The organism is Brevibacillus sp. B_LB10_24 (assembly GCF_046036945.1).
GTDB lineage: Bacteria > Bacillota > Bacilli > Brevibacillales > Brevibacillaceae > Brevibacillus_C.
Genome location: NZ_JBJQOQ010000002.1, coordinates 1 through 115,343, shown reverse-complemented (window position 1 = coordinate 115,343; position 115,343 = coordinate 1). Strand labels below are relative to the sequence as shown.

Sequence of the window (115,343 nt, the reverse complement as noted above, 5' to 3'; positions counted from 1 at the left end):
ACTGCCTTCTTCACGATCGCCTGGCAATCCGGCACACTGTACAGGGTCGACTTGACTGATTTGCCCTCTACAGGGAACGTTCCGTTTTCGGGAATCCAGTCAGCCCACGGCAGCGCCTTGGTTTGTTCAAACAGTTCGTCAAATGTCTTCGCTTGAAACTCCCCTATTTTAAGCCGAACGCGGTCGGCCGTGCGAAGCCACAGGTTGGTGCGCGGAATCGCCCCCAAATCGGCGCTGAACGTCACCTTTCCGTTATCTACATGTACCTGTTCATAGCCCAATCTTTTTACTTCTTCTGCAACCACAGACTCAAGGCCGAAAGTGGCGGTCGCGATCAGTTCCACATTTTGCATAGATGTAACTCCTATCTCCCCGAACAAGGGGATACTAAATCATTCCTATCATACCCCAACAAAGGCGAAGGTTACAGTCTGACTGAATAAAAGAGAAAGAATTGAAAAAACAGGCCTTTTAGCTCAGTTTGATGGCAGACGGTAAAAGGTACTTAATATTGTACAACTTGGGGACTATGGAGGAATCATGTATGAGGTATTTTTTGTTATTGCTTATCTTGCTTTTGATGGGATGCTCCACAGGTTATTCGCAGGAGTCTGTAGTTCGGGAGGAGGTGGCCGCTGCGGAAAATATCAGGGCGACGTGGTTGTGGAATACGCCGATGATCGCATCGGAAAAGGATCAAATCATCTCATTTGTGAAAGAGAACGGCATCAATTTGATCTATCTGCAGGTCAACAGGCGGTTGGTCACCAAGGAACAATACCGCGCTTTTCTCAAATCAGCCCACGAGGCCGGCATTGAAGTGCATGCACTGGACGGAGCGCCTGACTGGGCACTCGGCAAAAACCAGGATCGCTTGACAGCACTGGTCACATGGGTAAAAGATTACAATCAAAGCGTCGCCGAGGATGAGCGCTTTCGCGGCGTCCACGTCGACATTGAACCCTACCTGCTTCCCGAGTGGAAACAGGACAAATCGGCAGTGATTCGCCAGTGGATCGACAATGTTCAAGTTTTCGTTCAGCAGGCAAAGTCGGATCCGGAACTTGAGACGGGCGCCGACACGCCGTTCTGGCTGGACACACTGCAGGTATCAGACGACCCCGGCGCGGAGACAGTCAGCCGCTGGATGGCCCGCACCTTTGACCACGTGACGTTGATGGCCTACCGCAATCACGCGGAGGGACCCAATGGCATCTTGCAGATCACCCAGAACAAGCTGGCAGAAGCTGATGAGCTGGGCAGGAGAATCGTCATCGGCGTCAACATCCGTGAAAGCACGGAAGGTGATTTCGTCACCTTTTACAAAGAAGGAGCCGAGGAGATGGAGCAGCAAATCGCCATCGTCGACGAGCGCTTGTCCGGCCGTCCCTCTTATGCGGGCATCTCCATTCACGATTACCAAAACTGGAAAAACAGCGTAGAGAAGGCCCGTTAACCCGACAAACCTCACTACTCCGTTTGCCGTATCGGGAAGCAGGCGATCAGCCATACCCTCCGATACGGTAAGCAGAGCTTCTATTTGAAAGAAAAGCTTTTCTTTAGATAGCCAAAGAAGTCTCGGCCATTTGCGGCAGTTTCGCTGAAGAGCCGATCCGGTAAATATTCGGCAGATCGATCCCGGCGAAAGCATTTCTCGTATCTATAATCGCCACACCCAGGTCTGCGATCTTCTGATAGTCAAAGACCCGGTGATTGGTGACCAGCACCATGCAGTCATACTGGCGCATGCTGTTCAGATCGTACGTGATCGAGTGAACCTCATTGCCCCGCTTATCGCGAAAACTCTTGGCATAAGGGTCGTAGTAGTGAACGATCGCGCCGTGTTCGCGGAACAGCTCGTACAGCTGCAATCCAGGCGATTCCCGCAAGTCGTCAATGTCCGGTTTATAAGCCATCCCGAGCAGCAGAACGCGAGAATTGCGCAATGATTTGGCGTACATGTTCATGATGGTCGCGGTCTTGCTGATCACGTAATCCGGCATATTGCTATTGACGGCTTGGGCCAGATCGATAAATTTACTGTAAAAGCGGAATCCCTTCGCCTTCCAGGACAGGTACATCGGATCGAGCGGAATGCAGTGGCCGCCGATGCCCGGGCCCGGGTAAAACGGCATAAATCCAAACGGCTTGGTCGAGGAGGCTTCGATTACCTCCCAGATATCGATGCCCATCTTCTCGCACATCATCGCCATTTCATTGATGAAGGCGATGTTGACACTGCGAAACGTATTTTCAAGCAGCTTTGACATCTCTGCCACTTTTGTGGAAGATACAGTCACAATCGACTCGACAAACGAGCCGTACAACGCCTTTCCCAGCTCGATGCACTTCTTCGTCGTACCGCCGATTACCTTCGGGGTGTTATGGGTCGAAAAATTGGAATTTCCCGGATCGACCCGCTCGGGGGAAAAGCAGAGGAAAAAGTCGACCCCGACCCGATACCCCAGCTTCTCCAATTCCCACTGGATCAGCTCTTCCGTCGTTCCCGGATACGTCGTGCTCTCCAGCGTAATCAGCATGCCATTTTCCATGTAGTGCTTGATTTGGTCTACCACCTGGATGATGTAGGAGGTATCCGGATCCTGATTTTTGCTCAGCGGCGTAGGCACACAAATGCTTAGCGCATCCAGTTCTTTCAACACCCGATAATCCGTCGTAGGAAAAAATCGTCCGGTCTCGAGGCTCTCTTTTACCACACTGTCGGAGACGTCCTTCACGTACGAAGTGCCTTCCTGCAATTGCTTTATCTTTTCGAGGTCCAAATCGATTCCAAATACGGTATACCCGCTCTTCACCATCTCCATTGCGAGCGGCAATCCGACGTAGCCCAGCCCGATTACCCCAAGTTTTGCCGTTTTGGTTTCAATCAAATGTTGCAGTGCCGAAAATCTGTCCATCCTTACTCACTCCTTTGTGGCGGTTTGTAGTATTACGCTAGCAGTCTTCGTATCCGGAGCTCCAATTCGACTGGTGAAAATGGCTTCGTCACATAATCGGAGACGCCACGCTCAAAACATCGGCTGATGTCATCTTCCAAGCGCTTCTGTGTCAACACGACGATTTTGCAAGAATCAGGATTTCTTTCCTTTTTCTGAATCTGGTCGATCAGCTGATACCCGTTAAGCACGGGCAAGGCCAGTTCGGTTACGACTAAACGGGGAGACAACTGCTCGTAGAGGCGCAAGCCCTCTTCCCCGTCCCGGGCAGTATGAATCTCGTAGCCCTTCAGGCCGAGCCTGGCTTTCAGGAACTGGCATACTGTTTCGTCGTTGTCCACCACCAGCAGGGGCTGAGCCAATCTGTTTTCGGATCGGTCCGTCATGATGCGGATTCCTCCTGCTGCTCCAGGCCCGCTGGACACTAAGCCGCTGATCTGGGCCAGGATGTTTTGCGGGGAAGGCGAGCATTCCGGAAGGCTGGAAATCAGCATGTCGCTCTTAAGCAGGCCGCGGCTTTGCAAAAAGTCCTTCAGAGCCAGCGACAGGTAGTGGGTATCGCTTAGCGGGCAATCGTGAATCAATACCGCCAACAGCCCTACGGCATCATCGTAAAAGAACTCGGTATCGGCTGCGTACGAGGAAACTTCTTTCCGAAAATGCGCTGTCACTTCCTGCAGCCCGTCCTTGCCAAGCTGCGGACACAAGGATAAAATCATTCCGTATTTGGAGCCATTCGCTTCGTATTGCTGTAAAAAGTGGCTTACTTTCCGCGTAAAGTCTTCGTGTTGAACCGTTTGTTGAGTTTTGGTACGCACAAGCACAATGAACCACTCCTTTACGTCGTTTGCGATTTGGTTGTTTCCACCTTCCAGCTCTGCCTGGTCATCACTCCCCACGTATTGTTGTTGCGCAAGAATTCTACGTGGCCGAGCAGCCGCCACAGCGCGCCAACCTGACGGTAGCCAAAGAACATCAGAAAGGAGTACCAGAGCATTTTTCCGACGTCCCTCATCCGCGGATAGCGGCGGAAGGCTAACTCTTCCAGCAGAATCGACGCGACACTCAAAAGGTAGCCGAACAACAAGTTGATTGCCATAAAGACAAGCACGATGCTGGTATTCGTCATATCCATCAGGCTGTACCCGATCAGCGCCAGCAAACCGGAGATTTTAAAATACGGATTCAGCGTTTCAAAGATCACGTTATAGGGCATGGTCAAGAGTCCCATCACCTTGTATCTGGGGTTGAAGATCATGTCGCGGTTCTCCAGCATGTTTTTCAGATTTCCCCGCCCCCAGCGCTTCCGTTGGCTGCCCAAAATCCGCAAGGTGTCCGGCGCCTGGGTCCAACAGACGGCATCCGGGCAAAAGGCGATCCGGTAAGGCTGCTTCTGATCCAGCATGTACCGGTGCAGCTTGATGATAATGTTCATGTCTTCTCCAGGGTAGCCCTCGCGGTATCCGCCTACCTTGACGACGTAATCCTTGCGAAACACGCCGAATGCGCCCGAGACGATGATCAGCCCGTTGATCGAGCTCCAGCCGATGCGGCCGCCCAGAAAGGCTTTCATATACTCCAGAGTCTGAAACATCGGGAGAACCTTGTCGGGCAGCCGGACTTTTTTGACGATGCCGTCTTCAATGGTGCATCCGTTGGCGATGCGAATATTGCCGCCGATCGCCACGGTCTCTTCCGGATTTTCCATGTACACCTGGGCAATCCGGATCAGCGCGTCCTTCTCCAGCAGGGAGTCGGCATCGATGGAAGAGATCATCGGATAGTGCGACAGATTAATGCCTGCATTGAGCGAATCGGCTTTGCCCCCGTTATTCTTGTCAATCACGTAGAGATTCGGGTAGGCAGGGTTATGGTATACCCCCTTGATCGGGGTGGAGTGGACGACTTCTTTGATCGCCACCTTGGACTGCCGCTTCAACCCGAATTCGTCAATCATCACCTGCAGGGTTTTGTCATGGGATCCGTCGTTAATGACGATCACTTCATAGGTCGGATAGTTCAGCGCCAACAGGGAACGCACATTTTCGATGATGGTCAGCTCTTCGTTAAACGCGGGAACCAGTATCGAGACTGGAGGGACGAATTGCGAGCCGGCCAATGACTGGTAGCGCGAGTAAGCTGCCCGTTTTACCGTCTTGAACACGTTGGCATAGGAACAGCAGATGATCGTAAAGTAGATCGTATTCACGATCAATACGTAGTACATGGCGAACCATCCGTACCCGAGTAAAAGGTCCCTCATGGGTCCCCCCTTTCCGGCGAAATCCTCAGATCGCCTGATTACTCTGCATGTCTTTCCCAAAAAACATTTCATAGATGTGCAGCTTTCGATTGTGGCTGATCAGCTTCTCCACGTTGTTCAGGTCGTGCATCGGCCTGATCAGCGACTCTTCAATCGCCGACTGTGCCATGTGGGAAGCCTCCAGATTCGACGTATCGGCTGCTGCCTCACACAGAGCGTAAAACCCTTCTTCCCCCAGCATCGCGAGGCTGCTGGCACTGTTGTAGCTAACCCACCAGTTCGGATCCCGCAGGGAATCCTTCAGCAATCCGATGTATTCGGTAGTGCCCCAAAACCCGATCGCTTTTGCTGCAGCCGCGCGCACCTCCCAGTCGGCATGCCGCAGCAGCGCCTTTACATTTGCTACGGTCAACCAATTGCTGGTCCTGGTAAAGAGCTTGACAGCCTTGATTCTCAGTTCCTTTTCACTTGTCGTCAGCAGGCTGGACAGCTGTCCGTCGAGTCGGGAATCTATCCCTACCGACAGACCGGTCAAGCCCACTTTTACCAGCTCCGCATCCGATTCGCCAAGGAATTCGATGAGCAGCGGACTGCAGTCAATTGGCGAATCCCGCAGGATCTCGACGATCAGCTGGTGGGTGTGTTTTGATTGCTGAACCAGGTACTCTGTCATCTGCCGCAAATCATCCTCTTCGCGGGCACATCTGGAGATGGCCCGGGCGACGATGAACAGATCCGGCTGCCGGTCCTGCTGTCTCAATAATTCCAGCAAGTCCGGCACGGCCTGCTGTGCCCGCATGACCCCCAATTTGTAGGCGGCATCCATTTGCACAGTGGAACGTCTGCTGTGCAGGCGGCGCTGTTCCAGATCGGCCAGGCCCAGCTCCTCGCACAGTTGGGTCAATTTTTTGGAGTCATTCCCCCTGACTCGCTCCATCCAGTCCATCAGCTGCCGCTGGATGACTGCCAATTCCCGGGCACTTGGCGATTGGGGAGGCAGCTTCAGCCTCTCCTCGCCTCCCAGATGTGCCTGGATGTAGGAAAAGTAATCGGCGTATTTGCTGCGAATCTCCGCCTCCTGCTTTTCCCGCGAAATTCCTTTTGCTTTTACTATTAGGATCACGGCAAGCAGCACGGCGATTAAAACAATCGAGACGTAAATGAACCCCATTGCAATTGCCAAATGGTCAACCATCCAGGTTCCTCCTCTGCCTATTTTCCGGTATTGTTTTTCGCTTGATCACCTATCCGCAAAAATGCCCTCCGCATGATCTCATAGCTCTGTTTTGTCCGCTCGTGGTAGTCCACTTTCTCCCAATCAGGCCAGAGATAGATGGGCCATTTCGTCACGAGATAAACCGGTCCGTCGCTTTCCAGTCCGATAACCTGATTGGAATTCCGCTCCTTGATCCAGGGGATGAGGCGAATACCCTTGGAACGTTCAATGACAAACCCTTTGCCTTCGTCGCGGTAGCTCATGACATGATGCGAACTTGGGTCGGTAAAGCCGAGCAGCATCCAGGGAATCCGCAATTCGACCACCTGCCCGCGCGCTTGCCACATCGCCAGCGAATCGTAGGCCGGGTCTTCCGGGTCAGTCGTACCCCTCCTTAACTTGCCTACTGTCACATCTTCGAACGGGTGGTATTCCTTCGTATCAGGCGGCTCCATCTCCAGGCTTACCGCCAGCTTCCATGGAACGAACAGCCCGGAATCATCCTTCATCGCCTGTTCATCCACCGGGATCATTCCGTACCGCTTCCCGTACAACCGGGTGTGAAAATCGTAGTTGGAGGCGATTTTCACTTCGCTTTCCTCCTGATTGCCGAGTACGACCAACGCCTCCAACCCCTCGTCCAACCGCTTGCCGGGAAGTTCCGGTCCATGCCGATTGCCGCCCGGGATGGTGTCTGCGCCGAGGTAAAGCATCTCTTTGGAAGGGTCAAACGGCTTCGTCAATTTCATCAGCACGTACACATACGCTTCATCATGCGTCATCCAGATCTCTTCAAAGCCCGGAACTTTCATATCCAGCCTTGTTTTCTCCTCCGGCTTGAGCTGCTCCCAATCGTCTTCGCGGCCATCGATCCGCAGTATCCCTTCTTTCCCCGGATACATCCCCAGCAGCCCAAACATGGACTCGTTTGTCAAAACATTCAGCCAGAACGATCGGCGGTCCTCTGGGAGCTCAAATTTCATCGTATTCCAGGTCTTTTTAAACCACTCATCCTGCCAAGCGAACAAGATCGCTCCTGCGTACCCTTCCTGGTAGATTTCACGGAGCAATTCGGCGTCAACTTCCCCTTGTTCCTTTTCGTTATGTCCTCCTTGGTTTCGCCCCAAATTGCCGATATGGGCAACTCCGAGCGATGATGGAACGCCAAATTCCGTCACCATGATCGGCATCCCTGTGTGGTAGGCTTTCAGCTTTTGCAGGTACGCTTTATAAGAATCCGCTTGTCCCGATTCGTTTTTCACCTGCTGCAGTTCCTGATCGTGCCGGAAAAAGTCGGGATAGTAAGGGTAGACGTGATAAGAGGCAAAGTAGCCAGCTTGCCAGTCAACCGCCTTGATATGGGTCGGATCAACGCTAACCATGTCTTCATGGATCATCGGCTCGCCCGGATGGGTAAGCGGATCAGTTGTCACCCAGTTGGTAAACGTCATCGGGTGACGCCATCCTTGCCTTGCTTCCAGCTCAGCCGTGTAGTTGATCATTTCCGCCAACCAGCTTTCAAACGGGGACGACTTCTCCGCTGCCTGAAAATGCTCCCCCTCAAACCGGGGCTCTCCCTGATGCTTTTGGTTTGTTTTTTTCACCATCACCGGATCCCATTCGGTGCCGATATGCCAGGCCAACAGATACTGGCCGGCATTCACACGGTAACGGCCGCTCGCTTTCCCAGACTTTTCCGGAATCGTGACATTTCCATATACCGCCCCCACTGCATCGGCGATCTCGCGGCGAAACTCCTCGCGTATCTCCGGCAAGAAGGCATCCTGCTTTTCGATCAGCGCCTCTTCCGGCGTCCAGACCCCTTGTATAAAGTAAAGCGGATTATCTTTTTTCTGACGATTATATTCGACTAGCGCCTCATAGAAGACAGGCTGGTGAATCGTATACACCCGGATGACATTGGCCCCCATATCCTGAATCATGGCGAACCAGCGCAGGTAATCCTCCTTGGTAATGGGCAGCTCCCCTGGATAGTGTCCGGGTAGTGACGCACCCATGTTGACCCCTTTGACAAAATAAGGCTGCCACTGTTTGTCACGGTAAACTTCCAGCTGCTCCCCGCTTGTGCGGAATTTCACATAAGCGCCTTCTGATGTCTCCATGCTTTCAACAGTTACATTCGGCCAATACCAACTGAAATACCCAATACAAGCGCCGGCAAGAATCGACAGGACGACCAAGCCCAACCGATTTTTTGATTTGCGCCTCATCATGTTTTTCTCCTTTGGACCAACATTTTATCGGGTTCGGTTGTCTCATGTGGGTCATTATATAACGTAAAAACTGCGACCTCTATAGTCGCAGCTACCTAATCAGCTTCAGAGCAAGTTGTTAACATATTTTTAATAACTTTTCGAGTTTGTACTTAAATCCCCATAATTTTGTTAGTCCGGTCATGCAACCTTTTTTCCGAGTACAGCTTTTTACCTAAGGCGGATCAGATGTACCACATGCCAATATAGGAAAGAAGAACGGATAAAAAAACAGGAGGTTGCACCTATATTTCAGAAAATTTTTACCAATCCTTAGCATTTACCCACCTGATCCAACCGTTACCTTCTACCATTTTCAGGAAAATAATCAACCTCGGAACGACCGGCTCGGCCTTGTCAGCGAACTTTTTCGACACTAGTTCGGCAATTTCTTTGACCGTATGGCTGCCGTTGCAGTGGCGTATCACCCAGCTGCCGAGGTCGTCCAGCTGGATGCGGAAGAAGGCTGGTTGATTCAGGAACCTGACTGACAACCGCTCAAGCCAGCTTGTTCGCGGGACAATCAACGTGTGACTGTCCCCGTTCGTCTCCAGCCGCAATCCTCCGCGAAGAATCGGCGACATCTCCAACATATTCGGCACAGGGCGTTTTTTGGCTGCTGGCACCATTCCCATCACCTCTCCGGCTTTGCCCGAACGGATATCCACCAGAGGAGAAGCGCTACCGCAGCGAACAGCAAAAGAGAAACAAGCTCGTTCGGTATGGCTACCTGGCTGGGAAGCTGTACTTTCAGCCAGATGAGGACAGCTATCACCACGCCGATCAGAGACTCGCCCGCGATCAGGCCCGAGGCAAACAGCGTGCCTGTCTCGAGGCGCACTTTTTTCACCCCGTCGCTTTTCGCAAAGCGCTCGACCAGCCAGCTGATGATTCCTCCTACCATAATCGGCATGCTGGTATGGATGGGCAGGTAGATTCCGACGGCAACCGTCAGCGAGTTTAATCCTAAAAACTCGATAACCACCGCCGAAGCGGCGCCGATGAAAATCAAATCCCAAGGCAGGTTGCCCGCCATTAAGCCTTCAATAATCAATTTCATCAGGACGGCTTTGGGAGCCGGCAGCTCTGGCGACCCCATCACATAGGTTTGGTGCAGGACGACCAAGACAAAACCGATCACCAGCCCCGACGCGATCACGCCGACCATCATCGCCAGCTGCTGCTTCCAGGGGGTAGCTCCAACCAGATAGCCCGTCTTCAAATCTTGGGAAATATCGCCGGCTACAGCAAGTGCCGTACAGACGATCGCCCCTACGGTGAGGGAAGCGACCATCCCGACTGTGCCGGTCACGCCAGCCAGTTTGAAGACAACCGTGACGATCAAAAGCGTCGCAATGGTCATTCCGGAAACCGGGGAGGAGGAGCTGCCGACAAGCCCGACGATTCGCGAAGCGACCATCACAAAAAGGAAACCAAACACGGCGATGGCTACCCCGCCGATGATACCTACATCGGTAAGCGGAGAAAAGGCAATGACCAGGATCAACAGCACAATGCCGATGAACAGCCAGATATTCGGAATATCCTGGGCGGTCCGTTCGACCGTCTGCACCCGGTTGCCGCGCTGCAGTCCCTTCAAGGTATCGCGCAGGGAAGCAAACAGCATTGGCAGCGTTCTGACGAGTGTAATCAACCCCCCGGTTGCTACCGAGCCGGCGCCGATATAGCGAATGTAGCTGTCCCAGATCCCCCAGGCGTCCAGCTTGCCAATCGGTACGGTCCCGGGAAAAATCGGTTGCGCAGTTCCTGCTCCGAAGAAACCGATTAACGGTGTGAGCACCGTCCATGCCAAGAGCCCCCCGGCCAGCATTTGACCGGAGATGCGCGGACCGATAATAAACCCGACTCCCAGCAAGGCTGGAAACGTGTCCATCCCGATCAGCGCGTTCTTGAAGCGGTAAATCCCCGTCTCAATCTCTGTCTTAAACAACAGAAATCCGTCGCCGAGCGCCTTGAACAAGCCGCCGACCGCGAAGCCGGCAATGACAAGTCCGGCGCTTTTTCCGCCGGTCTCCCCTGAAATAAGCACCTCCGCGCATGCGGTACCCTCGGGGTAAGGCAATGTATGATGCTCGTTTACAATCAGCAGGCGCCGCAGCGGAACCATCATCAAGACGCCCAAAAAGCCGCCCGTCAAAACAATAAAGCTGACGACGGCCTGGCCGGGAGTCAGGTTCCACAAAAAAAGCGCCGGCAGAGTAAAGATGGCACCTGCTGCCACTGCTTCCCCAGCCGTCGTCATCGTCTGTACGATATTGTTTTCCAAAATCGATTCACGCCGGAAAATACCGCGTAAAATGGCCATGGAAATCACGGCGGCCGGGATAGAGGCACTTACGGTCATGCCGATCTTCAATCCCAAATAGGCGTTTGCCGCACCAAATACGATCGCCAGAATAATTCCGAGGATGATGGCAAATACCGTCAATTCGGGAAGCGATCGCGCAGCCGGGATGTAGGGGACAAAGCCAGCAGATGATTTGGTTGCACCGTCTTTCACTGTTGTTACCCCCCAGTTGTGACATTTGCTGTTCGTTATTATCTGCTTTTCCCAGCATTCTACTCAAAAAAATAAGCCCCTTCCTTGGGAAGGGACTTCTGCTAGCCGATTTTATACTTCTCCAGCTTGCGGTACAGCGTGGACAAACTGATCTGCAAATCATCGGCGATCAACGCCTTGTCATTCTGATACTTCTCCGACAATAAATAGCGCTCCAGCACGCTTTTTTCATACAAGGACACCATCTGCTCCAACCCGGTATTGCCACAGGACGGCCGCCTGGTTTCCGGAGGAAGCAAATAGTCGGGCAGGTCCTCTTGTCCAATCACATCAGACTCTGCCATGTTGACCATGTATTCAACAGCGTTCTCCAACTGTCTGATGTTGCCGGGCCAATCGTACTCGACGAGCCACTGTTCCAGCCGGGGTTCGATTCGCAGCGGCGGACGGCCCAACAGCTGGCAGTACTTATCTAAAAAGAAGTGCAGGTAGAGGTGGATGTCGCCGCGGCACTCCCTGAGCGGCTTTGTATACAAGGGAATGACGTTGATCCGGTAGTACAAATCTTCCCGAAAGGAACCGTTTCCTACCATTTCCTCCAAATTTTTGTTGGTGGCAGCGATCACCCTGACGTCAATTGGCATGGATTGTTTTCCGCCGATCCGATCGACAGACCGCTCCTGCAGCACCCTGAGCAGCTTTGGCTGCAGCGGCAGCGGCAAATCGCCGATCTCGTCCAGGAAAATCGTCCCCCGATGGGCCAGTTCGAATTTCCCGACATTGCCTTCCCGCTTGGCACCGGTAAAGGCTCCTCCCTCATACCCGAACAGTTCGCTTTCCAACAGATTTTCCGGAATCGCCGCACAGTTAATCGCGATGAACGGGTATCCTCTCCTGCTGCTTTCGTAATGAATCGCTCTGGCCAACAGCTCTTTGCCGGTCCCGCTCTCTCCCCTGATCAATACGGTAGAGATGCTGTTGACCACTTTTTTCGCTTTGACGATGACGTCGCGAAGCCCGCTGTCCTTGCCCACGATGCTGTCAAATGAAACGGCTCGCTGGGGAACCGTCTCCTCCTGGATCTGACAAGCGCTTTCCAGGCTGATGATTTTATTTTCCAGCAGCGTGCTCATATGGTGAAGGAATCTGATCAGCTTATCTGAGTTTCGGATCATCTTATCCTTTTGTTCCGCGGAAAAGCCGATGATCCCAATTACGCCGACCGGTTTATTCCGCTTGAATACCGGAAATCCGATCGTCGCCAGTTCTTTGCACTGGTGAAGAAACTTGCAGCTCATGCACTCTGCTTCGTTTTTCTTCATGTCGTAGATCATACCGGGCTGCCCCGTTTTTAAAATCATCCGGAAAAAGGATCCGTCAGGCGCCGGCTCACCGACCAACTCCCGGTAGTAGCCAGTCCCGCTAATGCGGACGCCGTTTTCATCGAGCATCGTCACGTCCAGTCCGAGTACATCAGCGATGTTTTCGGCGTACGCTTGGACAAATTCCTGCATGTGTGCAAAGACGGCCATATTGTCCTCCCGTTTTATCAGTAATCAGGCCGCGGGAAAGTTGTACCGGGGTTACACCGTGGTGAGATTTGCACCGGTTCTGACCACCTGTGCCAAGGCCTGGTCCAAATCGTTGATGATATCACGGGTGTCCTCCAAGCCGGTCGAAAAGCGGATCAGACCATCCGTGATTTTAAAGCGTTCCCGCTCCCGCGGCGGAATCGAAAAATGCGTCATGGATGCCGGATGCTGAACCAGCGTTTCCGGATCTCCTAAACTAAAAGATATCATAGCCAGCTGCAAAGAATTAATGAATTTTTTGGCTGCTTCATATCCGCCTTTTACCTCAAAGGATACGATCCCGCCCATACCGTTCATCTGTGCCTTGGCCAGTGCGTGCTGCGGATGCTCCGGCAGCCCCGGATAGTACACCCTTTCAATTGCGGGATGGCTGCTGAGAAAGCGGGCTGCCTCCTCGGCGCTGCGGCAGTGCTGGCGGACCCGCAGCCCCAGTGTCTTCAATCCGCGCTGGATCAAAAACGAGTCCCAGGCGTTCAGCGGCTGCCCCAAATCTCCCATGATGTTTTTCCGCATGAAGTGGATATCCTCTTTTCGCCCGACGATAAACCCGGCGATGACATCTCCGTGTCCATTGAGGTACTTGGTCGCACTGTGAATCACGACGTCCGCCCCCAAGTCCAGCGGTCTTTGCAAGACAGGAGTCATAAATGTATTGTCGATGATTACTTTCAGCCTGTAGCTATGGGCCAGTTCGGACAGCCGGCGGATATCCAAAACCGTCAGGCAGGGGTTGGACGGTGTCTCGATGTACAGTACCTTTGTGTTCTTTTGAATCGCATTCTCGACGGCCTGCAAGTCGGTGCAGTCGACAAAATCGACCTCGATCCCAAACCGCGGCGCCAGCGAGGTAAGAAATTTATGACTGCCGCCGTAGACATCCTGGGTGCAGAGAACGTGATCTCCATGCTTCAGGAAAGCCAGCAGTGATCCGGAAATGGCCGCCATTCCGCTGCTCACGCCCAATGCCGCTTCGCCGTTTTCCAACTGGGCAATCTTTTCCTCCAGCGCCTGTGTCGTCGGATTTCCGTACCGTCCGTAATACGTTCCCGCCCGCTCGCCTGCGACAACTGCCGCTGCCGTGTCAACGTCGGGAAACGCATAGGCCACAGCGGGAATCAGCGGCGATGCGATGATGCCGGTCTCCCTGTCAGGGCCTTTGCCGGCGTGTATAATTGTCGTGTCTACGTTCCATTTCATCTTCAGTAATCCTCCTGCTTTTTGTTTCCCTCCTTTCTATGCAAATACTGTGCCAATTCGCAAAAGGGGATAAAATCAGGCTTCCCACCCCTTGCATTCGCAGTCTTGCAAAGAGCCATTCCTAGCTCTGACAACAGGTGAGCATTTGCGAAGCGAAAGCTCTGCCGCCTGCTTGGGAAGGTATATGAAGCGCTTGTGGAAACGCCGGACGGGGGCTGGTGATCGCCCGGGATGAACGCAGTATTGTCGACGTTGCCAAAGGATGAGAAGGACGAATAGCTGCACGAAGAATGTTGCAAGGAAAATTGAGGGCCCCGAGCGGTTTCGGGGCCCTTGCCAAACGATTTACTTCGTCAATTCTACTGCCGATTCGGCTGTATTCCAGGTCACTTTGTACCCGAGCGCTTCGGCTGTTTTTTTGACCGGAAGGAAGACTCCTCCGTTTATGGTTATTTCCTCTTGCTCGAAACCAGATGTGTCTCCTTTGAGCCCAAGCAGCAGTTTATCTGCCTGGATATACGCCGTACCGTCCTTTACTACCATTTGGTCAACCGTGTACGGATAAGCATTTCCATTTACCTTCAAAGTAAACGGTCCCTGCTGCACTTCCTTTACCGGCTGCGGCTTCGGTACGGTAAAGCGGACGCCGTCGACACCAAGCACGGTTCCCTCCCGGGTAGTATCGGCACCGCCGTACATCTTGCCCGTCTCAAAATCGTACAGGACCGACTGCACGTTGCCAATATCGCCGGGCTGTTGGTTAAATACGTGTCCTTTGGACATCAGCTTCAGGATCACATCCTGATCGATCCCGGCTTCCCAATGAACATTCGGATAGCTACTGGTAAAGATTCTCGGGGTCGTGATCGCTTCCTGAATCGGCAGCTTGTGATCAATGACATTGAGAATCGTCTCGGCGACAGAAGCGATGATCGTCGAGCCCCCCGGCGAGCCTACTGCCATAAAGGGCTTGCCGTCTTTAAGGACCATCGTCGGAGACATGCTGCTCCGCGGACGCTTCCCGGGCTCCACCTGGTTGACTCCGCCCGGTTCCGCGTCAAAGTCGGTCAATTCGTTATTCAGCATAAACCCGTAGCCTGGAACCATGATGCCCGATCCGAACACGTCTTCAATCGTCGTCGTATATGAGACGAGATTGCCCCATTTGTCCATGACGGCAAAGTGGGTGGTTTGGCCAAGCGGAGCTTCCTGAACACCAGGCTTTACTGCAGCCGGTTTTGCTTTGGTCTCGTACTTCCACGGATCTCCGGCCGTGACGTTCCGGTTGGCTGCATCCGAATGGATCAACGCCCGTCTTTCCTTGATGTACTGGTCGTTGATCAGCCCTTCCTTGGGTACGGGATAAAAGTCCTCATCAGCCATGTATTGGGCCCGGTCAGCGTAGGCCAAATGCATCGCCTCGATCAAATGGTGCAGGTACTCGGCGGAATTGACGCCGTCACCCTCGTTGTCAAAACCTTCCATCAGCTTCAAGATTTGCAGAACCGTCAATCCGCCCGAACTGGGAGGAGACATCGATACGACCTCGTAGCCGCGGAACATTCCCCTGACCGGCTCCCGCTCCTTCACCGTGTAATTCTTCAGGTCTTCCATGGTCATCGATCCGCCGCGTTTGTTCACCTCATCTACCAACGCCTGGCCGATCTCACCGTTGTAGAAGGCGTCAATGCCTTTGTCTTTGATCAGTTTAAACGTTTTGGCCAAGTTCGGCTGAACCAGCAGATCTCCTTCCTTCAAAGGAGCTCCGCCCGGCACAAAAACCCCTCCGGCCGTCTCGTACTGGGTCAGCTTATTCTTTGAATCCCGGATATACTGGGCGGTAATCCAGTTGACCTTTACGCCCTTTTCCGCCAGATCGATGGCCGGATCAATCACCTCGGACAGCTTCTTCGTCCCGTATTTTTTCAGGGCCGTATCCACGCCCATCAAAGTCCCGGGGACGCCGACCGCCTTGCCGTTTGTATGCCGCTCGTAGAAGGGAACCGGCTTGCCGCTCTCGTCTAAAAACTGCTCCGGGAAGGCACTCTTAGGCGCTACTTCGCGACTGTCGATCACGGTGATTTTATTTTGATCCTTGAGATAAATCATCATAAATCCGCCGCCCCCGATACCGGACATCATCGGCTCGACGACATTTAGAGCAAGCTGGATGCCGGCTGCCGCATCGACGGCGTTGCCGCCCTTCTCCAGGATCTGTCTGCCGACTTCTGCCGCGGCAGGGTGCGATACCGCAACGATCCCCTGTGTAGCCGCTTCCATCTTGTCGGTAACCCCGGGCACTTGTGCAACAGCAGGTGCAACAAGGGAAAATACCGTTAAACCAGCAACGAGCATAGACGTTAGTTTTTTCATACAATCCCCCTTCTTTACCAATTTTTGAATACCCTAAAGCCTATTATATACCGCTATACGTTAACTAGTAAATATATTCTGACAATTCAAGTCTCAAACCGTGTATGTCTTCTGAGGTTTGCCGCCCTTCAGCTTGCGCTTCATCCATTCCTTCCCTTCCAAAATCCGCGTCACCATCATGCTGGCGACTGTATCACCCGTTGCGTTCACCATGGTCGCAGGAGGATCCACCAGTGTCCCGATCATGGCGATTATCGGCAGCGCCTCAGGCGGGAAGCCGTACATCGTAACAATCAGCGCCTCACCGATAAATCCGCCGCCAGGGACGCCCGACATGACCACTCCGCTCAAGACGGCGATCAATATGGCTGTTAAGTACGTGTCGATCCCGTGAAAAGGCATGTTAAAGATGCCAAAGATAAACGATATTTTTAAAATGGCGCTCAGACACGAACCATCCATATGGGCCGTCGCACCAATCGGAATGACGATCTCGCGAATATCTTTCGGCACTCCGATCTGCTCCGCTGCTTTCAAATTGACCGGGATCGTCGCGACGCTGCTTGAGGTCGCCAGGGAGGTGACAGCCGGAGAAACGGCTTCCTTCCAAAAGACCTTCATGCCCGTTTTTCCGCCGGCAAACAGCGAATACAGCGTAAATGCGACAAAAAAATAGAGAATGGAGATCGGATAGTACACAGCCATCGCCCTGGCATATGAACCCAAAAGCTCAGGACCGAAGACTCCGACCAACGTCGCAAAATAAGCTCCTAAACCAATCGGCGCATAGTACATCAGGATCTGCACCAGTTTTAGCATGACATCGGACAAGACCGTCAGGCCATCCGATATCTTCCGTCCCTTTTCCCCCGTCAGGCTGACCGCCAGCCCGAATAAAATCGAAAACACAATGAGTGCCAGCATGTTTTTTCTCGAAAGGATGTCGCCAAAATCAGGGACTGTAAATGCCTTGACGATCTGATCGGCTGTTTTGAGCGGACTGAAGTCTTCCGGCGGAACAAGCTCCAGGTTCACGCCTTGGGCCGGGGGAAACAAGCTGACGCCAACCAGCATCAAAATCGATGAAATGATTCCGGTTATGACGAACACGGCCAGCATGACGCCCAATATCTTCCCGAGCCGCTTCAGATCGGCTACCCCGGCCACTGCACTGCTGATATTGACGAACACCAGCGGTACGACGATCGTGAACATGGCGTTGATGAACAGATCTCCTAACGGTTTGAGCACCTCCGCCTTGGGTCCCGCAATCAAGCCGATTACGGCCCCCAGCGCTACGCAGATGAGCAGTTTGATCGGGTATTTGTAGGAGTCCCATACCCCGCCCTTTTTCGCTTGTACCATCCATTCCATCATCCTTTCAAAATACTTGTCTTGTGGTGGTTCCAATGCTGATACAAGTATATTCCGAATAGTCCATCTATTCAAACGAAATATGCAAGGTTTGTGATATGTAATGGAAAAGAAAAAACTGCTGAGCGGATCAGCAGTTTTCAACGGTTTCCAACTGTTTATTCATCTTGACGGAAGTGACATACTCTTTGCCTTTTTCCGCATCGTATTGGCCTTCCCACTTCGAGATGACGACAGCAGCCAGCGAGTTGCCGATGACATTGACCACCGTGCGGGCCATGTCGAGGATGCGGTCAATCCCGGCAATAAACGCCAGGCCTTCCAGCGGAACGTTGACCGAGCCTAAAGTGGCAAGCAGGACGACGAAGGAAACGCCAGGGACACCGGCAATTCCCTTGGAAGTGATCATCAGTACCAGCATTAATGTAATTTGCGTACCGATCGGCAAGTGGATGCCGTACATTTGGGCGATGAACAGCGCGGCCAGCGCCTGATACAAGGTGGACCCGTCAAGGTTGAACGAATAGCCTGTCGGGATGACAAAAGAAGTAATCGCCCGCGGACAACCGAACTGCTCCATCTTCTCCATGATTCTCGGCAGTACCGTCTCCGAACTGGAGGTAGAGTACGCCAGCAGCAGTTCGTCTTTCAAGATGCGGATGAGCGAAAAGATGCTCACTCCGGACTTCTTCGCGATCGCACCCAGGACGACCAGGACGAAGAAAATCATCGTGGCGTATACCAAAATAACCAGCTTGCCGAGAGGGAGCAGCGATTTCAACCCGAAGGTAGAAACCGTCACGCCGATCAAGGCAAACACCCCGAAAGGCGCAAACTTCATGATTTGGTTGGTTACCCAGAACATCGCGCTGGCGACGCCCTGGAAGAACGAAATGACAGGTTTTCCCCGCTCTCCGATCGCGGCTACACCAAGCCCGAACAAGACGGAAAAGAAGATAATCGCCAGCATGTCCCCTCTGACGATCGCGTCAAAGATGTTTTTCGGGACGATATTGACGAAGGTGTCGATAAAGCTGTGGCCGCCCGCTCCTTCAGCCGCCTCGACGTACTGGTGAATATCGGTCTTCGTCAGCTGGCTCATGTCGACGCCCGTTCCCGGGTGGAACAGGTTTGCGACCAAGAGCCCGATGATGATTGCCACCGTCGTGACAATCTCAAAGTACAGGATCGTCTTGCCGCCGATCTTTCCAAGCTTTTTTACATCACCGACGCCAGCGACGCCGACGATCAGCGTGGAAATAACGATGGGGACGACAATCATCTTGATTAAGCGAAGAAAAATATCCCCGATAGGCTGCAGGTACGTTTTTACCTCAGGGTTGCCGAAAAAAATCGCACCCACGACGATACCGAGAATTAAGCCTATCAAAATCTGTAATGCCAGGCCGTATTTTTTCATAAAATGCACCTCACAACATGAAGATGAAACCGGTTACGGAATACGTAATGATACTGTCGAATACTGTCGATTAATACCTATTTTAACCGAAATTCACTTTATAGACAATATATTTGAAAACATTACCATCTAAGAAAAAACTTTATATGACGAAAAAAATCCCTCTTCAATAAAGAAGAGGGGGTGAAAAATACAACTTAAATCCTTGATAAAATAACTATTCCGTAGTGACTAGGATGAATCCGTGCCAGATAAAACAGAACGGCGATTACCCCCAGCCCGATCAGCAGCAAAATGATTTCATGTGTTTTCCAATTGGGCATGCTGTAAAACCGGTGCTGCCGATTTCTCATTTTGAAGCCTTTCGCGTCCAGTGCATTGGCAATTAACTGTACTCGTTTTAGAGACGTAAAGATCAGCGGGACCAGCAAAAAGCCGTACTTGCGGATCTTTTGCGGGAGTGAGCCTTTGCCGAATTCCAATCCTCTCACCAACTGCGCCTCCCGTATCGTCATCAAGTCGTTCTTGACCAGCGGGATAAAGCGAAAGATCAGCGAGAGCAAAAAGCCGACGGAAAAGGGAACGCCGATCCCTTTTAAGCCCATCGCGATCTGTCTCGGCGAAGAGTGAAACAGATAAAACATCGACAACAGCGTGACGTTGGCGATGCGCAAGCCCATCCCGAGCGCCCATAGAACGCCGATATCGGTAATCTGCACCGGATACCCGATGAGCGGAATTTTACTCTCCCAGTAGGCGTGTCCGAGGCTGACAAAAGGCAGCCAGGTGATCGTCGTGAACAGGCCGCCTATTCCTCCAACAAGCAGATACGCCCTGCGGATTCCTTTTGACCAGCCCAGCTTGCTCACAAGACTCAAGTTGAGGATCCAGACAAAAACCAGCACGCGAGGGTCTTGGAAAATAAACGGCAGCATCCCCAGCATGACGAAGGCCAGCAGGGCAAAGCTGGGATGAACGCCGGTATGTTGCCCGGGTGTGAATGGCCCCGTCTGTACAGAGTGATTCATCGGTACGTTCCTTTCTGCTCCTTCGCCAATCTGTCCTTTAGGGCGGACAACGTAAGCGGCAGCGGACGGGCCAGCCCAGCCGACATGCCAAACCTGCAGACGGCCGGCGGCTCCACTTGCGCCTTCGCGAGCAGGTCCGGTTTGGCAAAAACAGCCTGCACAGAGTCGTCACAGATGATTTCCCCCTGGCTGAGCACTAGAACCCGGCCGGCGTATTCCGCCACCAGCCTCATGTCGTGGGTGATCACCAGGATCGTATGGCCGTCCCGGTGCAGCTTCCGGATCAGCGACATCATCTCTTCGACTCCGCGGTGATCGAGGCCGGTCGTGGGTTCGTCCAGAATGATCGCTTGCGGCTTCATGGCCAATATCGATGCCACGGCAATTTTCTGGCGGGTCCCCTTGCTTGCAAAGTAAGGTTCTTCCTCGCGAAGCTGATCCAGCCCGACTGCCTGCAGCGCTTCACTCACCCTCGCCTCCACCTCATCCGCCGGCAAACCCATGTTGCGAGGGCCAAAAGCTACTTCTTCCCCGACCGTCGATTGGAAGATCTGATGGTCCGGATTCTGGTAGCAGTAGGCTACTTGGCTGACCAATTCGGCGACCGAACACGTCTTGGTGTCCCGCCCGCCGACCCGCACAGTTCCCGACACAGGCTTGTACAGTCCGTTGCAATGCTTGGCCAATGTCGTCTTGCCCGATCCATTTCCCCCGATCAAGGCGATAAATTCTCCTTGCTGAATGGTCAGATTGATATTTTTCAATACCGGCTGCTCGGGTGAATAACCGTAATGGACCTGATCAAACACGATGTGGTCCGTCATTGCCCTACCTCCATCTTCCGCGGCATCTCCTGATAGAGCCGCAGCATGTCCTCGACAGAGAGCGGTACCTCCCCGGCTCCCTGTTCGATCATCCCTTCCCCTTGCAGCCAAAAGTAGAGTTGAATCATATCCGGTACGTATATACCACAGGCGGCAAGCTCATCAGGGCGTGAAAAAAACTCCGCCGTGGGCTGGTCGTACTCTAGTGTGCCGGAGGAGATCAGCAGCATCCGGTCACAAAACTGGGCAAGCTCCTCCGTCGCGTGCGAGGAGACCACAATCGTCATGTTCCTCTCCCGCTTTAACTGCCACAGCAGAGAAAACACTTCTCTTGCTCCCTTCGGATCCAGCTCGGACGTCGGCTCATCTAATAGAAGAATTTGCGGTGAGACTGCCAGAGCCGAAGCAATCGCCACGCGCTGCTTTTCCCCGCCGGAGAGTTCAAAAGGAGATCGTTTGGAAAAACCCTCCAACCCCACGAGCTGCAAAACCTCCGCTATGCGCCGATTGATCTCGTCATCGCCATACCCCGCATTTTCCAAGGCGAAGGCGATTTCCTCCTCGACTGTCAATCCGATAAACTGCGTCTCCGGATCTTGAAATACGACCCCTACTTCACCTGATGCCTGGCGGCTGCCAGAAAAATCCCCTGCATAATTTGCAGGGATCATACCGGCCAGCGCCAGCAGAAGTGTGGTTTTGCCTGCACCAGAGGGGCCGACGACACCGACGACCTCTCCCTCATGCAGCTCCAAATGAATATTGTCCAGCGCCTTGCCATGCGCGTCTTCGTAACGCCAGTTTAGCTCCTGCAGCGTGAGCAAAGCCTTCCTCGTCACTGCAGCTGGCCTCTCGTCGGAAGCAGGGAGACGCTGTCGTAAGCACGCCCGCGGTAGAGCCCTGCCCGCTTGACGAACGGGAACAGCAGCTTCAACAAGATCGGGCCGAGCACCGCCGTGGCGATTGCCTGATTCAAGAATACGGTCGGTACGAACATGGCGGCGATCTCCATCGGCGTAAAGCCAAGGGCGACGTTGAGCAAAATCGTGCAGGCCACCACGGCGGAAGAGATCACAACGACAAAGATGTAGTACTGAATGTAGCTGCGAGTCGTTTTCAGCGCCGGGTGACTGACGGCGATCAACGGAATAAAACCGCCCAAGAAATTGGAGATCAGTCCGGCAATCAAGATGTGGGGCGCGGCGCTGCCCTGGAACAGGTCACTTACCATATTTCCAAAGGCGAGTCCGATGCAGCCGGGGATCCCAAACAAGATGCCGAATACAGGCTGCAGTGCATTTGCCGGACGAATCGGGACAGAGGGAATCAGCTTGATTTGTGCCAGCATAAGAAGCGCGACGGCGTACAGAGCCGCGGTAACGACAATCAAAACAAAATCAACCGTTGTCCACTTACGGCGAAAAATAGATGACCACATGTGAACCTCCTGCATCACAAAAAATCTGGAATAAAACCTATGTCCTATCTTATACCTCTCACCCTTTGCTGACAATGGCTGAGCGTGTTTCGCCGATTTTAGAAAAATTTTATAGCAAGAAAAATAGGAAATAGTGTTGAATGTTTTGATTTCATATTTTATTATATTTAACATTACTTGAATTCGTCCTTTTGAATCGAAAAACAGATGTAATTAGGAATGAAATAACAAAAATCAGACGAAATGAGGTGGATTCATGGAGGAAAATTACCAACGTTCTCTCTATTCAGGGTTGGATGACCTCGATTACCAAATCGTGTGCTTTCTACAAGAAAACGCCCGCATTCCCTTTACCCAAATCGCCAAGGAATTGGGGGTAACAGAAAAAACCGTTCGCATGCGGGTTCAACAGATGCAGGATGACGGAGTGTTAAGCCTGGTAGGCGTCGTCAATCCGATCAAGGCTGGCATCCGCGTGGAGACGATCATCCTGATCGCCGTCGATGAGAACAGGCTGGACGAGGTTGTGGCAGAACTGCAGGTTCTCCATGAGGTTCGCTTAGTCGTGCTGATATCCGGAGAGTATCACCTGATGATTCAGGTCTTCACCCGCGATTATGACGAATTCGCCGAGTTCATGATGAAAAAATTGAACAAGATCGAAGGGATCTCCAAAACCAATGTAATCATGGAGCTGAAGGTATTAAAGTCGAAGCTGAAGTTTATTCGCGACTACCGGAGTTTGTAAAGGAGGTGACGGCAGGGGGCCAATTGTCATTTCAAAAATTGTCAAAAGATTAAAATGATAAACAACAGGAGGGAACAAACACATATGTTGTCTACAAAAGTACGTAAATCTTTAGCTGTAGTGCTCCTGGGGAGCATGGTGGCGCTTGCCGGATGCGGCGGCGGCCAATCGGCGTCTGAGCCGGGAAAAGAGGGCGGCACAAGCTCGCAGAAAAAAGTCGTCAACATCGGGTTAAAAGCAGACCCGCCGAGCATGGACCCGGTCATGTCTACATCCCTGTACGACCGGCAAGTTCAAAACAGCATTTACAACAAGCTGTTTGACGTCGACCCGGACGGCAAAATCGTGCCGGTGCTGGCCGACTCCTACAAGGTCTCGGAAGACGGCAAAACCTATACGCTGACGCTGAAAGAAGGCATCAAGTTCCACGACGGCACCGACTTCAATGCTGAGGCGGTCAAATTCAACCTGGAGCGCGGGCTCGGTGACAAATCGAAGCGCAAAGGTGAACTGAAGCTGATCAACTCGGTCACTGCACCGGATGCCAAGACTGTTGTGATCGAATTGAAGGAGCCGTTTGCCCCATTCATCTCGGCCCTTACTGACCGTTCCGGAATGATAGTCTCCCCTGCAGCCGTAGCAAAATACGGCGATGAATACATCAACCACCCTGTCGGGACGGGACCGTATGTGTTCGTAGAGCAAGTGAAAGGGGACCACGTTACCCTGAAAAAGAACGAGAATTACTGGGATGGAGAAGTAAAAATCGACGAACTGAACTACAAAGTGTTCACCAACGGCACAGCCGCTGTGCAAAACCTGCGCTCCGGCATGCTGGACATCATCGATGAAATCCCGGTAAAGGAAATTCCAACGGTCGAAAGTGATCCGAACCTGCAAGTAATTTCGCAGGCCAACATGGGCTACCAAGGCTTTTTCATGAATGCGACCAAAGCGCCGTTCGACAATCAATACCTGCGGCAAGCCGTAGACCGGGCCATCGACCGTGCGACAGTGGTCAAAGTCCTGTTCAACGGATACGCTTCTCCGGCTAACTCGCCATTCTCGCCCGGCAACCTTGCTTACGGCGATTCGGACAAATACGAACAGCCGGATGCGGCCGTCATCAAAGACCTGTTGACAAAAGGCGGAAAACCTGACGGCTTCTCGTTTAAACTGCAAATTTCCACCAACCCGGTCAACGAGCAGTTTGGCGCGGTGATTCAAAACATGCTGAAGCAGTACAACATAAACGCGGAACTGGAAAAAGTGGAATACGGCACCCTGATTGAAAACGGAAATAACGGAAACTTCCAGGCCCTGCAGCTGGGCTGGTCGGGACGGATCGACCCGGATCAAAACATCTATGACTTTGTCGTAACAGGCATGCCGAACAACTACGGGCGCATCTCCGTTCCGGAACTGGACGACGCCCTGAATAAAGCCCGTGCCGAACTGGATCCTGCAAAGCGCAAGGAACTCTACGACCAAGCGATGGAAATCCTGCACGAGAACGCCGGATACAGCTACATCTACCACAACTACGACAAGATTGGCTTGTCGAAGAAGATTTCCGGCTTTACCTATGTTCCTGACGGCATCATCCGCACTGCGAAGTTGGACAAGCAATAAAGCAATCGTGCAGCAAGCATAAAAAGACCTAGGGGAGATCAGCCATGATGTTTGTACTAAAGCGTCTGTTACTGACGATTCCGATTCTCTTCCTGGTGTCGATCATGACATTCTCCTTAATTCACATGATCCCGGGCGATCCCGCCCGGGTCATCCTAGGACAAGAAGCGACACCGGAGGCGTATCAAGCCCTGCGACAGGAGCTTGGCCTGGATAAACCGATTGTCGAGCAGTACGTCAGTTGGGTAGGAAAAGTGCTTCACGGCGATTTGGGCATGTCGATCACTGACAGAGTACCCGTCGTCGATTTGATCGCACAACGGCTGCCGGCAACCGTCGAGCTGACAATCGGAACGTTTATTTTTGCCTTAGTTATCGCGCTGCCTACCGGGATCCTGGCCGCCATGCGGCGTAATACCTGGATTGACTACACCAGTTCCTTCGTCGCCTTGGGCGGTATGAGCATCCCGAGCTTTTGGCTGGCAATGATGGCGATTATTTACTTTACGGTTGAAAACCACTGGCTGCCTTCATCAGGTTATGTCCCATTTTTCCAAGACCCCAAACAAAATCTGCTGGCAATGATCCTTCCTTGCATCGCGACCGGCTTGCGCGAATCGGCCGTTCTGATGAGGATGCTGCGTTCTTCCCTGTTGGAAGTAGTAAATATGGATTTCGTCCGAACAGCCAAGGCAAAGGGCTTGAACGAAGTCAGAACGATGCTTGGCCACGTTTTGCGCAACGCTTTAATTCCTGTCGTCACGACGTCCGGTCTGATGATTGCCGGGCTGCTCGGAGGTCTCGTCATCACCGAGTCGATTTTCTCGATCCCCGGCTTCGGCCGCCTGATCGTCGAATCGGTATTCAAGCGCGATTACGTGACCGTTCAAGGAGCCATCCTGGTTTCCGCCATTCTCGTCGTGTTCGTCAATTTGCTCGTCGATTTGCTCTACGTGTTGATCGACCCGCGCATTAAAGCAGGCAAGGGGGCTGATTCCTGATGAAGTCCTTTAAAAAATTCTTGCGGACGGGTCTCGGACTGATCGGAGCACTGATTATTCTCGCTTTGATATTGGTTGCTTTGTTTGCCAATCAAATCGCACCGTACGATCCGAATGCGCAGAATTACGACCAAATTTTAATGCCGCCCAATGCCGAGCACATCTTTGGCACGGACGATTTGGGCCGCGATATTTTCTCCCGCGTCGTCTTCGGTTCGCAGATATCTATCAAGGCAGCACTGATTTCCGTCGGAATCGCGATGATCATCGGCGTGCCAATCGGCCTGTTTACGGGGTATTACCGCGGATTCTGGGACGAGTGGGTCGTGATGCGCATCATCGATGCCATGCAGGCGTTCCCTTTCCTGATCCTCGCCCTGGCGATCTCCGCCGTGCTCGGCAGCGGGTTCGGAAACGCGATGCTCGCGATCGGGATCGGCTTCGCGCCTTCATTTGTCCGCATTACCAGAGGACAGGTGCTCTCGCTGCGCAATATGGAGTACGTCAACGCAGCCAAATCCGTCGGGGTAAAAGACATGCGGATTATCTTCCGGCACATTTTGCCGAATGCCTTGGGCCCAATTATCATTCAAGCCACCCTGGCGATGGCGACCGGGATTCTCGCCGAGGCATCGCTCTCGTACCTCGGGCTGGGCGTCCAGCCGCCGACCGCTTCCTGGGGCAGCATGTTGAATCAGGCACAGACGCTGATGTCTGTCGCCCCTTATGCCACCTACTATCCCGGCATGGCTATCTTTATCGTCGTACTCGGATTTAACCTGCTTGGGGACGGGCTGCAGCAATTCCTCGACCCGAGAACAAGAAAATAGAAAGGAGCGGAGAGGATGACCGCCATCTTAGAGGTACAACAACTGAAAACCCGGTTCAAAACGGATCACGGAAAAGTGGCTGTGGTAGATGGTGTTGATTTTGTCATTCACCAAGGCGAGACACTTGGGGTTGTCGGTGAGTCCGGTTGCGGTAAAAGCATGACCAGCCTCTCCATCATGCGGCTGCTCCCGCCAAACGGATCACCGGAAGGAAAAGTGCTATTTCAAGGCACCAACCTGCTGGAGCTGACGGAAAAACAGATGCAGAAGATTCGCGGCAACGAGATCGCGATGATTTTCCAGGAGCCGATGACCTCGCTCAACCCGCTTCATACCGTGGGAAAACAGATCGAAGAAGCCATTCTCCATCACCAGAAGATCTCCAAGGAAGATGCCAAACAGCGGGCCATCAGCATGTTGAAGGCAGTCGGCATGCCTCGGGCTGAAGAAATATACGGCGAATATCCGCACCAATTGTCCGGTGGGATGCGGCAGCGGGTGATGATTGCTATGGCGATGGCTTGCAATCCCAAACTGATCATCGCTGATGAGCCGACGACAGCGCTTGATGTGACGATTCAGGCGCAAATCCTCGAATTGATGCAGGAATTGAAAGAAAAGACCGGCACCTCAATCATGTTGATCACTCACGATCTCGGCGTAGTGGCTGAGATGTGCGACCGGGTGATCGTCATGTACGCGGGCCAGGTCGTCGAGGAGGCAGATGTCCAAAGCCTGTTCGAAGACCCGAAGCATCCTTATACGATCGGATTGATGAACTCCATTCCCGATCTGAAAGACGAACGGGAATACCTGGAGACGATTCCGGGTTCGGTGCCATTGACCCACCAGATGCCCAAAGGCTGCCGCTTCGCCCCGAGGTGCAGCAAGGCGATGCCGGTCTGCCACGAACAGCCTCCGGAGCTGCTTGCACTCGACGATCACAAATGCCGCTGCTGGCTGTACGCGGAGGTGGATGAATAAGATGGAACCGCTATTGGAAGTAAAAGGACTGCAAAAGTACTTCCCGATTCGGTCGGGAGCCTTGAAGAAAACGGATGGCTATGTCCGTGCAGTCGACGGCATCGACCTGACCGTCTACCCCGGCGAAACCGTCGGGATCGTCGGGGAATCCGGCTGCGGCAAATCAACCACAGGCAGAACCATCCTGCGCCTGTTGGAGCCGACCGCCGGAGAAGTCTGGTTTGACGGAAAGGACCTGGCCCGGCTCAGCAAAGAAGAGATGCGCCGCACCAGAAAAGATATCCAGATGGTGTTTCAGGATCCCTTCGCTTCGCTGAACCCGCGGCAGACGATCAAGCAGATCCTGTTGGAGTCGCTCGAGGTCCACGGAATCGGCACGAAGGCTGAACGCCTCAAGACGATAGAAGATATTATCGAGGTAGTCGGTTTGCAGAAAGAACACCTGAATCGCCACCCCCACGATTTCTCCGGCGGACAGCGGCAGCGCATCGGGATCGCCCGAGCACTTGTCCTGAAGCCAAAACTGATTATTGCCGACGAACCGGTCTCTGCACTGGACGTCTCGATTCAATCGCAAATCTTGAATCTTTTAAAAGATTTGAAGAAAGACTTCAACCTGACTCTGCTGTTCATCTCGCATGATTTATCGGTCGTCAAGCATATTTGCGACCGCGTTGCCGTGATGTACTTGGGCCGCGTCGTTGAAATAGCAGACAAGCAGACACTCTTCAAGAACCCGAGCCATCCCTATACGCAAGCTCTTCTCTCCGCTGTCCCGCAGGTAAATCCGAATGCGAAGCGGGAGAGAATAATCCTAAAGGGCGATCTTCCCAGTCCCGCAAATCCGCCAAGCGGATGTACGTTCCACCCCCGATGCATCTATGCCACCGAGGAGTGCAAAACAGCGGTCCCGCACTTGCGGGATATTGGAGACGGCCAGTTGGTTTCTTGCCACTTGCTAAAGGGCCGCTGATTACCTGGCAGAGAGGATTTTCAACATGATTTACTGGCAGTTGTTTCTCGCTTTCTTCCGCATCGGAATCTTCGGTTACGGCGGCGGTCCGACGATGATTCCGCTCGTTCATGCCGAATGTGTAAAAAAGTATAATTGGGTTACCGCAGAAGAGTTTGCTGACTACTACGCTTTAGGGAATGCATTGCCGGGACCGATCGCGACGAAAATGGCCGCATACGTCGGATACAAAATGAAAGGCTGGCTGGGCGCAACGGTTGCGATTCTGGCCGTCTCCTTGCCCGTCGTCGTTGGCATGATCGTCCTGATGCAGTTTGTCAGCGTACTGAAGAATTCCAGCACTGTTAACGGGATGATCCAGGCCATCCAACCCGTCATCGCCGTGATGATGATCACGCTCACTTACGAATTCTTTATCAAGGGCTGGAAGGGCGCCCAGAGAAAGAGCGGCTATCTTGGATTGCTTGCATTGTCCCTCGCCGGGCTGCTTCTGCTTGACATCCATCCCGGCCTGCTGGTGGCGATCATCTTGTTGGGTGCCTTCCTCTACTCCACTTGGCAAGCAAAACAATAAAACGGTTATGACCGTTTTATTGACCGCTAGCGGTCACATCTAAGTTTTATGAAAAACGTCGAGACGTTTTTCACAAGCCAAGGAACAAAGGAGCTCTCGCTAACTATGATTTACTTGCAGATTTTTTGGGCCTTTTTTATCGCGAATATACTGGGATACGGCGGCGGTCCGCCGGGTATTCCGCTCGTTCAAAATGAAGTCGTCAATCACTACCATTGGCTGACCAACCAGGAATTCGGCGAAATCCTGGCTGTCGCCAACGCCCTGCCCAGCCCTATCTCAACAAAGCTGGCCGGTTACATCGGTTACGAGGTGGCGGGTGTGCCGGGGGCTATTGTCGGGTTAATCGCTACGGTGGCTCCGACAGCGGTCGCGATGATCCTGCTCCTGGGTTTTATGAACGTGTTTCAAAAAGCCCCGCAAGTCAAGGCCATGACTCAGTCCGTTCGTTCGATCGTCGCCGTCATGCTGGGGATCCTGGCCTACCAGTTTATCCAGGGCTCGATTGAGCAGATCGGTTGGGTGCACACGCTGATTCTTGCGGCAGCCGCCTTCTTCTTATTGGAGAACAGAAAAATCCATCCTGCTGTCGTGATCGCAGGGGCGATGGTGTACGGTGTCGTACTTTTACATTAATCTTTTTTAGGGAGGCAGCTTATGATACAGTTCGATCCGCTCACATATCCATATCCTTCGCAACGCACCGCAACCTACGCCAGAAACGGCATGGTGGCTACCTCGCAGCCGCTTGCCGCCCAGGCCGGGTTGGAAATTCTCAAGCGCGGCGGCAACGCGATCGACGCCGCTATCGCTACGGCAGCCTGCCTGACTGTCGTCGAGCCAACCTCCAACGGAATCGGCGGAGACGCCTTTGCGCTCGTCTGGACGAAGGGAGAGCTGCACGGGCTGAATGCCAGCGGCCCCGCTCCCAAAAGCATTTCGATCGAAGCGGTCAAACAGCTTGGGCACGACAAGATCCCTACCTACGGCTGGATCCCGGTGACCGTTCCCGGCGCTCCGTCAGCTTGGGCGGCACTGTCCGAGCGATTTGGCAAGCTTCCGCTGACAGAGGTACTTCGCCCCGCGATTGAATACGCGGAAAACGGCTATCCGCTTTCTCCAACATTAGGTAAATATTGGGAACTAGCCTACAATAAGTTTACCAAAGCGTTCGATGGAGCCGAATTCGAAAATTGGTTTGCGACCTTCGCTCCAAAAGGACGGGCTCCGCGCATCGGAGAGATCTGGAAGTCGCCCGAGCACGCCAAAACGCTGAGAAGCATTGCCGAGACCAAGGCAGAGTCGTTCTATCGCGGCGAACTGGCTGAAAAAATCGACGCCTTCGCCAAGCAGCACGGCGGCTTTCTCTCCAAGGAAGATCTGGCTGCGTATTCGCCGAAATGGGTCAAGCCGATCAGCGTCCATTACAAGGGCTATGACGTCTGGGAAATCCCGCCCAACGGCCAAGGCCTGGTCGCCTTGATGGCCCTCAATATTCTGAAGGGATACGACTTTGCGGCAAAAGAATTGACCGAGACCTACCACAAGCAAATCGAAGCGATGAAGCTGGCTTTCATCGACGGATTAAAGTACATCACCCAGGCGGATAAAATGTCCGTAACCGTCGAAGGGCTCTTGTCCGACACGTACGCCGCCTCCAGACGGGCCTTGATCGGCGATGAAGCGCTGCAGCCTGAACCGGGCGAGCCGGCCAGAAGCGGCACCGTCTATCTGGCGACGGCCGATGGCGAAGGCAATATGGTCTCCTTCATCCAGAGCAACTACATGGGCTTCGGCTCAGGCATCGTCATCCCCGGTACGGGAATTGCCATGCAAAACAGGGGTCACAACTTCTCGCTCGATCCGTCCCACGACAACCGGCTGGAGGCGGGCAAGCAGACCTATCACACGATTATTCCGGGCTTCCTGACCAAGGACGGCAAGCCTGTCGGACCGTTTGGGGTCATGGGCGGTTTCATGCAGCCGCAGGGACACGTCCAGGTCGCAATGAACCTGATCGATTTCGAACTGAACCCGCAAGCAGCTTTGGATGCGCCGAGATGGCAGTGGATCGAAGGCAAAACAGTGGAACTGGAGCCGCATTTTCCCGAGCACATCGCGCTCCATCTCGCTCGGAAGGGACACGACATCAAGCGTCCGCTTGGCTCCGGCGGATTTGGCCGCGGCCAGGTGATCGTGCGGGATGAGAACGGCGTTTTAAGCGGCGGAACCGACTTCAGAACCGATGGAGCCGTGGCTGCCTGGTGATGAACATGAACGAGGACCGGACTCACGCTTTGTGAGTGCCGGTCCTTTTTTTCGGGAAAATTATCGTTTTAACGGAACGATCGATTCATCCAGCAGCTTCAGTTCCCCGTCTTTGATCGACCAGGTGGATACCGCTGTCGCCAGGCCGTCGGCGTGATAGGCTCCGGAGATGCGCTGCAGGCCGCGCAATTCGTAGATGCCGTCTTTATTCGGGGCAAGGTCGACCGGCTGCAGCAGGCCGAATCCGTCTACCATGCCTTCCGTCGCCTTCAGCAGTTTGCCCGAATTGTCGTAAATGCCCATTTCGATGTACTCGCCTTTATTCTTGCTGAGGTCGATTGTCTCCTGTTTTTTCGTCACTTTGTTTACGACTTCTACCTTGTACTGGTCTTTAAACTGTACATCGTATTGGAGTCCCGCGTTCAACTTGTCTTGGGCGATCAGCTGTGCCGGCTTGTTGTCCGTAAAGCTGAGCAGGCTGTAGATGGATGTGCCGCCGCTGCCGCCTGTGGCCATCGACACAAGTACGTCCTTCGCCTTGCCGTCGTCAAACCGGCCAATGAACAGCGTCGGGTCATAACCGCCGTTATCCTCGCCGACTGATTGTTCCACCCGCTTTTTGGTCTTGCCGTCTTCTACTACTACCCGCAGGTTGGTTGCGTAGATGCTGTCCTTTTCACGCTCGCCGACGAGCAGCACGTCATCTCGCACACCGTCGCCGTTCACATCGGCGGACCGGGTATCCAAGATGATGGACTTGTCGTCGTAGGCCGTCTCCTTCTGGTAGTTGGCCGAGGGGATGTTGTCCCGGTCGAACTTGTTTATATCGACACTTACCGGGACGAGCTTGCCTTCTTCCAGCTTCCAGGTGGAAGAAGCTGTCGCGATCTTGTCGGCGTTGTACTGGCCGGCAATTGCCTGGACGCCCTCCAGCAGGAACGTTCCATCCGGCTGCCAGACAGGGGCTAGCTGGCTGAAGCCGTTGGCAAATCCCGTTACTTCTTGCTTCAGCTTGCCGTCCTTGTCGTAGATGCCCGATTCGATGTATCCTTCCTTGCCGTCACTAATGTCAACTGTCGTCTCGGTTTTGGTCTCCAACTCCGTGATCTTTGCTTTAAACTGGTCGATGAATTTCACTTCGAACTTCAGACCCGCGTTTAGCTGCTCCTGAGCGACGACCGGTTTTCCGACGCCGTCTTTAAAGCTGATCAGGCCGTATGTATTGACCCCTCCGCTGCCGCCGGTCGGCATGGTCACCAGCAGATCGCGTTCCCCGCTCTCGCCAAGGGTAACGGCCGTCAGACTCGGCTCATAGCCGCCGTTCGCCTCGCCGACAGAGACTGTCGTGAATTTCTTTGTCTTCCCGTCGTTGAGCACCAATTTAATATCCTTGACGAAGATGTCCTCCGGTTTGTCCTTATGCCCGATCAGCACCACGGTATCCGGCTCTCCGTCACCGGTCACTTCGTCCTGGAGCCAGTCAAGCACGTACATGCCGTCCTTGGCCGAGATGCCGTTCATCGTGAACAGACTGTTATTTTCCAGGTTTTGCATAACAGCATTCGTGGCCATCGCATTGACCGGAATGCTCTCCAAACCCGCTGCCGCCAGCATGGCCCCGCTCAGTACGACTGCAGGCGCGATTCTTATGATCTTCTTCATATACGTTGCCCTCCCATATCTTTCTCTTCACGATTTCTATTGTAAAAGGGCCAGCCGAAAAAGTAGTTACAAACTATTAACAATCGCTGTTAACGAATATCCCGCTTGACAAAGATCAAGTTGGCGACGATCAGCAGGACAGCGATGTAGGCCAGGATGACCGACAGCGAAAAACCGAGCGTCATCCCGGCAAAGGGAGGCTGCATGCCGCTGCTGATCAGCGGGTCGGGGTCGTACACAGTCAAATCCGTATTGGCAAAAATGATGTACTTGGCCCAGGCATATTTGGACAGCATGGTGACCAGCAAGCCCCCGATGAAATTGGCGATGATCGCAACGCTGATCGCAAGTCCGATGCCGCGAAATGTGACCGCCAGGAAAAACGAGAGCGTCATGATAAACATCATTCCCGGCAAATCGTACAAAATCTTTTTGTAAAGAATCGCGAAGCTGACATCTCCCGGCGAACTGGTCCCAAAGAGAACCACGCCCGTAAGCAGGCTGACGAACAGCAAGACAGCATACGCGATCAGGACGATCAGGATGATGCTTACGTACTTGGACAACAGCACGGCCGTCCTGCTGGCGGGACGGATCAACAACTGTTTGATCGTTCCGTCTTTAAATTCCTCCGTGATCGTCTGCGCCCCCATCACCACCGCGAAGATGGTAATGAACGGAGCCAGGGCCATTTTCATATAGTGGCTGAACTCTACGAAGTTGATCGCTTCCCCTGCAGCCGAGATTAAGTACTTCATCAAGATCGCAGAGGCGATGACACCCATTACTAAAAACAGGTAGTAAAACCAACTATTTCGTTTACTGTGAATTTTCATCAATTCATTTTGGACGAGTCGGAGAAATCTCATGAACGGGTTCCTCCTTTGGTCAAATCCAGGAACATGTCTTCCAGCGATTGGGTAAGGGTCGTGATTTGATAGATTTTCACGCCATTGCCGACGAACAGACTGATGATTTCCGGAACCTCTTCCTTCTGCGCCTCGACCGTCACGCTGTTCTCGTCCGTCCGCGCCATCCCGTACATAGACAGCAGTTTTGCAGCCTTGCCGGGGTCGTCTACTTCAAATACGACCGGCAGCCGATCTGCCGCCGCTTTCTCACTGCGATTCAGCACCCTCTCGGCCACGAATTCCCCGTCTTGAATGATCACGACCCGGTCACACATCAACTCCACTTCCGGCAGCAGATGGCTGGATACGACAATCGCGATGTTCTCTTCTTTTGCTAATTTGCGCAGGTAGTCACGCAGTTGGCGAATTCCTTTAGGGTCGAGGCCGTTGGTCGGCTCGTCCAGGATCAAAACAGAGGGGCTATGCAGCAGGGCCTGTGCGATCCCCAGGCGCTGTCTCATCCCCAAGGAATACGTTTTGACCTTTTGATGGATCGCATCCTCCAATTCGACCAGCCTGACGATCTCATCGATCCTCTCCTCGCTGACGGGCGTTTCGCTCATCCGGGCGAAGTGGATCAGGTTTTTCATGCCGCTCATGTATTGGTACAGCTCCGGGTTTTCCACAATCGCACCGACTTGAGCCAGGGCCTTGCCCCGTTCTGTTTTGATGCTGTGGCCTTCGATGTAGATTTCTCCCTTGGTGATAGAGATCAAGCCCACGATCATCCGGATCGTCATCGTCTTCCCGGAACCGTTGGGGCCCAAAAACCCGTACACCTCTCCTCGCCGGACGGAAAAGGAGAGATTCTTGATAATTTGCTTGCGTCCGATACTTTTTGAAACATTCCTTAACTCTACAACGGCTTGATTTGGCATCTCCCTATCCTCTCTTGTGGTTTCAAAAATTCGTCCTCTTACTAATACGTTACTTCTCCTCCCCGCGTTTCCTGCGAAACAGAAAAAGACCGTCTACCAGCCATTTTCGGCGGTAAAACGGTCTTTTATCCCTGTTAGAAATTAAAGTTGTCCGGGTCGGCCCCAAAGCGTTTGTTTTGATTGAGCTGATTGATTTTCTCCATATCTTCTGCGGAGAGTTCAAAATCAAAAATGTCTTTATTCTCGATAATCCGCTTTTCATTGACCGACTTCGGAATCGTGACGACTTCATTTTGCAAGTCCCAGCGCAGGACGATCTGTGCCGGCGACTTTCCGTATTTTTTGCCCAGTTCGGTGAGGGTGGGATTGTCCAGATTTCCCTGCATCAGCGGACTCCAGGCCTCCAGCTGGATTTGCTGGCTGCGGCAGAAGGCACGAAGCTCCTGCTGCGACAGCAGCGGATGGTACTCCACTTGATCGACCATCGGCTTGATCTCGCTGTCCGCAAGCAAATCCTCCAGGTGATGAACGTGGAAGTTGCTGACGCCAATCGCCCGGACCAAACCGTCTTTGTACAATTTCTCCAAGGCGCGCCAGGTGTCCTTGTACTTGCCCTTGACCGGCCAGTGAATGAGGTACAGATCGACGTATTCCAGCCCCAGCTTTTTACGGCTGACTTCAAATGCCTGCAGGGCGGACTCGTATCCCTGATCGCTATTCCAAACCTTGGTGGTGATAAACAGCTCTTCCCGCGGCACGCCACAGCCGGCGATCGCTTTGCCTACCCCTTCTTCATTGCCGTAAACGGCCGCTGTATCAATGCTGCGATAACCGGCTGAAATCGCCGCTGAAACGGCATGCTCCACTTGTTCCCCATCTGTCACTTTCCACACGCCAAGTCCAAGCCAGGGCATCTTCACACCGTTGTGCAATGTCGTACAGTCTGCAACATGTTTTGCCATCCCGTTTCCTCCATTCTCATATGTAAATTACTACCTTCGTTATCATACCACAAAGCGGCGAGGCAGTTGCACTTTCCCGGCCGCCTCGCCGCTTTTTTCATCTGCTTCCCGCTTTACTTCTTGAGTTCAAACGAGCTTTTCAGGGAGACGATCAGATTGAATACCAACTGTCCGTCTCTCGTGTTCTTCGGATCGACATTAAAATAGCCGTGGCGGAAGAATTGGAACTTGTCTTGCGGTTTTGCGTCCTTCATATTGGGCTCGACAAATCCTTGGACAACCTCCAAAGAATGCGGGTTGATATAGTCCAGGAAGGTCTTTCCTTCCTCTTCTTCTTCCTCGTCAAGAATCAACGGCTCGTACAAGCGGAATTCGGCAGGGGCCGCCTGCGAAGCCTCTACCCAGTGGATCGTCCCTTTCACCTTTCTGCCGGTAAAGCCGGAGCCGCTTTTGGTTTCCGGGTCGTAGGTGCAGTGCAGCTCGACGACGTTTCCGCTCTCGTCTTTGACGACGTCGTTGCACTTGATGAAGTACGCGTGCTTCAGCCTTACTTCGTTGCCCGGAAACAGCCGGAAGTACTTGCTCGGCGGGTTCTCCATAAAGTCGTCCTGTTCAATGTAGATCTCGCGGGAAAACGGAATTTGCCGCATGCCCATCTCCGGATTTTCCGGATTGATCTCCGCGTCAAGCCACTCGACTTGCCCTTCCGGGTAGTTGGTGATGACTACCTTCAGCGGTCTTAGCACAGCCATCGTTCTCGGAGCCTTTAATTTCAAATCCTCGCGAATAAAATGCTCCAGCATTTTCACGTCGACGACACCATAGTTCTTGGCAACGCCCGTCTCCCTTACAAAATTGCGGATCGCCTCAGGCGTGTAGCCCTTTCTGCGCAGCCCGGAAATGGTCGGCATGCGGGGGTCATCCCAGCCGTCCACGACCTTTTCGTCGACGAGCAGCTTTAATTTCCGCTTACTCATCACAGTATTGGTCAGGTTTAACCGGGCAAACTCGTACTGCCTCGGCTGATGCTCTGTTTCACATTCGCGGATGACCCAATCGTACAACGGGCGTTGATCCTCAAATTCCAGCGTACAGATGGAATGGGTAACCCCTTCGAAGGCATCCTCCAGCGGATGGGCATAAGCGTACATCGGATAGATGCACCACTTGTCTCCGGTATTGTGATGAGAAGCGTGGGAAATGCGGTACAGGACCGGGTCCCGCAAGTTGATGTTGGGCGAGGCCATGTCGATCTTGGCCCGCAGCACTTTCTGTCCGTCTGCAAACTCTCCCTTGCGCATCCGTTCAAACAAATCCAGGTTTTCTTCCACGCTTCTGTTGCGGTACGGGCTCTCTGTCCCCGGCTCCGTCAGCGTGCCGCGGGTCGCTCTGATCTCTTCGGGGGACAGGTCGCAGACGTACGCCTTGCCTTTTTTGATCAGCAGCACGGCCTTCTTGTACATGTCCTCAAAGTAATCCGAGGCGAAAAACAAGGCTTCCCAATCAAAACCCAGCCACTTCACATCCTCTTTGATCGACTCTACAAACTCGACATCTTCTTTTACCGGATTGGTGTCGTCAAAGCGCAAGTGAGTCTTCCCTTTGAACTCGTCGGCTAATTCAAAATTCAAGCAGATGGATTTGGCATGTCCAATGTGCAAGTAACCGTTCGGCTCCGGAGGGAACCGGGTAACCACTTGATCTACCTTGCCGGATTGTAAATCTTCTATGATAATGTTTCGTATAAAATTCGAGACAGCCGGCTTGTTCTCCACTTTTATCAACCTTTCACAAAAAGTCATCACGCTAACATCAGTATATCTTTAATAAATAATACCGATTGAAACCGAAGAGTTCAACTTTTTACAGCTATTCTATGCCTTTTTCCGGGGAATCTCCTGTCAATAGACCAGATCCATCAGGCGGTAACAGGCGATAATCTCAAAAGGGTGAAGCTCTTCTTCGTAGACGGTCACCGTCCTCATCCCCTTTACAACAGGGTGGTCATACGTTATGTCCGCAAAACAATCGCTGGACTCTCCGCGATAGCAGTAGGTTTTGCGGTCGAGCAGATTTTTGGCAAAGGTGTAGCTGCGGCCCGCCTTGTCGTATTGAAACCGGGGATGGGTTTTTATCCGCGTCTTGTCTGTCAGCAGGCAGTCCGACGTGTCGGAATCGCCTCCCCGTTCGATCGTCAACTCCCACTTCGGACGCCCCCAGGTCCAGAGCTGCCGGGCACAGACATTTGTACTGCCCGCCGCCTCTTCGACTTTGACGTGCACAAACCAATTGTCCAACAGGATATCAGCCGCTCGCTGAAGCCGATTGGCGTAATAGCGCTGCAAATATCCGACGCACTGCCCCTGCTCATCGGCGATCTCGGCGGGAGAGGTGGAGTGAATGAGCTGTTTGGGCGTAAAGGTATAGTGTTTCAACGAAGAGTCACATCCTTTGCGTTTCAACAACCTGCCGAATGTCACCAATTCCTTTTTTGGTATTAGTCACGGCAATGCCACGGCTAATCTCCTTGAACGCACTTATTACTTTACAATTATACGTCATAAAACCAAGCTGATAAAATACACATGTCCATAACCGGATGCGTCAATCATCGGGTGATGGAAAAACACCAAAGCTGCCGCATTGATATAAACAAACATTTATATTAAAATAAGATTAGAGGTACGTAAAAAGGAGAGGAATATGGCGAACATGTGGAAAAAAGTCCTAATGCTGTTCACGGCGCTCACTCTGGTCTTCGCATCCGGCGGTCTTGGTTATGGACATGTAGATGCAAAAAAAGTGTACAAATCCGGCACCAAGTCATTTAACTCGAATACGACGAATAAATCGGGCACAACCTCGAATACGACGAACGCCACCACGAATAAAAGCACCAATACTCAGACCAAGAACGCTGCCCCGGCGACGCCGAATACCGGCGGCTTCATGAAAGGGCTCTTGTTTGGCGGATTGGCCGGCTTTCTGTTCGGCAGCATGTTTGGAGACATGGGCATGTTGGGTGCGATGCTCGGCTTCCTGGTCAACATCCTGGCTATCGTCGTGATCGTGTCGATCATTCGCAGGATATACCTTTTCATCAAAAACCAAAAGAAAAAGCAGGATCCTAACCCATGGAGACAATAAGGCTTTCAGAACAAGAATTGGTGAATGCGATTTGTCTGTACGTAGCCGACAAACGACAGATTCAGCCTGAAGAAGTGACCGTTGAATTGGTCTGGGATGACGAGTACGGCTTTTCAGCCGAGGTCTACGTAGCTGGCCGTCAGCAGGTGCTGGTGGAGGCCAACCTGCTGGAGGCGATCCGCCTCTGGCTGCAGACCCAGTTAAACCGCAATCCCTACTCTGCCGCCCTCGAGCTGGTGCTTGATGACGATGAAGGGATTATCGCCCTGGCAAAATATTCGGCCTGACCGGCAGAAGATAAAAGCCCGTGGACAAATATCGTCCAACGGGCTTTTTTGTGCTCGGATACTGTCATCCGTTGATCCTAAACTTGCTGCTCGTGCTCTGCAAATCGCTGGATAGTTGACCCAGCAGTTGAACACTCTTATCGATAAATTCCACGGATGCGTTTTGCTGCTGGGCGGAGGCGGCAGTCTCCTCGACGCCGGCGGCAATTTCCTCGGACACAGAGGCGATTTGCTCGATCAGGCGATTGATGTCTTTGCTCTTATCTTCAATCACCTGCAGACGCTCCGAGCTGTTTTTGATATTCTCCGCCATGTTGGTAAAGGAACTGTAGATATTGGAGAAGATTTGCCCGGTTTCCTCCATTTTTTTGCTGCCCTGCTCCACCTCTTGGTACCCTGCCTGCAGCGACGAGACTACCTCGCTGGTCTCCGTCTGTATGCCCACACTGATGCTCGATATCTTCTTCACCGACTCCTGTGTGCGATCTGCCAATTTCCGAACTTCTTCCGCCACGACAGAAAAACCTCTGCCGGCTTCACCTGCTCTGGCCGATTCAATCGCGGCATTCAGCGCCAGCAAATTGGTCTGTTCGGCAATATCCTGGATGACTTCCACGAGTCCGAAAATCTCCTGCGCCTTCTCTTCCAATTGTCTTACCTTCGACACGGACCCGAGCATGATCTGATTGATCAGATTCATCTGTTCCCCAGTGACGATCATCTGCTGTCTTCCCTGTTCCGTATCGGAAAGCACTCGCTCGGAGTAGCTTTTCAGTTGATTGCCTTCTTCGTTTGCCTCCATGACCCTTTGGTTAAACTCTTCGATCATATTGGCGATTTCGCTTGCCGAACCCGCCTGCTCCTCCGTCCCGAGCGCGAGCTGATCCATGGTTGCCGATATTTGCTCGCTGCCCGTTTTCAACTCGTTGCTATTGCGGGCCAATTCATGGCTCTGGGCATTGATTTGCCGGGTTACGAGTTGGATCTGCTCTACGAGCTGGCGAAGATTTCCGCTCATCAGATTGATCGACTGGTTCAACTGTCCGATTTCGTCTTTTGACTTGATCTCAATCTGTTCTACCTCAAGGTTCCCCTGCGCGATCTGCTGGCTGATCCCGACTACTCGTCTGATATTTCTCTGAATCGACCGCCCGATCAGGTAAGCTGCGATACCCGCCAGCAAAATCGAAAGCAATGTGGAAGCAAGCAGGACCAAGGAAGAATTCTGCATGTGCGTTTTCGCGTCGTTGATCGCGTCTGTCCGCTCGCTCTTCAGCACTTCCTTCAACTTGTTCGTGTTCTCTGTGGTGATCGAGCGAAGTCCGGAAGCTTCTTCCATCAGTTTGATCGCTTCGTTTATGTCATTTTGTTTCATGGCTGGAATAATTTTGTTCTGGAATAACTCGTCCATCTTGTCGTTGTTTGCCTTAATCTTTTCAAACAGCGCTTTTTGTTCCTCGTTCGCCAGTTTTTGCTCGATCTCGGCGAGAGAATTTTGAAAATCCCGGCTCAGCACTCCATAGTAATTCACCTTTTGCTGCCTGTTTAAAATGACAAATTCGGCGATTTGCGTGTACTTTGCCGAAAAGGATGTCGCGAGCTCCGTTATGTCGGTCGAGAGTGTTCCCCGCTCATCAACCGTATTGATATCCTGCTTGACGATTGACATCAGCGTATTTACCGCTATCGTTGAGAAAATAAACAAACAGATCGGGATGACAATCGTCAAAGCAATTTTGCCGCCTATGCCAATCGGGCGGAAAAACTTCTTCTTCATCTTATTCACCACTTTTACCTATTAGCTTCTCAGCAATCTGCCCGAAATCAAGCTGGTTGCTTTCCTGAACCTTTTTCACCCATTCGGGATGAATCCGCTCGGCTCCCGAGTAAGCCCCGCACAATCCACCGACAATAGAGCCGTTGGTATCCGCATCATCGCCTGCGTTGACAGCCGCGATAATCCCTTGGTTGACATCCCCGTCTGCCGCGTAAAAGACGCCGAGGGAAAACGGGATCGATTCGTAACTCTTCATCCCCGCTCCGATATACCGGTAGAGAATGTAACAGATCTCGTCCAGCGGCTTGTCGCGGTTGCGATCGACCAACTCCACCGCCAGCCGGATGCGGTCAGCTACCGAGGGGGCGGGAATGTCAAAGCCTGCCAGCTCTCCCCTGTCAGCGCCTTCGATGGCGATCTGCATGATTTCCCTTGGAGATTTGTTTCCCCCGACGGCGGCGGCGACGGCAGCAGCAATCGCCGCGGTAGAAGCGACCCCCGGTTTGCTTCCGTGAGACGGCAGTGCGGATTGGATGGCCTGCTCAACCGCCCGCTCCCAGTCGCCGCGATAAAAAATGCCAATCGGGGCAACACGCATCGCTCCACCGTTGGTATCCCCGTTTTTTCCGTTCTCGCGGTAGTCCTGCCCGTTGATGATGCTCTGCAAAAATTTGCGGGTGCTCGGTCCGATTACAGTCGACTCCAGCATTTTATGGTCGATCGCCCAACTTTTCATCTTTTCAATAAACAGTTCTTCGTCAAAAGTACCGGCTTCCATCAAAACAGCAGAGATGATTAACGATTCCTGGGTGTCATCTGTCACTTCACCCTTGTCCAGGGCAGTATGGGCGATCTGGTCAGCATGAGGCACGACAAATCCGGTAATCCTCCCGTAGCGCTGTTTGATCCCCTCCGGCGTCATAAACGACGCCGGCATCCCCATGGCATCTCCAATGGCCAATCCAAGCAGACACCCCAATGCACGATCTCTCATATGCTTAGCTCCTCTCACCATCTATTAGCCGATTTACATCTGCCAGCGTAAAATTCCCGTGCGGACCGAGGAAGGTTGTGGAGATGGCTCCGCACGCGCTGGCAAACTTGAGTGTGAATTCCAGCGAGTACTGGTTGATCAAGCCAAAAATAAACCCTCCAGCAAAACTGTCCCCCGCCCCGGTAGTATCGATGCTCTTGACGGAAAAAGGCGAACAGCCAAACTGGCCGTCTGCAGTCCACGCCGTTACCCCTTCGCTGCCTTTCTTCAGAACGACCACTTCTACTCCCTGAGCCAAAAACCAGTCTGAAACCTTCCCCTCTACCCGATAGATCCGGGCGATCTTCTCCGACTCCGTTTCATTGGGAGTGACGACGTGGGCCAATTGGATCACGTCCAAAAGCGTCCGTTGATCAATCTCGGCTGCCAGCGGACCGGGATCGAACATGATTTTCCCGCCAAACTCCCTGATTCGGGCCAACAGCTGCAGGATATCCCGATGGTAGTTTGGCTCCAACAGGTAATAGCCCGTCAGATAGACGTATCCGATATCCGGCAGCAGGTCCGGGCTTACCATCTCTGGCGAAAAGCGATCGTCGCAGCCCTTGTAGGTGAGAAACGTACGCTCGCCGGAAGCTTCCACCAGCGAAACGGAGTAGCCGGATTCCCGCTCTTTATCCGTGTGAATGCAGCGGCGGTCGAAACCTTGCTCATTCAGGTATTGGCTAATCATCTGTCCGCGGTAATCAGAGCCGATCGTCGCGACAATGAAGGGATCCATCCCCACATTCTGAAGCGTCTTGGCGACGTTGATGGCACACCCGCCCACCTTGTAGAAGGAATCTTTTATCTGTACGTCTTGGCCTCTTTCCGGAAACTTCTCCACCAGCATGTAGTGATCCACCAGAATTCCGCCTAAAATAAGTACCTTCGTCTTCATCAAAGCCACCTTACTTGTCCAAAACCATCAGATTTTGCGGATTCCAGGTGAGATAAACCTCTTCTCCCAGCGCAAACGGAAGGTTTTTGTCACTGTTCTGAATCTGCACCTTCACTTCTTGACCCAGGGCGTTTATCCGGAACGTAGACAGATTGCCCACGTACGTAATAAACGTAATCGTCCCCTTGATGTGCAGCGGCGATACCGGTTCCTTGGAGAGCTGGATTTTCTCCGGCCTGATCGCAAGGGTATACTGTTGGTTGCCGTTCAGTTCTTGTTCACACTGGAAGGACAGCGTATGTCCATTGTCCAAGCTCAAGGCGGAGTACTCTTTGTTCGCTTCCAGCAAAGTCCCGCGGAAAAAGTTGGCCTCCCCGAGAAACCCGGCTACAAAGGAATTGGCCGGCTGTTCATAAATCCTCGCCGGTGTATCCATCTGCATGATTTTCCCGTCTTTCATCACGACGATCTGGTCTGACATGGTCATGGCTTCTTCCTGGTCATGGGTGACAAAAATCGTGGTAATCCCCACTTTGCGTTGAATGTCCCGCAGTTCTACCTGCATATCCACTCTCAGCCGTTTGTCAAGAGCGCTTAAACTCTCATCCAGCAAAAGCAGGCTTGGCTTGATCACCAAAGCCCTCGCCAACGCAACCCGCTGCTGCTGTCCGCCGGAGAGTTCTTTTGGCTTGCGCCTTTCAAAGCCCTTGAGTCGAACCATTTCCAACGCTTCTGCCACATCACGCTTGATCTGGTCCCGGGGCATTTTTCTCTGTTCCAGCCCGTAAGCGATATTTTCTTCTACCGTCATGTGCGGAAACAAAGCGTAATTCTGGAACACCATGCCGATATTCCGCTTGTAAATCGGCAGGTTATTGATGGGCTTGCCATCGATCTCGATATGCCCCGCATCGGGCGCAATAAACCCGGCGATCATCCGCAATGTCGTCGTTTTCCCGCATCCCGAAGGCCCCAGCAGAGAGAGGAAGCTGCCTTTATCCAGCTCAATATTGACGTCTTCTACCACCTGGTTGCCGTTAAAGGCTTTGCCCAGATTCCTTATCGACAGATAGGACATGCCATATCACCTACTTCATCATGGATTTCAAGGATGATCTCATCAACAGCACAATGACAAACAGCAGAAGCAGCGTACCCGTTAAGATCAGGGTAGATACTGCATTAATCTCAGGCGTAAAGCCGAATTTTACCGAGGAGTAGATCTCGATCGGCAGAGTGGAAGATCCAATCGGAATCAAAAAGTACGACAGGATAAAGTTGTCAAACGAGATCATGAAGGCTAAAAAAGCCCCCGCTATGATCGCAGGAAACAGCATCGGCAGGGTGATGCGAACAAATGTGGTCCACCCGTTGGCGCCCAAGCTGTACGAAGCTTCTTCAATTTGGTGGTCCATCCCGTCCATTCTGGCTTTCAAAACCATCACAGCGTACGGAAGGGATACCACGACATGTCCGATTAACAACATGACAAAATTGCGGTCCAACCCCAGCGTTTTCAACACCAAAAGCAGGGAAAGCCCGAGGATCAGCCAGGGAACGGTCAAGGGCAGGATGACGACCGAATCCACCCAGCTTTTGACTTTGGGGCTCGTTTTGGCTACTCCCAGCATTAATGCGGTTGCAACAATAACGGAGATAACCGCGGTAATCGACGCAATATAAACGCTATTAAAGGTGGAGTCGATCAGCCGCTGGTTTTGGGCCATCTCGCTGTACCACTTCGTGCTGAACGTAAATGGCAGGGAATTGTACGGCGACTCGTTGAACGACATCAAGACCAGAACCGCAATCGGCGTGTAAAGAAACAAGAAGATCAGCACAATGTAAAGCCAGGCGCTTATTCTCTTGAACATGGTCTAATCCCCCCTCTTGACCAATCGAGACGTAATCCAGATCGAAAGAAATACCATGACGAGGAGGATAAAAGCGATCGCCGCGCCGAAGCTCCAGCCGTTGATTTCAAAAAATTGGTCTTCGATCACCGTGCCGATCACAGAGCCGTTCGGTCCGCCCAGTATTCTCGGTTCGGCGAATACCCCCAGACAGGGAACAAACACCAAAATAGATCCCGTGATAATACCCGGTTTGCTGAGCGGGAGAACGATCCGGCGAAATGTCTCAAACGGCGTTGCGCCCAGGCTTTTGGAGGCTTCCAGCAAAGACGGCTGAATTTTGTCCAGTGACATGTACATCGTCAGAACCATGTACGGGAAGAAAATATGTACCAGGGAAATGATCACGGCCGTTTGGGTAAACAGAATCCCCAGGCTGCCATCGCCGATCAAGTGGAGCTTCCGCAAGAACATTTCCAGAATTCCTCCATCCTGAAGCAGGTTCATCCAGGAATAGGCACGAACCAGTTGGCTGGTCCAGAACGGAATGATAATAAACAGGAGCAGCAGATTTTGTCCGCGCTGTATCACTTTGGCGATGATATAAGCCGCCGGATACGCGATGACGATGGAGACAAGCGTTACGATCAAGCTCATCTGAATCGTCTTCCAGGTCAGCTTAAGGTAAAAAGCCTTCTGGAAAAAGTTTGCGTAGTTTTGCAAGGTAAACGTCGGGGATGGTCCATCGCTCAAAAAGCTGTAATACAGCATGATAAACAGAGGGACAACCCCGAAGGCCAACATAATAAAGATGGCAGGGCTCATCAGAAAGATTCTGTTCTTCACCACATCTCCCACCCTCGAACAATTTAGCAGGAAAGGCAGGTTGCCCTGCCTTCCGTTCATTGCGCTTTTACTTCATGCCACAGTTCGTTCCAGGTCTTCTTCTCTTCTTCGTTGTGATACGAGATAAAGAAGAGTTTTGAAATCGCCTCTTCGTCCAGGCCCATTTCTTGTACAAATGCCGGGTCGAGGTCGTCGACCACCTGGGTATTTACCGGCGCGGGGCCGCCCTTGTTTACCCAGTTGGTCTGGAAGTCCTTGCCGATCATAAAATCGATAAACTTCATGGCCAAATCCTTATGCGGTGAATCCTTTACAATCGCCCAGTTGTCAACCCAGCCGATCGCCCCTTCTTTCGGGATCACATATTTTATCGGCTGGCCTGCCTGCTTCATCGACGCCGTATTTCCGCTCCAGGCTACCCCAATCGAGATCTGATTGTTGGCAAACAGCTTGGAAAATTCGTCTCCAGTCTTCCAATAGGTACGGTTGAGCGGTTTTTGCTCCAACAGTTTTTGCTTGACCGCTTCTAAGTCCGACGGATTGTTCGGATCCTGATTGGCCGCGATTGCCGCGATCATGACGGCGTCGTTAAAGTCGTCGCGAAAAGCGATTTGTCCCTTGTACTTTTCATCCCACAAGACGTTGATCGAATCGATCTCGTCTTTGATCATGTTGGGATTATAGGCGATGGACGTGGAACCCCAAACCCAGGGAATGGCGTACACCTGTCCGTCCTTTTCGTTTTCGGGGATGTTTTTAAACGTCTTGTTTACGTATTGGTAATTCTCCAGCTTGTTGACGTCGATCGGTTCCAGCAAGCCCTCCTGAATCGCGACCGGCAGGATCGAAGCGTTAGGCAAAATGACATCCAGTTTGCCCACGCCGCCTGTTTTCAACCTGGTCAACAGCTCTTCTTCCGAGGCCATGTACTCATGGACTACTTTACAGCCGCAGCTTTCCTCGAATGCTTTGATCATTTCCGGGTCATCAGAACCGTAATCCTTCCAGTTTACAACTACCAGTGTCTGTCCTTCTCCTCCTTGGCCGCCAGAGGTGTTCTGGGCGCCCTGCCCATTAGAACCGCAGCCGCTTACGACAAGAAATGAAGCCAACAATACACTCAGCAGTCCCTTATGCAGTTTCAAAGTAATTCCTCCTTAAAACCATCCTTCTAATGCATGGTTGTCATGATTTTAAATTCAATTTCCGGGCTGTAGACGACTTTTACCGCCTCGATATCACGGCCTTTGTCATCGAATACTTTTCCTTCCGCCATCAGCAAAGGAACGGTTTCCGAAAGCTGAAAATACGTTTGCATCTGATCGCCGCTCATTACAGGCCGAACGCCGATTTCAGACCGCCTCGGAAAGACCTTGTAGATATCCCGGAGCACACGGTACAAAGAATCTTTGGCAAAATCGTAGGTGTCCAATCCGGGAAACAGCTCAAGGGGGAGCAGTGATGTATCGATGGTTAAGAACACCTCAGCTTGTTCCCGTTTGATCCCCCGCGCCCTGACCAGTTTAAAGTAGGGAGATCCTTCCGAATTGAAGATCGTCTGCGCCTCCAGCACCTTTGAGACGGGCGTTTCATTTCTTCCCTTGATGTAATCGGTAAACCCGCCGAAGTTCCAGATGCTGTACTTCATCCGCTTAAACCGCACGAATGTCCCTTTTCCGTGAACTTGCTGCAAGAACCCCTCATTGACCAGGTTGGAAATCGCCTTCCTTACTGTCGTTCTCGTAATGCCGTACTTTTTGGTCAGCTGTGTTTCCGATGGGATCATATCTCCCTCAGGGTACGTTCCTTTTAAGATCTCTTCTTTCAAGAAACGCTGGAGCTGTATGTAAAGCGGCACTACATCCGTCTTGTCCAGCAATCAATCACCTCCCCTTGTTCAGTTGTCCATACAAGTTGTCCATGGATGATTTACCCTGTCTGAAAACGCGGTAAACATTTTTTTGCAAAAAAAGACCCGGGAATTTACCCGGGCCGTACAAAATCCGTTTTTATACCTTCTGCAAGACCTTGCTTTGCATCGTGCCTTCCGCCGCGTATTTTACATGCCAGGAAAACGCCTTTTCCAAGACATGGGGCGTATGTCCTCCGCGGGTGAGAGCCTCCTCATAATACTCTTGAAGCTGCGGTCGATAGGACGGGTGGGCACACTTTTCGATGATCAGGGGAGCACGTTCTCTCGGAGCCAGCCCTCGCAGATCGGCGATGCCCTGCTCGGTGACGATGATGTCCACATCGTGTTCCGTGTGATCGACATGGGAAACGAACGGCACTACGCTGGAGATGTGGCCGTCTTTGGCAATCGACTTCGTGACAAAGATGGCCAGGCGGGAATTGCGGGCAAAGTCTCCCGATCCGCCGATTCCGTTCATCATTTTGGTGCCGAGCACGTTGGTCGAATTGACGTTGCCGTAGATGTCCACCTCCAGGGCCGTATTGACGGAGATCAGCCCCAGACGGCGGATGATTTCCGGATGGTTGGAGATTTCCTGCGGACGCAGGACGATTTTATCCCGGTACTTCTCAAAGCTGCCCAGTACCTCCGCCATCTTTTTCGGCGACAGGGTAATCGAACAGCCGGAGGCGAATGTCACTTTCCCCGCATCGATCAAGTCGAACACCGCATCCTGGAGAACCTCTGAGTACACCCGAAGCCCAGTGAACTCCGCTGCCAAGAACCCGTTCAGCACCGCGTTCGCTACCGACCCGATACCTGACTGCAGCGGGGCGAGATGACTGGGGAGCCGCCCTGCTTTTACCTCCTGGCGCAGGAACTCAATCAGATGGCCAGCCATGATCTCCGTCTCCGCGTCGGGCTGCACAATCGTAGAAGGCGAGTCCAACTGGTTGGTCATCACGATCCCTCTGATCTTGCTGACATCCACTTGAATGCCGGTGTCTCCGATGCGCTGTTCTACAGAAGTGAGCGGAATGGGCAGCCGCTCTCCCTGTACGCCGGGGTCGTAGATATCGTGGACCCCTTCCAGCGAAGCCGGTTGGGCGGTGTTGATTTCAACGATGATCTCGCGCGCCTTGGCCGCAAATATGCCGGAGTTTCCGACCGATGTCGTCGGGATGATTTTCCCGTCCTCCGTGATTGCAATCGCTTCCACAATCGCGAAATCGATCGTCCCCAGCACATCCGCCCTGACAAGTTCAGCCGTTTGCGACAGGTGCTGGTCGACAAACAAAATCTCTCCGCCATTGATCTTCCGGCGCATGGTTTGATCCACTTGAAATGGCAGCCGCTTGTGGACAATGCCTGCTTCCGCCATCGCTTTATCTATATCCAAGCCGAGAGAGGCTCCCGTAAACACATTGATTTGAAAAGGTTGATTGCTGTTCTTTGCACGTTCCGCAAGGGCTAAAGGGACTGCTTTCGCGTCGCCTGCACGAGTAAACCCGCTTAATCCGATCGTCATACCGTCCTTTATCCAGCCGGCCGCCTCTTCGGCAGTCACAATCTTTTGAGACAAGCTGTTTTCACGTAAGCGCTCACATAACATTGCCCTTCACCTTCCATTCTTTGCTTCCTTTAAAAAAAGACTACCACAGCAGCACGGCGCCAACCTGTATTTTCCCCTCAAACAGAATATTCCGCTGCCAAAACAGAAAAAAACGCGACGAACCAGCAAGGGTGACCCAAGCCTGGTTCGCCTCGTTCCTAAAATCCCAGCAGCTGCCGGAATGAGCTTGCATACGTCTGACTAACCGGGATGCGGCTGCGGTGTTTATCCCTCATCACCAGGACAAATGTCGAGTGAAAGTGCGGATGGATTTCTTCGATCGCATTCACATTGACAAAAAAGGAGCGATGACAGCGGACAAATTGATCCTGCGGCAAAATATTCTGCAGCTCCGCCAGATTGTATTTGTTCAAGTACACGTCTTTTTCCGTATATAGTGTTGTTTTTCCGCCATCCGACTGAATAAAGCAGATCTGTTGATGCGGAATCGGAATCCAGCGATCCTCTCGCCTGCCGATGAGAAATTGATGTTTGGGCAGCCTGGCCCTCTCTTCCGCCGCAGTCTGGGGGAATATAGCTGTGACGCATCCTGCTGCACTCCCGCCGGAAAGCAGCGGGATCGACAATCCGAAATACGGTACGCCGTAGATTTGGCTTTTTACATGAAGCGAGACTTTTTGCCGGATTTGCAGCGCCCTGTGTGTCGCTGTCCCTTCCGGAATATCATCGCCGGGTTTAATTTTTAAATCTATTTTTTGGCTGGGGTGATAGTAGATAAACCTTGTATCATCAGCAACAGCTATGGAAACCTCTTCCGGAAACGCCTTGGAAATCGCTTCGATCAACAGCGGGACCGATGTCTGCTCCATCTTCATCACTCCTCCAGAATTTGCGAATACCACTGTCTTCATTGTACACCCTGCCGCCGCGATTTTTCATTGAAAGAAAACCCAAACCATCCTCAGACGGTTTGGGTCTTTTCCCTACTGCAAAGATTTTTGAAGTTTATCCGACAACAGCTTTAATTGACCGATTTCACTGGTGATTTCGTTCACCTTTTCATGCTGTGTTTCCGCAGTAGCGAACAATTCCTCCAGACTGGCCATGGATCGTTCCGTAACGGAAGTGATATTGGACATTTCTTCTGCCACTTCGCCAGAACGGTGCTTCACCTGATCCATACTGGAGATGACGATGCTCACTGCTTTCATGAACCCTTCCATCCCTGCTTTCACCTGTTGGATCGAGGTTGCGGTTTTGGTGGCCAGCTCCTGCCCTTTTGCCACTGAGGACTGCCCCTCGCCCATATGTTTTACGGCATTTTGGCTTTCCTGATGCAGCGACTGCAAAATCCCGGCGATCTCTTCCGTGGCGCTGGCGCTTTGTTCTGCCAGTTTACGCACCTGGTCCGCTACGACGGCAAAGCCTCTGCCGTGTTCACCCGCTCTTGCCGATTCGATAGCGGCATTGAGCGCGAGCATGTTGGTCTGCGTAGCGATTTGATTGATCGTTCCGACGATCTCTTCTACTTTTTCTGCCTGTTGGTTCAGTTGATAGATCGTTTCCGAGGCGACCTGGACGATTTCGACGATATTGTTCATTTGAATCGCCAGCTCGTTCATCATTTCAAGGCCGGCAGCCAGCCGATGGTTGTTCTGTTCCGCTTCCGCCTTCATCACGCCGGACTGGTCGTTTACCTGCAGAATTTCCCTGTCGATCGACTGGACTTCTCCTTCGATTTTCAACGTGGAACTGGTCTGCGCCTCCATTCCGGCCGCTACCTCCCGGAAGGCCATCATCATCTCGTCAGTGCCCCGCTTCGTCACTTCTGCATGTTCGTGCACCTGTTCAGAGGTGGCGTCCAGCTGCTGCGTGACAAACTTGATATTGTCCAAGAGCTCTGCCAAGCGCTCCCCTTTCTCCTCCGCATCGCGCCTGGCCGCTTCTGCTTTGGCCAGAGAAGCTTGTCCCGCCAGACACAGATAGGCAAGTCCGGCAACCATCAGTACGATGGCAATACAGTGCAGGAGCAGATCAATTTGGGTACTGCCATCCTCCAAAATATGGATATATCCAGTGAAAAATGCGATAACCGATACGGCGATCTCGACAATCCCGGCGAAAATGACCAGCTTCCAATCCAGATACGCTGCCAAAAACCCCAGGATGATAAAGGACAGGTAGCCCATGACGGGAATATCCGTGAAATGATTGAATGAGGCACTGTAAAACAAGAAACCTGCCGCTACCAGATAGCGAATCAGCAAGCTGTTTTTCCTGATGAAGTACCACGGCGATACAAGTAAAGTAACGATAAGTCCGACAGATACCAACTGAAAGTAGGGAACATTTGTCTGAAAAGCGATCCAAGCTGCCACCCAGAGGTAATTCCAGAGAATAAAAATCATAAAGCCCTCTTTGTTGGTCAAGGTATTTCGAATCAAACGCAGCATCGCAACCCCTCTTTTCTTTCCACCCTTGCAAGATTTGGTATTGATCTAATACCCTCTATTGCAGACGAGTAAACGATCTTCTCAGATTTCGCTTCGCAAGAGGGCCAAGAACAGCTCCACTGCCCGTGTTTGAAACTGGGTCGCCTTCGTGACCGAATAAAACTTCCGAACGAAAGGGAATCCCTCCATCTGCAATAAGCGCAAGGAACCGAGCGACAATTCTTTGCGAACAGCCCAGTGGGAAAGAAACGTAATACCGAGCCCCGCTTCCACCGACTCCTTGATAATCTGGTTGCTGCCGAATTCCATCGTGCTTTCCGGAACCAGCCCAAAGCAGGCAAACATCTTGTCCGTCGCATCCCTGGTGCCTGAACCAGTCTCGCGAATGATCCACGTCTCCGCGCACAGGTCGGCGGTGTCGACCCGGCTCTTGCCGGCCAGGCGATGGTTCGCCGAGACTACAACGGACATGGAATCCTCGGCAAACGGTTCGATCGCCAGCTGTTCATGATGGAATTCTCCCTCGACAATCCCCACATCCAGTTGGTGAGCGGCGACCATCTCGGCGATCTCCCGGGTATTTCCAATGGTAATTTTCGGCTTGATTAACGGATATTGCTCATGCAGAGCTGCAATAATATGAGGTAGCACATACTCCCCAAACGTATAGCTGGCTCCAATCGACAGATTGCCGCTAGCCTTGTTCATCAAGTCGTCTACCAGACGCTGCATCCGGGTGTAGAGGCCCAGTATTTCCTTGGCGTGGTGATAGACGATTTCACCGGCCCTGGTCAGGCGGACATACTTGTTGCTTCGTTCCAGGAGCTTGCTGCCAATGGTGCGCTCCAACATGCGAATATGCTGGCTGACAGCCGGTTGAGTCATGTGAAGCTCCTCTGCGGCTCGCGAAAAGTTTTCTTTTTCCACAACGGTAACAAAGACCAGCAGCTGGTGATCCATGACAGTCTCCCTCCCTGTCTTCTTGGCAAGATGCTTTCATTATATAATTTTACTTATTATCATGATCACAATGATTTATTTTTCTTATCTTACATAATGCTTTATGCTAACTGTGAAAAACAGATTGATGGGGGTGAGCCGTTGGCGAACCAAATGAAAAACACCGTGCCTTTGGAAGGCAAAGCAGCATTGCCAAAAGAGGAAGGAGCACGTTCGCAAACAGCCTGGCTCTGGCTGGGAGGCATAGCATTTACTTTTGTCGTTGCGCTTTTGGGATTTGGCTTGGCAAAGGTTCCTGGATTCGACCATGTCGGGCCGCTGGCATCCGCCATCGTCATCGCAGTCGTCTACCGGCAAATCTGGGGTTATCCCGAAGCCATCCGTTCCGGTATCCAGTTCTCGGCGAAAAAATTATTGCGTCTGGCAATCATCCTGTACGGTTTAAAATTAAACATCGACATCGTCTTCCACCAGGGGCTGGGGCTGCTTGCGCTTGGGGCAGGAACCATCGTTTTCTCCATCCTTTTGACCGTCCTGCTCGCCAAATGGCTGAAGGCAGATTTCTCACTATCGCTGATCCTGGGAGTCGGGACCGGCGTTTGCGGTGCTGCCGCCATCGCCGCCGTATCGCCAATCGTCAAGGCAAAAGAGGAAGACACCGCGATCGGAGTCGGCATTATCGCGCTGGTCGGTACGATATTTTCCGTCATCTATACGCTAGTGAGACCTTTGCTGCCGATATCAGCCACTGATTACGGCATATGGTCCGGGATCAGCCTGCACGAACTCGCCCATGTCGCATTGGCCGGCGCCCCGGCCGGGCAAGACGCTCTGGCAATCGCGCTCTTGGCCAAGCTGGGCCGGGTACTGCTGCTTGTACCGCTCTGTTTCATTTTGATGTACTGGATGAAACGGGCAGGCAAGCTGGAATCGGGCGGCAAGATTGAATTCCCTTGGTTTTTGATCGGTTTTATCCTGATGAGCTTGATCGGCAGTTACGTGCTTGGCAGCTACATTCCGGTTTCGGAAGCGGCTATGGGCAATGTCTCCAGTCTCACCTCGTTCGTCTTGACGATGGCGATGGTAGGACTCGGATTAAATGTAAGCCTGCGAGATGTCCGCACCAAAGCCATGCGGCCGCTGCTGGCGATGGTCATCACCTCTGTCCTGCTGTCCGTCGTCAGTTTTATCGTAGTATCGTAGGTTTTAGAGAAAAAAAGAGAGCCGCATGCATCTCGCTGCATCGGCTCTTCTTCTTTTGATGTACCTGCTTTATTGAAGTCCCTTTTTCACCCAGTCTGCTACTTGAACGGTACGCTTCGCCTGGTGCTTTACGGCGGCGGCGACATCTTCCACCATATTGCCGTTTTGATCTACAGTGACGCTCGTACCATATGGATTGCCGCCTGCCGCAAAGGTGACCGGATCGGTATATCCAGGCGCCGCGACGATCGCTCCCCAATGGTACATGGAGGTATAGATGGAAAGGATCGTTTGCTCTTGTCCGCCGTGTGCGTTGCCTGCCGAAGACATGGCGCTGACCACCTTATTGGCCAGTTTTCCCTGTGCCCAGAGTCCCCCGGTCGTATCCAGAAACTGTTTCATCTGGGCGGCAACGGTGCCGAACCGGGAGGGGGAGCTGAAAATGAACGCGTCTGCCCATTCCAGATCGCCTGGTGTGACTGTCGGCACGTCCTTGGTCTCTTCAACATGTGCTTTCCAAGCCGGGTTGGACGCAATCGCAGCTTCTGGCGCGAGCTCCGGCACCTTGAGGACTTTTACCTCCGCACCTGCTGCTTTGGCGCCCTCTGCTGCCATCTGGGCCATTTTATAGTTGGTACCTGTCGAACTGTAGTAAATAATCGCTACTTTTACACTCATGTTTATACCTCCCATTTTTTAAATTCCTTTTTATGGTAAATCAATTAACATAAAAAGCGCATTTTGGTCAGCTTTGAGCTGCAGGGCAGACGTGTCCGTAATCCGGGCGGAATCCCGCTTGTTCAGCGTCGCATCCCCGTTGATCGACAGCGCCCCTTCGATGACGAACAGAAAAATTCTGCGCCCTTCCTCCTGGGTAAAGCGAATCTCTTTCCCTGCTTTTAGATCGGACAAGTAGATCGTCAGGTCTTGATTGATAAAGGCCACCTGATCTGCGGCCTGTTTTTTCGAGACGACCGGCAGCAGCCGATTTTCCAACTGGTCCACTGGAAAATGGACTTGCTGGTAGGATGGCGGCAATCCCGGCGTATCAGGCAGGAACCACAGCTGCAGGAAGTTGACTTCTTCTGTTGGCGACGGATTCATCTCCGAATGAACCACCCCTGTGCCGGCGGTCATGCGCTGAATCCCCCCGAAGGTGGTCGTGGCCGTATGCCCGGCGCTGTCCTGATGTTGAAGGTGGCCCCTGAGCACAATCGAGACGATCTCCATCTCCCGGTGGGGATGGGCCCCAAAGCCTTCAGACGGCTGGACGATATCGTCGTTGAGTACGCGGAGCGGCCCAAAGCTGAGATTGGCCGGATCGTAATACTCGGCAAAGGAAAAACTGAAGTTGCTCTTCAGCCACCCGTGGTCTGCCGTGAACCGCGATGCCGCAGGATATACTTGAATCATCATCTCTCCTCTTTCTAAGTGTTTTTACCGTTTCGGGTACAGCGGATAGTCTACCTCCGTCGGCACTTCCACAATTGTCAGCCACAGCGGTTCATCGGCCGTCGCCTTGATCGCAAGCGACTCGCTCGCATCCGCCTGGATCACGATATAATCCGTCTGCTGAAAATCCACAGTCCTGCCGGTTTCCCAGGAGCAGGTACCGCTTCCCCGTATGGCAAGTCCAGATACTGTCCGGTTTTTTTCGATGGTTCGCTCATAGACAGCTCCGGGAGCCAGCCGGATATCCCACATCCGCGCATCGGCCACCAATTGCAGCGGAGCCCCTTCGCCGATGACTGTTTTGACCAGTACCCCGTCTTTTTCTACAACGGGAAACTCTTCATGTTCATACTGTCCGTATGCCGGATCGCGCCGCAGCGCTTCGCGAACAGGAGGCTCAAACCAGATTTGGAACAGCTCGCAATCGGGTCCCACCAGCCGTTCGTTGTGATACACGCCGGAGCCGGCCTGGATCAATTGAACGCCGCCGGCCCCGACTACGCTTTTCGTTCCCAGCGAATCGCCGTGATGGGCCTGCCCGTTGATCACATATGTCAAGATTTCAAAGGCTTGATGCGGGTGCGAATCGATATACCCCTCTTCCTTGGCCTTTGCCCACGCCCAGTAAAACAACGGACCGATACGCTTTACCGAAGAGCCCTCGCCGGAAAAACCGATCGGTTTTTGCTCGGTAATTTTCCCGCCATCGAAGGCTCCGATGCCCTGCTCCGCCCGTGGATGCACTGCAATGTTCATCCCATCACCTCTTTGCTTTCTCCGGATAGTCTCTAAAAGACAATGAAATCTTATACTGTCAGCCGTCGAAATTATCTCGAAATCGAGATATTACTGCAAAAAAATATTCGCTCTGCTTTGCTCCTGCTGTAAATATACATTATCTCGAATTCGAGATAATAATAAACGATTCTCTGGTGGATGTCAACTCTCCTGATCCGGATTAACAGAACAACGCCGAACAAATAGCTCCCACCGGGAAATTTGTTCGGCGTCTAGATGCCTATCCAACTCGTAATGCTCTTTTTTCGCCTTCCTCCAAAAGCAGTGCCGGAATGAGCAGACCTTCCAAAACGAGTTCAACCGCTTTTCCTTCCTCATCAGTCACAAATGTCACATCTGTCGGCAATTGGTGGATAAAAAATGCCGTTTCCGATTCGGGATACGAGCCCCGCTTACAGTAGCGAGGCTCGTTCCGTTTCATGCAAATTATGCCCAGTGAGGCTGCTCCCACAGCAGCAGCTTCTGCCCGATCCCTTGGGCCAGCGCTTCTTTGTACACCTTATACCCCCAACTCACATCGTAGACAGGCATTCCCCCGGTAACGAACAGAATGATGTCATCATCTGATTTTCGCGCACTTCGTTTCCCCGTGACGACGTCGCCCAAGTTGATGACCGATTCGTGTTTTCCCCGTCCCTCATGAATCAGTTTCAGCAGCTGTCCAGTAGGCGCCCATTCGGTAATGCTGTCAATTCCCTTCGGGTGTTCGGCCGCCTCACTCAACCAGGCTTGATGCATCTTCCAGTTGTCCGCCACAACCGTATTGTTCAGGTAACACTCATCCGCAAGCTGGGCCGTGCCGGTCAGCATCACCACCGTACCCGGTTTCAGCCACTCAGTTTTGATGTTCACCTTGGCATGGCCGGAGGTGGCGATGCTGATCAGGTCAGAATCGGCAATTGCTGCCTCCAGGCTGTCCACCGCGACTACATGCAAGCCCAGTTCCTCGGACATCTGCCGGGCAAAGGCTTGTGATTTCTCCATAATCAGATCGTACACTCTGATTTCCCGCAGTTGCGGCTGTGTCTTAGCGATTGCTTTCAGGCAGGCCTTGCTGATCACACCCGCGCCTAAAATGCCGGCTGTCTCGGTGTTTTGTCTGGCCAGGTACTTGGCTGCCACCCCCGGAACCGCTCCTGTCCGCATGGCGCTGACCAGGTTGGCCGACATGTACGCCAGCGGCTGGCCCGTGTCCGGGTCATTCAACGTCAGGTTGAGGATAGAGCGGGGAAGGCCGCGCTTCACATTTTCGATATTCGACCCGTACCACTTGTCTCCGCAGACGTGAAAATCGCCGCCAACATAAGCGATCATCGACATAAAGCGCCTGTCCGGACCGGCCACCGGCATTCTCGGACCGCGCCGCTCCTCCGGAAACCACAGCATCATGCCGTGCTCGTTTTCCAGCGGCCCGCCCATCAGGCAGTCTCCTTGGCTGAGTAAGTAGAACACCTCTTCCATCGTTTTCACACATTTTCCCATATCCAATACGCCAGCTTTGATCATATCCTGTTCATTCAAATACAAAAATTCGATTTTGCTGCTTGTCATTTTGATTTCCCTCTCTTCCCTTATTTACATGTTTTGCGTTTGCAGCTTCTGGTCTTTCTGTTTCCCCCTGAAGATGCCAAAAATAATCAGTCCGGCAAGCATGGTCACAGCGGTAAACAGCCAGTGCTGTCCGTTCACGATCAGCAGCGGAGCAAACGTCACGATCGCGATCTCCACCGGAGCCATCGGAATGTAAGCGAGTGCAAAATCATCCAGCGTCTTGCTCTCCAGATCGGGGTCGACGATACGAAGCAGCGCAATCCCCATCGCAGTCGTCCCTGTCGCCCAGCCCCAGGTGAAAATCCCCCGCTCAAACCAGTACTGGCGGAAAAATCTTGGCGCCATCCAGATAAAGAAAAACAGGCAAAATACAACGCCGAAGACGAACAGCAGGGCGAGCGGCAATGCGTACTTGACCACAACCGGCAGCTTGATCGAAGCGACGCCAAACGCTACCAACAGATCGGTGCATGTCCCGCTGATGCGATTCATCGTCTTCTGGTCCACATACTCGTCCGCACCGAAACCTTGCATCAGCTTGCTTAGCAGCAAGGCTACCAGAAAGGCCAGACAAAACGCCGGCAGGTTTAATTTCGGAAAGTACGCGGAGGCTGCCTTGCTGAGATAGTAGCCGCACATCGCCGCCAAGCCGACCAGCGAAGCATGGAACATCAGCGGATCGATCGAAATAGAGGAGACCGTCCCGGCTCCGACAGACTTTCTCATCTCTAGCGGCACCAATCCCGTTTTCAACTCCTTCGGCAGTTGATCAAAATTGCTGATAAAGCCGGTATGCCCTTTTTTCGCACCCCATTTGATCAGAATCAGACCTCCAACAATCGCGCTGATTATGCCTACAGTTGCCGAAGTCATCGCCAGGGAAGCCGCATCTTCCCAGCCGTGCTCGGCAAAAGCCTGTCCGATCGCCGCTGCCGTTCCATGGCCGCCGGCAAATCCGCTGGCCAGCATAAGGCCGAAACCGGTATGCAGATCGCCCCAAAGGTTGTTTAACAGGAGCAAGGCAAACAGCAATCCCGACCCCCACTGCATGATCATGACCATCTGCGAATAGGCCCACATGCTGCCTACACGTTTTGTCACAGAGGAAAAGGGAGTTTTCTCCGAACTAAACGGCAAGGCGGCGAACACCACAGCGATCAAAATCCCGGGGTACGTACCGATCTGGCTGGAAAACGGCAGCCACCCCAGCCCGTTGGGGCCAAGCGCCAAGGCGATCAAACCGGCCAGCAACCCAGCCGGCAAAAACAACTCTTGAATCAGCTTGACTTTTGCCCGCAAAAGCGAGCCGACCAGAAAAAGCAATGAGATAAGACCCAGGTCAACGAAAATGGTCCATGGTGTGAATTCCACAGTAATTCTCCCTCCTCTACGTGAATCAGCAGGTTTTCATCTCCCTTCTCCTGCCGCTATTTATTGCATATTTGATGCCAAGTCTTCGAGAGGCGGTTTACGGCTTTTCTCCAAAAAGAAAAAAATCTCAAAAAGAGAAAAATCTCATTTTGAGAAATGTTTTTTATCAATTTGATAAAAATGTAATTTTCGGTATAGGGTAGCCATACTGATTCCCATCACTTCGGCAATTCTTTGTTTGGCGGAGGTGCTTCCTCCCCATTCACGCAAAAGGGTAAGCAGGGTTTGTTTTTCGTACTCCTCCTTGCCGAGCGGCATGTTGCCAGGCCGGATGCTGCCCGTCGCCAGAAGTTCGTCCTGAGCAGAGCTGACGCAATCCAGCAGGTGTGGCGGCAAATGCTTCACATGCAAGCTGTCCTCCGTCGGAAGTGAAAGATTGATGGCATATTCGATGACATTCTCCAACTCGCGGATGTTCCCGGGCCATTTGTACGCCTTCAATACCTGCAGGGCTTCTTCAGAAATATCGTTGACGTTTCTTCCGAGCAGCCCGGCATACCTGGTGATAAAGTAACGGCTCAGCGGGAGGATATCGTCCACTCTTGCCCGGATCGGCGGCAGGTGGATGGGAATGACATTTAGCCGGTAATACAGGTCATGCCGAAAAGTGCCCTTTTTCACCATCTCTTCCAGGTCGCTGTTGGTAGCGGCGATGATCCTGACATCGATCGGGATCGACTGGGCACCGCCGATCTTGTCAATCTCTCTGGACTGTATCACCCGCAACAGCTTCACCTGCAAATAGAGCGGCATCGTCCCTACCTCGTCCAAAAAAATCGTTCCGTGGTTGGCCAATTCAAATTTTCCCGGCTTTCCTTTAGCGTTGGCACCGGTAAAAGAGCCCTTTTCGTAGCCGAACAATTCACTCTCGATCAACGTCTCCGGAATGGCGCCACAGTTTATCGAAATAAAGGGTTGATCGGCCCTGGGACTGGCCTCGTGAATCGCGCGGGCAAACATTTCCTTGCCTGTGCCGCTCTCTCCGGTGATCAAAATGGTGGAGCTGCTCCTGGCAAAATGCGCTGCCTTGCTCTTGATGTTCTTCATCACCGGCGTCTCGCAAATAATGTCCGCAAACGTAATCTTCCGGTTGCTGTTGGTGAACTCAAAGGCCAGCTGCTTCATATTTTCGTAATCGTACAAGGACACAACCGCTCCGGTAACGATATGCTGATCGACGATCGGGGTCAGATCCGCCAGGAACCTTTGCGCCTCCCTCCCCTTTTGGCAGGTCAGTTCAACATTGGCCAGCTCCTCCCCGGATGTGATCTGTTCGAGCGTCAGTTCGGGAAAAATCTCCGGCAGCGAGGTGTTTCTTGCCAACGATTTCCCTTCGAGGCCCAACATTTTCTGGGCCAATCGATTGGTCTCCTTGACGCATCCCTTGTCGTCGCAAAAGATAATGCCTCGCGGGATGGTATTGATCACCGTTTGCAGCGTTTTATTGATCTGCAGTTGGGCATTGTACAACTCCTGTTCCCGTATTTTTGTAATCATCAGTTCGGACATCTTGTCGAGAAAGTCGATCAGCCCATGCTGGTTTTTCTCTATTTCCGCCAGCTTCTCTTCATCGTAAGCCACCAGGTTAATCGTTCCGATACTCTCTCCCTCGTATTGAATCGGAAAAATAATTCCCCCCGCATAGGCGCACCGGCCAAATCCCGAGCAGGTGCGGCATATGTGATGAGATCCGGCGGAATGGACGACAACCGGCTCCTGCGAGCTGACAACATGTCTGCTAACCGTTCCGTAGTCCATTTTCACCCCGATCTTTTCACTCGCCGAGCCGGTCGCGGCGATGCGTACAATGTTCCGATCCACGATCTCCACGTCCATTTGAAACGCGGCCTTGATCGCTTCCGCTATATCCTGGGCGATCCCGGTTATATACTGCAACCTTGTCATCAAACCAACCCCTTTGCTTCTTGCTGCAAACGCTTGTCCAGGCTGTCCGTGCCGTGCATCCAGCTGGTTTCCTATTATCATAGGGGTTTTTCGTAAAAAGTTCATCTGTGAATATGGAATTTTCGCGCAAGTCGGGATTTGACAAAACGGTCCGGTTTGAATAAAATCATACGAATTCGAGATATTCGCAGATTGGGGTGCCAGACATGGAAAAAAATCTATCCCTGGAGTTGTTTCTGGTGCTGTCCCGGGCCTACAGATCTGTCATGGAACACGCCATCCGGGACATTCGCCGCTACTCCTTAAATCCGACGGAGTTTGCCGTACTGGAGCTGCTGTACCACAAAGGTCCCCATGCGCTTCAACAGATCGGCGAAAAAATCTTGCTGGCCAGCGGTAGCATTACCTATGTTGTAGATAAACTAGAAGAAAAAGGATACCTCACCCGTGAACCTTGTGAAAAAGACCGCCGGATCACGTACGCTACCATTACGGAAAAAGGGAATCAACTGATGGACGAGATATTTCCTCAGCATATTCAGGCGATTGCGCGAGCGGTGGAAGGACTTGACGAGGCGGAAAAAGCAGAGGCGCTGCAATTGTTGAAAAAACTGGGGATCTCGGCAAAAAAGGCGCTTGAATAAAAAGAACTGAGCAAACAACCTTCGCCAGGCATTACCGGGCCAAGGTTGTTTTTTAGTTTGTTTTTTCACATATTTCTTTTGTTTTTTTGGATATTCCGAAAAGATCGGGAACCTTATAATTATTTCTCGAAGCAGCACAAATATCTTTGGAGGTCAATCGGAGATGAAAAAAATGAAAACGCTCGCAATGCTGTTAACGGCAGCACTCGCCTCAAGCATGATCTTTGCCGGCTGTTCACAGGGAGAGTCGGCTTCTGAGAAAGAGACAGGCAAAGGCGGTGCCAATGTCCTGACAGTCTACACGGCTCGCAGCGAAAGCCTGAACAACGCTGTCATCCCTAATTTTGAAAATGATACGGGCATTAAAGTGGAAGTGATCGTCGCCGGTACCGGAGAGTTATTGAAACGCGTCGAGTCCGAAAAAGGAAACCCGATGGGGGATATTCTGTGGGCGGCAGACGAGACGATGCTGAAGAGCAAAACAGACTTGTTTGAGCAATACGTTTCACCGGAAGACAGCCATATGATGGAGCAATTCAGAAATAAAACCGGGTATTTTTCACCCGCTTTTGCCGATCCGACGGTGTTTATCGTCAATAAGAACCTCATTGGAGACATCAAAGTAGAAGGCTTTGCCGATCTGCTGAATCCCGAACTGAAGGGCAAAATTGCCTTCGGCGATCCGGCCAGCTCCAGTTCCGCCTTCCAGTCACTGGCCGCCATGCTGTATGCGATGGGCAATGGCGACCCGATGTCCCCGGAAGCTTGGGACTTTGTCGAGAAATTCATCGCCAACCTTGACGGCAAGATGTTCGGCAGCTCCGGCCAGCTTCACAAAAGCGTCGCCGACGGGGAGTATCCGGTAGGCTTGACCTGGGAAGATCCCGTCGTCAACTACATCAAAAACGGAGCGCCCGTAGAAGTGGTATTCCCGAAAGAAGGGGCCATCTTCCCGGGTGAATCCGTCCAGATCATCAAAGGCGCCAAAAACCTGGAGAATGCCAAGAAGTTCGTCGATTACATGCTCTCCGAGAAAGTGCAAAACCTGGTGGGCGGCGAACTTACCGTCAGACCGCTGAGAGAAGGAGCAAACCTGGCCTCCTACATGGTGCCGACTGAACAGATTCAGTTAGCCAAAAATTACGACGAGGGCTGGGTATCTGAAAACAAGGAGAAAATCACAGCCAAATTTACCGATCTGCTGGAAAAATCGATGGACAAATAAAAGCTTTTAAAATAGAAAGGCAGCTTATAACATAAATCCCGTTATTTATAAGCTGCCTCATCTTGTTTATTTCCCGCGAGCGTCAAGGAGGAACTGACATTGAGTGTTTCCATTCACATCGAAAATGTAGTAAAGCGCTACGGCGACAAAACCATCGTAAACGGACTCTCTCTCGACATCAAACCGGGAGAATTGTTCACGCTGCTGGGGCCTTCCGGATGCGGCAAAACCACCTTGCTGCGGATGATCATCGGCTTCAACTCTATCGAAGAAGGCGTCATCAAAGTCGATAACCAGGTCATCAACAACATTCCTGTCAGCAAAAGAAACATGGGCATGGTCTTTCAAAACTACGCGATCTTCCCGCATCTGTCCGTGAAGGACAACGTCGCCTTCGGGCTGAAACAGCAGAAATTGTCTAAAAGCGAAATCGAAAGCCGCATCGAGGACATCCTGCGCGTCGTGAAAATCGAGGATTACAAGGACAGAATGCCAGACAAGCTTTCCGGCGGACAGCAGCAGCGCGTGGCATTGGCCAGGGCAATCGTCATCCATCCGCAGGTTTTGCTCATGGACGAACCGCTGTCCAATTTGGACGCCAAACTGCGGGTAGAGATGCGGAATGCCATCAAAAGCATTCAGCAGCAGGTTGGCATCACCACCGTATACGTTACACACGATCAGGAGGAGGCCTTGGCTATCTCCGACAGAATCGCCGTCATGAACGGCGGAATCATCCAGCAGATCGGAACCCCGAAAGAAATCTACGAGCGTCCCGCCAATGTATTCGTATCCAAGTTTATCGGCACCTCCAATATCATCGAAGCAACAGCAGAGATTGCGGGCGGCGAAACATGGATCAACTTTGGCAACGGCTACAAAGAAAAGATGAGCAATCTGGCTGATACAGTCGGAAACGGAGCAAAAGTGCTGGCATCGGTAAGACCCCAGGAATTTATCGTCTGCTCCGATCAAGAAGCAATCCGGGCCGTTGTAAAAAGCAGCATGTTCCTCGGGCTGCATACACACTACTTCGCAGAACTGGCAAATGGGGAAACCGTCGAGGTCGTGCAGGATTCCGACATAGCCGGGATCATTCCGAATGGAACAGAAATTCACCTTCGCGTCAAACCGAACAAAATCAACGTCTTTGACGCCGATACACAAACCAGTTTAATCAAAGCAGGTGGCGAGAATGGTTACAAGCATGAAGCGTAAATTCAGCATCTGGAATGTATCCGCGCTGATCATCCTGGCCGTTTTTCTGATATTCATTCTCTTTCCGCTCATCCTGGTATTGAAAAAAAGCATCATTGACCCGCATACCGGAGAACTTACGCTTCGTTACCTCGGCAAATTTTTTGAGCGAAAATTCTATTGGGTCACGCTGATCAACAGTTTCCAGGTAACGATCGTCACCACCGTTCTTTCCGTCGCGATCGGGCTGCCGATCGCCTACCTGATGCGAAAAGTGAAAATCAAGGGCAGCAGAATCATCGAGATCCTCATTATCATCTCGTATCTTTCGCCCCCTTTTATCGGCGCCTACGCCTGGATCCAGCTGCTCGGCCGAAGCGGTGTCTTAACCAAATTCATCAACGACCTGTTCCATGTCAAATTAAACGGCATTTACGGATTCCCCGGCATCGTCTTGGTATTGACCTTGCAGTCTTTCCCGCTCATCTACATCTATATCTGCGGAGCGCTGAAAAATCTGGACAACTCCTTGAACGAAGCAGCGGAGAGCCTGGGATATTCCAGTATTCAACGGCTGTTTAAAATCATTATCCCATTGATCATGCCTACCGTTTTGGCCAGTGCCTTGTTGGTATTTATGCGTGTCATCGCCGACTTCGGGACACCGATGTTGATCGGCGAAGGCTTTCGGACGATACCGGTGTTGATCTACACGCAGTTTATGAGTGAGGTTGGCGGAGACGATGGATTCGCTGCGGCTCTTTGCTTAATCACGATCCTGATCACGATCCTGTTGTTCATCGTCCAGCGGCTGTTGGCAAGGCGTTACTCTTACTCCATGTCTGCCTTAAAGCCGATGGTGGCGGAAGAGATCGGCGGATTCAAAAACATCCTGTCTCACGCCTTTGTGTACGTAACAGTCTTGCTGGCCATCCTGCCCCAATGTGTCGTAATCTTCACTTCGTTCTTAAAAACGAAGGGCGGCCAGGTGTTTACCGGCGGATTTTCTCTGGAAAGCTACAAAAACATTTTCTTTGATAAAAACAGCTCCGTCATTCTGAACACCTACCTGTTGGGAATTGCGGCGATTATCATCATTGTCGTGTTCGGGATCATGATTGCCTATCTGACGGTAAGAAAGAAAAATGCTCTGACATCGACGCTGGATACGATCTCCATGTTCCCGTTTATCATTCCGGGATCGGTACTGGGTATCTCCTTTTTATTTGCCTTTAGCCAAAAACCGCTCTTGCTAAGTGGTACAATGTTGATTATGATCATGTCCTTTGCGATCAGAAGACTGCCGTATACGATTCGTTCCAGTACGGCGATCATCGGCCAAATCAGCCCCAGCATTGAAGAGGCGGCCATCAGCCTTGGCGCGTCGGAGACGAAAGCATTTCGGAAAGTGATCATCCCGATGATGATGCCTGGTGTCATCGCCGGGGCCATCATGAGCTGGATTACGGTGATCAGCGAATTGAGTTCGTCTATCATCCTGTATACGAACAAGACGCAGACGTTGACAGTCTCTGTCTATACGGAGGTTATTCGCGGCAACTTCGGGAATGCTTCGGCTTATTCCACGATTTTGACGCTGACGTCGGTTCTCTCACTGTTCCTGTTCTTTAAGCTGACAGGGAAGAAAGACGTGAATGTGTGAGGTCTCTTTGCAGACCTCACCGTTTTATCATGAGACATGACTGATAGGTGTTCAGACAATGAAAAAATCAAATACGTTTAAAGATTACATCAGAAAAACGTTTATTACGTATACGGTAGCCTTTGTGTTGCTGGTTTTTGTGCTGTTTATCTTGTCCGTCTTTTTTACTTTCCGGGAAACGATCGTTCAGACGAATCTCTCGTTCAACAGCGGGCTCGGCAGATTCCTGGAAGATGAGCTTCAGCTGTATGAACAAGACCTCCAAAGCTTGGTGCAGGAGGACCCGATCCAATCTTCGTTTCACGACAGAAGGCAGATACTGAAGGCCAATCAACTCTTGTACTCGTTTAGCAACACGCATAAGATACGATCGTATTTCGCGCTGCTGGATAAGGACGGCACGATTGTGGCAACCAATCTCTACCAGAATAATCAAACCATTTTGTCTGAAAGCTATCACCTAAAAGATGTATTGACAAAGCTTGCGGGAACGCCGGAGATGCAAAGCGGCATGAACCGAATCCCTTTCGATGACCCGCAAAAATCACCGTATTTCTTTGCGAAAGCCATAACGGAGCAAGGGAGGGTAAACGGCTACCTCCTGTTTTTCCTCTATGACCTGGAGAAGTATCTTCGCAGCAGCGATGTCGATATCGTCGCGATTACAGATGCGTTTGACAATGTGATCTACGCTTCCAATCCGCTGCTTGTCAACTCCATGGGGAAAATCAGCCTGGACGCCGTTACGAAGCATACCGCCGTTTTCAACGGGAACCTGTATTACATGACTTCCCAAGCCTTCAAATCCAACCAGCTGCACGTCATTTCCATGACCTCGGTCAACAATTACCGGCAGCTGCTCATCATGGGGATCGCCTTTTTGCTCGGCATCAGCATCGTCATTGTCCTGCTGATTTTTTTCGTGACGCCAAAGCTGATGAAGAGAAATCTGCAGTCCTTTGACTCGCTCATCTCTGCGGTCAATCAATTTAAGGAAGGCAATGTGGAGTACAGGATTGAGTCCAAGACATTTGATGAATTTCAGACGATCTACGATGAGTTCAACAACATGGTGGCAAAGATAGAGTCACTGATGAAACACAATGCCGAAGTGGCGGAAAAAAAGCGGCAAATGGAGATTAAACACCTCGAAAACCAGTTCAATCCCCATTTTGTCTTCAACGTCTTGGAAATGCTGCGCTATGAGATTTTATTTGATGCCAACAACGCCTCCAACATCGTCGTATCGTTTGCCAACTTGATGAGGTACAACATTCATTACGGAAACGTGGAAGTGCCGCTTAAGACGGATATCAAGTACATCAAGGATTACCTGGCGCTGCAGAAAATGAGATACAATGAAAGGCTCGACTACAGCATTCAAATAGACGACACCCTGCTAGACTGCAAGATACCGAAATTGCTCATCCAGCCCATCATCGAAAACAGCATCAAGCACTGCATCGAAAACACCAGACACCTGTCGATCCAGATCACCGCCAGGAAGGTTGAAAACACAATTGAGATCACCGTAGAAGATGACGGGCCGGGCATCGAAGAGGACAGGCTGGCATACGTAAGGAGTATCCTGGCAGACAAGGATCTGACTCCGGAGCAGATCGGCTTGAATAATTCCCACCGGGTGATTCAGCTTTTATACGGGGCGGATTACGGGCTTTCGATCTATAGCAAATCCGGCCTTGGCACGAAGGTCGTCATGAGGATTCCGATCATAGGGGATAGGTGACATGTACAAAGTCCTGATAGTCGAAGACGAGGATATTATCAGAAAAGGCCTTGTTTACAAGGTGGATTGGCTGAAGTACAACTGCATGGTGGTTGAGCGGGCAGTCGATGGCGTCGACGGACTGGAAAAAATCAGACGATTGCAGCCTGATATCGTGATGACAGATATTCGCATGCCGTTTAAAGACGGGATTCAAATGCTGGAAGAAAGCAAACCCGAGTACGATTACGAAGCGATCATCATCTCCGGGTACAGTGAATTTGAATATGCCAAACAAGCGATCTCGCTGGGGGTCAATGAGTATCTGTTAAAACCGATCGATTTTGCGGAATTGCATGAGGCGATCATGCAGATCACGGCAAAAATCGAGGAAAAAAGAAGACTGAAATCCTATGAACAGTCCTTTCACGACCTGAATGTCTATCACGAACTGTTGGACATTCAACATTATCTGTACCGGGATAACAAAACGAAATACGTGATGCACATGCTCGAGTACATCAAAAACAATTTCCACAAGAAGATTTCCCTGCAGGATGTCAGCGATCATTATCAAGTCTCAACCGTATATCTCAACGCCAAATTTAAAGAAGAAACCAACTACACCTTCAATGATTTCCTGAACAGGTACCGGATCATCAAAGCCGTTGAATTGCTGCGGAAAGGCGATATGTTAATCTACGAGGTCGCCGATTATGTAGGGTTTCAGGATTACAAATACTTCAGCCAGGTCTTCAAGAAATACACCGGAACTTCACCAACCCAATTTTTGGAAAAATAGAAAGAGTGCCCGCAAGCACTCTTTCTTCGTATCGGTATAGCTGCAGCAGGCATCTCTCCGCCTTGACGGCAGCTATTTGCCCGCTTTGGCTCCCTGCAGCTCCAACACGATCTCCCGCTTGTAGCTGATGAACTCAGGGGTCAACTGCATGTCGTAGGTGCGGGGGCGTTCCAGCGTCACCTGGATCTCTTTGGCGATCCTCCCCGGCCTGGCGGACATGACGTAGACGCGGTCAGACAGGTAAATGGCCTCATCCACGTCATGCGTGACGAACAGGACGCTGCATTTTTCCTCTTCCCAGACGGTCAGCAGCAGGTCCTGCATTTCCCTGCGGGTCTGTGCGTCCAAGGCGCCAAACGGCTCGTCCATGAGCAACAGGCTGGGCTTGTACACCAGCGCCCGGGCAATCGCCACCCGCTGCTGCATTCCTCCGGACATCTGCGACGGATAGTGATTTTCGAAGCCTTCGAGCCCTACCAGCTTTAAAAAGTGAAAAGCCAGCTCCTTTTTTTCCGCCTTGCTGATCGTCTGGTCCTTTTTCAAGGCAAAGGCGACATTTTCCCAGGCGTGAAACCACGGAAGCAAGCTGTACTGCTGAAAAACGACGCCGCGATCCCGCCCCGCATGGGTGATGGGTTTGCCATCCAGGACGAGCTGCCCTTCATGGTAGTCATCCAGTCCGGCTACCAGCCGCAAGAACGTCGATTTGCCGCACCCCGACGGCCCCAAAAGAGAAACGAATTCCTGCTTGCCGATCGTCAGGCTTACCTCGGCGAGCGCCGTGATTTCCTGTTTATTGCTGACGAACCGCTTGCTCACCTTTTCTGCTGCCAGTCTAACCTCTTTCAAGGCGAACCTCCTCCCCGATCTATCCCTTGATGCGCTCTGATTCTTTCCACGGGAACAGGCGGGTGTACAATAGTTTGAACAAGAGATCGGTCACCAGACCCAGGATTCCGATCACCAGGATTCCGAGGATGATCCGATCCGTCTCCAGATAGCGCTGTGCCTGCATGATGCGAAAGCCCAGCCCCTCTGAAGCAGCGACCAATTCTGCGACGACCAGGTACGTCCAGGCCCATCCCCAGGTCGTGCGAAAGGTGTCCATGATGCCCGGCATCGCCGCTTTGAGGATGATCTCCCGGACGATCTCCAGCCGCGAGAAGCCCAGAGTCATGCCGACCTCGACAAGGGAACGGTTGACCGTCTTGCAGTTGTCGGCGATCATGATGACCTCCTGGAAAAACACACCCAAAAACAAGATAAAAAACTTTTGCCCGTCGGTGGTGCCGAACCAGAGGATCGACAGCGGGACAAACGCCACCGCCGGCATATACCGCACCAGCCCCACCAGCGGTTCCCAAAACGACTGCCAGGCTTTGGACGTACCCATCATCACGCCGATCGGCAATGCCAGCGCCGTTGAGATCAAGAACCCCATCAGGATGCGGTAAAAGCTGACGCCAATATCGGAGAACAGGATTCCTTCACGGATCTCCTGACTGGCCGCTCTCAAGACGTCGCCGGGAGATGGCAAAAACAGCGGGTCGATGATCTTTCCGTAGGTGACTACCACCCAGGCCAAGAGCACCAGAAAGACACCCAGGAAGGAATACCACGTGTTGCGTGTCATATTACAGCCCCTATCTGTCTCGCATTATTGCATGTCGAGCATATGATCCAAATCGATATCCGCTTTCAAGCCTTCACTCTCCACCATCAGGCCGTGGATATTTTTCACCGTTTCCGCCAGTTTGCCCGATGCGGCCAAGTCGGCAGTTTCTTTCGTCGAGTAGAATTTCAGCCCCTCCAGGATCGGCGGCAGCTCGTCCGGCTTGCTGCCGCTGCCGGCAGCCACGATCTCATTGCCCTCCTGCTCGTTGGCTTTCCAGTACTCCAGCGCCTCGTCCCATACCTGGCGCAGTTTTTCCTTGGCATCCGGGTGCTGGCTGAGGTATTCCGACTTCAAGACGACGATGTCGCTGATCAGCCCAGGCGCATTTTTCCCGGAGTAAATCACGTGCAGGCCCTTGTCTTTGCCCTTGTCCAGCACCTCGTGGATGAACGGAGCGTAGGTGACAGCCGCATCCACTTGCCCAGGGATCAAAGACAGTCCCGCGTTGGCTGCCGGCATAAAGACCGTCTCTGCATCCTGCTTCTTCATGCCTTTTTCTTTTAACGCCTGCTGCAGCAGCAAATCGGAAGTCGTGCCTTCCTCAAACGCCACCTTTTTTCCCTTCAACTGTTCCACACCGGCTATATCCTTGGAAGCGAGGATCGCGTCCGCATCCTGCGACTCGTCCATGTAGATGATACCCTTTACGTCCAGGTTGTTCTTGGCGACCATGCGGATCGTCGTATGGGTAGCCAGGTTGGCCGCCTGAACGTTATCGGATATAAATGCCGCGTTCATGTCAGCATCCTGCACGAACGAGACCAGTTCAACCTTCAGACCGTGCTTCTCAAACATGCCTTTCTTTTCGGCGATCCACCACGGACCGTTGCCCAGCCAAGGCTGCAGGCCCATTTTCAGCGTCAGTACGTCCGATGCCTGACCTGCCTGCTGTCCGCTCGCTGCCGGCGTTCCTTCCGTCTGCTTGTCCGCCGGCGCCGCACTGTTGGAAGCACAGCCGGCCAGCAGCAAAAATGGCAGCAGTATGCTTATTGCAAGTGTAAAGCCTCTCTTCTTCACCTGATATTCCCCTCTTTCCCTACCCTGTCATTCGCTATTTTCTTTATCGTATTAAATCGATAAATCATTAAATTATTAAATCATTTTTGCGAAAAAAAATCCAGTCCCGATGCCGATCACGAAACTGGTTTTCAACTGTTTTGTCATGAAATGGCCCATCATGTCAAATTATATGAAATAATGGCCTGTAGGGAGAGCAAGATCGCGAGGAGGGTAATCATGTCTGACGAGAAAGTCCTGGATGAGTGGAAAAGCATGTTAGCTCAACAAAACATAGAATTATTGTACGAACACATATCCCATTTACAGCCATACGACTTGGCCGAAATCATAAAAAATCTTGAATATGATGACCAAATGCAATGTATGTCCCTGATCCCCCTTCCGCTCGGCGCCGAGATCCTCGAGTACCTTGATCCTGAGCTGCAATACAAGATACTGGCTCGAACAGATGATCAGCGTGCGGCTTCCTTGTTGAATAAAATGTCAAGTGATGCCGTCGTGGACATGCTCTTGGCGGTTCATCCCCACCAGGCTAATAAACTGATGGACTTTTTGCCTGACGACTACCGGAAAAAAATCAGTACTCTGATGACATTCCCTCCTGATACGGCGGGCAGCCTGGCTACGGTCAACTACATCGGCTCGCGAATCACCTGGACGGTTGACCAGACTTTGCATCACGTCCGGAAAGTGGGACATGAGGCAGAAATTGTCTCCTACGTCTATGTCATCGGGGCCCACGGTGAACTCGTCGGAGTTGTCTCCTTGAAAGAAATCATTTTGGCGCCCCCCGGCACCAAATTGGCGGACATCGTCACGGACGACGTAATCTCCGTTCCTGTTGACATGGATCAGCAAGAGGTCGCCTCCATCCTGTCCAATTACGATCTGGTCGCCATCCCCGTCGTGACGCGGGAAAACAGAATGATTGGGATTATTACCGTTGACGATTTGATTGACGTCATCCATGAAGAAGCAACCGAGGATTTCCAGAAGATGGGCGGGAGCCAGCCTTTGATGGAGCCTTACTTTAAGAATTCGGTTTGGGGTCTCTTTAAAAAAAGGATTGGCTGGCTGTTAATTTTATTCATCGCCGAAGCTTATACCGGCACCATTTTGCGACATTACGAAGATACCTTGTCCGAGCAGATCGCCCTGTCTTTCTTTATCCCGCTGCTCATCGGCACCGGCGGAAATACGGGATCTCAAACGGTTACTACCTTAGTCCGGGCTTTAGCTGTCGGCGAAGTAAGATTTAAGGATATCTATAAAGTAATCGGCAAAGAGGTATCCACAGGTGTGCTGCTCGGCGTATCGATGGGTGTCATTGCCCTGCTGCGCGCCGCTCTGCTCGGGGTCGACCTGCACATCGGGGCAGTCGTTGCGATCACAGCCTTGTTTATCGTCATCTGGGCATCCATGGTCGCTGCTATTTTGCCGATGATCTTGCATAAGTTGAGAGTAGACCCTGCCGTCGTATCGGGACCTTTTATCACAACGCTTGTAGATGGAACGGGATTGATCATCTACTTTACCATGGCAAAGCTGCTGCTGCATCTGTAGTACGGCGGTGCAAACAAGAGATGCCCCGGGCGCTTACCGATAAAATAGGCTGACACCGATACCATTCCTTGAATAGGCTGCAGTACATACGAACAGCGGACGAAAGGAATGGGCACAGTGGATTCGACTCAACTGCCGGTTCAAATCCAAACCGTTTCGATTATTCTTCCAAATGTGACCATCCATTACCCGATGGTCACAGGACTGCAGAACGCAAATGCGGAAGAGAGCATCAACCAAGCCATTTATCAACAAGTACAGGCACTCATCGCACAACAAGGCTTTTATCAGAATCCCGCCGGTACGCAAATGACCGGTTATTATGAGATCAAAACCAACGAGCGCGGCATCCTCAGTCTGACGCTCGGCAACTATACGTACATGCAGTACCACGCTCACGGGCTGACGATTCTAAAATCGATCACCGCAGATATCCAAACGGGAAGGATCTACCGGCTGCAGGACTTGTTTAAACCCGGCAGCGATTACGTGCGAAGGCTGTCCGATCTGATTCGGGTACAAATCAGGCAGCGAAATATTCCGCTTTTGGCCGATTTCAAGGGGATTCGGCCGGATCAGGATTTTTATATCGCCGACAAAGCGTTGGTCGTATACTTCGAGCTTTACGAAATTACGCCTTATTACTACGGTTTCCCGATGTTCCCGATTTCTGTTTACGATCTGCAGGATATTTTGGACGAAAACGGACCGCTCGGCAAGATGCTCCCGGGTTGAATTCCTTTACAGGAGGCTTTGATGAATATTCTCCTTTTCATCGTCGACCAACAACGATATCCCCCAATCTATGAAACTGCCGAGCTGAGAGCCTGGCGCAAACAGAATCTGCTCACCCAGAGCCGTCTGTCATCACAAGGCGTCGAATTCTCGCGCCACTATGTCGGGGCAACAGCCTGTTCTCCCAGCAGGGCCACCCTCTTCACCGGTCAGTATCCGTCGCTTCACGGCGTCACCCAGACCAGCGGCGCGGCAAAGGAGCCTTTTGACAGCGACATGTTCTGGCTGGACCGAAACACAGTGCCGACCATGGGCGATTACTTTCGCGCCGCCGGGTACAGGACCTTTTACAAAGGGAAGTGGCATATATCTGACGAGGATATCATCATTCCCGGGACCCGCACTCCCATCCCCAGCTATCATCCCCACACCGGCGTACCCGATCCGGCAAAGACAGAGCTGTACCTGCATGCTGACCGCTTGGATGCCTTCGGCTTTACCGGCTGGGTCGGTCCGGAGCCGCATGGCCAGGATCCGCACAATTCCGGCTCATCAGCGGCGATCGGCGTACGGGGGCGTGATGAATTCTACGCTGCCGAGCTGGTCGAACTGATCTCAAAGCTGGCTCAAGAGAGTAAATCTTCTGATCAGTATCAGCCCTGGCTCATCGTCGCTTCTTTCGTCAACCCTCACGATATCGCCTTATACGGGGCCATTTCTGCCAGCTATCCCTTGTTTGCCTTCTCCGTCGACGACACCATCCCCCCTGTGCCCGCACCCCCCACCATCAACGAAACCCTGCTGACCAAGCCGCGCTGCCAGGCCAGCTATAGAAAAACGTACCCCCAAGCCCTTCAGCCGATATTTCGCAACGCTTTTTATCGGAGGCTCTACTACCAGCTGCAAAAGAATGTCGACAGGGAAATGGGAAAAGTTTTTCAGGCTCTGCAGCAATCTTCGTTCTATCAAGACACGATTGTCGTCTTCACGTCGGACCACGGAGAACTGCTCGGCGCCCACGGCGATTTGCACCAAAAATGGTACTGCGCCTACGAAGAGGCCCTCCGCGTTCCGCTGGTTTTTCACAATCCCCGCCTGTTTGACAAACACCGGAAGATCAACACGGCAACCAGCCACGTAGATATCCTGCCCACCCTCCTGGGACTGATTGGAGCTGATGCAGAAAAGCTGCGGGAAACCTTGCGGCAAAGCTTCAGCGAAGTGCGCCCCTTTGTCGGCCGCGACCTGTCTGCTCTGCTCCGCGGCGAAGGCGGACCAGCGGACGCCTGGGATGATCCGGTCTATTTTATGACGGAGGACGACGTGACCAACGGCCAGCACCAAGTAGGGCTCCTGGGGAACCCGTACAAGTCAGTCGTCCAGCCCAACGCACTCGAAACTGTCATAACCGCACGAAACGTTGACGGCTGTAAAGAATATTGGAAGTACTCCCGCTACTACCCCAACCCTAGATCCCGTACGCAGAATGCCAGGGAGCTGCAAGTTCCCGATGAATACGAGATGTACAATCTGACCAAGGACCCCTGGGAGACGACCAACCTTGCCCACCCGGCATTTTCGACCTCGCAAACGAGAAGCATCCAGCTTCATTTAGCGGAGCTGTTGCATGACCAGTCCGTGCGCAAACGGCTGTACCCGGCAAATTGAGAACCTGCTTTGCTAACGGGCTTTGCCTGCCACCCACACAAGCGGCAGGTTTTTTGGCATTTACCTTCTTCAGCTTTCAAATCCGCTCAAAACGGCGAAAAACTCTTTGAGGAATTCGTAGAACAGCTTCTCAGTAGGCGGCAGCTCGCGGTCGCTGGGGATGATAACGCCTACCGTGCGGGTGACGGCGGGCTCGGTCACAGGGATCTTTACCGTTGTTCGCGGTATGCTGTCGTACAAGGTGATTTCGGGAAGCAGTGTTATGCCGAGCCCGGCCGCGACCAACCCCTTGATCGCATCGATATCATCCCCTTCGAAGGATACCTTGGGTTGGAATCCAAGCTGACGGCAGGCGTTGACCACGATTTCCCGAAGAATAAATCCTTCCGGAAACAGCACGAATGAATCTTCCCGCAGCTGGCTCAACTGCAAGGTGGACTGGCCTGCCAGCGGATGATTGGTCGGCAGCAGCGCAACAATATTTTCCAAAAAGAGGGTTTCCCCTTTGATTTGCTTCTCCTGCTTGGGCACCGGTCCGAGCAGTGCCAGGTCAATTCCTCCTTTGATCACCGAGTCGATCAGACTGCGGTAAGATCCTTGGCAGAGTTGAAACTTCACATGCGGATATTTTTCGCGAAAAGCAGAGATAACCGTCGGCAGTGTATACGCCGCCAGGCTGCTGGGAAAGCCGACGCGAATCGTGCCTCGCTGCGGGTCGAGAAATTCCTCGATTTCCAGCTTCGCCTTTTCGATCACCTGCATCGCTTGTTTCATATGCTCCAAAAAGACTTTCCCGACCGGTGTCAGCCTGACATTGCGCCCTTCGCGGATGAACAGCGTCACGCCAAGTTCTGCCTCCAGATTAAAAATCTGCCGGCTCACAGCCGATTGTGCGACATGCAGCACATGGGAGGCCTCTGTCACATGCTCCCGCTCCGCTACTTCAATGAAGTACTGAATTTGCCTCAATTCCACCTCATTCACCCCTTCTTTTCATTCATCTCATTCCGGCATCATTGTTATCTAAATTCTATATTGTTTCGATCAATTCTGGAACCGTAAAATACAGGTATGGTTCCATCGATAAATGTGAAAAAAAGTACAACCTACCATCCATTCACAGATATATCTGATCGAAAAAAAGCAGAGAAGGCGGGAGAGAACAATGGCGACTGTACAAGAACTGCAAGCAAGCGATGTTGAAATTCTAAATCCGTATGAAATTGTTCAATCACAAATTGAAAATGCGGCTGCAATCCTTGGGCTGAAACGCGATATAGTGGAAATTCTGAAAAAGCCGAAACGAGTACTTTGCGTCTCTTTTCCAGTAAAAATGGACGACGGAACCGTTCGGGTATTCGAGGGCTTCCGCTCTCAGCACAACGACGCAATCGGACCGACCAAAGGCGGCATTCGCTTCCATCCTGACGTGACGCTCGACGAAGTCAAGGCGCTGTCCATGTGGATGACGTTCAAATGCGGCGTCGTGAGTCTGCCCTACGGCGGCGGAAAAGGCGGCGTTATTTGCGACCCCCATACCTTGAGCAAAGGTGAAATCGAACGGATCAGCCGCGGTTTCATGGAGGCGATCGCAGACATCGTCGGACCGGATAAAGATATCCCTGCACCGGACGTATACACCAATCCGCAAATCATGGGTTGGATGATGGATACCTTCAGCCGGATCAAGGGTTCCTTTAACCCTGGCGTCATCACCGGCAAGCCGCTGATCGTCGGCGGATCCAAAGGACGCAATGAAGCGACAGCGCGCGGATGCGTATTTACCATCATGGAAGCGATCAAAGACGCCGGCAAGAGCCTGCAAAACGCGACCGTAGCGATTCAGGGGTTCGGCAACGCCGGACGAATCGCCGCTGACCTGCTGGCTGCAGAGGGCTGCAAGATTGTAGCAGTGAGCGATTCCACGGGCGGACTGTACAATCCGGACGGCTTGGAGCTGGACACCGTGAAAAAGCTGAAGGACACCACCGGCATCCTGAGCTACGACTCTCGCTATCACCTGCAGCGTCCGGAAGAACTTCTCGAGCTGGATGTAGACATCCTCATCCCGGCTGCGCTTGAAAATGTGATTACCCGGAAAAACGCTCACAAGGTAAAAGCCCGGATCGTAGCGGAAGCAGCCAACGGCCCAACGACTCCGGAAGCGGATAAAATCCTGCACCAGAATGGCGTACTCGTCATCCCGGACATTCTCGCCAATGCCGGCGGCGTTACCGTATCCTACTTTGAATGGGTACAAAACCTGATGAACTACTACTGGAGCGAAGCCGAAGTAAATCAGAAGCTGTGCGACGTCATGGTGCAGTCCTACTGGGCAGTGCGTTCGCTCGCGCAAGAGTACAAGTGCGACTTCCGCACAGCCGCTTACATGATCTCCCTAAAGCGTCTCGCCGAGGCGATGAAAGCCCGCGGTTGGGTAAACGAATAACAGACGAAGCAGTCCGGCTATCTCAGCCGGACTGCTTCTTAGTTTTATTGGGACAGCTTCACGTACGCGCCGTCGACGTAAGCTGTTTTTCCTTCAAAGGAAATTTTCACCCAGCCTTTATCCATACCCAAAACTTGGAGAACGGTTCCCTTGGGCACCGCCGTGTAGATTTTCGCCTCCGGCGAAGGCGCCATACGCACGTTCAGGAAGTAGGCTGTAACCTCAGCGGTTTTCCCCGCAGCTGCCTGTGCCGGCTGCTGCACCGCAGGAGCAGAAGCTTGCGGTTTGGGCTGCTGCTGCTTCGGCTCTTCTGCCGGGGCGGCATTGGCTTTCGGCTCGTCCGTCACTTCCCCGGTGCTGATTGGAGCTGTCTGTTTGGGAGGGACAAACCCCTCGCCCTTTCTGGCCTGGTTCAGCTTGTGATAAAATTCGCCTTTCGTCGCAACCCCGGCAAACAAGTCCTGACTTACCTTCGCTTTTTGCGAGAGCTCGGCGATTTCTTCTTTTGATACCGGATCCTTGATGTTGATGGAAGCGATGTTCGTGTACTTGCCATCCTCCGTGGAAGGAACGTCAAGAACTCCCGCATTGACCAGCTCGACCACATCTGCCCGCTCTGGAGCCGCGGTATCTACGCCGATAATTTTCCAGTTGTCTTGAACGACGGGTTCGTATACGCCGTTCTTCACTTCCTGCAGGTAGGCGATGGCGCGGTTGCGAATCGTTCCGCCTATTTCACCGTAAACGCTGGCATCCTTGGACGACCAGAGCTGTTTAAACTCCCGGCCTTCCAAAGCTCCGCCTTTTGCCCGCAAGGCATCCATCCGGTATGCGTTCATCCCCAGTTTGAGCACATCGTCCATCTTGATCGGGGTGTCATCCATCCGGCGCAAGTTAGTAATGCGGCTGCCATACGGTTTGCTGAGGTCAATCTCGTATTTTACCCCGCCGAAGAAGTCATTGGTGCTGTATTTGGAGGCCCGCCGCTTGGGATCGAAGCTGACGGTTACATCTCCCGGCCGGGTAGAGTTGAAATAGCCGACAGCCCACTCCATGTAGTCCTTCAGGTCTTTGCCCGTCACTTCGTAAACCGTGATCTCGCCGAAGGTAAACTGATAGTTGTAGGCGATGTCCTTCTTCTTGATCGGTCCTACGTCAAGCCGCGCTTTGTCGTTGTCAATCTGATGGGCGACGACATCAGCCTTGCTGTAATAGAGCATGACCTCGTGGAAGAAGTCGGATAGGGGCGTCTCCTGAATTTGTACAGCCGGGATCCCTCTGATCTCATCCTTTGGCACAAGGTCCCTGCCTTTTAGTTCGGCGATGACGGTATTGGCATCCGCCCGGGCAAATTCGTGGAACGGCTGCAAGGTCGCTTCCAAGCCTGGATCGGATACGGTAAAGATGCCATCTGCTCCTTTGACCGGCAGCGCTGCCGCCTTTTTATCCTTGAGGACCATCTTGCCGTCTTCTTTGGCAAAGGTAAGGTCGATCCGGGAGATATGGGTCCCGTATTTATTCGGTTCGGTGATCAGGACACCGTTAACGGTCTCTGACGGAACCAGCGTATGCATGTGTCCGGCAAAAATAGCGGCCAATTCCGGATTGGCGTTAGCTACATCGGTCACACCTGTGTTGGGGATGTTGTTTTCATTATCCAGCCCCATGTGCATCAGGCCGATCATCACATCGACTTTGCCTTCCAGTTCCTTAATGACTTTTTTCGTCTCTTCGACCGGATTGGTCACGACCAGTCCGTCCAGGTGATCGGTGCCTTTCTCAAAATCCACAATCATCGGGGTATCCATCCCGATAATCCCCACTTTTACTCCTGCTTTTTCGATGATCGTGTAGGCAGGCATATACCTTTCGCCGTTTTCCTTGTAGATGTTGCCGGCCAAGAGCTTCCCTTTGAATTGGGACGAAACCTTGTCCAGCACATCCAGGCCGAAATTAAACTCGTGATTGCCCATGACCCAGGCATCGTAGTTCATTTCATTCATGGCTACCATCATCGGTGACTGGGGCTGATCGTTGAACAACTCGGCGGAATTGTCCTGGATCATGTCACCGGCATCGAGCAGAATCGTATTTGGATTTTCCTTGCGCACGTCTTTGATAATGGTAAATAACTGCGTCAGGCTGCCGCTTGGATCGGAACCGTCCAGAGCGTAATTCCAAGGCATGAACCGCCCGTGAATATCCGAGGTGCCGAGTAAAGTAATATGTACGTCGGAATCGGAATTGGTATCTGCCGCTTTCGCAGATACCGGGCCAACCATCATGGCAGAGCCCATGAGAAGCAGCGCCAGCAATAGGCACAACAGGCCCTTGGGCGTGATTCGTTCTGTTCTTGTCATGCAATTTCCCCTTTTCTACATATATGTAAGTATTCTGAAAGCCCACCTATAGACTACTAGATGACTGAGGATTATACAATCATGTTTTGTCTGCTAAAATCGGCGTAAAACGATCGGCCGCTTTATGGTCTGTACCACAGAAAAAAGTGCCTCACCCCTCAGGAGTGAAGCACTTTCGCTGTTCGCCTTGATTTACACGACCTCTTTTTTGCGGTTTTTCCCGGTAAACTGGCTGTTGTAGAGGTCGGCATAAAAACCGCCGGCCGACAGCAGCTCTGTATGGCTGCCTTTCTCGATAATGCTGCCGTTTTTCATCACCAGGATCAAATCGGCGTCGCGAATCGTCGACAGCCTGTGGGCGATCACAAAGCTGGTTCTGCCCTTCATCAGTTCGTTCATCGCCTTTTGAATATGCACCTCGGTCCTGGTGTCGACGCTGCTCGTCGCTTCATCGAGAATCAGGATGGCGGGGTCGGCCAGGATCGCGCGGGCAATCGTCAAAAGCTGCTTTTGTCCCTGTGAAATATTGGACGCTTCTTCGTTTAATACCGTGTCGTACCCGTCAGGGAGCGTACGGATAAAGTGATCCGCATGTGCCGCTTTCGCCGCCTGCACGACCTCCTCTTCCGTTGCTCCCTCACGGCCATAGGCGATGTTATCCCGTATCGTTCCGTTAAACAGCCACGTGTCCTGCAGCACCATGCCGAAGAGGCTGCGCAAATTGCCGCGCTTCATTTCCGTGATGTCGACGCCGTCAATGGTAATTTTGCCGTCGTTGATTTCATAGAAACGCATCAACAGGTTGATCAATGTCGTTTTCCCCGCACCGGTCGGGCCGACGATGGCGACGGTCTGTCCGGGCTTGACGTCGATATTCATGTTCTCGATCAGCGGCGCGTCTTCCTTGTAACCAAACTTGACTTCCTGGAACCGCACAGAGCCTTGCGGAGACTGCAATTCTACAGGATCGGACACTTCCGGCAGCTCCTCTTGCTCGTCGAGGAGCTCAAAGACCCGCTCCGCCGAAGCGATCGTAGACTGAATGATATTGGCGATATTGGCCAACTGTGTGATCGGCTGTGAAAACTGTCTGGCGTATTGGATGAACGCCTGAATATCCCCGATTTCAATCGCTCTTTTTGTCACCAGCAGACCGCCGACGACGCTGACCAGCACATAGCCGATGTTGCTGATAAAACTCATCAGCGGCATGATGATGCCGGAGATAAACTGCGCCTTCCAGCCTGATTGGTAGAGCCTTTCGTTTATCTCGTTGAATGTCTCGAGCGATTTGGTTTCGTGCCCGAACGCCTTCACCACCTTGTGGCCTGTATACATCTCCTCCACATGCCCGTTCAGTTCGCCAAGAGCCTTTTGCTGCCCGATAAAGTAGCTTTGCGAGCGGGAGGCAATCGCTTTGGTAACCGCCAGACTCAGCGGCAAGGTCAGAAATACGATCAATGTCATCAGCGGGCTGATCGTCAGCATCATCACGATGACGCCGATCAAAGTGACGACAGACGTGATCAGCTGGGTGAGACTTTGCTGCAAGGTGCTGCTGATGTTATCCAAGTCATTCACGGCGCGGCTGAGAATTTCCCCGTTGGGACGCGAATCAAAAAATTTCAGCGGCAGCCGGGACAGCTTGTCATTCACCTGTTTGCGCAGGTCGTAAACCGTTTTCTGGGCGACGCCGGCCATCACGAATTGCTGAATGTAGCCGAACATCGCGCTTGCCAGGTAGAGGCCGCCCAAAATCAACAGAATATGCATAATGTAGTGGAAATCGATCGCGGCCCCCGGTACACCTTCCCATTTCAGCTTAACGCCTTCGAACAGCTTCGTCGTTGCCTTCCCCATGATTTTCGGGCTGGCAATGCTGAACACGGTGCTGAGCACAGCCGCCAGGAAAACGACCGTCAACTGGACCCTGCGGGGCTTCAAATAGCCCATCAGCCTTTTTAACGTGCCTTTGAAATCTTTCGCTTTTTGCACCGGCATGCCCATCCCAGGCCCTCTGCCATGGCCCATTCCGCGGCCAAATCTCATTTCTTTGCGTTCCCCATTCATGCGATTTCCTCCTCTGACAACTGCGAGGACACAATTTCCCGATATACGCTGCAGGAATCCAGCAGTTCCCGATGAGTGCCGATACCGGCAATTTTCCCCTCATCGAGGACGATGATGCGGTCGGCGTCCATCACCGTGCTGACTCTTTGGGCGACGATCATCACCGTGGATTCTCCCGTTTCCTCTTTGAGCGCAGCCCGCAGTTTTGCGTCTGTCTTAAAGTCAAGCGCCGAGAAGCTGTCGTCAAAAACGTAGATTTCCGGTCTTCGCACCAATGCCCGGGCGATGGAGAGCCGCTGCTTCTGCCCGCCGGAGACGTTCATGCCGCCTTGCGCAATCACCGAATCGAAGCCGTCTTTCATCTCCGAGATGAACTCGGTCGCCTGCGCTGTTTCAGCTGCATGGCGGATCTCTTCGTCGGTCGCGTCTTCCTTGCCGTAGCGGATGTTTTCTGCGATGGTTCCGGTAAACAGGACGGCTTTTTGCGGAACGAAGCCGATGCGCTCCCGCAGGCTCGCCTGGGACATCTCCCGCACATCGACGCCGTCGACCAGGACGCTGCCGCTGTCAACATCGTAGAAACGCGGAATCAGACTGATCAGCGTCGATTTTCCTGACCCGGTGCCGCCGATGATCGCGGTGACCTCGCCCGGTCTGGCCTGGAACGAAATGTTGGAGAGCGCCGGTTTTTCAGCACCGGGATAGCTGAAGGTCACATCGCGAAATTCAACATACCCTTTTTTGCCGTCTGTCTCCTGCAGCTGCTCCCCGTCCTTGATGTCGGGATCCATCTCCAGCACCTCGTTAATTCGGACTGCAGAAGCCGCGGCGCGGGGAATCATGACAAAGATCATCGTCACCATCAACAGGGAAAACAAGATCTGCATGGCGTATTGGATAAACGCCATCAGGGCCCCCACCTGCATATGTCCGTTGTCGATGCGGATACCGCCGAACCAAATAATCGCAATGGTCGAAAGATTAAGTATCAGCATCATGGTCGGCATGAGCGAAGCCATCAGCCTGTTTACTTTCACCGATGTATTGGTAAGATCGAGGTTTGCCTCGTCAAAGCGCTGTTTTTCGCGGTCAATGCGGTTAAACGAGCGAATGACGCGAATACCGGTAAGATTCTCCCGGAGAACGAGATTCAATTTGTCCAGTTTGACCTGTATCGCTTTAAACAGCGGCATTCCCTTGGCGGCAAAGAACGCAATCACAGCGACCAGGACGGGGATGACGACGACCAGCACCAGTGACAGCTTGGCATCCTTGGACACCGCCATGATAATCCCGCCAATGCACATCAACGGAGCCATTACCATCATCCGCAGCATCATGTTCAAGACCTGCTGGACCTGTGTGATGTCATTCGTTGTCCTCGTGATCAGCGAAGCCGTGCCGATTTTGTCAAACTCCTGCAGCGAGAAGTTTGTGACGTGTGAGAAGACCATCGAGCGGAGTCTTTGGCCGAAACCCGCGGAGACTCTGGATGACAGGAAGCTCGCCGTGACGGAGCAAAGCACTCCACCGGCAGCAACCAACAGCATAAACCCGCCAATTTTCAGGATGTAGGGTGTGTCCCCATTGACGATCCCAATATCGACGATATCGGCCATCAAAGTTGGCAGGAACAGATCCGACAGCGTCTGCAAAAAGATCAGCAACAGCACTGCCGCGACCAGCCAGCGGTACGGTTTGATATAGCGAAACAGCTTGATCATGCTTCATCACCCTTGCTTTGTGACTGCTCCCAACTCTTCTTTCTCTCATCGAAGTACTGAAACACCTGGTCGAGCAGATTGGCAAGCTGTTTGCTTTGTTCTTCTCCCAGGTATTCAACCAAGCCGTTAAAGGAATCGGAAAACTCCTTGAACGCCTGCTTCGTCACCGTTTCTCCGGCATCCGTAAGCGTAATGCGCACGGCCCGCCGGTCTTCCTTGTCGATGTTGCGCTCGACCAGCCCCTTTGCTTCAAGCCCTTTGATTAACTGTGTAACCGTCGGTGAGGTAACATGCAGCATACTGCTGATTGTCGATACCATTACACCATTGGAATCGTTCTTCATCGCTCTTTTGATACTGATCAACACCATCATTTCGCTAGGCACATGACCTGCTACAAAACGCTTTCGCCAATCGGCCCGCTTTAATTTCCGGAAGGCATGCATCAGCCTCTGGGCCGTTGGATGACCGTTGAATTCCATATGTTCACCTCAAATATACGTTGGTTTGCAAATAGTTTGTAATGTAATTTATTTGGATACCTAATTATATTTACGTGCAAAAATCTTGTCAATCCCATTTCGCTCTGCATCATTTTGGAAATAACAAAACAAGGAGCCGATGAACTCGGCTCCCTCCCAAGCTTTATGGTTCGTTGGCCCTGATCTTCCGCCGCTGCAAGGCCAGCAATCGGCCAAACAAAAAGACGGCTCCTGCGGCAAGGCCGGTAATCAATCCAATCCAATAGCCAAACGCAGCGAACGAGGTGTAATTCGCCATCAGATAACCGAGCGGCAGCCCGATCACCCAGTAGGAAATAAGCGCCACGATGAAAGTGACGGTGACCTCCTTGTACCCTCGCAGAATCCCCTGGATCGGCGCCGCGACTGCGTCCGACAAGAGAAACAGAATCGAATACATCAGGAAATGCTGCGTCAGGCGAAGCACTGCCTCATCCGTGGTGTACCAGCCTGCCACCTGTTCATTGAACAATAACAGGCCAACGGCAAACAGCGCCGCCATCACCAACGCGATACTAATTCCCATGTAGCTGTACTGCCGGGCATCTTTGAATCTTTTGGCCCCGGCTTCAAACCCGACGAGAATCGTCAATGCCATCGAGACGCTCATCGGAACCATGTAAATAAACGAGGCGAAATTCATCGCAGCCTGGTGGGCGGCAATCGTAATCGTATTGAACTGACTCATGAGAAGCGTGACAGCGGCGAAGATGCTTACTTCAAAAAAGATGGAGAAGCCCAGCGGCACTCCAATCCTCAGCAGTTCCTTCCAGGCTGCCATGGAAATGCGGTAAAACTTCGTTAGTATTCCATATTCGGAAAAAGCGTGCACCCGGTGAACGACGAACAAGCTGATCAATGCAATGCACCAATACGTGATCGCTGTTGCGTATCCTGCCCCTACTCCCCCCAGGCGCGGCATGCCAAAGTGGCCGAAAATGAGCATGTAGTTGAGCACGATGTTGATGGGCAATGAAACCAGCGTGATTAGCATGGTGATCCGCGTCCAGCCAAGCGCGTCAATAAAGCAGCGAATCACGGTGTAGACGAACAGCGGTACAATCCCGAACGACAGAGCGATCAAGAAACGCCATGCTATATCGTGAACGTCCGGTTCCAGATCCATCATATTTAACAGCGGACCAAGCGCAGCCGCACCGATGAGGACGACCGCGAGGGCAATCGCAACGGCCAAATACATCGCCTGCACCACGGTAAACGGCACTTGGTCTTTGCGCATCGCACCGATCATCTGCGCCACGATCGGAGTCACCGCCAGCAATATCCCGGTCAATCCCGCCTGCACCGGACTCCAGATGCTCGATCCGATGGCTACTCCCGCCAGATCGGTCGGACTGGCGTGGCCTGACATGATCGTATCGAAAAAAGTCATCGAAAACAGCGCCAATTGCGATATGAGAATCGGCAGCAAAACGGTCAGCAGCTGGCGCATTTTCTCCCAAACCGTGAATGTCTGATTCATTTTTATCTATTCCATCCTCAATATTTTTTCCATATTCTTGATTTTATCATCATTCGAATGAACATCAATTACAATGATTTTTGCTGCCTTCCCATCCCGATCCCTTTCTTTCCCCCGCTGCCGCGGAGCAGTTCTTCGAAAGCGCCTGAGCCAAGCACGACGCCCATCAGGATCAAGAAGAAGCCGACGATGTGGACGCCAGCTATTTTTTCACCCAAAAACAGGACTGCGCCGACTAACGCGAAAAAGGTATTTAGATTCATAAAAATAGCGGATTCCGCTGCCCCAACCTTGCCGATCGCGTAGTTGTAGACCATGTGTCCCAAGGCGGTAGCGACAATAGCCGATGCAAAAAATACAGCCCACAAGCCGGCAGAGCCGTTTGCCATGCTGGCCAGTCCTCCCGGTTCGACGAACAGGCTGAGAGCGAACAGCACAACCGAACCGATCAGCAGCATATACCCCGTCATCAAACGCGGGTCAAGTGTATCCGATACCTTTTTGATGATGACAAAGCTTGCCGCTTGAAAGACAACCGCCATGAATACATCTGCATCTCCCATTGACACTCCGCTTAAGCCGCCGTTTCCCCCCAGTACGATGAAGGAAACACCCGCTATCCCAAGGATGACCCCGATCATTCGCGTCACTGTCACCTTGCTGCCCAAAAAGAGGATAGCCAAGACTGTGGTCAACAGCGGACCCAACCCCAAGATCAGTCCCCCGTTGGTGGCCGACGTTTTGGAAAGGCCAATCGATAAAAAATAATGATGTCCGACGACGTTAAACATCGCTCCAATGAGAACGTACCAAAACTCCCGCTTCGTCAGAGCACGTACCTGCTTGCAGCAAAGCATGATAAACAGTACACTGATACCCGCCGTAAAAATGCGGAGGGCTGTCATGGTAACCGGCAGAAAATTGGCAACCAGCACCTTTGTCATGACGACATTAAACCCCCAGGTAATCATGACACAAAACAAGGCAAAATAAATTTGATACTTCTTCAAGCATCCCCACTTCTTTCCATCCTGATAATCTTTTTATACAACGAAGAGGGAAGAGCATCGTGACGATCTTCTTCCCTCTTGGCCGTTATTTTTTGTTGATTCTGACGTTCATGGCTGTTCGTACGGCTCTGGGCATTTTCAATGTTGTAACAGCATAGCACATTCCCAGTTTCCGCGCCAGAGCCGTTTTAAAAGGGGTTGTCAAGCTTAAAAAAGAGACGTGATACACGTCTCCTTTCGTTATCTGCCAAAAAGTCTTGATACAGACTTATCGCTTATGTTAAAATGAAAAAACGGCTCACTCTCAATATATGTAAATCCACATTATATCCCTACAATAATATTATCACAAAGTCACCCTCTTGTCAAACCTTTCAGGCGAGAAAATCACCAACGAAAAGGAGCGATTCCATGAGTACAGTTGAGCAGGATTGGCAAGCGGAACAACAGCGGGTCGAGCAGGTCACCCGCCTTATCGACAAGCGTATCTCCGGTTTGGAGCAGGATGTGGGCGAGTTAAAAACAGATATCGTCGAAATCCGCAAAAACTTTTGGGAGGACGTAACCGTCAACTTTGACGACGCCTATGAGGCGGTCGAAACCTACGCCAGCATTAAGCAGCATGCGGAATTGCTGGCAGAGCGGGAACGCAGCCACCTGCACTCCGAAAAGCGGTTGAACACGCTCGTCCGGCTTAGACAATCCCCCTACTTCGGAAGAATCGACTTTAAAGAGGAAGACGAAAAAAAATCCGAACGCATATACCTGGGGATCACCTCCCTGCTCGATGAGAATGACGAACACTTCCTCGTCTACGATTGGCGGGCTCCGGTAGCCAGCATGTACTATGACTACCCGCCCGGGCCTGCCCGGTACGAGACACCTGGCGGTACGATTGCCGGCGAAATGGAGTTGAAGCGGCAGCTGATCATTCGCGATGGCCGCATCCGCAGCATGTTTGACACGGGCGTCACGATCGGAGACGAACTGCTCCAAGAGGTACTGGGACAGCATTCCAGCACGCAGATGAAAAGCATCGTGGCGACGATTCAGATGGAGCAAAACCGGATCATCCGCAATGAGCGAAGTCCGCTCTTGATCGTGCAGGGAGCAGCGGGCAGCGGCAAAACATCGGCAGCGCTGCAGCGCGTTGCCTACCTGCTGTACCGCTACCGAAAAACATTGCAGGCCAACCAAATCGTGCTGTTTTCGCCAAATGAGATGTTTAACAGTTACGTTTCTACCGTCCTCCCCGAACTGGGCGAAGAAAACATGCAGCAGACGACTTTCCAGGAATACCTGGAGCGGCGTCTAGGAAGAACCTTCCGGGTGGAGGATCCGTTCAGCCAGTTGGAGTACGTCCACACGGCAATGGATGAGCCTGGTTACACGGCCCGTCTTGAGGGAATCCCGTTTAAATCCTCAACCGGCTTTATGGGGATCATCGAGCAGTACATCCAACTTCTTGGACGGGAAGGCATGCGTTTTTGCAACCTTGAATTCAGGGGCAAGACGCTCATCTCGGCTGAAAGTTTGTCCGAGCAGTTCTACGCAATGGATCACTCCCTGCCGATTCCCAACCGGATGAACCTGCTTGCCAAGTGGCTGCTCGCCCAACTGGAGATGCGAGCGAAGGCAGAACGGAAGAAGCGCTGGGTAGAGGAAGAAATCGAACTGCTTGACCAAGACGATTATCGGGAAGTAGAGCAGGAGCTGCGGAAGCGGAAGCGGATGGGCGGGAACACCTTTGACGACTATGCCTTGGAACAGAAGCTGCTCTCCTCGCTCGTCGTAAACCGCTATTTCGACCCGCTGCGGGCGTCGGTCAAACGTCTGCAGTTCATCGACGTGCCGGCAACGTATCGACAGCTCTTCGCGGATCCAAAGCTCTGTTTTTCTCTGGACAGCGAATGTCAGCTCCCCGGCAGATGGGCGGAGATCTGTGAATGGACCGTGAAGCGGCTGGATCGCGGGGAGATCGCCTATGAAGATGCCGTCCCCTACCTGTACCTGAAAGAGCGGATCGAGGGCTTCCGCTCCAACAATGCTATCCGACACGTCTTTGTTGACGAAGCCCAGGATTATTCTCCCTTTCAGTTCGCCCTTCTGCGAAAGCTCTTTCCGAACAGCAAAATAACTTTGCTCGGCGATTTGAATCAAGCGATCTACGCCCATGCTGCCGACACCGATTTTTCACAACTGGCCCGGATCTTTGGGACGGAGCATGCAGAGAATATCGTCCTGACCCGCAGTTACCGCTCCACCCGGCCGATCGTTGAATTTACCCGCGGGCTGATCCCCGGCGGCGACGCCATCCGGCCGTTTAACCGCGAAGGCAAGCTGCCGACTGTGACGTGTGCCAAGGACGCCCCCGACCTCGCTGCAAAAATAAAGGATCGCATCCGCTCCTTGCAAGCCGACGGAAACCGGACGATTGCCGTGATCTGCAAAACAGCCCGGGAATGCCAAGAAGCCTATCAGACACTGCAAGGAGAAATACCGCTTCATCTGGTAGAAAAAGAGTCGGGTTCCTTTAAGACGGGCACACTGGTCATCCCCTCCTACCTGGCGAAAGGCATCGAGTTTGACGCGGTCATTATCTATAACGCGTCCCAGGCCCGGTACGGCAAGGAACAGGACCGGAAGCTGTTCTACACGGCCTGCACCCGGGCCATGCATGAATTGCACCTCTTTTATACCGATGAGATCAGCTGCTTTCTCCGTGGCCTCTCACCGGAAACGTACGTCAGCCAGGGTGGTTGAACTTCCCCCTGGTATTTGCTTGACGGGCGGAAGCTTGTACCCTTTTTCCAGCATCCTGGGTTTGGGTTCGAACATCCTCAGGACCAGGTTAAAATCCCCCGGCGGCGAGGGAAGCCAATTGGATTCCTTGCCCGGCGGAGGGGTTTGTTGAAAGTAGAGATCGAGCGACCCGTCCGCATTGTACTTCAGGCCTTTTGTCAAATCGCCAATGCTGTAGCGGTTGATGCTGTTGGGCACCAGGTAAAAATCAGGCCCGTACATCGTCACCGACCAGAAGGCATCCACTTCGGGAATCTGTTCCTTGGCAAAGTGGAGAACGTAGCGGTTTGCCCCGTTTAGCGGTTTGCCCTGTCCATCTGCATAGGTGCGGGCATACAGCTCTTCTGCCGGGACGTTGGCCCCGATCCCCGAGTACGCAACCCCGGCCCGCAAGAGAAACTGATCCCCGTAAGTCCCGATATCGCGGGCGATCATCCACCCGTTCACCGTCGGATAGGCCGCTTCGCTGTTTTTAATGATTTCTTGCGCGTCCCTGGCCGCACGGGTCAGCCCGGCAATCATCGCCGGGGGCAATTTTCTCGGGTCAAATCCATTCGCGACATCCATTCCGATCAGCTTAAACTGATCGAGCAGAACAGCGTCACACGGCGGCGGCGGATTTTGTTTGATCGCCTCTGTCATCACCTTAAAGAACGCCATCGGCCGCAGTTCTTCCTGTTTGCCCGAAAGGACCGGCGGAATCGCCTTGCCCTGCCGCTTCACCTGCCCGGCAGAAGCCAGGCTGAACTGCTTCTCAAAATCAACGGCCGCAGCCAGGTCCTCTTTGCCCTTCACCTCCACCCGCCCAATCAGCCAAACGGTGTTGGTCGGAGCCTGGATTTTTTCTTCCGGAATCTTCCCCTTCTAGGTCGGACCGACGATGGCATATTGACCCGGCTTGCCCCCTGTCGATCGGCTGGAGACGTTACGAAACGTATTCGTATAAGCATCCAGCATTTGAACCGTATAGTACCGGCCGCTCTTATTCTCCGGAACACGCAGGATCACCGGACCGGAAGCGAGATCGAGCCACGCGGAAAAATACAGCGTATTGCTGTTAGGAGCGACAATCTCTTTAAACTCTGGACCGGCCAAGGATTCCGAGTAAAAAAACTGATTGATCGGCGCTCTGGTCCTGACCATCCTCTGTTTGGTTTCTTCCATCACGACCAGCGGGTACCCGTAGATATAAGCCTGGACGCCAAGAGCGTAGACCAGGTTTTCCAGGTCTTTGTCCAGCCCGGGAGCAGCCGGTGTTGCAGCCAGCCCGCCGAGCGGCGAAAAAAGCACCATAAGCCCTGCAAGCAATGATATGATGACCCGATTCTTTTGCCGCATCTGTTAACCCCTTTCACCAAGTTAGTTGGGTTATTTTCCCTCACGGATAATGGATTATTCGCAGCTTCTGTTGATAGTCTAATGTGCGAAAGCGGCGAAAAAAAACCGTCCGGAACAGTATTCCGAGACGGTTTGATGCCTGTGGTCTTCGTTTACGAATAACGGCTGATGATTTTGCCCAGCTTGGCGGCATCCACGTTGCTTCCGCTGACGATGTTGAGCACTTTTTTCCCCTTCAGGTGCGGCAGGTGGCCGTGCAGCAAAGCGGCGATACCAACGGCGCCGGAGCCCTCCACCATGTGATGATGCTCTTTTGCCATCCAGTACATGGCGTGGGCGACTTGCTCCTCTTCTACCAGAACGAAGCTGTCGACGATTTTCAAAGCGAGGTCCAAATTTCCTTGCGAGATGCCGCCGTGCAAGCCGTCTGCCAGCGAATCGCTGTACTCGACATCCGCCAGCTTTCCAGCCTTGAAGGAATAGTACCATGGCGGAGATGCATGAGTCTGGATGCCGATCACCTCGATGGCAGGGTTGAGCGCTTTGGCTGCAGTCGCGATCCCGCAGATCAACCCGCCGCCCCCCGCCGGCACCACAATCGCATCAAAATCCGGTTCCGCAAGCAATGCTTCGAGCGCCACTGTGCCTTGACCGGAAATGATCTCATTATCTTCGAAGGCGTGGACGAATGTTCGTCCCGTCTCCTCTGCCAGCCTGTACGCATGCGCCTCCGCTTCATCGTAGTTATCGCCATGAACAACCAACTCCGCCCCATACCGCTGTATGCCGGCCCGTTTCGTTTCCGGAGCGGTCTTTGGCACGACGATCAGCGCGGATACGTTCTTGAGGGAGGACGCGTAGGCTACGCCTTGGGCATGGTTACCCGCCGATGCTGTAATCACTCCGCGCTCAAGCTCCTCCGCCGACAGCGAAGAGAGCTTGTTTAGCGCCCCGCGCAGCTTGAACGAACCTGTCTTCTGCAAGTTCTCCAGCTTGAGCCAAACCTCGGCGCCGACATGGGCGGACAAGGCGGCCGATGAAATCAGCGGCGTTTTCACCACTTCGTGTTCGATTCGCTTTTTTGCTTGCAGAATACTAAGCATGGAAACATTCAACATCATTTGTACCTCCTGAGGCTTTTTTTCTGTTCTTGCAGATCCACTCATTCAAACCGCAGCACAAGCTGGACAAACAGCTCGATAGCTGACGGGATCACGGCTTCGTCGATATCAAAACGCGGGTGGTGATGAGAGTACGCGCTCGCCTCTCCGCCCATGCCGACAAAGATGAATGCACCTGGACAATGCGACAGATAGAAGGCAAAATCCTCGGCGGCCATGGTTGGCTCCATATCGGCGGCATAGACCGATTCCCCAAAGACCGCCTTGACTACTTCTTCCACATAACGGCTTTGCTGGCGGTCATTTACCACTGCGGGTGTTCCCCAATAATACTCCATATGCCCTGCCGCACCGAAACTGGCCGGGATGCCAGCGACGATCCGCTGCATCTGTTTATGCACGCATTGGCGCGTCTCCTCCGTCAGGCTGCGCGCGGTCCCCAGCATCACGGCTTCATTGGGGATGATGTTGAAGGTGCTGCCCTCCTCGACCTTGCCTACCGTCACCACGGCGGACTGCATCGGATTCAGCGCGCGGCTCACAATCGATTGAAGCCCGCCCACGACTTGGCTGGCGATGTAGACCGGGTCGACGGTCTCGTGCGGCATGGCGCCGTGGCCGCCTTTTCCTGTGATCGTGATCTTAAATTCATCGCATGCGCCCATCATGGGCCCGTGGCAAACGCCAATCAATCCCTTCGCGAGCGGCTGCCAAAGATGAATGCCAAAGACGGCATCCACATTGCTGAGCACCCCCTGCTTGATCAAAGCCTCTGCGCCGCTTGGCTCCCGTTCTTCGGACGATTGAAAGATAAAAACCACATTGGGCTTCACCTGGCCTTGATGCTCAGACAGCCATTTCGCGGCCGCCAGCAGCACCGCTGTATGACCGTCATGACCGCATGCGTGGGCTACGCCCGGCACTTTGGAGAGATAGCTTTTCTCCCCTTCCTCCTGCACGGGCAGCGCATCGATGTCGGCACGCAGCGCGATCGTTTTGCTTCCATCCGTCCCTTTCAGGAATCCGACGACACTGGGCGCCTGATAATCCAGAATCGCAATCCCTAGGGCTTCAAGATGCTGCTTAATGTAGGTATGGGTCTGGTATTCCTGGCCCGACAATTCCGGATGTTGATGCAAATAGCGCCGATGGGCGACTGCCCATTCGCCGAGTTCGCGGGAAATCACTGTTTGCATAACGCTTGCCCCCCGTCAAAATGGCCCATAACCAAACAGCTGCGCTACGATGACTGAGACCAGTCCGATTCCGTATTGTGTCATAATCAACGGAAAAATCCATTTCGCCCAACGGCTCCACGGAATTCCCGCGAGCGCCAAGCCGGCCATAAAGTATCCCGACGTCGGAAAAATAATATTGCCGATACCATCCGCCATGGAGAAGCAGAGAACGGCTGTCTGGCGGGTCACGCCTACCAGGTCCGCGAGCGGTGCCATGATCGGCATGGTCAGTGCGGCTTGCCCGCTGCCGGAGGGAACAATCAAGTGGATGACGCCCTGCAATATATACATACCGACCACGCTCAAGGCAGGCGGCAAATGATGAATCGCGGAAGAAGCACTGTAGAGAATCGTATCGATGACATGCCCATTGGTCAAAATGACCACGATCGCTCTGGCCACCCCGATGATCAGCGCGCCGGAAATCAGACCGGCCGCCCCTTTCATGAAGGCGCTGACCGTCTCACCGGCGGAGAGTCGGCCGACTACAGCGATGACGATGCCCAGCAGCGTAAACAGTCCGGCGATTTCCGTGATAAACCATTCGAATTTGACGACCCCGTAGGCCAACACGACAAAATTGAGCAGGAAACAGCCCAACACGGCCTTATGTCGCCTCTCCAGCTTGAGTTCGGCAGACTCTGTCGCCGTGAATTTTCCATCCCCAAAAAAACCGTACCCGCGGTCGCGTTTCACTTTCATAGCGTAACGATAGACGAAAAAGACCGACACCAGATACATCACCACGAACAGGATAATGCGGTAACCCATCCCGGAAAACGGAGGCAGCTGGGCAATTCCTTGGGCAATCCCGACTGTAAACGGATTCATAACAGCCGTCGTAAAACCGACGGAGGCGCCGACCAGCACAATCGCCGCTCCGGTCATCACGTCAAAACCGAGCGCAACCGCAAGCGGAATCATAATCCCCAGATAGGCCAGCGTTTCCTCGGCCATCCCCATCAAAGCGCCGCCCATAGCAAAAAACAGCATCATGATCGGAATCAGCCATTTTTCCTGATTCGCCAGTTTGCGGGAAAGGGTTGAGATAAATGCTTCGATCGTGCCTGTAGCCGTTAAAATTCCAAAAGTTCCGCCAATAATAAGGACAAAAAAGATAATAGAAGATGCCTCTACCATCCCGGTATGAATGGACCCGATCAAACTCATTAGACTGACAGGCGTCGATTCGATTGTTTGGTAGGTATTCGGAACGACTACACTGCGCCCGTCTACATCCTGCCTGGTATATTCTCCTGCCGGGAGAACATACGTGGCAATCGCTGCGAGGAGAAGGACAATCAAGAGCAGCACATAAACGTTTAACTCCCTTTTTTTCTTCAAGGGCGGTTGTACGGCAAGCGGAGATTGACCCATATTCTTACCTCCTTTTTTGTAATCTTTGATTTTTTTAAATCGTAGCACACCTTTGTCTAATCAAACTAATTGAGAAACTTAATGGTTACCATAAAGTTTCTCAATTTCATTCTATTATTTTCTATATAAGGGAAAAGCCGGTTGACACTTGGATGCCACCGGCTTTCTTGTTTCTTCATTTGGCAAGGTCGGCTTCCTGCCAGCCTTCGATCACGGTGTCGGCAAACGAGCGAATCGTGATCTCATCAGCGCGGTTCTTCAAACAGATCAGGTGCGTCTCCAACCGCTGTTTTAGCCGATGCAGCGGGACGAGCGCCCCTGACTCCAGCTCTTCCTTGATCAGATTGGCGCTGATCAGCGCGACGCCTGTCTGATTCATCACGGCGATTTTAATCGCTTCTTCGCTGCTGCTCTCGATCGCAGTAGCAGGATGATAGTCGATTTCCGTGATCGATTGACGATCCAGTCCGTCAAGATTGTAGCTTTCTTTATAAATGAAGGGAAAGTGCTTCAGGATATAGGAGCGGTCATGTTTTTCGTAAATCTCCCGCGTCGTCACGAGGAAGAGCTCTTCTTTTTCCAGCAATCTGGTTTCGATCTCCTGAGTCGGGCTGTGCCCCGCAATGATGCCGATGTCTGCTTCATTCGAGGCGATCATGCGAATCACGTCGCTGCTGTTGCAGGAGACAAGCCTCAAACTGACTTGCGGATGATGGCTTACGTAGGAGCGGATCAATTGCGACAAGTAATGCGTCCAGTAGTACTCCGGGGCAGCGACGACCAGCGTTCCATAGGGTCCGTCCAACAGCTTGATCGCCTTGTCCATCTCTGCAATGACTCCGAACAGCTTGTCGACGTGCTGTTTGATCATTTTTCCCGCCGGCGTCAGGAACGTCTTTTTCCCTACCCGGTTAAACAACGGATGGCCGATTTCCTTTTCCAGGGTTTGTATTTGCAGCGTAATGGTCGGCTGTGTGTATCCGAGCAGCTCGGCCGCTTTGGTCAAATTCAGTTGGTCCGCGACAACCTGAAAGGTTTTCAGCGTTCGAAGCTCCATCCCGTTTCCTCCCCAACGCAGATAGTCTCAACGATCCTTATGGTTACCATAGAAGACGCTAATTTCATTATTATTTTATTCTGTGTTAATGTCAAAGCCAGATACCAAAGATAGAAATGGGGGAACCGCTATGCTGCCATTCAGAGTAATTGAGCAGGCCCATGTCGAACAATTGCTCGATATGAAAAATGTCATTAAACTGGTGGAAAAGGCCTATACGTTAAAGGAACAGAAAGAAGCTTCTCTCTTCCCCATGGTGTTTCACGAGTTTGCGCCCGGCAAAGCGGATATGGACATCAAATCAGGCCATTTGACGGGAGCCAACATTTTCGGACTGAAGCTCGTCTCCTGGTTTGGCGAGAATCCCGGGAAAAACCTGCCTGCGCTCGTCGGTTTCGTGATGGTGCTGGACAGCGAAACAGGCGTGCCCAAGGGGATGATGAGCGGCGAGCCGGTTACCTTGATGCGCACAGGCGCTGCCGGCGGTATCGGCGCAAAATACTTGGCTAGACCGGAATCGGAGCATCTGCTGCTGATTGGCTCCGGACACCTGGCTGCCTACGAAATCATGGCGACGCTCATGACGATGCCGCGGATCAAAAAAGTGACCGTTTATAATGCAAATAGTTACGATAAAGCTGCCGCTTTCTGTGCGACGGCAAAAGCGAAGCTGACGGAGAAGTTTTTGGCTCCGTACAAAGCGGATCAGTCGCTATACAACATGCTGCTCGATCGCATCGATATCGAATATGCAGCTGCCGCCGACATTCGCCGGGCGACGGAAGAGGCGGACATCATCATCACCGCCACCCCGTCCCGCAAGCCGATCATTATGAAGGAATGGGTGAAGCCGGGCACGCATTTCTCCTGCATCGGCGCGGATATGGAAGGGAAGCAGGAAATCGACGAAAACCTGTTTGCGGTTGCACGCGTATTCGTCGATGACGTGAACCAAGCCGTCACTGTCGGAGAGACAAAGACAGCGGTGAAAAAAGGACTGCTGGCCAGGGAAGACATCGTCGCCGAAATCGGCAGCGTGATTCTCGGCCAAACGCCAGGACGTCAGTCCGATCAAGACATTACCATTTATGACAGCACGGGCATCGCTCTGCAGGATTTGATCACCGCCGATTATGTATTGAAGCAAGCGGAAGCCAAAGGAATCGGCACCGTCGCCAAGCTGTAGCCAACTGTAGCCAAACCAATACGCCAAAGGGGGATATGAAGTGGAAATCAAACATTTTGCAGTCGAAGAATGGATGAATAAGTACGAGATGAGCGCGATTTACAATATCGCCGAGACATGTGTTGATTCGTTTACGCTTGAAGACCTGATATCAATCGATGGCACCAATCCCGACGAATTTTTCCGTTCGCTTTATGAGAAAAAGCTGACCTATGGCCATATCGAAGGCTCCCCGGAGTTCAAATCCCTGGTCGCCAACCTCTATGATTCTGTCGATCCGCAAAACGTACTGGTCATGAACGGCGGTATCGCAGCCAACTTCCTGGTGTTTTACTCGCTGGTGAAGCCAGGCGATCACGTCGTATCTGTTCATCCGACGTACCAGCAAATTTACGAAGTGCCGAGGTCGTTTGGCGCCACCGTCGATTTGCTGCACCTGAGGCCGGAAAACAAATATCTTCCTGACCTAGAAGAGCTTCGTTCGCTCGTGAAGGAAAATACCAAGTTGATCTGCCTCAACAATCCGAACAATCCGTCAGGCGCGATCATCGAGCGCGAACTGCTCGAGCAAATCGTCGAAATCGCCCGCTCCTGCGGCGCTTACCTGCTGTGTGACGAAGTGTACCGCAACCTGCTGCAGGATGACGACCTGATCGTCCCTTCTGTCGCCGATCTCTATGAAAAAGGGATCAGCACGTCAAGCATGTCGAAGGTGCTCTCATTGGCCGGGCTGCGTTTGGGCTGGATCGCCGGGCCCAAGGATGTGATCGCCGAATGCTTCAAGCATCGCGATTACACCACCATCAGCGTCGGCATGCTGGATGATATCCTGGCCGTTCATGCGCTGAAAAATTATGACTTGATCCTGAAGCGAAACCGCAAGATCATCAAGGACAACCTGGAGATCCTGGACGACTGGGTCGCCAATGAGCCCGCCATCACGTATGTCAAGCCGCGAGCAGGCACGACCGCTATGCTGAAAGTTGACCTGCCAGTTTCATCGACGGTCTTTTGCGAAGGACTGCTGAAAGAGACCGGCGCCTTCCTGACGCCCGGCATTTGCTTCGATATGGAAGGCTGGGTGCGGATCGGCTACGCATGCGATACGGAAACGCTTCGCCAAGGTCTGCAGAAGGTATCCGAATATATCCGTTCGCTGCAATCATAAACATAGGAAACGGCAGCATGTCCCGGGGGAGTTCTCCCGGGATTTTTTTCCTTTATCTGGGGAGTTCCTCAGGAGCTTTCTACGGCTATCAGCATGCGATATGCTATGATGATAGTTGTACAAGCAAAACTAGCCCTACAGTAAAGAACAGGATGATGGAAAATGCGCAACATTCTCGTCGTCGATGACGACAGGGAAATTGCCCAGTTGATTTCCTTGTATGTAACCAATGAAGGCTTTCACGTCCTCCATGCATATAACGGGCGGGAGGCGCTGGAACTCTTGGAAGCGGAAGCGGTGGATCTGCTCATACTGGATGTAATGATGCCGGAGGTAGACGGGATCGAGGTGTGCCGCAGAGTGCGGGAAACCAAGACCCTGCCCATTTTGATGCTGAGCGCCAAGACAGAGGATATGGACAAGATTCTCGGTTTGATGACGGGCGCGGATGATTACATGATCAAACCATTTAACCCGTTGGAGCTGATCGCCCGGGTCAAATCGCTGCTGCGCCGCAGCTTTTTGTACAACCCCGATGCCAATGGGCAGTCAGACGAGATCTTAAAAATTCACGATGTAGCGATCAACAAGACCGCTCATACAGTAACGGCGAACGATTCGCCTGTAGTGCTGACGTCAAGAGAATTCGACATCCTATACCTGCTTGCCAGCAACCCGGGCAGGGTCTTTCCTGCAGAGGAAATCTTCCAGCGAATCTGGAAAGAGAAATATTACGCCTCCAACAATACCGTCATGGTCCATATCAGCAATCTGCGCGACAAACTGGAGAAACAGCTCGGATACAAGCTGATCCAAACCATTTGGGGAGTAGGGTACAAAATCGATGCGTAATCCGTTATCAGGAATCCGTGGGAAAATCATCGCGTTGTTTTTCTTAAGCATGGTATTGTCCATGTTTACGGTGGTTGTGCTCTATGTTTTTGCGCTCTTTACAGTAGACAGGTACATTCAGCCTTTCAGATCCATTCTCTTGCTGCTGGATTCCGGGGTTGGAGCTCCGGTCGTATTTGCCTTGACCGCGATTGTGTTTTTCGTCATTTACGTCGTCTTGTTAAGCCGCGGTACGGTAAAGTACCTGGTGGAGATAACCAGGGGTGTCAAACAGTTGTCTCACGGCAACTTCGATCTGCAGATTCCGGTAAAATCCAATGACGAACTAGGAGATCTCGCGGAGAACATCAACAGGATGTCCCGCCAGCTGCAATCATCTATCGCTGAAGAGCGCCTCGCCGTCCAAGCCAAAAACGAATTGATCACCAATGTATCCCACGATCTGCGCACGCCACTTACTTCTATGATTGGCTACCTGCGGCTGATCGAGGATGACCGTTACAAAGACGAAGTGGAGCTGCGCTATTACGTCAACATCGCCTATGAGAAGACCCGCCGCTTATACCGGATGGTGGAAGATTTGTTTGAATATACCAGGGTGAGCTACGGACAGGTACGCCTGGAGCTTTCACCGATTAATCTGGTCGAACTGCTCGGGCAGCTGGCCGCGGAATATTCTCTGCAGCTGCGCGACAGTCAGATGGAGATCCAATTGGCTTTTTGCGAGGATAAGGTCATCATCACGGCTGATGGGGACAAGCTGATGCGCGTATTTGAGAACCTGATTGCCAATGCGATCAAGTACGGCCGGGAGGGGAAAAAGGTGGAGATTGCGGTATCGCGTGATGACAACATGGTCGTCATCGATGTCGTCAATTACGGCAGTCCCATTCCTGAGGCTGAGCTGCCCTATCTTTTTGAGCGGTTCTACCGAGTGGAGAAATCCCGTTCAGCAGAAACAGGAGGTACGGGATTAGGGCTGGCCATCGCCAAAAGCATGATCGAATTGCACCAAGGGTCGATCGCGGTCTCCAGCAGCGCAGCCAAAACGGTCTTTCAAGTAAAACTTCCCGTCAAACTTGCGCAAGTCCCCTGACTGAATATCGAATAGCAGAGAACTCGGCTTAATGCCGGGTTTTTCTTTTTTTAGGGATCCTTAAGAAATTCTTAAACTTTCCTTTCAAAAAATTTATAGACGAGTCTGTAAAGTAGGCAACAGATTGAGTCATCGCAAAGCGAGGGCGCGAGCAAAGCTGCGATGGCCGGAATGGATACAGGAGGCTTGCCGGATGGAAAAGAAAACTATCGCCGTATTGTTTGGCGGCTGTTCCAACGAATACGAGATATCGTTAAGCTCTGCCGCCGCGGTTCTCGATCATCTGGATCGAGATCGGTACGACATCGTTATGGTAGGAATTACCCGCGACGGAGTATGGCTCAAGTACAGCGGCAGTGTGGACGACATTCGAAGGGATGCCTGGCATGAGCATCCCAGCTGCTCGCCCGCCTTTATCTCGCCATCCCGAGAGATGAGAGGGCTCGTTGAAGTGACTGACAATAAGTTTCTCCTGACAAAAATCGATGTGGTGTTCCCGGTCCTGCACGGCAAAAACGGTGAAGACGGAACCATCCAGGGACTTCTGGAGCTCTCAGGCATTCCGTTTGTCGGCTGTGACACGCTTTCCTCAGCGATCTGCATGGACAAGGAGATCGCCCATACCCTGGTGCGGGCAGCCGGAGTTGCAACACCCGAATCATTTACTTTGACCAACGGGGAAAAAATCGAAAAAGCAGTGGCTGCCGCGGGCAGGATCGGATATCCGCTTTACATCAAACCTGCCAGGTCCGGGTCTTCATTCGGGATCACAAAGGCGTACAACGAGCGGGAGCTGATCAACGGTGTAAAGCTGGCCCGCATGCATGACGACAAGGTCGTCATTGAACAAAGCATTGACGGTTTTGAAGTGGGATGCGCGGTTTTGGGCAACGCCGAGCCTGTCATCGGCGAAGTGGATGAAATCGAGATCGCCAGCGAATTTTTTGACACCAAAGAAAAATATTCACTCGAAACCGCGGCTATTCACCTGCCGGCCAGAATAGCAGCCGGGACGGCGGCCAAGGTAAAGGAAACGGCGCTGCTCGTCTATAAAACGCTGGGCTGCAAAGGGCTGGCCAGAGTAGACATGTTCCTCACCCGCGATGGACAGCTTGTGTTTAACGAGGTAAACACGATGCCTGGCTTCACCTCCAAGAGCAGATACCCGAATATGCTGCGTTCGATCCAGCTTTCCTACCAGGAGATCCTTGACCGCTTGATACAACTTGCCGCAAAGGAGAATGAAATCACATGGAGCAGATAAAAGACCTCTTCATACCCCGCAGACCGCCTGCCGCCGAGTACGATCTTATCCGGCTGGACCGGACGAAGATTCACGAGGGTCATTTGATTTTGGTCAACCGCCAACATCCCGTAATGCAAAGCGGAACAGGGCCAGACCTGCTGCCGGTAAGCGACGTGCAGGCTGTTCAACTGCCAGGTGGGGAAATCTCCCTCCAAAAAGAATGCCTGAAGCAGCTGGGCGCATTGCTGCAGGCGTGCCGTGCCATGGATCGCATCGTGATCGTCAGCGGTTATCGCTCGAAACAAGAACAGGAAGAGCTCTATGAAACCTCTTTGCAGGAAAACGGCGCCGCTTTTACGGCAAGCTATGTAGCACGTCCCGGCGAAAGCGAACACCAGACCGGCCTGGCCGTTGACGTCGGAGAAAACACCGATGACGTGGATTTCATCTGCCCGTCGTTCCCCGACTACGGCGTCTGCCGGACCTTCAAACAACTAGCGGCCGAGTACGGCTTTATCCAACGGTATAAGGCCGACAAGGAGCACATCACCAACATCGCGTGCGAGCCGTGGCATTTTCGCTACGTCGGCTATCCGCACTCGGCCATCATCGAGCAGCGCGGTTTTTCTCTGGAGGAATACAGCGAATTTTTAAAACAGTACACCTTTGATCGCAATCATCTGTTTATGGAAACGGAACGCTTGCTCATCGAAATCTACTACGTCCCGGCGGAGCAGGGCACGACAGCGATCCCGGTCAATCCCGCTGTCCCGTGCAACCTGTCGGGAAACAACCAAGACGGCTTCGTGATCACAGCATTCCACTCAAAAGGCAGTGAAGATCGTGGCCGCTAAAAACAGCTACATCGGACTGGACCGTTTTAGAATCATTGCGGCTTTGTTGGTCATCGCCAATCATACAGGTCCCTTGACGTCCTACAACGAATACGCAGATTTTCTTTTGACCAGCATTTTGGCGCGCTTGGCCGTGCCGTTTTTCTTTTTCGTATCCGGCTTCTTCTTCTTTCACAAGCTGACGGGAGATCATGTGCAGGACAGGAAGGCGCTTCATCGGTTCGCCTCCAAGATAGGGTGGCTTTACCTTTTTTCCATCGCGCTGTACCTTCCGTTGAATTGGTATGCCGGTCATTTTGCAGATGCGAGCCTGTCCTCCCTGTTCAAGGATCTTGTCTTTAACGGTACCTTCTATCATCTTTGGTATCTCCCGGCCTTGATTCTGGGAATGTATATCACCTATTTCCTCTATAGAAGGATGCCAGCTGCGCTCCTGCTTGCTGTGACAGGGTTTTTGTATCTCGTCGGTCTGCTTGGCGATAGCTATTTTGGTTTAACAGAACAAAACGCGCTCTTACATTCCGTCTACACCTATATGTTTACTCTGTTTGACTACACGAGAAACGGACTGTTTTTCGCTCCCGTTTTTGTCGCATTGGGGGCGTGGACGGCAAGAGCATCTGAGCAAAAACTATCCGCAGGCGTAAGCGCCATCTGCTTTGCGCTGTCACTGGGCTTGATGTTCATCGAAGGGATGATGCTGCACGCGCTTCACCTCCCGCGGCATGACAGCATGTACGTTTTTCTCATTCCCGCCATCTACTTTCTCTGCCAACTGCTGCTCTTGCCGCAGGGAGAGGGAAGCCGCGGCCGATACCTCAGACAGGCAAGCACCTGGATCTACATCTTCCATCCCTGGGCGATCGTGCTCGTGAGGGCGGCGGGCAAGGCGACCGGCTTAACCGATATCCTGGTGGCGGACAGCCTGATTCATTATGTCGCCGTAACTGTTTTGTCGATCGCGCTGTCGGTCGTTGTTGTTCGCCTGACCCGTTTTCGTAAAAAAAAAGATAACCGATACAGGGCTTGGGCCGAGGTGAATCTGGACAATCTGGAACACAACCTATCCCAACTGCAAGGCGTTCTTCGTCCAGGCTGCGGGGTCATGGCGGTCGTCAAGGCCGACGCCTACGGGCACGGAAGCATCCAGGCAGCCAGCCGCCTTTACAAAGTCGGTGTAAGACACTTTGCCGTGGCAGAGGTCTCAGAAGGGATTGCCCTGCGCAAACACGGGATAAGAGGAGAAATCCTCATCCTGGGGTATACAGCAGAGAGCCGGTTTGGCGACCTGGTGCGCTATAAGCTTACGCAGACAGTGATTTGCGCCGATTATGCCGAAGCCTTGCAGGCGTACGGCAGACAGATCAAAGCCCATGTGAAAATAGACACCGGAATGGGCAGACTCGGGGAAAATCACGAGAACATCGCGCGCATCTGCTCGATGTACCGACACAAGAATGTACAGGTGACGGGCACCTTTACCCATCTGTCTGCGGCAGACAGCCTGGAAAGAGCAGATGTCGCCTATACGCACCGGCAAATCGAACGCTTCAACGAGGTGATCGATCGTCTGAGGGTGGAAGGAATTCACCCCGGCACGCTGCATGTCCAAAGCAGCTATGGGATTTTGCATTATCCCAAAATAGCGTACGAACTGGCGCGTCCAGGAATCGCGCTGTACGGACTGCTTGGCAATGAAGCCGATACGGAGCGCGTAAAGCAGCGGGTTGACTTGCGGCCGGTCCTCTCACTCAAGGCGAGGGTGGCACAGGTCAAAGACATCAAGGCCGGAGACCCTGTTGGCTATTCGCGCCGTTTTATCGCCAAGGCGGACAGCAGGATCGCTACGGTCACGATCGGATACGCTGATGGCATCCCCAAAGTTCTCTCGGAAACAGGCGGATATGTACTGATCCGTGGCCAAAGGGCACCAATCGCCGGCAATATCTGCATGGACCAGTTGATGGTAGATGTGACGCATATCGAGGGAGTCCGGGCGGGCGATACGGTGACGCTGATCGGACAAGACGGGGAGGAGACGATTACGGCAGGACAGATTGCCGGGCAAAGCGGCACCATTGCGAACGAAATCTTGAGCCGCCTGGGGATGCGGGTAAAAAGAGTATATCAGTAACTTCGAACCTGTTTTTTCCGCACGAATTACGGTATAATAGCTGACCGAACAGTCGAAAAAAAGGAGACTTACAAACCGTGTGGAAAGAATTTAAAGCTTTTGCATTAAAAGGAAATGTATTGGACCTTGCGATCGGGGTCATCATCGGAGCGGCTTTCGGCAAGATCGTTACCTCTCTGGTGCAAGATATGCTCATGCCGGTCATCGGCCTGCTCCTGGGCGGCTTGGATTTTACACAACTCGAATTTACTTATGAAGATGCCACTGTCAGGTACGGGACATTTCTGCAAACCGTAGTCGATTTCTTCATCATCTCTTTCTCGATCTTCCTGTTCGTAAAGGCGCTTACCAAATTCAAGAAAAAGGCGGAGGAAAAACCGGCAGCACCGCCGGCACCTTCCAAAGAAGAGGAACTGCTTGCGGAGATCCGGGACCTGTTAAAACAACGCCAGGGATTGGAGTAAGCCATAACAGCATAGAAATCCCCTCACGGCTGACTGTACTCAAGACAGTCCGCCTGAGGGGATTTTTATGCGAGAAGACCCTTCGTTCAGCGGCCTGCGGGAATGCCGGGAAAGCAGTCAGCACCTCTCCAGCAAGCCGGCTAACAGCGCGGCCCGTTTTTGCTCGCTCTTTTTCCCAGAGCGAGCTTGTTCTTTCGTCTATTCGACTTACCTTCTTGCCCATTTAACCAGCAGATATATAAACGGTGTGCCGATTACTGACATCGCTACCTTGACGCTGAATTCTGTTGAGGTAGCCAGGAACATTTCAGATACCGGCATGATCCCCCAGAAGCCTACGATGAAGAAAACCGCTGTATCCAACAGCTGACAGATGATCGTCGAGACATTGCTGCGCAGCCACAGATATTTTCCGTTTGTCTTTTCACGCAGCGTAGTAAATAAGTAAATATCGATGTTTTGGCTGATGGAATACGCGACCAAAGAGGCAAGCACCATTCTCGGTACGCCGCCCAAGACCATCTCCAGCTCCTTTTGATTTTCAAAATAAGGTGCTGACGGCATGTGAATGACAAGGGTAAACACCCCAACCATGAACAGGTTCATGCATAAGCCTGTCCAGATCGCCCGCCGAGCTACCTTCCTTCCCCAGATTTCCGAGATCGTATCCGCCATCACAAAAGTGATCGGATAAAAGAAAATAGCTGCCGTTACATTGGCGAACCCCACGTCGACCACCTTGATCGCGACGATATTGGCTACCATTAACGCCGCGATAAAACTCGCTGCCAATACGATCAGCTTCTTGGTAGTCTTGTCTATCGACAGGTACGGAATCGCTCCTCCTTCCGATAGACCGCTTGTTGGTGTCGTCCCTCTGTTCAATTTTCATTCCCCCATAGTTTTGTTTATAGACAGGATGGTTTCGAACTGTCTTGATACAGCATATTACAACCAGCTTCATTTTTACAGTAAAAAAAATTTTACAATAGGTATATTACCAACAAATTATATCGTTGACAACATTAAATTGCACATGGTAAAATTAATAATTTTTGTTATCCGAAAAAAGTATGTTATACTTATAGCAGGAGGTGTAGGTATGTTTCAAGTCGGCGACAAGATCTTTTACCCGATTCATGGTGCAGGCATCATTGAGGCGATTGAGGAAAAGGACTTTCTGGGTGAACACCATCTTTATTATGTTTTAAATATGCTGTTGAGAGAACTTCATATCATGGTTCCTGTCGAAAAAATATCCTCTCTGGGCATCCGTCAAATTGTCGACTTCAGGGTGATGGAAGATGTTCTCGCCAGTTTTCATGAAGGTGAGCCAGATATCTTGACAAATGCCAACCTGCGCTATCGGATCAATACTGATAAGTTGAAAAGCGGAGATATACACGCGGCGGCCGAAGTAATCCGGGAATTGCTGTGGATCAGCAAGCAGAAGGTGCTGGGAACGGGAGAACGTATTATGCTGGATCACGCCCAACAAGTTTTCATCAGCGAACTTGCACTCGTTAGAGGAATTGATTCCGAAAAGGCGTCTGTTCTGTTAAGACAAGCTGTTGAGCATTAGAACAAGCTTTTCATGAGCTTTGAGCGATAAGGGAAACGCCAAGCCGAAAAAGGTCGAGCTCCTGTCCCGACCTTTTTCGGCTTGGCGATCCGATTCGCCGGCTTGCCTGCCTCGCTACCTTGCCAGATTTACAGACTAGACTCTTGCTGATCCGCAACAATAGTCTGGTTTCTCCCCGATTCCTTAGCCTGATACAAAGCTTTGTCAGCTGTATGTATCAGCTCTTCCACCGAACCGGAGTGTAAAGAATAGTTTGCGATGCCGAGAGAGACGGTAATCGGCTGGCCAATAGGTGTGTCGCTTTTTTCCAGATTGGTTCGAATTCGTTCGGCTGTCTTGTAAGCATCATTCACATCAGCATTCGCGAGAAGAACAATAAATTCTTCACCGCCAAAACGGCAGCAGATATCATCCGGTCGGACTAACTGGGTAATCATATTCGCGAAATGCTTTAACACTTCGTCCCCGGCAGGATGGCCGTATGTGTCATTAATGAATTTAAATCTGTCAATATCCATGATAATGATAGAAAAAGGGGTTTGCTCCTGAATCCATTTCAGCATAATCGTTTCCAACGTTCTGCGGTTTGGCAAACCTGTTAATAGATCGGTCATTGCATCAAGTGTCAATTGATCGGTCCGTTTTTTTATGTCCAGAAATGCGTACCGAATGGCTTCTGTTAACAAATTGGCTTCTCTGTTCCAATGTTGCTTTTCTTCGGGAAGTTGGACGTCTTCGCTTCCGATTTTGCTCACAAGGTCAGCCAGGTCCACAATAGGTCTCGCCAGTTTGCGTGCAAGCCATACGACCAACAGCACCAATAACGCGAATGGAGGCAGCAAAAACAACAGAATGGTTTGGATATGATCGTATAATTGCTTATTGACCACACTGATAGGCGAGACCACTACTACACCCCAGCAATTTCCCGGAACCTTCACGTATCCAGCGAGTACATCCTCTCCGCTTAAGTCGACCACTTGTTCAAGTCCACTTTTACCTAGATTCAGCAAGCGAACGACTGGATCGGCGCTGAGATCCTCACCTAACCGGCTTTTGTCGCGATGGAACAGCAAATGACCATTGGAGCTCACGATGTAAAAAGACGAACCTGTTTTTTCTGTTGGATTGCTTCCAAAGATCATATTCAATATGTTGTTTTCCTGTAGATAGATCGATCCTCCAATAAAACCGCGGTATATTCCATCCATATCGAAGATCGGTTCGCTCATGAATACGATCAGACGTTTGGTATTCGTGGTGATGTAGGGATGGGAGACGTAGGGTTTCTTCGAAGCCAGGGCCTTCTTTGCTTCTCTCGTTGAAATATGATTGCCGGCGATGTTGTCGGTTTCTGCTGACACAGCTCGAACAACTCCGGTTTCATCCACCACAACTAAAGAGTTAAAGTAGTTACTGCTATGTCGAAGCAATTCTAAATTAGAATGTACTGCGTCATCTCTATAAGCGGGAGTATATTTCGATAAGATGCTTGCCGAGTAACGCAAGCTGCTTCGCATAGATGTAAACAGAGAGTCAATGGTCTGGCTCATCTTCACTGCGCTTGAATAGTTTAAGATGAGTATCGTGTCGATTAGCGATTGTTTTTTCGATTTATAGGAGGCAAGGAGAACAATGGATAATGTCAAAACAACCGATAAAGTGACTAAGCCAGTAAGAAGCGTAGCCAGACTAATCTTTTTCGGTTGATTTGTTATCATTTTGTGTAATCAGCATCAGATGCCGCTCCTTTTGTTCTAGATACACGATACCTACATTAAAAATACCAAACTGTATTATAAGCCAAATCAAATATTGATGCCACCAACCAGCATGTTCCGCTTATCAACGTGAAAACGGAAAGGGAGGATTCCTCCTCCCTTTTGTCTCCTTATTCAGGTGCCTGGCTGGCTATTAACATAGTTGGCAAAACCTTTGAAAAAGAGCGCCCCCACAGTAGCTCCCGGATCCTGGTGTCCGATTGAGCGTTCGAGATACCTGCCAGCCCGGCCGTGACGGGATTGCATCCCGATCGTGCGCTTTGCACCGTCTTCTGCTGCCGCATAAGCATCGTTGATCGCTTCCTTTAACGGCTTGCCCGCCTGGTGTGCTGCTTCCAATGCATCCATCGCGGGAACGACGGAATCGAGGATCGTCTTGTCTCCGACCTTCGCCTTGCCCCGCTCCATGAAAGCCTGAACCATCGCACTGGTCATGGTGTACAGATCCTCCACATGTAACTCCGTTTTTCCCTGCATCACCTTTCCCCCGCGAATCAATGCAGACGCCATTAAAGTTCCCATCGTGGATGCTACCGTTTCCCCCATCACAAGCGCGCTTCGCATCAAGACAATGCCGATGTTCTCATCCGGAATGTTGGGCAGATTTTCCGTGACGGCCCGGAATCCTTTGGACATCGTCAAGCCGATGTCACCATCGCCCAGCGCTCCGTCGAGCTGGCAGAGGTAATCTTTCTGTTCGTCCATCAGCCTGGTAATCTCGGTTAAAATATTTCGCATGTCAGCCAACGTCAGCGTTTCTTTCACATCTCTTTCCACCTTTGTCTCTTTTGTTAGACTTACAGTTCGTTTTGCGTATAGAAGGGCGTATGGAAAGGCGCATCCAGCAGCTCGCGCAGTTCATCGTTGAGACGCAATATGGACACGGAAAGGCCGGTCATTTCCAGCGAAGTGGCAAACTCGCCGATATAGCGCTTGTAAATTTGTATCCCTTTTTCTTCCAAAAGTTTATGCACGGTTCTGTAGATAATGTATAGTTCTTCCAGAGGCGTGGCTCCTAATCCATTGATCAGCACGGAAACATCCTCGCCCTGCTCGATCGGCAAATCGGCCAGAATCGCCGTCACCAGGGATTTTGCGACTTCGTCGGCTGTTTCCAGCTTTCCGCGCTGAATCCCAGGCTCGCCGTGAATCCCCATGCCGATCTCCATCTCGCCTTCTCCGATCGTAAATGTCGGACGTCCGACCGCCGGCAGGATGCAGGGCGTCAGTGCAACGCCCATGGTGCGGACGTTCGCATTGGCCATTTCGGCGATGCGCTTTACCTCATCCAGATTGGCCCCTTGTTCCGCTTTGGCAGCAGCCAGTTTATACAGATAAAACATGCCTGCCACACCGCGCCGTTGGTGCTCATATCCGGCAGGCATGGATGCCACGTCATCTGTCGCCACAACGGTTTCTACGCGGATCCCTTCCAGATCGGCCAATTCTGCAGCCATATCGAAATTCATCACGTCCCCGCCGTAGTTCCCGTAGATGTACAGCACTCCCTCTCCGCCATGTATGGCTCTCGTCACATCCAGCATTTGCTGGGAACTGGGAGAGGCAAAAATATCCCCTACCGTTACCCCGTCCAGCATTCCTTTGCCCACGTAGCCGAGGAACAAGGGCAGATGACCGGAGCCGCCGCCTGTCGCGATGGCCACCTTTCCCCGTACAGGAGCATCGATTCTGGCCAGCGCACGGTTGTCGCTTCTGACGCTCTTCAATTGATCGGAATGCGCGAGCAGCAATCCCTCCAACATATCATCTACGACTTTTTCCGGATCGTTAATAAACTTTTTCATCACATTCACCTCTTGGCTCATCTGTGTTCCCTCCGTTTATTCAGCATGTTTTGTCACCCTGCTTTTTTGTTGCTTACAGAGTCGATCAGTGCGGCAAAAATAATGACAATTCCCATGATCAATCCTTGATAGTGCGAGGAGATATTCATGAGATTCATCCCGGTGTTTAAGACGTTGATCAAGAGAACCCCTACCAAGGTGCCAAAAATCGTCCCTCTGCCGCCGGAGAGACTGGTACCGCCAATCACCACGGCGGCAATTGCCATCAGCTCCAGGTTTGAACCTGCCAAAGGCGTTCCCGAGCCGAGCCTGGCTGTCATCATCAAGCCGCCGAGGCCAGCCAGAGTGCCGGCGATGATATAGACCATCATTTGGACGCGTTTGACATTTATCCCGGAGAGCTCGGCCGCTTTCTTGTTGCTGCCAATCGCGTAAACATGGCGGCCGAACACGGTGTTGGACAATACGTAGTGAGCCGCCAGGAACATGACGACCGTAATCAGGATCATCACCGGAATGCCGGCAATTTGACCCATGCGGAGAAATTGCAGAGTCGGGTCTTTATAGACAGAGATGGTTTGGGCGTCCGAATAGACCAAGGTCACAGAACGGGCCGCAGCCATCATCCCCAGCGTGACAATGAACGGCGCCATATTAAATCTCGTAATGAAGAACCCGTTTATCACGCCGCTAGCCGTACCTACCAGCAAGCCGACCAGGACGGCGACGATCAGCGGCATGCCTGATTGAACCATGCCTGCGATAAACATACCGGAAACGGCGACCACTGATCCGACGCCCAGGTCGATCCCCGCTGTAATAATCACATAGGTCATCCCGATGGCCACCACGCCCATAATGGCGCTTTGCAAGAAGATGTTCAGGATGTTGTCGATCCGCAGAAACTGTTCCGTTGCCATCGAAAAAAACAGGCAGAGCAGCAGCAAGGCAATCAGTACTTTATTTTTTAGCAGCAGCGAGAGAAAGCTGCTTTTTTGCTCCTCTTTTCTTTTCACTGCTTCAACAGAGGATTCATGTAAGGATGCACCCTGGTTGCTCATACTTCCCCCCCTTTTGTCGCACACAGCATAATCTTCTCCGGCGTGACCTCCTCACGGGTAAACTCGCCGGTAATCCTGCCGTCTGCCATCACCAGTATCCGGTCGCTCATGCCGATCACCTCCGGCAGCTCCGATGAGATCATGATGATGGAGGTGCCTTGTGACGCCAGCTGTTGGATGATCTGGTAAATCTCCGATTTGGCGCCGATATCAATGCCGCGGGTCGGTTCATCCAGGATGAGAATGCGCGGCTTTGACTCCAGCCATTTTGCGATGATGACCTTCTGCTGATTGCCGCCGCTCAGATTGGATATGACCGTACCGCCGTGAGGTGATTTGATCCGCAGCTCGGATATGTGCCGATCTGCCGCTTCCCTCTCCCGCCTTGCGCTTACTTTGCGGAATCGTCCGGCAAATCGCTTCAAGGTGGCTAGGGTAATGTTATGGGTGACGGAAAAATTGCCGATCATTCCATGCTGTCTGCGGTCCTCCGGCACCAGCGCAAAGCCTTGCGATATGGTATCGCGGGTTGATCTGACTTTAGTCTGCTTGCCGTCGATCCAGATTTCTCCGCCCGATATCGGCTCGACGCCGAAGATAGTCTCCATCAATTCAGTCCGTCCGGAACCCATCAGCCCGGAAAACCCGAGAATTTCCCCTTTATGCAATTGGAAAGAGATGTTTTCAAAGACGCCCTTCCGTCCCAAATTCTTGATCTCCAAAACCACTTCCTGACTGACTGTTCCCTGTCTCTTGGGGAAAATTTGCGTCAATTCTCTTCCGACCAGCATGCTTACGATCTGATCCGGTTTGAGCTCCTTGGAGAGCCCGCCGCCGGCATTGCATCCGTCGCGAAGCACCACTACTCTGTCACAGATCTCGTATATTTCTTCCATCCGGTGAGAGATGTAGATAATCGCAATGCCTTTTTCCTTTAAGGAACGGATGATTTCAAACAGCTTGGCTGTTTCCTGCTCGGTTATCGCCGACGTCGGCTCATCCATGATGATCACTTTCGATTGAAAAGAGAGCGCCTTGGCGATCTCGACCATCTGCTGCGTGCCTACAGTCAGATCGTCGATAACCGCCTTGGGATTTATGTCAAACCCAAGCTCGCCGAGAAGGCGTTCGGCATCCAGAAACAGCCTTTTCTTGTCCAAGGAAAATCCCTTTCGCGGCAGTGAGTGAATAAAGATGTTTTCCGCAACCGTTAAATGGGGCAGCAGATTCAATTCCTGGTGGATGATGCTGATCCCTGCCCTCTGCGAATCCTTGGGGCCGCGCAGCACGATTTTCTTTCCTTCCAACCAGATATCGCCCGCATCCGGCGTGTAAATCCCGCTTAAAATTTTCATCAGGGTCGATTTTCCTGCTCCATTTTCCCCGAGCAGACCGACAACCTCCCCCTCGCTAATGCTGAAGTCAACATTGTCCAGAGCTTTCACACCGGGGAATGCCTTGGAGATCCCGGTCATCTTCAGCAGAGCTGCCTTCTCCATCACAGATCCTCCCGCGTCAGTTGCTCTTTAATTCCGTGGCCCATAATTTTTCCGTATCCACATTCTCCTTCGTCACCAGGAAATTACGGGTATAGGTATGCGCCTCAACCTGTTTCTTCTCGATCAAGGCCTGCTTGACGTAATCGACCGCCATCTCGCCCATTTCGATAGGGACCTGGGAGATCGTCGCATCGATGCGTCCGTCTTTGATCGCCTGCACGGCTTGACGGGTGCCGTCGATCCCAATGATGATGATATGCTCTTTATCCTCCAGCGGTTTAAATCGGCCAGCTTGGTCAATCGCATTTGCCGCTCCTACCGTATTGTCGTCATTGTGGCCAAACACAGCGTCAATTTGCGGGTTGGCCTGCAAGATGTTCGTCATGACATTTAACGCCTTTTCCTGGTTAAAATCAGCCGCTTGGCGAGCGATAATCTTAATATTCGGATACTTTTGTTCGATTTGTTCGTTGAATCCCTTGCCGCGGTCACGCGCAGCCGTTGATCCCAGCAGCCCTTGCAATTCGACGACATTGCCGACGTAATCCCCATGCCTCTCTTTCAATTTCTCGGCGATATAGTCTGCCGCTTTGCGTCCCATTTCGACGTTGTCTGTCTCCAGAAAAGAGAGCAGTGTCCCCGCTGATGCCCCCCGGTCAAGCGCGATCACGGGTATGCCGGCCTGATTGGCTTTTTCGATCGCCGGCACGATGGCATCGACATCCTGCGGATTGACGATAATGACGTTCACGCCTTTTTGAATCATGTCTTCGATATCGGAAACCTGTTTGGCCGCGTCCCCGTTTGCATTGGTATTAATCAGTTCAAATCCGTTCTTCTCCGCTCCCTGTTCCACTCCTTGCTTCAGCGCTACGAAAAAGTCGATGCTGAGAACCGAGTTGGACATCCCGACCTTCAGTTTTCCGTTTTCGGCGCCGGCAGAAGCATTGTTGTCGGATGGGGCGCTGCCGGATCCAGCGCTTGTCCCCGTGCTCTGGCCCGAACTGCAAGCCGCGAGCAATCCGACCAAAGCGAAAGCTGCGAGCAAGCTGATTATTTTTTTCATATCATTGACCCTCCATTCATTTTTTTATCTAATGAAACCTCTGGCGGCGTACGGCACCTTTAGCGAGTGTGCGTGCCGCAAGAGGTTCCGATGATGAATTTGGGCGTTACCAAAAACTCCTTGGGCTGATGGATATGCCTGTCGGTTTCAATTCGCTCAAACAAGATCTCAGCCGCTATTTTTCCGACTTCATAAGGATCTTCTTTCGCTATCGTAAACCGGGGACGCAATATGCCGTACTCGTCGATATCGCCAAATCCCACAACCCCCACATCTTCCGGGACATTCACTTCCATCTCCCACAGAGCCCTGATCGTCCCGGCAAGGGCGATGCGGTTTGTGGCGTATATGCCATCCGGAAGGCCATCCTTCTCCAATTTTTCCCGAACAGCCGTTGAAACAGCTTCGATCTGGACGCCGACTTCCAGAAAGGCTTGTGCCTGAGCATCCAACCCCAATAGCTCAACCGCTCTTGCAATCCCTTCATGCCTTTCCACTTCGACCGAATTGCTCAGCGCTCCATGGATAAACAACAGTTTGCGAAATCCGTGGAAATACAAATGCTGCACCAGTGTAATAGAAGTATTGATATTCTCGTGGACCACGGTATCAAAGCGGGAATTCTCAACCCTGCGGTCCACGAGCGTGACCGGAATCGTATTCGGCACGATCAGCTCATCCAGCTTCCTGCCGGTCGGCACCATGACAATTCCGTCTACCCGCTTTTCGATCAACCACTCAAGCGCCTTCCTTTCCTGTTCCGGGTTGTTGTTGTGCGAACAAAAAATCAGGCTGTACTCCATTTCATTTGCGACGTCTTCCACCGACTTCATGATTTTCGTCATGTACGGATTGGATATGTCCTCAACAGCCATCCCGATCATGTTCGTCTTTGCCTGTTTGAGACTTCTCGCAACGGCGTTGGGCTTGTAGTTTAACAGCGAGATGGTCAAGAGGACTCGCTCTCGAATCTTGTCACTGACGTAACCGGAATTATTGATCACTTTTGAGACCGTACCAATCGAGACTCCTGCCGCCGCAGCTACATCTTTTATTGTGGACGTCATAGATCACCTCGTAATGAAACGTTTCATTTTACTTGCAAAAATAGGGGATCGATCCTGTTTTTGTTATTCAATTATGCCGCTTTACCTGGAGTAAAACGTTTCATTGCCATCAGTATAAATCGTTAGCGCTTTCATTTCAATATATTATTTTAAATTTTTACCATATTCACAACAGTTAAACTGCAAAAATGAAACGTTTCATTTATTCTTATTCAGGTAAAAGAGTACGCCCCCAGCAAATGAGCGGCGCACATATCACATCCCGTTGTACTGAAGCAAATCATATCGATTGCCGTACAGGTCTTCAAAGACCACTTCGATCCCCCAGGGAACCGTCTTTGGCTCGCCAAAGAATTGAACACCCTTGGCTTTCATCATCTCGTAATCCCGTTGGCAATCGTCTGTCTGCAGCACAAGCAGCACATGGTTGGCAGCCTGGCTGCCCACGCGCTCCAGCTTTTCCGCCGTATCCGCTTTGACAAAGACAATGGCCGTTTCGTTATTTTTTGAAGGCGCGACCGATACCCATCTCATTCCGTTGCCAAAGGAATTGTCCGTCAACAGCACAAATCCCAAACACTCCGTATGAATACTCCCGCCACTTACCATCGCTGAGGCTCTGGTTGAAGTGGGGGTTTCTGGTGTAACAATCTCAAAATACCGAATGTGTAACACCAGAGGAGTTGACACGTTGACGAACTGAGTACCGTCCAACCCCTCTATCGCATGAGCCGAAGCGGTTGGGACTACTTTTCGCTGGATTTTGGCTGCACCGTTCAGATCGGCATTTACCAAGCCTTTCCCACTCTTATATACGCCGCGTTTGATCCTTTTTCCGGAGAACCGATATGTGATTCCTTGTTCATAGGGGGGGAGGGGATCGCGATCCAGAAAACTGGCCTTGGAGGTGTAGGCTTCTTCTGTGAATTGTACATCAATCCCCTTTTGAGCTGCTTTATATTGGATCATGGAGGTTAACAGATGATGAGGGATATGACAAAAGGACTGGTTGTTTCTTTTGCCGATGTTGGCT

General features: G+C 52.1%; 99 protein-coding genes and 1 pseudogene (1 of these 100 running past the window's edge). 33 read left to right on the top strand and 67 right to left on the bottom strand.

The window, feature by feature from the left end:
• Positions 1 to 353, bottom strand: the 5' portion of a protein-coding gene (locus ACI7RC_RS03395; protein WP_408106826.1) for a THUMP domain-containing class I SAM-dependent RNA methyltransferase. It extends 805 nt beyond the left edge of the window; 353 of the gene's 1,158 nt are visible here — the first part of the coding sequence; the start codon lies at positions 351 to 353; the stop codon falls past the left edge of the window.
• Positions 354 to 544: 191 nt separating this feature from the next.
• Between ACI7RC_RS03395 and ACI7RC_RS03390 the strand changes: the two genes are divergently transcribed.
• The gene (locus ACI7RC_RS03390; RefSeq protein WP_408106825.1) at positions 545 to 1,456 is read left to right on the top strand and encodes a glycoside hydrolase family protein; all 912 of its coding nucleotides are present in this window, start codon (positions 545 to 547) and stop codon (positions 1,454 to 1,456) included.
• A gap of 103 nt (positions 1,457 to 1,559) precedes the next feature.
• Here the strand turns inward: ACI7RC_RS03390 and ACI7RC_RS03385 are convergent, their stop codons facing one another.
• The 16 genes from ACI7RC_RS03385 to ACI7RC_RS03310 all read right to left on the bottom strand — a co-directional run bounded on the left by ACI7RC_RS03385 (position 1,560) and on the right by ACI7RC_RS03310 (position 22,476).
• Positions 1,560 to 2,918, bottom strand: a complete 1,359-nt coding sequence (locus tag ACI7RC_RS03385) for a nucleotide sugar dehydrogenase (protein WP_408106824.1) — start codon at positions 2,916 to 2,918, stop codon at positions 1,560 to 1,562.
• 32 nt (positions 2,919 to 2,950) lie between these two features.
• Positions 2,951 to 3,775 carry a response regulator transcription factor gene (locus ACI7RC_RS03380; protein ID WP_408106823.1) on the bottom strand — a complete coding sequence of 275 codons (825 nt, stop codon included), beginning with the start codon at positions 3,773 to 3,775 and terminating at the stop codon, positions 2,951 to 2,953.
• Between the two features lie 20 nt (positions 3,776 to 3,795).
• On the bottom strand, positions 3,796 to 5,220 hold the full coding sequence (locus tag ACI7RC_RS03375; protein ID WP_408106822.1) for a glycosyltransferase family 2 protein: 1,425 nt from the start codon (positions 5,218 to 5,220) through the stop codon (positions 3,796 to 3,798).
• A gap of 25 nt (positions 5,221 to 5,245) precedes the next feature.
• The gene (locus tag ACI7RC_RS03370) at positions 5,246 to 6,415 is read right to left on the bottom strand and encodes a HEAT repeat domain-containing protein (protein ID WP_408106821.1); all 1,170 of its coding nucleotides are present in this window, start codon (positions 6,413 to 6,415) and stop codon (positions 5,246 to 5,248) included.
• A 17-nt stretch (positions 6,416 to 6,432) separates the two neighbouring features.
• Entirely contained in the window at positions 6,433 to 8,667 is a 2,235-nt protein-coding gene (locus tag ACI7RC_RS03365; RefSeq protein WP_408106820.1) for a hypothetical protein, read from the bottom strand.
• A gap of 305 nt (positions 8,668 to 8,972) precedes the next feature.
• Positions 8,973 to 9,338 carry a PqqD family protein gene (locus tag ACI7RC_RS03360; protein ID WP_408106819.1) on the bottom strand — a complete coding sequence of 122 codons (366 nt, stop codon included), beginning with the start codon at positions 9,336 to 9,338 and terminating at the stop codon, positions 8,973 to 8,975.
• 5 nt (positions 9,339 to 9,343) lie between these two features.
• A complete protein-coding gene (locus ACI7RC_RS03355; RefSeq protein WP_408106818.1) occupies positions 9,344 to 11,230 on the bottom strand; it encodes an OPT family oligopeptide transporter in 1,887 nt (628 codons plus the stop codon).
• A gap of 101 nt (positions 11,231 to 11,331) precedes the next feature.
• Positions 11,332 to 12,762 (bottom strand): sigma-54 interaction domain-containing protein, encoded by a 1,431-nt coding sequence (locus ACI7RC_RS03350; protein ID WP_408106817.1) that lies wholly within the window; start codon positions 12,760 to 12,762, stop codon positions 11,332 to 11,334.
• 51 nt (positions 12,763 to 12,813) lie between these two features.
• On the bottom strand, positions 12,814 to 14,019 hold the full coding sequence (locus ACI7RC_RS03345; protein ID WP_408106816.1) for a trans-sulfuration enzyme family protein: 1,206 nt from the start codon (positions 14,017 to 14,019) through the stop codon (positions 12,814 to 12,816).
• Between the two features lie 345 nt (positions 14,020 to 14,364).
• Positions 14,365 to 16,392, bottom strand: coding sequence for a gamma-glutamyltransferase (ggt, locus tag ACI7RC_RS03340; RefSeq protein ID WP_408106815.1), 2,028 nt, complete (start codon positions 16,390 to 16,392; stop codon positions 14,365 to 14,367).
• 93 nt (positions 16,393 to 16,485) lie between these two features.
• A complete protein-coding gene (locus tag ACI7RC_RS03335) occupies positions 16,486 to 17,757 on the bottom strand; it encodes a dicarboxylate/amino acid:cation symporter (RefSeq protein WP_408106814.1) in 1,272 nt (423 codons plus the stop codon).
• Positions 17,758 to 17,896: 139 nt separating this feature from the next.
• Complete coding sequence (locus ACI7RC_RS03330; RefSeq protein ID WP_408106813.1) at positions 17,897 to 19,186, bottom strand: cation:dicarboxylate symporter family transporter; 1,290 nt, start codon at positions 19,184 to 19,186, stop codon at positions 17,897 to 17,899.
• Positions 19,187 to 19,383: 197 nt separating this feature from the next.
• Entirely contained in the window at positions 19,384 to 20,214 is an 831-nt protein-coding gene (locus ACI7RC_RS03325) for an energy-coupling factor transporter transmembrane component T (RefSeq protein ID WP_408106812.1), read from the bottom strand.
• Positions 20,211 to 21,038, bottom strand: coding sequence for an energy-coupling factor ABC transporter ATP-binding protein (locus ACI7RC_RS03320; protein WP_408106811.1), 828 nt, complete (start codon positions 21,036 to 21,038; stop codon positions 20,211 to 20,213). Before ACI7RC_RS03320 ends, ACI7RC_RS03325 begins: the two co-directional genes overlap by 4 nt.
• The gene (locus ACI7RC_RS03315; RefSeq protein ID WP_408106810.1) at positions 21,035 to 21,877 is read right to left on the bottom strand and encodes an energy-coupling factor ABC transporter ATP-binding protein; all 843 of its coding nucleotides are present in this window, start codon (positions 21,875 to 21,877) and stop codon (positions 21,035 to 21,037) included. Before ACI7RC_RS03315 ends, ACI7RC_RS03320 begins: the two co-directional genes overlap by 4 nt.
• The gene (locus tag ACI7RC_RS03310) at positions 21,874 to 22,476 is read right to left on the bottom strand and encodes a QueT transporter family protein (protein WP_408106809.1); all 603 of its coding nucleotides are present in this window, start codon (positions 22,474 to 22,476) and stop codon (positions 21,874 to 21,876) included. The genes ACI7RC_RS03315 and ACI7RC_RS03310 overlap by 4 nt, the downstream gene beginning before the upstream one ends.
• A gap of 256 nt (positions 22,477 to 22,732) precedes the next feature.
• Here ACI7RC_RS03310 and ACI7RC_RS03305 point away from each other — a divergent pair, with 256 nt between their 5' ends.
• The 9 genes from ACI7RC_RS03305 to ACI7RC_RS03265 all read left to right on the top strand — a co-directional run bounded on the left by ACI7RC_RS03305 (position 22,733) and on the right by ACI7RC_RS03265 (position 31,486).
• Positions 22,733 to 23,224, top strand: a complete 492-nt coding sequence (locus ACI7RC_RS03305; protein WP_408106808.1) for an Lrp/AsnC family transcriptional regulator — start codon at positions 22,733 to 22,735, stop codon at positions 23,222 to 23,224.
• Positions 23,225 to 23,308: 84 nt separating this feature from the next.
• On the top strand, positions 23,309 to 24,856 hold the full coding sequence (locus ACI7RC_RS03300) for an ABC transporter substrate-binding protein (RefSeq protein WP_408106807.1): 1,548 nt from the start codon (positions 23,309 to 23,311) through the stop codon (positions 24,854 to 24,856).
• Between the two features lie 44 nt (positions 24,857 to 24,900).
• Positions 24,901 to 25,857 (top strand): ABC transporter permease, encoded by a 957-nt coding sequence (locus tag ACI7RC_RS03295; RefSeq protein ID WP_408106806.1) that lies wholly within the window; start codon positions 24,901 to 24,903, stop codon positions 25,855 to 25,857.
• Positions 25,857 to 26,687: an ABC transporter permease gene (locus tag ACI7RC_RS03290; protein ID WP_408106805.1), complete on the top strand. Its 831-nt coding sequence runs from the start codon at positions 25,857 to 25,859 to the stop codon at positions 26,685 to 26,687. Before ACI7RC_RS03295 ends, ACI7RC_RS03290 begins: the two co-directional genes overlap by 1 nt.
• Positions 26,688 to 26,702: 15 nt before the next feature.
• Positions 26,703 to 27,671, top strand: a complete 969-nt coding sequence (locus tag ACI7RC_RS03285; protein ID WP_408106804.1) for an ABC transporter ATP-binding protein — start codon at positions 26,703 to 26,705, stop codon at positions 27,669 to 27,671.
• A 1-nt stretch (position 27,672) separates the two neighbouring features.
• Positions 27,673 to 28,644 (top strand): ABC transporter ATP-binding protein, encoded by a 972-nt coding sequence (locus ACI7RC_RS03280; protein WP_408106803.1) that lies wholly within the window; start codon positions 27,673 to 27,675, stop codon positions 28,642 to 28,644.
• A 25-nt stretch (positions 28,645 to 28,669) separates the two neighbouring features.
• Positions 28,670 to 29,218, top strand: coding sequence for a chromate transporter (locus ACI7RC_RS03275; protein WP_408106802.1), 549 nt, complete (start codon positions 28,670 to 28,672; stop codon positions 29,216 to 29,218).
• A gap of 105 nt (positions 29,219 to 29,323) precedes the next feature.
• Positions 29,324 to 29,854 carry a chromate transporter gene (locus tag ACI7RC_RS03270; RefSeq protein WP_408106801.1) on the top strand — a complete coding sequence of 177 codons (531 nt, stop codon included), beginning with the start codon at positions 29,324 to 29,326 and terminating at the stop codon, positions 29,852 to 29,854.
• Positions 29,855 to 29,875: 21 nt separating this feature from the next.
• The gene (locus tag ACI7RC_RS03265) at positions 29,876 to 31,486 is read left to right on the top strand and encodes a gamma-glutamyltransferase family protein (RefSeq protein WP_408106800.1); all 1,611 of its coding nucleotides are present in this window, start codon (positions 29,876 to 29,878) and stop codon (positions 31,484 to 31,486) included.
• 60 nt (positions 31,487 to 31,546) lie between these two features.
• Here ACI7RC_RS03265 and ACI7RC_RS03260 read toward each other — a convergent pair whose 3' ends face one another.
• From ACI7RC_RS03260 to ACI7RC_RS03235, 6 genes are all read right to left on the bottom strand, one after another.
• Positions 31,547 to 33,148, bottom strand: coding sequence for a hypothetical protein (locus ACI7RC_RS03260; protein WP_408106799.1), 1,602 nt, complete (start codon positions 33,146 to 33,148; stop codon positions 31,547 to 31,549).
• Between the two features lie 89 nt (positions 33,149 to 33,237).
• Complete coding sequence (locus ACI7RC_RS03255; protein WP_408106798.1) at positions 33,238 to 34,017, bottom strand: ABC transporter permease; 780 nt, start codon at positions 34,015 to 34,017, stop codon at positions 33,238 to 33,240.
• Complete coding sequence (locus tag ACI7RC_RS03250; protein WP_408106797.1) at positions 34,014 to 34,937, bottom strand: ABC transporter ATP-binding protein; 924 nt, start codon at positions 34,935 to 34,937, stop codon at positions 34,014 to 34,016. The genes ACI7RC_RS03255 and ACI7RC_RS03250 overlap by 4 nt, the downstream gene beginning before the upstream one ends.
• Before the next feature lie 134 nt (positions 34,938 to 35,071).
• Entirely contained in the window at positions 35,072 to 35,899 is an 828-nt protein-coding gene (locus tag ACI7RC_RS03245; protein WP_408106796.1) for an aldo/keto reductase, read from the bottom strand.
• Between the two features lie 113 nt (positions 35,900 to 36,012).
• Positions 36,013 to 37,701, bottom strand: a complete 1,689-nt coding sequence (locus ACI7RC_RS03240; RefSeq protein ID WP_408106795.1) for a glutamine--tRNA ligase/YqeY domain fusion protein — start codon at positions 37,699 to 37,701, stop codon at positions 36,013 to 36,015.
• A gap of 99 nt (positions 37,702 to 37,800) precedes the next feature.
• Complete coding sequence (locus ACI7RC_RS03235; RefSeq protein WP_408106794.1) at positions 37,801 to 38,334, bottom strand: tubby C-terminal domain-like protein; 534 nt, start codon at positions 38,332 to 38,334, stop codon at positions 37,801 to 37,803.
• Between the two features lie 268 nt (positions 38,335 to 38,602).
• Between ACI7RC_RS03235 and ACI7RC_RS03230 the strand changes: the two genes are divergently transcribed.
• A complete protein-coding gene (locus ACI7RC_RS03230; protein ID WP_408106793.1) occupies positions 38,603 to 39,046 on the top strand; it encodes a hypothetical protein in 444 nt (147 codons plus the stop codon).
• Positions 39,034 to 39,333 carry a YxcD family protein gene (locus tag ACI7RC_RS03225; RefSeq protein WP_408106792.1) on the top strand — a complete coding sequence of 100 codons (300 nt, stop codon included), beginning with the start codon at positions 39,034 to 39,036 and terminating at the stop codon, positions 39,331 to 39,333. Before ACI7RC_RS03230 ends, ACI7RC_RS03225 begins: the two co-directional genes overlap by 13 nt.
• Positions 39,334 to 39,397: 64 nt before the next feature.
• Here ACI7RC_RS03225 and ACI7RC_RS03220 read toward each other — a convergent pair whose 3' ends face one another.
• From ACI7RC_RS03220 to ACI7RC_RS03165, 12 genes are all read right to left on the bottom strand, one after another.
• The gene (locus ACI7RC_RS03220; RefSeq protein ID WP_408106791.1) at positions 39,398 to 41,110 is read right to left on the bottom strand and encodes a methyl-accepting chemotaxis protein; all 1,713 of its coding nucleotides are present in this window, start codon (positions 41,108 to 41,110) and stop codon (positions 39,398 to 39,400) included.
• Between the two features lies 1 nt (position 41,111).
• Positions 41,112 to 42,104: an ADP-ribosylglycohydrolase family protein gene (locus tag ACI7RC_RS03215; RefSeq protein WP_408106790.1), complete on the bottom strand. Its 993-nt coding sequence runs from the start codon at positions 42,102 to 42,104 to the stop codon at positions 41,112 to 41,114.
• Between the two features lie 4 nt (positions 42,105 to 42,108).
• Positions 42,109 to 43,044, bottom strand: a complete 936-nt coding sequence (locus ACI7RC_RS03210) for a carbohydrate kinase family protein (RefSeq protein WP_408106789.1) — start codon at positions 43,042 to 43,044, stop codon at positions 42,109 to 42,111.
• A 10-nt stretch (positions 43,045 to 43,054) separates the two neighbouring features.
• Positions 43,055 to 44,122 (bottom strand): ABC transporter ATP-binding protein, encoded by a 1,068-nt coding sequence (locus tag ACI7RC_RS03205; protein WP_408106788.1) that lies wholly within the window; start codon positions 44,120 to 44,122, stop codon positions 43,055 to 43,057.
• A 10-nt stretch (positions 44,123 to 44,132) separates the two neighbouring features.
• Positions 44,133 to 44,918: an ABC transporter permease gene (locus tag ACI7RC_RS03200; RefSeq protein ID WP_408106787.1), complete on the bottom strand. Its 786-nt coding sequence runs from the start codon at positions 44,916 to 44,918 to the stop codon at positions 44,133 to 44,135.
• A 3-nt stretch (positions 44,919 to 44,921) separates the two neighbouring features.
• Positions 44,922 to 45,743, bottom strand: a complete 822-nt coding sequence (locus tag ACI7RC_RS03195) for an ABC transporter permease (RefSeq protein ID WP_408106786.1) — start codon at positions 45,741 to 45,743, stop codon at positions 44,922 to 44,924.
• Positions 45,744 to 45,799: 56 nt separating this feature from the next.
• Positions 45,800 to 46,888, bottom strand: a complete 1,089-nt coding sequence (locus ACI7RC_RS03190; RefSeq protein ID WP_408106785.1) for an ABC transporter substrate-binding protein — start codon at positions 46,886 to 46,888, stop codon at positions 45,800 to 45,802.
• Positions 46,889 to 46,914: 26 nt separating this feature from the next.
• Complete coding sequence (locus ACI7RC_RS03185) at positions 46,915 to 47,622, bottom strand: GntR family transcriptional regulator (protein WP_408106784.1); 708 nt, start codon at positions 47,620 to 47,622, stop codon at positions 46,915 to 46,917.
• A 130-nt stretch (positions 47,623 to 47,752) separates the two neighbouring features.
• Positions 47,753 to 49,267 carry a succinyl-CoA:acetate CoA-transferase ScpC gene (gene scpC / locus ACI7RC_RS03180; RefSeq protein WP_408106783.1) on the bottom strand — a complete coding sequence of 505 codons (1,515 nt, stop codon included), beginning with the start codon at positions 49,265 to 49,267 and terminating at the stop codon, positions 47,753 to 47,755.
• Between the two features lie 158 nt (positions 49,268 to 49,425).
• The gene (locus ACI7RC_RS03175; protein ID WP_408106782.1) at positions 49,426 to 50,097 is read right to left on the bottom strand and encodes a LytTR family DNA-binding domain-containing protein; all 672 of its coding nucleotides are present in this window, start codon (positions 50,095 to 50,097) and stop codon (positions 49,426 to 49,428) included.
• Between the two features lie 114 nt (positions 50,098 to 50,211).
• A complete protein-coding gene (locus tag ACI7RC_RS03170) occupies positions 50,212 to 51,681 on the bottom strand; it encodes a methyl-accepting chemotaxis protein (RefSeq protein WP_408106781.1) in 1,470 nt (489 codons plus the stop codon).
• An 81-nt stretch (positions 51,682 to 51,762) separates the two neighbouring features.
• A complete protein-coding gene (locus ACI7RC_RS03165; protein WP_408106780.1) occupies positions 51,763 to 52,641 on the bottom strand; it encodes a LysR family transcriptional regulator in 879 nt (292 codons plus the stop codon).
• A gap of 153 nt (positions 52,642 to 52,794) precedes the next feature.
• Here ACI7RC_RS03165 and ACI7RC_RS03160 point away from each other — a divergent pair, with 153 nt between their 5' ends.
• Positions 52,795 to 53,844 carry a YeiH family protein gene (locus tag ACI7RC_RS03160; protein ID WP_408107037.1) on the top strand — a complete coding sequence of 350 codons (1,050 nt, stop codon included), beginning with the start codon at positions 52,795 to 52,797 and terminating at the stop codon, positions 53,842 to 53,844.
• Positions 53,845 to 53,913: 69 nt separating this feature from the next.
• On the opposite strand, the gene wrbA is transcribed toward ACI7RC_RS03160, so the two are convergent.
• The 7 genes from wrbA to ACI7RC_RS03125 all read right to left on the bottom strand — a co-directional run bounded on the left by wrbA (position 53,914) and on the right by ACI7RC_RS03125 (position 60,981).
• Positions 53,914 to 54,522: an NAD(P)H:quinone oxidoreductase gene (gene wrbA, locus ACI7RC_RS03155; protein WP_408106779.1), complete on the bottom strand. Its 609-nt coding sequence runs from the start codon at positions 54,520 to 54,522 to the stop codon at positions 53,914 to 53,916.
• Positions 54,523 to 54,552: 30 nt separating this feature from the next.
• Positions 54,553 to 55,257 (bottom strand): pirin family protein, encoded by a 705-nt coding sequence (locus tag ACI7RC_RS03150; protein WP_408106778.1) that lies wholly within the window; start codon positions 55,255 to 55,257, stop codon positions 54,553 to 54,555.
• Between the two features lie 24 nt (positions 55,258 to 55,281).
• Positions 55,282 to 56,052: a pirin family protein gene (locus ACI7RC_RS03145; RefSeq protein ID WP_408106777.1), complete on the bottom strand. Its 771-nt coding sequence runs from the start codon at positions 56,050 to 56,052 to the stop codon at positions 55,282 to 55,284.
• A gap of 262 nt (positions 56,053 to 56,314) precedes the next feature.
• Positions 56,315 to 56,515 carry a hypothetical protein gene (locus ACI7RC_RS03140; protein ID WP_408106776.1) on the bottom strand — a complete coding sequence of 67 codons (201 nt, stop codon included), beginning with the start codon at positions 56,513 to 56,515 and terminating at the stop codon, positions 56,315 to 56,317.
• A 5-nt stretch (positions 56,516 to 56,520) separates the two neighbouring features.
• Positions 56,521 to 57,645: a tyramine oxidase subunit B gene (locus ACI7RC_RS03135; RefSeq protein WP_408106775.1), complete on the bottom strand. Its 1,125-nt coding sequence runs from the start codon at positions 57,643 to 57,645 to the stop codon at positions 56,521 to 56,523.
• Between the two features lie 24 nt (positions 57,646 to 57,669).
• Positions 57,670 to 59,016, bottom strand: a complete 1,347-nt coding sequence (locus ACI7RC_RS03130) for a sodium/glutamate symporter (protein ID WP_408106774.1) — start codon at positions 59,014 to 59,016, stop codon at positions 57,670 to 57,672.
• A 144-nt stretch (positions 59,017 to 59,160) separates the two neighbouring features.
• Positions 59,161 to 60,981 carry a sigma-54 interaction domain-containing protein gene (locus tag ACI7RC_RS03125; protein ID WP_408106773.1) on the bottom strand — a complete coding sequence of 607 codons (1,821 nt, stop codon included), beginning with the start codon at positions 60,979 to 60,981 and terminating at the stop codon, positions 59,161 to 59,163.
• Between the two features lie 206 nt (positions 60,982 to 61,187).
• On the opposite strand from ACI7RC_RS03125, the gene ACI7RC_RS03120 reads away from it, so the two are divergent.
• From ACI7RC_RS03120 to ACI7RC_RS03095, 6 genes are all read left to right on the top strand, one after another.
• A complete protein-coding gene (locus ACI7RC_RS03120) occupies positions 61,188 to 61,625 on the top strand; it encodes a MarR family winged helix-turn-helix transcriptional regulator (RefSeq protein WP_408106772.1) in 438 nt (145 codons plus the stop codon).
• Positions 61,626 to 61,788: 163 nt separating this feature from the next.
• A complete protein-coding gene (locus ACI7RC_RS03115; protein ID WP_408106771.1) occupies positions 61,789 to 62,850 on the top strand; it encodes an extracellular solute-binding protein in 1,062 nt (353 codons plus the stop codon).
• A gap of 99 nt (positions 62,851 to 62,949) precedes the next feature.
• Positions 62,950 to 64,068, top strand: a complete 1,119-nt coding sequence (locus ACI7RC_RS03110) for an ABC transporter ATP-binding protein (protein ID WP_408106770.1) — start codon at positions 62,950 to 62,952, stop codon at positions 64,066 to 64,068.
• Complete coding sequence (locus ACI7RC_RS03105) at positions 64,046 to 65,710, top strand: ABC transporter permease (RefSeq protein ID WP_408106769.1); 1,665 nt, start codon at positions 64,046 to 64,048, stop codon at positions 65,708 to 65,710. The genes ACI7RC_RS03110 and ACI7RC_RS03105 overlap by 23 nt, the downstream gene beginning before the upstream one ends.
• Positions 65,711 to 65,768: 58 nt before the next feature.
• Entirely contained in the window at positions 65,769 to 67,457 is a 1,689-nt protein-coding gene (locus tag ACI7RC_RS03100) for a sensor histidine kinase (protein WP_408106768.1), read from the top strand.
• Position 67,458: 1 nt separating this feature from the next.
• Positions 67,459 to 68,238 (top strand): response regulator transcription factor, encoded by a 780-nt coding sequence (locus ACI7RC_RS03095; protein ID WP_408106767.1) that lies wholly within the window; start codon positions 67,459 to 67,461, stop codon positions 68,236 to 68,238.
• 72 nt (positions 68,239 to 68,310) lie between these two features.
• Here ACI7RC_RS03095 and ACI7RC_RS03090 read toward each other — a convergent pair whose 3' ends face one another.
• Genes ACI7RC_RS03090 through ACI7RC_RS03080 form a run of 3 tightly spaced genes read right to left on the bottom strand, consistent with a single transcriptional unit; the run spans position 68,311 to position 70,930 of the window.
• Positions 68,311 to 69,087, bottom strand: a complete 777-nt coding sequence (locus ACI7RC_RS03090) for an ABC transporter ATP-binding protein (protein ID WP_408106766.1) — start codon at positions 69,085 to 69,087, stop codon at positions 68,311 to 68,313.
• Positions 69,088 to 69,106: 19 nt separating this feature from the next.
• A complete protein-coding gene (locus tag ACI7RC_RS03085; RefSeq protein ID WP_408106765.1) occupies positions 69,107 to 69,871 on the bottom strand; it encodes an ABC transporter permease in 765 nt (254 codons plus the stop codon).
• 24 nt (positions 69,872 to 69,895) lie between these two features.
• Positions 69,896 to 70,930: an ABC transporter substrate-binding protein gene (locus tag ACI7RC_RS03080; RefSeq protein WP_408106764.1), complete on the bottom strand. Its 1,035-nt coding sequence runs from the start codon at positions 70,928 to 70,930 to the stop codon at positions 69,896 to 69,898.
• Between the two features lie 219 nt (positions 70,931 to 71,149).
• Here ACI7RC_RS03080 and mgtE point away from each other — a divergent pair, with 219 nt between their 5' ends.
• The 3 genes from mgtE (at position 71,150) to ACI7RC_RS03065 (ending at position 74,899) form a co-directional block, all read left to right on the top strand.
• A complete protein-coding gene (gene mgtE, locus ACI7RC_RS03075) occupies positions 71,150 to 72,496 on the top strand; it encodes a magnesium transporter (RefSeq protein ID WP_408106763.1) in 1,347 nt (448 codons plus the stop codon).
• Positions 72,497 to 72,613: 117 nt separating this feature from the next.
• On the top strand, positions 72,614 to 73,231 hold the full coding sequence (locus tag ACI7RC_RS03070) for a DUF3298 and DUF4163 domain-containing protein (RefSeq protein ID WP_408106762.1): 618 nt from the start codon (positions 72,614 to 72,616) through the stop codon (positions 73,229 to 73,231).
• 21 nt (positions 73,232 to 73,252) lie between these two features.
• Positions 73,253 to 74,899, top strand: coding sequence for a sulfatase family protein (locus ACI7RC_RS03065; RefSeq protein ID WP_408106761.1), 1,647 nt, complete (start codon positions 73,253 to 73,255; stop codon positions 74,897 to 74,899).
• Positions 74,900 to 74,968: 69 nt separating this feature from the next.
• On the opposite strand, the gene gltC is transcribed toward ACI7RC_RS03065, so the two are convergent.
• On the bottom strand, positions 74,969 to 75,874 hold the full coding sequence (gltC, locus tag ACI7RC_RS03060) for a glutamate biosynthesis transcriptional regulator GltC (protein WP_408106760.1): 906 nt from the start codon (positions 75,872 to 75,874) through the stop codon (positions 74,969 to 74,971).
• Between the two features lie 190 nt (positions 75,875 to 76,064).
• On the opposite strand from gltC, the gene ACI7RC_RS03055 reads away from it, so the two are divergent.
• Positions 76,065 to 77,348, top strand: a complete 1,284-nt coding sequence (locus tag ACI7RC_RS03055) for a Glu/Leu/Phe/Val family dehydrogenase (protein ID WP_408106759.1) — start codon at positions 76,065 to 76,067, stop codon at positions 77,346 to 77,348.
• 44 nt (positions 77,349 to 77,392) lie between these two features.
• On the opposite strand, the gene ACI7RC_RS03050 is transcribed toward ACI7RC_RS03055, so the two are convergent.
• From ACI7RC_RS03050 to ACI7RC_RS03025, 6 genes are all read right to left on the bottom strand, one after another.
• A complete protein-coding gene (locus ACI7RC_RS03050; protein WP_408106758.1) occupies positions 77,393 to 79,708 on the bottom strand; it encodes a 5'-nucleotidase C-terminal domain-containing protein in 2,316 nt (771 codons plus the stop codon).
• Positions 79,709 to 79,900: 192 nt separating this feature from the next.
• Positions 79,901 to 81,778, bottom strand: a complete 1,878-nt coding sequence (locus ACI7RC_RS03045; protein WP_408106757.1) for an ABC transporter ATP-binding protein — start codon at positions 81,776 to 81,778, stop codon at positions 79,901 to 79,903.
• A complete protein-coding gene (locus ACI7RC_RS03040) occupies positions 81,775 to 83,502 on the bottom strand; it encodes an ABC transporter ATP-binding protein (RefSeq protein ID WP_408106756.1) in 1,728 nt (575 codons plus the stop codon). Before ACI7RC_RS03040 ends, ACI7RC_RS03045 begins: the two co-directional genes overlap by 4 nt.
• Positions 83,499 to 83,984: a MarR family winged helix-turn-helix transcriptional regulator gene (locus ACI7RC_RS03035; protein WP_408106755.1), complete on the bottom strand. Its 486-nt coding sequence runs from the start codon at positions 83,982 to 83,984 to the stop codon at positions 83,499 to 83,501. Before ACI7RC_RS03035 ends, ACI7RC_RS03040 begins: the two co-directional genes overlap by 4 nt.
• Before the next feature lie 163 nt (positions 83,985 to 84,147).
• Complete coding sequence (locus ACI7RC_RS03030; RefSeq protein WP_408106754.1) at positions 84,148 to 85,506, bottom strand: MATE family efflux transporter; 1,359 nt, start codon at positions 85,504 to 85,506, stop codon at positions 84,148 to 84,150.
• A gap of 68 nt (positions 85,507 to 85,574) precedes the next feature.
• The gene (locus tag ACI7RC_RS03025; protein WP_408106753.1) at positions 85,575 to 86,516 is read right to left on the bottom strand and encodes a DMT family transporter; all 942 of its coding nucleotides are present in this window, start codon (positions 86,514 to 86,516) and stop codon (positions 85,575 to 85,577) included.
• Between the two features lie 411 nt (positions 86,517 to 86,927).
• Here ACI7RC_RS03025 and helD point away from each other — a divergent pair, with 411 nt between their 5' ends.
• The gene (helD, locus tag ACI7RC_RS03020) at positions 86,928 to 89,279 is read left to right on the top strand and encodes an RNA polymerase recycling motor HelD (RefSeq protein ID WP_408106752.1); all 2,352 of its coding nucleotides are present in this window, start codon (positions 86,928 to 86,930) and stop codon (positions 89,277 to 89,279) included.
• Here the strand turns inward: helD and ACI7RC_RS03015 are convergent.
• From ACI7RC_RS03015 to ACI7RC_RS02990, 6 genes and pseudogenes are all read right to left on the bottom strand, one after another.
• A complete protein-coding gene (locus ACI7RC_RS03015) occupies positions 89,247 to 89,753 on the bottom strand; it encodes a DUF1214 domain-containing protein (protein ID WP_408107036.1) in 507 nt (168 codons plus the stop codon). The two genes, helD and ACI7RC_RS03015, sit on opposite strands and share 33 nt — an antisense overlap.
• 315 nt (positions 89,754 to 90,068) lie before the next feature.
• Positions 90,069 to 90,461, bottom strand: a pseudogene (locus tag ACI7RC_RS03010) (DUF1254 domain-containing protein); the annotation flags it as partial.
• A gap of 347 nt (positions 90,462 to 90,808) precedes the next feature.
• The gene (locus ACI7RC_RS03005) at positions 90,809 to 91,777 is read right to left on the bottom strand and encodes a threonine ammonia-lyase (protein WP_408106751.1); all 969 of its coding nucleotides are present in this window, start codon (positions 91,775 to 91,777) and stop codon (positions 90,809 to 90,811) included.
• Positions 91,778 to 91,818: 41 nt separating this feature from the next.
• On the bottom strand, positions 91,819 to 92,973 hold the full coding sequence (locus ACI7RC_RS03000) for a M20 metallopeptidase family protein (RefSeq protein WP_408106750.1): 1,155 nt from the start codon (positions 92,971 to 92,973) through the stop codon (positions 91,819 to 91,821).
• A gap of 15 nt (positions 92,974 to 92,988) precedes the next feature.
• Entirely contained in the window at positions 92,989 to 94,392 is a 1,404-nt protein-coding gene (locus tag ACI7RC_RS02995) for a YfcC family protein (protein ID WP_408106749.1), read from the bottom strand.
• Between the two features lie 175 nt (positions 94,393 to 94,567).
• Positions 94,568 to 95,449, bottom strand: a complete 882-nt coding sequence (locus tag ACI7RC_RS02990; RefSeq protein ID WP_408106748.1) for a LysR family transcriptional regulator — start codon at positions 95,447 to 95,449, stop codon at positions 94,568 to 94,570.
• Positions 95,450 to 95,579: 130 nt separating this feature from the next.
• Between ACI7RC_RS02990 and ACI7RC_RS02985 the strand changes: the two genes are divergently transcribed.
• The 8 genes from ACI7RC_RS02985 (at position 95,580) to mscL (ending at position 104,449) form a co-directional block, all read left to right on the top strand.
• On the top strand, positions 95,580 to 96,635 hold the full coding sequence (locus ACI7RC_RS02985) for an ornithine cyclodeaminase family protein (protein ID WP_408106747.1): 1,056 nt from the start codon (positions 95,580 to 95,582) through the stop codon (positions 96,633 to 96,635).
• Positions 96,636 to 96,675: 40 nt separating this feature from the next.
• Positions 96,676 to 97,803: an aminotransferase gene (locus ACI7RC_RS02980; protein WP_408106746.1), complete on the top strand. Its 1,128-nt coding sequence runs from the start codon at positions 96,676 to 96,678 to the stop codon at positions 97,801 to 97,803.
• A gap of 162 nt (positions 97,804 to 97,965) precedes the next feature.
• On the top strand, positions 97,966 to 98,655 hold the full coding sequence (locus ACI7RC_RS02975; protein ID WP_408106745.1) for a response regulator transcription factor: 690 nt from the start codon (positions 97,966 to 97,968) through the stop codon (positions 98,653 to 98,655).
• Complete coding sequence (locus ACI7RC_RS02970; RefSeq protein WP_408106744.1) at positions 98,648 to 99,751, top strand: sensor histidine kinase; 1,104 nt, start codon at positions 98,648 to 98,650, stop codon at positions 99,749 to 99,751. Before ACI7RC_RS02975 ends, ACI7RC_RS02970 begins: the two co-directional genes overlap by 8 nt.
• Before the next feature lie 193 nt (positions 99,752 to 99,944).
• Positions 99,945 to 101,015: a D-alanine--D-serine ligase VanG gene (vanG, locus tag ACI7RC_RS02965; RefSeq protein WP_408106743.1), complete on the top strand. Its 1,071-nt coding sequence runs from the start codon at positions 99,945 to 99,947 to the stop codon at positions 101,013 to 101,015.
• Complete coding sequence (locus tag ACI7RC_RS02960; protein WP_408106742.1) at positions 101,003 to 101,851, top strand: M15 family metallopeptidase; 849 nt, start codon at positions 101,003 to 101,005, stop codon at positions 101,849 to 101,851. Before vanG ends, ACI7RC_RS02960 begins: the two co-directional genes overlap by 13 nt.
• Positions 101,841 to 103,985 (top strand): serine racemase VanT catalytic subunit, encoded by a 2,145-nt coding sequence (gene vanT, locus ACI7RC_RS02955; RefSeq protein WP_408106741.1) that lies wholly within the window; start codon positions 101,841 to 101,843, stop codon positions 103,983 to 103,985. Before ACI7RC_RS02960 ends, vanT begins: the two co-directional genes overlap by 11 nt.
• A gap of 77 nt (positions 103,986 to 104,062) precedes the next feature.
• Positions 104,063 to 104,449: a large conductance mechanosensitive channel protein MscL gene (gene mscL / locus ACI7RC_RS02950; protein WP_408106740.1), complete on the top strand. Its 387-nt coding sequence runs from the start codon at positions 104,063 to 104,065 to the stop codon at positions 104,447 to 104,449.
• Between the two features lie 207 nt (positions 104,450 to 104,656).
• On the opposite strand, the gene ACI7RC_RS02945 is transcribed toward mscL, so the two are convergent.
• Positions 104,657 to 105,334 carry a queuosine precursor transporter gene (locus ACI7RC_RS02945; protein WP_408106739.1) on the bottom strand — a complete coding sequence of 226 codons (678 nt, stop codon included), beginning with the start codon at positions 105,332 to 105,334 and terminating at the stop codon, positions 104,657 to 104,659.
• A 217-nt stretch (positions 105,335 to 105,551) separates the two neighbouring features.
• Here ACI7RC_RS02945 and ACI7RC_RS02940 point away from each other — a divergent pair, with 217 nt between their 5' ends.
• Complete coding sequence (locus ACI7RC_RS02940; RefSeq protein WP_408106738.1) at positions 105,552 to 106,031, top strand: CarD family transcriptional regulator; 480 nt, start codon at positions 105,552 to 105,554, stop codon at positions 106,029 to 106,031.
• A gap of 128 nt (positions 106,032 to 106,159) precedes the next feature.
• Here ACI7RC_RS02940 and ACI7RC_RS02935 read toward each other — a convergent pair whose 3' ends face one another.
• The 8 genes from ACI7RC_RS02935 to ACI7RC_RS02900 all read right to left on the bottom strand — a co-directional run.
• Positions 106,160 to 107,752 carry a sensor domain-containing diguanylate cyclase gene (locus ACI7RC_RS02935; protein WP_408106737.1) on the bottom strand — a complete coding sequence of 531 codons (1,593 nt, stop codon included), beginning with the start codon at positions 107,750 to 107,752 and terminating at the stop codon, positions 106,160 to 106,162.
• Between the two features lie 174 nt (positions 107,753 to 107,926).
• Positions 107,927 to 108,577, bottom strand: a complete 651-nt coding sequence (dhaL, locus tag ACI7RC_RS02930; RefSeq protein ID WP_408106736.1) for a dihydroxyacetone kinase subunit DhaL — start codon at positions 108,575 to 108,577, stop codon at positions 107,927 to 107,929.
• A 32-nt stretch (positions 108,578 to 108,609) separates the two neighbouring features.
• Entirely contained in the window at positions 108,610 to 109,638 is a 1,029-nt protein-coding gene (dhaK, locus tag ACI7RC_RS02925; protein WP_408106735.1) for a dihydroxyacetone kinase subunit DhaK, read from the bottom strand.
• 32 nt (positions 109,639 to 109,670) lie between these two features.
• The gene (locus ACI7RC_RS02920) at positions 109,671 to 110,678 is read right to left on the bottom strand and encodes an ABC transporter permease (RefSeq protein ID WP_408106734.1); all 1,008 of its coding nucleotides are present in this window, start codon (positions 110,676 to 110,678) and stop codon (positions 109,671 to 109,673) included.
• A complete protein-coding gene (locus tag ACI7RC_RS02915) occupies positions 110,675 to 112,177 on the bottom strand; it encodes a sugar ABC transporter ATP-binding protein (protein WP_408106733.1) in 1,503 nt (500 codons plus the stop codon). The genes ACI7RC_RS02920 and ACI7RC_RS02915 overlap by 4 nt, the downstream gene beginning before the upstream one ends.
• 16 nt (positions 112,178 to 112,193) lie before the next feature.
• On the bottom strand, positions 112,194 to 113,243 hold the full coding sequence (locus ACI7RC_RS02910; RefSeq protein WP_408106732.1) for a sugar ABC transporter substrate-binding protein: 1,050 nt from the start codon (positions 113,241 to 113,243) through the stop codon (positions 112,194 to 112,196).
• 59 nt (positions 113,244 to 113,302) lie between these two features.
• Positions 113,303 to 114,310: a LacI family DNA-binding transcriptional regulator gene (locus ACI7RC_RS02905; RefSeq protein WP_408106731.1), complete on the bottom strand. Its 1,008-nt coding sequence runs from the start codon at positions 114,308 to 114,310 to the stop codon at positions 113,303 to 113,305.
• A 255-nt stretch (positions 114,311 to 114,565) separates the two neighbouring features.
• Positions 114,566 to 115,343: VOC family protein (locus tag ACI7RC_RS02900; protein ID WP_408106730.1), on the bottom strand; the 778-nt coding region annotated here is incomplete at its 5' end.

Coding starts and splice junctions, on each gene's coding strand:
- ACI7RC_RS03390 (WP_408106825.1), top strand. CDS start 545: ATGAGGTATTTTTTGTTATTGCTTATCTTGCTTTTGATGGGATGCTCC.
- ACI7RC_RS03385 (WP_408106824.1), bottom strand. CDS start 2,918: ATGGACAGATTTTCGGCACTGCAACATTTGATTGAAACCAAAACGGCA.
- ACI7RC_RS03375 (WP_408106822.1), bottom strand. CDS start 5,220: ATGAGGGACCTTTTACTCGGGTACGGATGGTTCGCCATGTACTACGTA.
- ACI7RC_RS03370 (WP_408106821.1), bottom strand. CDS start 6,415: ATGGTTGACCATTTGGCAATTGCAATGGGGTTCATTTACGTCTCGATT.
- ACI7RC_RS03365 (WP_408106820.1), bottom strand. CDS start 8,667: ATGAGGCGCAAATCAAAAAATCGGTTGGGCTTGGTCGTCCTGTCGATT.
- ACI7RC_RS03360 (WP_408106819.1), bottom strand. CDS start 9,338: ATGGTGCCAGCAGCCAAAAAACGCCCTGTGCCGAATATGTTGGAGATG.
- ACI7RC_RS03350 (WP_408106817.1), bottom strand. CDS start 12,762: ATGGCCGTCTTTGCACACATGCAGGAATTTGTCCAAGCGTACGCCGAA.
- ACI7RC_RS03345 (WP_408106816.1), bottom strand. CDS start 14,019: ATGAAATGGAACGTAGACACGACAATTATACACGCCGGCAAAGGCCCT.
- ggt (WP_408106815.1), bottom strand. CDS start 16,392: ATGAAAAAACTAACGTCTATGCTCGTTGCTGGTTTAACGGTATTTTCC.
- ACI7RC_RS03335 (WP_408106814.1), bottom strand. CDS start 17,757: ATGGTACAAGCGAAAAAGGGCGGGGTATGGGACTCCTACAAATACCCG.
- ACI7RC_RS03330 (WP_408106813.1), bottom strand. CDS start 19,186: ATGAAAAAATACGGCCTGGCATTACAGATTTTGATAGGCTTAATTCTC.
- ACI7RC_RS03325 (WP_408106812.1), bottom strand. CDS start 20,214: ATGAATCACTCTGTACAGACGGGGCCATTCACACCCGGGCAACATACC.
- ACI7RC_RS03320 (WP_408106811.1), bottom strand. CDS start 21,038: ATGACGGACCACATCGTGTTTGATCAGGTCCATTACGGTTATTCACCC.
- ACI7RC_RS03310 (WP_408106809.1), bottom strand. CDS start 22,476: ATGTGGTCATCTATTTTTCGCCGTAAGTGGACAACGGTTGATTTTGTT.
- ACI7RC_RS03305 (WP_408106808.1), top strand. CDS start 22,733: ATGGAGGAAAATTACCAACGTTCTCTCTATTCAGGGTTGGATGACCTC.
- ACI7RC_RS03300 (WP_408106807.1), top strand. CDS start 23,309: ATGTTGTCTACAAAAGTACGTAAATCTTTAGCTGTAGTGCTCCTGGGG.
- ACI7RC_RS03295 (WP_408106806.1), top strand. CDS start 24,901: ATGATGTTTGTACTAAAGCGTCTGTTACTGACGATTCCGATTCTCTTC.
- ACI7RC_RS03290 (WP_408106805.1), top strand. CDS start 25,857: ATGAAGTCCTTTAAAAAATTCTTGCGGACGGGTCTCGGACTGATCGGA.
- ACI7RC_RS03285 (WP_408106804.1), top strand. CDS start 26,703: ATGACCGCCATCTTAGAGGTACAACAACTGAAAACCCGGTTCAAAACG.
- ACI7RC_RS03280 (WP_408106803.1), top strand. CDS start 27,673: ATGGAACCGCTATTGGAAGTAAAAGGACTGCAAAAGTACTTCCCGATT.
- ACI7RC_RS03275 (WP_408106802.1), top strand. CDS start 28,670: ATGATTTACTGGCAGTTGTTTCTCGCTTTCTTCCGCATCGGAATCTTC.
- ACI7RC_RS03270 (WP_408106801.1), top strand. CDS start 29,324: ATGATTTACTTGCAGATTTTTTGGGCCTTTTTTATCGCGAATATACTG.
- ACI7RC_RS03265 (WP_408106800.1), top strand. CDS start 29,876: ATGATACAGTTCGATCCGCTCACATATCCATATCCTTCGCAACGCACC.
- ACI7RC_RS03260 (WP_408106799.1), bottom strand. CDS start 33,148: ATGAAGAAGATCATAAGAATCGCGCCTGCAGTCGTACTGAGCGGGGCC.
- ACI7RC_RS03255 (WP_408106798.1), bottom strand. CDS start 34,017: ATGAGATTTCTCCGACTCGTCCAAAATGAATTGATGAAAATTCACAGT.
- ACI7RC_RS03250 (WP_408106797.1), bottom strand. CDS start 34,937: ATGCCAAATCAAGCCGTTGTAGAGTTAAGGAATGTTTCAAAAAGTATC.
- ACI7RC_RS03245 (WP_408106796.1), bottom strand. CDS start 35,899: ATGGCAAAACATGTTGCAGACTGTACGACATTGCACAACGGTGTGAAG.
- ACI7RC_RS03240 (WP_408106795.1), bottom strand. CDS start 37,701: ATGACTTTTTGTGAAAGGTTGATAAAAGTGGAGAACAAGCCGGCTGTC.
- ACI7RC_RS03230 (WP_408106793.1), top strand. CDS start 38,603: ATGGCGAACATGTGGAAAAAAGTCCTAATGCTGTTCACGGCGCTCACT.
- ACI7RC_RS03225 (WP_408106792.1), top strand. CDS start 39,034: ATGGAGACAATAAGGCTTTCAGAACAAGAATTGGTGAATGCGATTTGT.
- ACI7RC_RS03220 (WP_408106791.1), bottom strand. CDS start 41,110: ATGAAGAAGAAGTTTTTCCGCCCGATTGGCATAGGCGGCAAAATTGCT.
- ACI7RC_RS03215 (WP_408106790.1), bottom strand. CDS start 42,104: ATGAGAGATCGTGCATTGGGGTGTCTGCTTGGATTGGCCATTGGAGAT.
- ACI7RC_RS03210 (WP_408106789.1), bottom strand. CDS start 43,044: ATGAAGACGAAGGTACTTATTTTAGGCGGAATTCTGGTGGATCACTAC.
- ACI7RC_RS03205 (WP_408106788.1), bottom strand. CDS start 44,122: ATGTCCTATCTGTCGATAAGGAATCTGGGCAAAGCCTTTAACGGCAAC.
- ACI7RC_RS03200 (WP_408106787.1), bottom strand. CDS start 44,918: ATGTTCAAGAGAATAAGCGCCTGGCTTTACATTGTGCTGATCTTCTTG.
- scpC (WP_408106783.1), bottom strand. CDS start 49,267: ATGTTATGTGAGCGCTTACGTGAAAACAGCTTGTCTCAAAAGATTGTG.
- ACI7RC_RS03175 (WP_408106782.1), bottom strand. CDS start 50,097: ATGGAGCAGACATCGGTCCCGCTGTTGATCGAAGCGATTTCCAAGGCG.
- ACI7RC_RS03170 (WP_408106781.1), bottom strand. CDS start 51,681: ATGCTGCGTTTGATTCGAAATACCTTGACCAACAAAGAGGGCTTTATG.
- ACI7RC_RS03165 (WP_408106780.1), bottom strand. CDS start 52,641: ATGGATCACCAGCTGCTGGTCTTTGTTACCGTTGTGGAAAAAGAAAAC.
- ACI7RC_RS03160 (WP_408107037.1), top strand. CDS start 52,795: ATGAAAAACACCGTGCCTTTGGAAGGCAAAGCAGCATTGCCAAAAGAG.
- wrbA (WP_408106779.1), bottom strand. CDS start 54,522: ATGAGTGTAAAAGTAGCGATTATTTACTACAGTTCGACAGGTACCAAC.
- ACI7RC_RS03150 (WP_408106778.1), bottom strand. CDS start 55,257: ATGATTCAAGTATATCCTGCGGCATCGCGGTTCACGGCAGACCACGGG.
- ACI7RC_RS03145 (WP_408106777.1), bottom strand. CDS start 56,052: ATGAACATTGCAGTGCATCCACGGGCGGAGCAGGGCATCGGAGCCTTC.
- ACI7RC_RS03140 (WP_408106776.1), bottom strand. CDS start 56,515: ATGAAACGGAACGAGCCTCGCTACTGTAAGCGGGGCTCGTATCCCGAA.
- ACI7RC_RS03135 (WP_408106775.1), bottom strand. CDS start 57,645: ATGACAAGCAGCAAAATCGAATTTTTGTATTTGAATGAACAGGATATG.
- ACI7RC_RS03125 (WP_408106773.1), bottom strand. CDS start 60,981: ATGACAAGGTTGCAGTATATAACCGGGATCGCCCAGGATATAGCGGAA.
- ACI7RC_RS03120 (WP_408106772.1), top strand. CDS start 61,188: ATGGAAAAAAATCTATCCCTGGAGTTGTTTCTGGTGCTGTCCCGGGCC.
- ACI7RC_RS03115 (WP_408106771.1), top strand. CDS start 61,789: ATGAAAAAAATGAAAACGCTCGCAATGCTGTTAACGGCAGCACTCGCC.
- ACI7RC_RS03105 (WP_408106769.1), top strand. CDS start 64,046: ATGGTTACAAGCATGAAGCGTAAATTCAGCATCTGGAATGTATCCGCG.
- ACI7RC_RS03100 (WP_408106768.1), top strand. CDS start 65,769: ATGAAAAAATCAAATACGTTTAAAGATTACATCAGAAAAACGTTTATT.
- ACI7RC_RS03095 (WP_408106767.1), top strand. CDS start 67,459: ATGTACAAAGTCCTGATAGTCGAAGACGAGGATATTATCAGAAAAGGC.
- ACI7RC_RS03085 (WP_408106765.1), bottom strand. CDS start 69,871: ATGACACGCAACACGTGGTATTCCTTCCTGGGTGTCTTTCTGGTGCTC.
- mgtE (WP_408106763.1), top strand. CDS start 71,150: ATGTCTGACGAGAAAGTCCTGGATGAGTGGAAAAGCATGTTAGCTCAA.
- ACI7RC_RS03065 (WP_408106761.1), top strand. CDS start 73,253: ATGAATATTCTCCTTTTCATCGTCGACCAACAACGATATCCCCCAATC.
- ACI7RC_RS03055 (WP_408106759.1), top strand. CDS start 76,065: ATGGCGACTGTACAAGAACTGCAAGCAAGCGATGTTGAAATTCTAAAT.
- ACI7RC_RS03050 (WP_408106758.1), bottom strand. CDS start 79,708: ATGACAAGAACAGAACGAATCACGCCCAAGGGCCTGTTGTGCCTATTG.
- ACI7RC_RS03045 (WP_408106757.1), bottom strand. CDS start 81,778: ATGAATGGGGAACGCAAAGAAATGAGATTTGGCCGCGGAATGGGCCAT.
- ACI7RC_RS03040 (WP_408106756.1), bottom strand. CDS start 83,502: ATGATCAAGCTGTTTCGCTATATCAAACCGTACCGCTGGCTGGTCGCG.
- ACI7RC_RS03035 (WP_408106755.1), bottom strand. CDS start 83,984: ATGGAATTCAACGGTCATCCAACGGCCCAGAGGCTGATGCATGCCTTC.
- ACI7RC_RS03030 (WP_408106754.1), bottom strand. CDS start 85,506: ATGAATCAGACATTCACGGTTTGGGAGAAAATGCGCCAGCTGCTGACC.
- helD (WP_408106752.1), top strand. CDS start 86,928: ATGAGTACAGTTGAGCAGGATTGGCAAGCGGAACAACAGCGGGTCGAG.
- ACI7RC_RS03015 (WP_408107036.1), bottom strand. CDS start 89,753: ATGATCGCCCGCGATATCGGGACTTACGGGGATCAGTTTCTCTTGCGG.
- ACI7RC_RS03005 (WP_408106751.1), bottom strand. CDS start 91,777: ATGATGTTGAATGTTTCCATGCTTAGTATTCTGCAAGCAAAAAAGCGA.
- ACI7RC_RS03000 (WP_408106750.1), bottom strand. CDS start 92,973: ATGCAAACAGTGATTTCCCGCGAACTCGGCGAATGGGCAGTCGCCCAT.
- ACI7RC_RS02995 (WP_408106749.1), bottom strand. CDS start 94,392: ATGGGTCAATCTCCGCTTGCCGTACAACCGCCCTTGAAGAAAAAAAGG.
- ACI7RC_RS02990 (WP_408106748.1), bottom strand. CDS start 95,449: ATGGAGCTTCGAACGCTGAAAACCTTTCAGGTTGTCGCGGACCAACTG.
- ACI7RC_RS02985 (WP_408106747.1), top strand. CDS start 95,580: ATGCTGCCATTCAGAGTAATTGAGCAGGCCCATGTCGAACAATTGCTC.
- ACI7RC_RS02975 (WP_408106745.1), top strand. CDS start 97,966: ATGCGCAACATTCTCGTCGTCGATGACGACAGGGAAATTGCCCAGTTG.
- ACI7RC_RS02970 (WP_408106744.1), top strand. CDS start 98,648: ATGCGTAATCCGTTATCAGGAATCCGTGGGAAAATCATCGCGTTGTTT.
- vanG (WP_408106743.1), top strand. CDS start 99,945: ATGGAAAAGAAAACTATCGCCGTATTGTTTGGCGGCTGTTCCAACGAA.
- ACI7RC_RS02960 (WP_408106742.1), top strand. CDS start 101,003: ATGGAGCAGATAAAAGACCTCTTCATACCCCGCAGACCGCCTGCCGCC.
- ACI7RC_RS02940 (WP_408106738.1), top strand. CDS start 105,552: ATGTTTCAAGTCGGCGACAAGATCTTTTACCCGATTCATGGTGCAGGC.
- ACI7RC_RS02935 (WP_408106737.1), bottom strand. CDS start 107,752: ATGATAACAAATCAACCGAAAAAGATTAGTCTGGCTACGCTTCTTACT.
- dhaK (WP_408106735.1), bottom strand. CDS start 109,638: ATGAGCCAAGAGGTGAATGTGATGAAAAAGTTTATTAACGATCCGGAA.
- ACI7RC_RS02920 (WP_408106734.1), bottom strand. CDS start 110,678: ATGAGCAACCAGGGTGCATCCTTACATGAATCCTCTGTTGAAGCAGTG.
- ACI7RC_RS02915 (WP_408106733.1), bottom strand. CDS start 112,177: ATGGAGAAGGCAGCTCTGCTGAAGATGACCGGGATCTCCAAGGCATTC.
- ACI7RC_RS02910 (WP_408106732.1), bottom strand. CDS start 113,243: ATGAAAAAAATAATCAGCTTGCTCGCAGCTTTCGCTTTGGTCGGATTG.
- ACI7RC_RS02905 (WP_408106731.1), bottom strand. CDS start 114,310: ATGACGTCCACAATAAAAGATGTAGCTGCGGCGGCAGGAGTCTCGATT.